Source organism: Roseibium sp. AWQ4_290 (assembly GCF_056160985.1).
Genome location: NZ_JBSWYG010000025.1, coordinates 1 through 82,746 on the forward strand (window position 1 = coordinate 1; position 82,746 = coordinate 82,746).

74 protein-coding genes and 2 pseudogenes are annotated in these 82,746 nt (G+C 59.5%); 48 read left to right on the forward strand and 28 right to left on the reverse strand.

Annotation, left to right across the window (positions count from 1 at the left end):
* Positions 1-113 precede the first annotated feature (113 nt).
* Positions 114-278, forward strand: a pseudogene (locus tag ACXAH0_RS21475) (IS630 family transposase); the annotation flags it as partial.
* A 148-nt stretch (positions 279-426) separates the two neighbouring features.
* Here the strand turns inward: ACXAH0_RS21475 and ACXAH0_RS21480 are convergent.
* Positions 427-1,383, reverse strand: a complete 957-nt coding sequence (locus tag ACXAH0_RS21480; protein ID WP_475194963.1) for an alpha/beta fold hydrolase — start codon at positions 1,381-1,383, stop codon at positions 427-429.
* Between the two features lie 104 nt (positions 1,384-1,487).
* Between ACXAH0_RS21480 and ACXAH0_RS21485 the strand changes: the two genes are divergently transcribed.
* Entirely contained in the window at positions 1,488-2,045 is a 558-nt protein-coding gene (locus tag ACXAH0_RS21485) for a TetR/AcrR family transcriptional regulator (RefSeq protein ID WP_475179952.1), read from the forward strand.
* A gap of 110 nt (positions 2,046-2,155) precedes the next feature.
* Here the strand turns inward: ACXAH0_RS21485 and ACXAH0_RS21490 are convergent, their stop codons facing one another.
* The 6 genes and pseudogenes from ACXAH0_RS21490 to ACXAH0_RS21515 form a co-directional block, all read right to left on the reverse strand.
* Positions 2,156-2,623, reverse strand: a complete 468-nt coding sequence (locus tag ACXAH0_RS21490) for an alpha/beta fold hydrolase (RefSeq protein WP_475194966.1) — start codon at positions 2,621-2,623, stop codon at positions 2,156-2,158.
* A 29-nt stretch (positions 2,624-2,652) separates the two neighbouring features.
* A pseudogene (locus ACXAH0_RS21495) lies at positions 2,653-3,183 on the reverse strand (alpha/beta fold hydrolase); the annotation flags it as partial.
* Entirely contained in the window at positions 3,065-3,433 is a 369-nt protein-coding gene (locus tag ACXAH0_RS21500) for a hypothetical protein (RefSeq protein WP_475194969.1), read from the reverse strand. The pseudogene ACXAH0_RS21495 and the gene ACXAH0_RS21500, both read right to left, overlap by 119 nt.
* Entirely contained in the window at positions 3,430-3,801 is a 372-nt protein-coding gene (locus tag ACXAH0_RS21505) for a hypothetical protein (protein ID WP_475194974.1), read from the reverse strand. The genes ACXAH0_RS21500 and ACXAH0_RS21505 overlap by 4 nt, the downstream gene beginning before the upstream one ends.
* A gap of 7 nt (positions 3,802-3,808) precedes the next feature.
* Positions 3,809-4,354: a carbonic anhydrase gene (locus ACXAH0_RS21510; protein WP_475194977.1), complete on the reverse strand. Its 546-nt coding sequence runs from the start codon at positions 4,352-4,354 to the stop codon at positions 3,809-3,811.
* 28 nt (positions 4,355-4,382) lie between these two features.
* Complete coding sequence (locus ACXAH0_RS21515; RefSeq protein WP_475179966.1) at positions 4,383-5,507, reverse strand: NmrA family NAD(P)-binding protein; 1,125 nt, start codon at positions 5,505-5,507, stop codon at positions 4,383-4,385.
* 60 nt (positions 5,508-5,567) lie between these two features.
* Here ACXAH0_RS21515 and ACXAH0_RS21520 point away from each other — a divergent pair, with 60 nt between their 5' ends.
* Positions 5,568-6,137 (forward strand): TetR/AcrR family transcriptional regulator, encoded by a 570-nt coding sequence (locus ACXAH0_RS21520; RefSeq protein ID WP_475179971.1) that lies wholly within the window; start codon positions 5,568-5,570, stop codon positions 6,135-6,137.
* Between the two features lie 572 nt (positions 6,138-6,709).
* Here ACXAH0_RS21520 and ACXAH0_RS21525 read toward each other — a convergent pair.
* Positions 6,710-7,453 (reverse strand): SDR family oxidoreductase, encoded by a 744-nt coding sequence (locus ACXAH0_RS21525; RefSeq protein ID WP_475179974.1) that lies wholly within the window; start codon positions 7,451-7,453, stop codon positions 6,710-6,712.
* Between the two features lie 76 nt (positions 7,454-7,529).
* Between ACXAH0_RS21525 and ACXAH0_RS21530 the strand changes: the two genes are divergently transcribed.
* Positions 7,530-8,147, forward strand: a complete 618-nt coding sequence (locus tag ACXAH0_RS21530) for a TetR/AcrR family transcriptional regulator (protein WP_475194982.1) — start codon at positions 7,530-7,532, stop codon at positions 8,145-8,147.
* A gap of 197 nt (positions 8,148-8,344) precedes the next feature.
* Here ACXAH0_RS21530 and ACXAH0_RS21535 read toward each other — a convergent pair whose 3' ends face one another.
* Together ACXAH0_RS21535 and ACXAH0_RS21540 are read right to left on the reverse strand one after the other, a co-directional pair.
* Entirely contained in the window at positions 8,345-9,883 is a 1,539-nt protein-coding gene (locus ACXAH0_RS21535) for an alanine/glycine:cation symporter family protein (protein ID WP_475195034.1), read from the reverse strand.
* Positions 9,884-9,902: 19 nt separating this feature from the next.
* Complete coding sequence (locus ACXAH0_RS21540; protein WP_475179981.1) at positions 9,903-10,340, reverse strand: universal stress protein; 438 nt, start codon at positions 10,338-10,340, stop codon at positions 9,903-9,905.
* Positions 10,341-10,524: 184 nt separating this feature from the next.
* Between ACXAH0_RS21540 and ACXAH0_RS21545 the strand changes: the two genes are divergently transcribed.
* Positions 10,525-10,989, forward strand: coding sequence for an Lrp/AsnC ligand binding domain-containing protein (locus ACXAH0_RS21545; protein ID WP_475194985.1), 465 nt, complete (start codon positions 10,525-10,527; stop codon positions 10,987-10,989).
* 745 nt (positions 10,990-11,734) lie between these two features.
* On the opposite strand, the gene gyrB is transcribed toward ACXAH0_RS21545, so the two are convergent.
* The 8 genes from gyrB to mutM form a co-directional block, all read right to left on the reverse strand.
* Positions 11,735-14,188, reverse strand: coding sequence for a DNA topoisomerase (ATP-hydrolyzing) subunit B (gene gyrB, locus ACXAH0_RS21550; RefSeq protein WP_475179987.1), 2,454 nt, complete (start codon positions 14,186-14,188; stop codon positions 11,735-11,737).
* A gap of 132 nt (positions 14,189-14,320) precedes the next feature.
* Positions 14,321-15,469 (reverse strand): DNA replication/repair protein RecF, encoded by a 1,149-nt coding sequence (gene recF / locus ACXAH0_RS21555; protein ID WP_475194987.1) that lies wholly within the window; start codon positions 15,467-15,469, stop codon positions 14,321-14,323.
* A 37-nt stretch (positions 15,470-15,506) separates the two neighbouring features.
* A complete protein-coding gene (gene dnaN / locus ACXAH0_RS21560; protein WP_475194989.1) occupies positions 15,507-16,625 on the reverse strand; it encodes a DNA polymerase III subunit beta in 1,119 nt (372 codons plus the stop codon).
* 170 nt (positions 16,626-16,795) lie between these two features.
* Positions 16,796-18,271 carry a chromosomal replication initiator protein DnaA gene (dnaA, locus tag ACXAH0_RS21565; RefSeq protein ID WP_475179999.1) on the reverse strand — a complete coding sequence of 492 codons (1,476 nt, stop codon included), beginning with the start codon at positions 18,269-18,271 and terminating at the stop codon, positions 16,796-16,798.
* A 156-nt stretch (positions 18,272-18,427) separates the two neighbouring features.
* Entirely contained in the window at positions 18,428-18,868 is a 441-nt protein-coding gene (locus ACXAH0_RS21570) for a rhodanese-like domain-containing protein (protein ID WP_475180002.1), read from the reverse strand.
* 647 nt (positions 18,869-19,515) lie between these two features.
* On the reverse strand, positions 19,516-19,782 hold the full coding sequence (gene rpsT / locus ACXAH0_RS21575; RefSeq protein WP_475180005.1) for a 30S ribosomal protein S20: 267 nt from the start codon (positions 19,780-19,782) through the stop codon (positions 19,516-19,518).
* A 175-nt stretch (positions 19,783-19,957) separates the two neighbouring features.
* Positions 19,958-20,731: an enoyl-CoA hydratase gene (locus tag ACXAH0_RS21580; protein ID WP_475194992.1), complete on the reverse strand. Its 774-nt coding sequence runs from the start codon at positions 20,729-20,731 to the stop codon at positions 19,958-19,960.
* A 140-nt stretch (positions 20,732-20,871) separates the two neighbouring features.
* The gene (gene mutM, locus ACXAH0_RS21585; RefSeq protein ID WP_475194994.1) at positions 20,872-21,765 is read right to left on the reverse strand and encodes a bifunctional DNA-formamidopyrimidine glycosylase/DNA-(apurinic or apyrimidinic site) lyase; all 894 of its coding nucleotides are present in this window, start codon (positions 21,763-21,765) and stop codon (positions 20,872-20,874) included.
* Between the two features lie 215 nt (positions 21,766-21,980).
* Between mutM and ubiE the strand changes: the two genes are divergently transcribed.
* Both ubiE and ubiB read left to right on the forward strand, forming a co-directional pair.
* Entirely contained in the window at positions 21,981-22,730 is a 750-nt protein-coding gene (gene ubiE, locus ACXAH0_RS21590; protein ID WP_475195038.1) for a bifunctional demethylmenaquinone methyltransferase/2-methoxy-6-polyprenyl-1,4-benzoquinol methylase UbiE, read from the forward strand.
* A gap of 3 nt (positions 22,731-22,733) precedes the next feature.
* Positions 22,734-24,314 carry a 2-polyprenylphenol 6-hydroxylase gene (ubiB, locus tag ACXAH0_RS21595; protein WP_475194997.1) on the forward strand — a complete coding sequence of 527 codons (1,581 nt, stop codon included), beginning with the start codon at positions 22,734-22,736 and terminating at the stop codon, positions 24,312-24,314.
* 195 nt (positions 24,315-24,509) lie between these two features.
* Here ubiB and ACXAH0_RS21600 read toward each other — a convergent pair whose 3' ends face one another.
* The 3 genes from ACXAH0_RS21600 to ACXAH0_RS21610 all read right to left on the reverse strand — a co-directional run bounded on the left by ACXAH0_RS21600 (position 24,510) and on the right by ACXAH0_RS21610 (position 27,163).
* Positions 24,510-25,685 (reverse strand): pyridoxal phosphate-dependent aminotransferase, encoded by a 1,176-nt coding sequence (locus ACXAH0_RS21600; protein WP_475195000.1) that lies wholly within the window; start codon positions 25,683-25,685, stop codon positions 24,510-24,512.
* Positions 25,685-26,140 (reverse strand): hypothetical protein, encoded by a 456-nt coding sequence (locus ACXAH0_RS21605; RefSeq protein ID WP_475195001.1) that lies wholly within the window; start codon positions 26,138-26,140, stop codon positions 25,685-25,687. The genes ACXAH0_RS21600 and ACXAH0_RS21605 overlap by 1 nt, the downstream gene beginning before the upstream one ends.
* A 66-nt stretch (positions 26,141-26,206) precedes the next feature.
* Complete coding sequence (locus tag ACXAH0_RS21610; protein ID WP_475195002.1) at positions 26,207-27,163, reverse strand: NAD(P)-dependent oxidoreductase; 957 nt, start codon at positions 27,161-27,163, stop codon at positions 26,207-26,209.
* A 792-nt stretch (positions 27,164-27,955) separates the two neighbouring features.
* Between ACXAH0_RS21610 and ACXAH0_RS21615 the strand changes: the two genes are divergently transcribed.
* From ACXAH0_RS21615 to ACXAH0_RS21630, 4 genes are all read left to right on the forward strand, one after another.
* The gene (locus ACXAH0_RS21615; protein WP_475180031.1) at positions 27,956-28,156 is read left to right on the forward strand and encodes a hypothetical protein; all 201 of its coding nucleotides are present in this window, start codon (positions 27,956-27,958) and stop codon (positions 28,154-28,156) included.
* Between the two features lie 143 nt (positions 28,157-28,299).
* Complete coding sequence (locus ACXAH0_RS21620) at positions 28,300-29,220, forward strand: hypothetical protein (protein WP_475180033.1); 921 nt, start codon at positions 28,300-28,302, stop codon at positions 29,218-29,220.
* Between the two features lie 461 nt (positions 29,221-29,681).
* Positions 29,682-29,981 (forward strand): hypothetical protein, encoded by a 300-nt coding sequence (locus ACXAH0_RS21625; RefSeq protein WP_475180038.1) that lies wholly within the window; start codon positions 29,682-29,684, stop codon positions 29,979-29,981.
* Positions 29,982-30,032: 51 nt separating this feature from the next.
* A complete protein-coding gene (locus ACXAH0_RS21630; RefSeq protein ID WP_475180041.1) occupies positions 30,033-30,215 on the forward strand; it encodes a hypothetical protein in 183 nt (60 codons plus the stop codon).
* A gap of 90 nt (positions 30,216-30,305) precedes the next feature.
* Here ACXAH0_RS21630 and ACXAH0_RS21635 read toward each other — a convergent pair whose 3' ends face one another.
* Both ACXAH0_RS21635 and ACXAH0_RS21640 read right to left on the reverse strand, forming a co-directional pair.
* Positions 30,306-30,929: an alpha-ketoglutarate-dependent dioxygenase AlkB family protein gene (locus ACXAH0_RS21635; protein WP_475180047.1), complete on the reverse strand. Its 624-nt coding sequence runs from the start codon at positions 30,927-30,929 to the stop codon at positions 30,306-30,308.
* Positions 30,930-31,053: 124 nt separating this feature from the next.
* A complete protein-coding gene (locus ACXAH0_RS21640; protein WP_475195003.1) occupies positions 31,054-31,881 on the reverse strand; it encodes a glycine-rich domain-containing protein in 828 nt (275 codons plus the stop codon).
* Between the two features lie 360 nt (positions 31,882-32,241).
* Between ACXAH0_RS21640 and dnaK the strand changes: the two genes are divergently transcribed.
* The 27 genes from dnaK (at position 32,242) to truB (ending at position 61,585) form a co-directional block, all read left to right on the forward strand.
* A complete protein-coding gene (gene dnaK, locus ACXAH0_RS21645) occupies positions 32,242-34,158 on the forward strand; it encodes a molecular chaperone DnaK (protein ID WP_475195004.1) in 1,917 nt (638 codons plus the stop codon).
* Positions 34,159-34,320: 162 nt separating this feature from the next.
* Positions 34,321-35,457: a molecular chaperone DnaJ gene (gene dnaJ / locus ACXAH0_RS21650; protein ID WP_475180060.1), complete on the forward strand. Its 1,137-nt coding sequence runs from the start codon at positions 34,321-34,323 to the stop codon at positions 35,455-35,457.
* Positions 35,458-35,536: 79 nt separating this feature from the next.
* Positions 35,537-36,211, forward strand: coding sequence for a class I SAM-dependent methyltransferase (locus tag ACXAH0_RS21655; protein WP_475195005.1), 675 nt, complete (start codon positions 35,537-35,539; stop codon positions 36,209-36,211).
* A gap of 189 nt (positions 36,212-36,400) precedes the next feature.
* Positions 36,401-37,537, forward strand: coding sequence for a peptidoglycan-binding domain-containing protein (locus tag ACXAH0_RS21660; RefSeq protein WP_475180067.1), 1,137 nt, complete (start codon positions 36,401-36,403; stop codon positions 37,535-37,537).
* Positions 37,538-37,650: 113 nt separating this feature from the next.
* Positions 37,651-38,226: an NADPH-dependent FMN reductase gene (locus ACXAH0_RS21665; protein ID WP_475180070.1), complete on the forward strand. Its 576-nt coding sequence runs from the start codon at positions 37,651-37,653 to the stop codon at positions 38,224-38,226.
* Between the two features lie 112 nt (positions 38,227-38,338).
* Complete coding sequence (gene hslV / locus ACXAH0_RS21670) at positions 38,339-38,899, forward strand: ATP-dependent protease subunit HslV (RefSeq protein WP_475180075.1); 561 nt, start codon at positions 38,339-38,341, stop codon at positions 38,897-38,899.
* A gap of 114 nt (positions 38,900-39,013) precedes the next feature.
* A complete protein-coding gene (hslU, locus tag ACXAH0_RS21675; RefSeq protein WP_475180079.1) occupies positions 39,014-40,318 on the forward strand; it encodes an ATP-dependent protease ATPase subunit HslU in 1,305 nt (434 codons plus the stop codon).
* 69 nt (positions 40,319-40,387) lie between these two features.
* Positions 40,388-40,882 (forward strand): universal stress protein, encoded by a 495-nt coding sequence (locus ACXAH0_RS21680; protein ID WP_475180081.1) that lies wholly within the window; start codon positions 40,388-40,390, stop codon positions 40,880-40,882.
* Between the two features lie 287 nt (positions 40,883-41,169).
* Positions 41,170-41,727 carry a NifU family protein gene (locus ACXAH0_RS21685; protein WP_475195006.1) on the forward strand — a complete coding sequence of 186 codons (558 nt, stop codon included), beginning with the start codon at positions 41,170-41,172 and terminating at the stop codon, positions 41,725-41,727.
* A 173-nt stretch (positions 41,728-41,900) separates the two neighbouring features.
* Positions 41,901-42,578, forward strand: a complete 678-nt coding sequence (tsaB, locus tag ACXAH0_RS21690; RefSeq protein ID WP_475180087.1) for a tRNA (adenosine(37)-N6)-threonylcarbamoyltransferase complex dimerization subunit type 1 TsaB — start codon at positions 41,901-41,903, stop codon at positions 42,576-42,578.
* The gene (locus tag ACXAH0_RS21695) at positions 42,575-43,063 is read left to right on the forward strand and encodes a GNAT family N-acetyltransferase (RefSeq protein ID WP_475180092.1); all 489 of its coding nucleotides are present in this window, start codon (positions 42,575-42,577) and stop codon (positions 43,061-43,063) included. The genes tsaB and ACXAH0_RS21695 overlap by 4 nt, the downstream gene beginning before the upstream one ends.
* Positions 43,064-43,108: 45 nt before the next feature.
* On the forward strand, positions 43,109-43,558 hold the full coding sequence (locus ACXAH0_RS21700) for a Fur family transcriptional regulator (RefSeq protein WP_475180095.1): 450 nt from the start codon (positions 43,109-43,111) through the stop codon (positions 43,556-43,558).
* Positions 43,548-44,417: a lyso-ornithine lipid O-acyltransferase gene (gene olsA / locus ACXAH0_RS21705; RefSeq protein ID WP_475195008.1), complete on the forward strand. Its 870-nt coding sequence runs from the start codon at positions 43,548-43,550 to the stop codon at positions 44,415-44,417. The genes ACXAH0_RS21700 and olsA overlap by 11 nt, the downstream gene beginning before the upstream one ends.
* Positions 44,418-44,566: 149 nt before the next feature.
* Positions 44,567-46,036: a tRNA (N6-isopentenyl adenosine(37)-C2)-methylthiotransferase MiaB gene (miaB, locus tag ACXAH0_RS21710; protein WP_475180101.1), complete on the forward strand. Its 1,470-nt coding sequence runs from the start codon at positions 44,567-44,569 to the stop codon at positions 46,034-46,036.
* An 84-nt stretch (positions 46,037-46,120) separates the two neighbouring features.
* Positions 46,121-47,155, forward strand: coding sequence for a PhoH family protein (locus ACXAH0_RS21715; protein WP_475180157.1), 1,035 nt, complete (start codon positions 46,121-46,123; stop codon positions 47,153-47,155).
* A gap of 18 nt (positions 47,156-47,173) precedes the next feature.
* A complete protein-coding gene (gene ybeY / locus ACXAH0_RS21720; protein WP_475180104.1) occupies positions 47,174-47,707 on the forward strand; it encodes an rRNA maturation RNase YbeY in 534 nt (177 codons plus the stop codon).
* Between the two features lie 36 nt (positions 47,708-47,743).
* On the forward strand, positions 47,744-48,997 hold the full coding sequence (locus ACXAH0_RS21725) for a transporter associated domain-containing protein (protein WP_475180105.1): 1,254 nt from the start codon (positions 47,744-47,746) through the stop codon (positions 48,995-48,997).
* A gap of 240 nt (positions 48,998-49,237) precedes the next feature.
* On the forward strand, positions 49,238-50,854 hold the full coding sequence (lnt, locus tag ACXAH0_RS21730; protein ID WP_475180108.1) for an apolipoprotein N-acyltransferase: 1,617 nt from the start codon (positions 49,238-49,240) through the stop codon (positions 50,852-50,854).
* A 189-nt stretch (positions 50,855-51,043) separates the two neighbouring features.
* Positions 51,044-51,448, forward strand: a complete 405-nt coding sequence (locus ACXAH0_RS21735) for a helix-turn-helix transcriptional regulator (protein ID WP_319387580.1) — start codon at positions 51,044-51,046, stop codon at positions 51,446-51,448.
* Positions 51,449-51,561: 113 nt separating this feature from the next.
* A complete protein-coding gene (metK, locus tag ACXAH0_RS21740) occupies positions 51,562-52,734 on the forward strand; it encodes a methionine adenosyltransferase (protein WP_475180112.1) in 1,173 nt (390 codons plus the stop codon).
* Between the two features lie 140 nt (positions 52,735-52,874).
* Positions 52,875-53,570: a tRNA (guanine(46)-N(7))-methyltransferase TrmB gene (trmB, locus tag ACXAH0_RS21745; RefSeq protein ID WP_475180117.1), complete on the forward strand. Its 696-nt coding sequence runs from the start codon at positions 52,875-52,877 to the stop codon at positions 53,568-53,570.
* A gap of 311 nt (positions 53,571-53,881) precedes the next feature.
* Positions 53,882-54,475, forward strand: coding sequence for a ribosome maturation factor RimP (gene rimP, locus ACXAH0_RS21750; RefSeq protein WP_475195009.1), 594 nt, complete (start codon positions 53,882-53,884; stop codon positions 54,473-54,475).
* Between the two features lie 74 nt (positions 54,476-54,549).
* Positions 54,550-56,208: a transcription termination factor NusA gene (gene nusA, locus ACXAH0_RS21755; RefSeq protein ID WP_475180123.1), complete on the forward strand. Its 1,659-nt coding sequence runs from the start codon at positions 54,550-54,552 to the stop codon at positions 56,206-56,208.
* A 189-nt stretch (positions 56,209-56,397) separates the two neighbouring features.
* On the forward strand, positions 56,398-57,033 hold the full coding sequence (locus ACXAH0_RS21760; RefSeq protein WP_475195011.1) for an RNA-binding protein: 636 nt from the start codon (positions 56,398-56,400) through the stop codon (positions 57,031-57,033).
* 29 nt (positions 57,034-57,062) lie between these two features.
* Positions 57,063-59,801: a translation initiation factor IF-2 gene (gene infB, locus ACXAH0_RS21765; protein ID WP_475180128.1), complete on the forward strand. Its 2,739-nt coding sequence runs from the start codon at positions 57,063-57,065 to the stop codon at positions 59,799-59,801.
* A gap of 227 nt (positions 59,802-60,028) precedes the next feature.
* Positions 60,029-60,442, forward strand: a complete 414-nt coding sequence (gene rbfA, locus ACXAH0_RS21770; RefSeq protein WP_475195014.1) for a 30S ribosome-binding factor RbfA — start codon at positions 60,029-60,031, stop codon at positions 60,440-60,442.
* A 198-nt stretch (positions 60,443-60,640) separates the two neighbouring features.
* Positions 60,641-61,585: a tRNA pseudouridine(55) synthase TruB gene (gene truB, locus ACXAH0_RS21775; protein WP_475195015.1), complete on the forward strand. Its 945-nt coding sequence runs from the start codon at positions 60,641-60,643 to the stop codon at positions 61,583-61,585.
* Between the two features lie 31 nt (positions 61,586-61,616).
* Here truB and ACXAH0_RS21780 read toward each other — a convergent pair whose 3' ends face one another.
* Positions 61,617-62,597 (reverse strand): TAXI family TRAP transporter solute-binding subunit, encoded by a 981-nt coding sequence (locus tag ACXAH0_RS21780; protein ID WP_475180137.1) that lies wholly within the window; start codon positions 62,595-62,597, stop codon positions 61,617-61,619.
* A 74-nt stretch (positions 62,598-62,671) separates the two neighbouring features.
* On the opposite strand from ACXAH0_RS21780, the gene ACXAH0_RS21785 reads away from it, so the two are divergent.
* Positions 62,672-63,433, forward strand: a complete 762-nt coding sequence (locus ACXAH0_RS21785) for a substrate-binding periplasmic protein (protein ID WP_475195016.1) — start codon at positions 62,672-62,674, stop codon at positions 63,431-63,433.
* 227 nt (positions 63,434-63,660) lie between these two features.
* Here the strand turns inward: ACXAH0_RS21785 and ACXAH0_RS21790 are convergent, their stop codons facing one another.
* Positions 63,661-64,149 (reverse strand): MCP four helix bundle domain-containing protein, encoded by a 489-nt coding sequence (locus ACXAH0_RS21790; RefSeq protein ID WP_475195019.1) that lies wholly within the window; start codon positions 64,147-64,149, stop codon positions 63,661-63,663.
* Positions 64,150-64,536: 387 nt separating this feature from the next.
* Here ACXAH0_RS21790 and rpsO point away from each other — a divergent pair, with 387 nt between their 5' ends.
* Together rpsO and pnp are read left to right on the forward strand one after the other, a co-directional pair.
* Complete coding sequence (rpsO, locus tag ACXAH0_RS21795; protein ID WP_475180144.1) at positions 64,537-64,806, forward strand: 30S ribosomal protein S15; 270 nt, start codon at positions 64,537-64,539, stop codon at positions 64,804-64,806.
* A gap of 462 nt (positions 64,807-65,268) precedes the next feature.
* The gene (gene pnp / locus ACXAH0_RS21800; RefSeq protein ID WP_475186716.1) at positions 65,269-67,395 is read left to right on the forward strand and encodes a polyribonucleotide nucleotidyltransferase; all 2,127 of its coding nucleotides are present in this window, start codon (positions 65,269-65,271) and stop codon (positions 67,393-67,395) included.
* 192 nt (positions 67,396-67,587) lie between these two features.
* Here pnp and ACXAH0_RS21805 read toward each other — a convergent pair whose 3' ends face one another.
* Both ACXAH0_RS21805 and ACXAH0_RS21810 read right to left on the reverse strand, forming a co-directional pair.
* Positions 67,588-70,344: an EAL domain-containing protein gene (locus tag ACXAH0_RS21805; protein WP_475195021.1), complete on the reverse strand. Its 2,757-nt coding sequence runs from the start codon at positions 70,342-70,344 to the stop codon at positions 67,588-67,590.
* Positions 70,341-71,537, reverse strand: coding sequence for a substrate-binding domain-containing protein (locus ACXAH0_RS21810; RefSeq protein WP_475195022.1), 1,197 nt, complete (start codon positions 71,535-71,537; stop codon positions 70,341-70,343). Before ACXAH0_RS21810 ends, ACXAH0_RS21805 begins: the two co-directional genes overlap by 4 nt.
* A gap of 360 nt (positions 71,538-71,897) precedes the next feature.
* On the opposite strand from ACXAH0_RS21810, the gene dapB reads away from it, so the two are divergent.
* The 3 genes from dapB to ACXAH0_RS21825 all read left to right on the forward strand — a co-directional run bounded on the left by dapB (position 71,898) and on the right by ACXAH0_RS21825 (position 76,109).
* Complete coding sequence (dapB, locus tag ACXAH0_RS21815; protein ID WP_475186723.1) at positions 71,898-72,710, forward strand: 4-hydroxy-tetrahydrodipicolinate reductase; 813 nt, start codon at positions 71,898-71,900, stop codon at positions 72,708-72,710.
* 27 nt (positions 72,711-72,737) lie between these two features.
* Positions 72,738-73,358 (forward strand): 2,3-bisphosphoglycerate-dependent phosphoglycerate mutase, encoded by a 621-nt coding sequence (locus ACXAH0_RS21820; RefSeq protein WP_475186726.1) that lies wholly within the window; start codon positions 72,738-72,740, stop codon positions 73,356-73,358.
* Between the two features lie 315 nt (positions 73,359-73,673).
* Entirely contained in the window at positions 73,674-76,109 is a 2,436-nt protein-coding gene (locus ACXAH0_RS21825) for a methyl-accepting chemotaxis protein (protein WP_475195024.1), read from the forward strand.
* A gap of 62 nt (positions 76,110-76,171) precedes the next feature.
* Here ACXAH0_RS21825 and ACXAH0_RS21830 read toward each other — a convergent pair whose 3' ends face one another.
* Positions 76,172-76,792 (reverse strand): TetR/AcrR family transcriptional regulator, encoded by a 621-nt coding sequence (locus ACXAH0_RS21830; protein WP_475186729.1) that lies wholly within the window; start codon positions 76,790-76,792, stop codon positions 76,172-76,174.
* Between the two features lie 199 nt (positions 76,793-76,991).
* Here ACXAH0_RS21830 and ACXAH0_RS21835 point away from each other — a divergent pair, with 199 nt between their 5' ends.
* The 4 genes from ACXAH0_RS21835 to ACXAH0_RS21850 form a co-directional block, all read left to right on the forward strand.
* Positions 76,992-78,068, forward strand: coding sequence for an efflux RND transporter periplasmic adaptor subunit (locus ACXAH0_RS21835; protein WP_475195027.1), 1,077 nt, complete (start codon positions 76,992-76,994; stop codon positions 78,066-78,068).
* A complete protein-coding gene (locus ACXAH0_RS21840; RefSeq protein ID WP_475195029.1) occupies positions 78,068-79,138 on the forward strand; it encodes an efflux RND transporter periplasmic adaptor subunit in 1,071 nt (356 codons plus the stop codon). Before ACXAH0_RS21835 ends, ACXAH0_RS21840 begins: the two co-directional genes overlap by 1 nt.
* Positions 79,139-79,140: 2 nt before the next feature.
* Positions 79,141-82,284: an efflux RND transporter permease subunit gene (locus ACXAH0_RS21845; protein ID WP_475186737.1), complete on the forward strand. Its 3,144-nt coding sequence runs from the start codon at positions 79,141-79,143 to the stop codon at positions 82,282-82,284.
* A gap of 249 nt (positions 82,285-82,533) precedes the next feature.
* The coding region (locus ACXAH0_RS21850) for a transposase (protein WP_475195031.1) at positions 82,534-82,746 on the forward strand (213 nt) is incomplete at its 3' end.

The following is an 82,746-nucleotide window of genomic DNA, read 5'->3' on the forward strand; positions in this document are numbered from 1 at the left end:
AATCCAACATACTCCGACACGGTCACTCTCCTTTTATGCCTCTTGGGGCGTGTGCTACGACCCCGCATCATAGGCTCAGGAGAGTGGCCGCCGGAATGACGCTATGTATAATCCCCATGGGAAACGTCTGGCAATTCCTGCGCGACACCTGGTCGTCCAACCGCATCTTCAAATCCTATGATGAGATCCTCGCGCTCTGCTGCCAAGCCTGGAACCGGCTCATAGTCCAGAGGTGGACCATCATGTCCATCCACTTGCAAAAATGGGCGCATCGGTTCTGTTCAATGCTCGCTGGTAGAAGCGCCTCGTGGCACCTTTCCAGGGATGACGCCGGTATCCGGATGAACGATTGGAGGATTGGCTAGACCGAAAGCTGACCACACAGATCGCTGGTAGACTTGAGGCCGAGCGGCTTTGCAGGGTCCGTTATTGGCTCTTTCTTAGGCGGCTCAGAAACTCCCGCAACAGTCGTCCAGTGTCCTCCGGGCGATCCAACATAGGCAGGTGGCCACATTCGCTCATCCTGTGCAGCGTTGCATAGTTCAGGGCTTTGGCAAGCACAGACGCGCCCGAGACGTGAAAAATCCGGTCCTCCTCGCACCAAATGATCAAAGAGGGCTGCTCGATACGATGTGCCAATTCCTCCAATCCAGGTCCGGCAAAAGCGGCCACGACATCCCAGATTTTCCGGTTGGTTCGGGCGAGTGCAACTTCGTTTTCAGTCCAGTAATGTGCGACCGGGCGCGGAATGAAGGGCTCTTTGGGAAAGAGCCATGCCATTCGTGCGTCGTAGTCTGATCGGGTTGCAACCACCAAAGGCAGCCGACCCGCCGCAATCGCGGTTTCCATATCGCTGGGCACTGGAGACGAGACGCCGGCCGGCCCCCCGACAAACGAAAGCGATTGGACGCGGTAGGGAATTGCGATCGCGAGTTGCGCTGCGATTTGCGCGCCCATGGAGTTTGCAGCGATGTGGAAGTCAGTCACACCAATCCTGTCCAGCGTTTCGAGGACGTTTTCGGTTTGGCGGCCATAGTCGTATTCACTTATGGGCAGACGCTGGTTTTCTCCAAAACCAGGCAGGTCGAGCAGTATGACACGGTAGTCTCCGGAGACCTGGCGCGACATTTCGATCCAATGCTCTTTCAGAGCGAAAATTCCATGGAGAAAAACGATTGTCTGCCCCTCTCCCCCCTCCAGATAGGCGACATCGCCAAATGATGTGGTTACCGATTTGCTTTCCAGCCCAGCGGACCAGCTTAACCCGGCAAGTATCAGTTTTGCCGCGCGTTCGGTCCAGATCTCCGATGCGGCGAAGGCGCCGATTGCAAATGCCAATCCCAACGCCAATCCCAGCGCCAATCCTCGTTTCCAGCGGCGCATCTCAGGTCCCTTTCCGCCTCTAAGATAGACCAATTCGTCTACCATATTGCCACAGGTAGACAGATCAGTATACTTTAAGCAAGCGCCTAAGTTCAGGAATCGGTATGATGCGGGCCCCAAAACGCGAGAAATTGCTGGAAACAGCGGAGGCCATCTTTTCGATGGAAGGATTCAAGGGGGTTTCGATCGATCGCCTGCTTCAGGAAGCGGGCGTCGCAAAAATGACCTTGTATAAAGGGTTTGACAGCAAGAACGCCCTGATCGAGGAAACGCTTCGAAGGCGCGGCGACCGGCTCGCTGTGTATCTGGAACGATACATTGAAAGCGCTGGCAGCGATCCTGAACAGCAGGTTCTCAGCATATTCGACGCGATGCAGGACTGGTCGAAAAGGCCGGACTTCAACGGCTGTTATTTCGTGAACGCACTCACGGAATATGGGAATTCTGACGAAGGTATCGGTGAACTCGCGCGCGCCTATAAGGCCCGATTTCTGGAACGCTTGCGAACTGCATGCACGCGATTGAGCAAGGCGAACCCGGACGAAACAGCGCGCGTGTTGTTTTTGCTGATCGAAGGCGCCACGTTCTCTCATATGTCGCTTAACGATCATGAGAGTTATTCCCGTGCAAAGGCCATTGCCGCTAATTTTTTGCGGTCTTGAGGCTTAAATCACCGAGAACACAGAGAAAGTGGCGTGTGTGCACGGTTAAACTCCTGTTTCACACGACATGGACCCACCTCAAGTGTGTTTGAGTGCCAGTTCGTCCGTTTTCAAACCAAACTTACTGGATCATGCGGTACTGTCGGCTGCTCAAATCGGTGTTCTTGCTGACCCTTGCCATACCACTCCACAATGGCCCTACAGATCTCGTCCGGTGCGTCCTCTTGGATGAAATGGCCCGCCGCCGAAAGCGTAATGTCCCGGTGGTCAGAGAATGCCGCCTGAAACCGTCCGCGCTCATAGTCTTTGAAGGCGAAATCGCTGTCCCCCCATAAGATCAGTGTTGGCGTCTTGGCAATGGCTGGAAGCCGCTCCTCCACCCGGCGCAAGAAAGTACTGGCGGCAGTGAGCTGTTGCGGAAAGATATACGTGGGCCGCCGGTCTACCCGGCGCTTGAACGGTGCGTCATACATGGCGCGGACCTCGGGTTTGAGTGGTTTGACGACACCGATGGTGAAAAACCAGGATAAAACACCGTTGAACAGAAGTGCGGCAAGACGCCCGGGGATACCGCCCATGATGGCAGAAAACGCCCGCGGCCCGAGGCGGGTAAAGGGCCAGGCGAATGTGTGCCGATGATCAGCCTGTCCACCATCCCGGGCCGGGTTTGCGCCAGGTTCAGCCCGATCGGGCCACCCCAATCCTGCATCATGACGCCGATCCCCCGAAGGGAAAGGTGATCGACGAAATCAACGATGATCGCTGCCTGTTCAGCGGCGGTGAAACCGAAACTGGCACCGGCGTGCGACAACCCGAAACCCGGCAGATCCGGGGCGATACAGCGAAATTGGCCCCGCAGCCCCAGGATGATCCTGCGATAGAGAAACGACCAGGCCGGATTTCCGTGCAACAGAAGCAGGAAAGGCCCGCGCCCCTCGTCGACATAATGTATCCGCGTTCCATCGGCGAGCTCTGCCCAATGTGACTCGAACGGATAGAGTTCCGGGTCTGGTACGAAGTCAGGCATGGGTGGTGGTGTCCCTCCGGTTTTCGGTTCGCATGCGCGCAAGCGCGATGACGTGGAAGCCCAGAAAGATCGGAACGAAATAGGCCGGGAACATTGCCAGCGGGTGATCATTGATGATGTTTGGCGCGTCCTGCGCAAAGAGATGCGCAAAGCCTGTGGAGGTAACGATGCCCAACAGCACCGCCATGGCAAAATCTGCAATTCCGATTACATTGGCCCGCACCAGCAATCGGCGCGCATGGGGCGCCCCACTGGCGAGTGCACGACTGGCTTGCCACCCCGCGATCCCTGCCCAAATGTCACCCAGCCCGGCCGGAATAGCAAAGAGCGCCGGGATATCGCCCGCCAGCCAGCCGATCAAAACCCCCCCCCCATCAGCCGGGGGATCTGGAACGCAGCGATGGCGCTGAGTGGGGTGGCGTCGGTCAAACGCCGGCCCAAAGGCGTGAGCCAGGCAAGCGCCCAGATCGCAAACGCCCCGGCAAATAGAAACACCAGGACCACGGGCGGCTCTCCCATATTCGCGGGGACATTGAAAGCCCCCATTCGTGAAAGAGGCATGGCGGCGGCATACCAAAGACCAAACAGCGCCGCGGATACCACGGCGAAGGCCGCGAACTGTGTTGGCCGCAGACCGGCGCGAATGGCCCCGAGACTGCCGGTTGCAACCGCCAGAACCGGCAGTGCCAGTGCAAAGATCTGCACATAAACTTCGTAGAAATCGGTCATTTCTGCCTCAGAGCCGGCCGCGCAGCTCTGCGAGGCTTCGTTCAGGCGCAATCTGCCGGACCGCGCCGCTTTCGACGTCATAAAGCATCGCCGTCACGCGTAACCCACCCGGCAAATTCGGCGCATCGCGCAGCCTTTCCATGTCCGTGCGAAGATCGTTTTCGTGATTGGTGATTGCACTGCCGGACACATCGACATTCGCCCGATCCTGGATCAAAGCGCGAAGCTCCGGGTCGGCAAAGCTCTGCGCACCGCATTTGGTATGCTGCATCAGAACGATCGCAAAGCTGGCCTCGTGTGCACCTGTCATTCTGGCGACCATGAGCGACAGCACTGACAGCTCTTCGAGAAAACCAGGTGTCACACGTCCTCCATTGTTGCGGAACACCACTGCCTCGCCCAGCTCCAGCCCCAAGACATGGGCGGGATCTACACGGGCGTCGATACAGGTCAGGAACAGCGTTCCCAGTTTGGGCAGGGCTGGCATCTCACCTTGTTCGAACTGCGCCGCGAAGGCGCGGTTACGGTCGAGGAAAAGTGAGGTGGTGGTCATGTCGGTCTCCCGGCCGGTTACTTATGGGTCAGGCGGTTTTGGAGGGGCGAGTGGCGCGGATCCGGCCCGGTGCATCCATCAGCATCAACCGCCCGTCGAGCGCGGCCTCTTGCCAGTCAGGATTTTGATGTCCGGCCATTGGATGGGCCAAACGGGCCCTGCCTTCGAATTCTGCGAGGGCCTTGAAGCTTGGAGCTGGTGTCAGAAGCATCCGGACCATGAACCCCATTGCCCCGAACAGGGAGGTATCTGCTACATTCGGCGCCAGTCGGCTGACATTTTCGGCATATCGCTCTGCGGTGCTTTGGAAACTCTCCGCCGGGCTGCCGGTAAGCCGCTCGACATCGTCGGTTGGTGAGCCAATAGCGAACGCGCCTTCGGCGATTTCCTCGGCATAGTGGCGCAGGTTGTAGGTGTCGAAATCAGGGAACCCCATGGCGCGTGCCGCCTTGGAGAACATCCGAAACGAGATCGGCTGATAACGCACCTGACGGTCGAACACCCTTGTCAGTATTTGGGCTACATCGCCCCCGGTCAGCAGCGCCGGGCCGGTGGGCCGCCAGGAGGTGCCGATATGGGGCGCGGGGTTCGCCAGAAGCGCGGCCGCACAGCGGGCAATATCACGTTCGGATACCGGCGCATTCGCGCCATCGCCAAAGGGCAGCGGCAGAACCCCCAGCTTGCGGGTGACGGGCGTGGTCAGCAGATAGGTAAAGGCGAAGATGCCGGGATTGAGGTGGATCACCCCCACATCAGGCATCCATCGGGCGATATTGTTGGCGATCCAGTGTTCGCGCGTCAGCATCGAGGGGTGCGCGGGGCTGGGGTTCCAGCCCGATAATAGCACCAAAGTCTCCAGTTGCGCGTCCTGGGCCGCGAGGCAAACCAACATGGTGTTGTGCAGCAGATGCGGAGCAAAGGGCGGAATGTGAAACGCTCGGCTGACGCCGGTCATTGCCCGGCTCAAGTCGTCGAAATCCAGAAGATTGCCAACAAAGATCTCTGCACCCATCCGTTCCAGAGCTTCGGCACGTGCATCTCGGCGGTGAACCATCGCCCGGACCTCAAACCCGGCGTCGAGAATGAGGCGGACCGCGTCCCGGCCCACTCGTCCCGCAGCGGAAGTGACAAGAATTTTTAAGGTGTCGGTCATGCTACGTCCATTTAGATGATGCTTGTAATCTTATTTTTTAGATGATAGATAAAATCTATTATGTCAACCCCGAAAGCTGAAGCTGCCATGCCCCGTGTCTCCAACATCGAAAAACAGAGGTCTCACCAACGCATTCTGGAGGCCGCAGCCGGGCTGATCCGGGACAAGGGGGTGGAGACCACAAGCGTCGCTGAGGTGATGAAGGCGGCCGGGCTGACCCATGGCGGCTTTTACCGTCACTTTTCCGGCAAGGACGATCTGGTTGCCGATGCCTTCGAGAACGCGGTGAACGTGTCGCTTGCAGAGATGGAGCGTTGCCCCGGCGACGCCGCCCGCACGGCATATATCGACATGTATCTGTCCGGCGAACACGTCGAAAACCGGACTATCGGGTGTCCGATTGCCGCGCTTGGGTCAGAACTCGCGCGCATGGATGGAGCTGTGCGAGAGAACAGCTCAAAAGCGGTCGACCGGGTGGCCGCACTTTTGCAGGAGGATGGCACAGAGCTCTCGGGATATATGCGTTTCTCTCTCCTTCTTGGGGCGGTGACGCTGGCAAGGCTGGCAGACGAGCCGGACCGGTCGCAGTCCATTCTCAGCGCGGCGAAGCAGGCGATTACCAGGCTGTGATCGCGACCGGCGGCGCGTAATCACATTTGATTTGCCCAAGGTCGGCAGAAGACCCGTTTATAGGTTCGGGGCTTGAACGGCTTCGTCATATACACAAAACCGCGCCAGCACCCCGTCCAGCCTGGAATCGGCAAAATTTTGAGCCCGCTAAGGAAGCGCCACTTGATGCGGTGATTGAGATTGCAAGCGGCAATGTGACATTGCAGCATACCCAGTTTGGCGACCTCACCTTGGGCATGATCAGCTGAGTAGGACAGGCTGAGTCGAGAGCCTTCGGAGTTGCAACCCGCTTCGCTCACCAACATGACGCGTTGCCTGTACTGCATGCAAATTCCAGCGGGCCAAAGAGCCGGCGCAACGCAGTCCGGCGGACCGGAGCAGGCCACCGAGGCCGTGTTTGGGGACTGTTCAGCTGCGTCCCAGGTTTTGAACGATAAACCATATCGCCCTGCAACCTGCTCCTTGCCGAACAGTCCCAAAACACGGTCAGATCGGTTCCTATCTAGTGAGGTTGGTATAAGCCGTGATGCAGTCTGGCCGCCGGGGATCAACCGGCGGCCGTTGTCTATCGCTCAGATCTCGGTCCAGCCGCCGTCAACGACCAATTCATGACCTAGAATAAAGGACGCATCACTGGACGCCAGGAAGAGAACAGCCGCAGCGATTTCCTCAGGTTTGCCAAAGCGCTTCATCGGTATCTTGCCCCCGATATCTTTCGCGAACCCCTCGACCGTTTCCTGAGATAAGCCGAGCTTGCCGTAAATAGGAGTTTCAACCGGTCCAGGGCTGACAGCGTTTACTCGAATACCCCGTTCAATCCATTCTCCGGCCAGCACACGCGCAAAGGATCGTACGGCTGCTTTCGAGGCAGCGTAGGCTGACGACCACGCCATGCCCATCTGGTTGTTGACTGAAGTGTTCATAACGACCGACCCACCCTTATTTATCAGAGACAGGAGGTTCTGCGCTGTGAAAAACAGGCCCTTCGCATTGGTATCCATCATCAAGTCATAAAGTTTTTCGTCCGTCTGGTCGGCCGGGGCGAGAAGCGTTGTCCCCGCGTTCAGGAACAGCACATCGATCCGGCCGAGTTCCGCCTCCACCAGTGCAGACAGCGCTTCGACACTCGCCATGTCTGCCGCATCAAGCCTTGCTGTCGCGACTTTAAGGTCCAGTCCGGCTTCCGCAAGACGCCCCGGATCCTGCCCAGTGATCATCACCTCAGCACCGGCCGCCTTGAAAGCGGCAGCTGCGGCCTTACCGATCCCGCTCGTACCGCCGGTTACAAGTACTTTCTTTCCTGTAAAATCGTGCATATTTTGACTCCACTTGATTTAACTACCAATCGGTAGATATATGTGCCAAGCATCGGATTCAAGAGTTTTATACTGAATGGTAGATAATAAATCAGAGGGCAGGAAACGGGGCCGCCCACGAACCTTCGACCCGGATCAAGCGCTTGATGCAGCGGTCGGCATCTTCTGGCGAGCCGGATATGATGGTGCGGATACGGCATCCCTCGCCAATGCCATGGGCCTGACCAAGCCAAGTGTCTATGGTGCATTCGGAGACAAGAGATCTCTTTTTCTGAAGGTCCTCCAACGGTACAGCTCCACGATAGGATCAGAGGCGTTAACAGCGTTCGATGCTGCTTGTGGTATCGAAGATGCTGTAACAGCGTTCTTCTCTACGGTTGCCCAAACCCAGTCCGGACAGAAAGGCGCGCGAGGATGCCTGATCGCCTGCGTCGCGGTGCAATGCGCTGAGACAATGCCCGATGTCCATGCGTTTCTCGCAAATAATCTGCAAGTTGGCGAAGAGCAGATCGCCCGGCGACTTAAGCAAAGCGTCGAAGCGGGTGAGCTGCCGAAGGAATATCCTTTTCAAACCCGGGCACGGTTGACGATTGACCTCATGTTTGCCTCTGCAATCCGTGCGCGAGCTGGCGCTTCGAGGGAGGAAATTGAACGGTTGGCCAAAGAAAACATCAAGCTTGTGCTTGCCAGATAATCTCGTTTCGATTTTGCCGGTAACGGCGATTTGGGTTTAATGCCAAGCTCACCAAATGAAACAACCGAGCATAGATCCGAACCGATGCGCCCGTTTGCTCATGTGGCAAGCGAAGAATTGTGAACACACGCGAACTGAATGCAAGCCGGCGTGCGGATCCAATACGGCTCCGGGGCATAACTGCCCCGGAGACTTGGTTAATGCGCAAACTTCTTGATTGTTCCTGCATTCAGGCGTTCGCTGTACGAATTCAGTTCGTTACGAACAATCTTCATCAGGAAATAGAGTGCGAAGATATTGACTACGGCCATTGCAAAGATAGCGGCATCTGAAAAGTCAATGACCGGACCGAGGTTGGCCGACGCACCTATGACAACAAACACGCAGAACATGACCTTGAAGATCAGTTCCTTCGTCTTGCCCTCGCCAAAAAGATAGGTCCAGCTTTTCAGCCCATAATACGACCAGGAAATCATGGTCGAAAAGGCAAACAGCACCACGGCGACCGCTAGTATGTACGGGAACCAGCTGATCGTTGATCCGAAGGCAGCAGAAGTCAATGCAACGCCGGTGTTGCCGTCAATCGTTGCAATGGTTGATCCGTCCAGAACGAATAAACCGGTCTCCGGGTCCATGATGAGCTGGCCGGAAATCGTGATCACCAACGCAGTCATCGTACAAATGACCACAGTATCGATGAAGGGTTCCAGCAACGACACGAAGCCCTCGGTGATCGGTTCTTTCGTTCGCACGGCCGAGTGGGCAATCGCCGCAGATCCGACACCAGCTTCATTTGAAAAGGCGGCCCGTTTGAAACCTTGGATCAACGCGCCAACCATGCCACCTGCGACACCGAGGCCTGTGAATGCGCCGGCAAAGATCTGGCCAAAAGCCCAGCCGATCTTGTCGTAATGCGTCAGTAGGATGACTACGGCAGCGGCGACATAAAGAACCCCCATGAATGGTACAACTTTTTCCGTGACACGGGCGATTGATTTGATGCCTCCGACAATGACCGCAAAAACGATTGCCGCGAACACAAGCCCGGTGATCCATCCTGGATAGTCACCGAAGATCCCTGCAATCTGTGCATGGGCCTGGTTTGCCTGGAACATGTTGCCGCCGCCAAGCGCGCCCAGAATGCAGAAGACGGAAAACAAGACTGCAAGGACCTTGCCGCCCGGCAGTCCCAGCTCCTTGAACCCCTTGGAAATGTAATACATCGGGCCGCCGGAGACGCTGCCGTCTTCATACTCGTTGCGGTATTTTACACCGAGCGTGCATTCCGTAAATTTGGAGGCCATCCCCAGAAGGCCCGCCAGGATCATCCAAAAGGTTGCGCCCGGGCCACCAATACCAACGGCGACTGCAACGCCCGCGATGTTCCCAAGTCCTACTGTGCCAGAAAGCGCGGTCGCAAGCGCCTGAAAGTGGCTCACTTCGCCCGCGTCCCTAGGATCGGAATAATCTCCCTTCACCAGCTGAATGGCATGCTTGAAGAAGCGGGCCTGTACGAAGCCAAAGTAGAGGGTAAAGACGGTCGCGGCGATTACCAGCCACATGACGATCCAAGGAAAGCTTGTTCCCGGTATCGGTGCAAAAATTGCCGCTACGAACGGCCCTGTCACCGCCGCAAAAACCTGATTGATCTTCTCGTCTATACCAACGGTGCCCTGCGCCAAAGCCGGTTGGGCAAGCGCGGTCATCGCCAGGCCAGTGGCCCAGACCTTAAACATGGTTTTCATGATTTCCCCCTTAGGCCACGACTGTAACCGGCACGTCCGCGTGCATAACTAAGTTCTGTGTTGAACTGCCGAAAATGCGCTTGGCAAAACCGCTTTCCGAGCTGCGAGCAACGATGAGCTGTGACGCGCCCTCTTCAACACTGATCGCATTAAGAGTTTCAGCTACGTCACCATGACGAACGATGCCTTTGGTCTTGAATCCCGCATCCTGCAACTGTGACAGAGCGGGATCGACAATCCGCGAATGCGCGGTTTCCAGTTCTTCTTCGCGCCGTTTATGGCGCAATTCGTTCTCTTCAGCCGTGTGGAAGCTGAAAGGGGACCATTCGATAACGTAAGCCACGATCAATTCGCAACTTTCCGTTCGCCCTGCCAGATCCTTGGCAAATGCGAGCGCTCTGTCTCCGGAACTAGCCCCGTCGACGCCAACAACGATTTTTGTACTCATTCTTTGTTACCCCTAGTCGGTTTGCTTTTTTTGGCAGCAGAGATGTTTTCAGCACTCCCAAGAGCGCATGTACTCCTTCTGCCAGCTCTTAGTATTAGGTAAAATCACTAGTAAGTGGCGCTTTTTTCAGCTACGTTAGCGAGTATTTTCCTTCAAATTAGACAATCTTTAGGAGCTTTCACTAATGGGCAGGAATCTTGATCGCATCGATTTGCGCATTTTGGAGGAGCTTGCATCCAATGGACGTCTACCGATCGTTGAGCTCGCAGCGCGTGTAAATCTTACAAACACACCATGCACGGAACGCGTAAAACGCCTGGAGCGAGAAGGCTTCATTTCCGGCTACAAGGCCAAGTTAGACATGGAGCGTTTGGGCATGGGACATTTGACCCTGGTCCAGGTTGCTCTGTCAGCGACCGGCGACAACAATCTGGATGCCTTCAACCGCTCCGTCCGGGAAATTGCAGAGATCGATTCCTGCATGATGATCGCAGGGTCATTCGACTACCTGCTCATTGTCCGGACCCGTGACATGCGTCACTTCCGCGATGTTCTGGGTGAAAAGATCAATCGTTTGCCAGGTATCCACCAGACAAACTCGTTTTCAGTTATGGAAGTTGTGAAGGAGGAGCATATGTTCAACGCCTAAAACCAAGCGCAGTTGATCATGCCCCCATTTGACCGCATTCAGAGGGACTCCGGACGTTGTCGCACGTCTGGTCCGCGCGCCACACCACAAGTGCGATCCAACGATGTCAGCAGACAAAGAAGATCCGGTCAAATCGTGCAGACTTTTCGCCCGATGCTCTAATATCAACCTCAATAGATAGGAACCGATCTGACCGTGTTTGGGGGCTGTTCGGCAAGGAGCAGGTTGCAGGGCGATATGGTTTATCGTTCAAAACCTGGGACGCAGCTGAACAGTCCTCAAACACGGCCTCGGTGGCCTGCTCCGGCCCGCCGGACTGCGTTGCGCCGCTTGAACGGCCAACCAGGCCGTCCTGCGCAACGCGCCTTGCCGGCCAATCCGCACCAGCGCCATCAGGTGGGTTTCTATCTATTCAGGTTGGTATAACTCCGTGCGACTTCAATAGAGCAAGTTTGACAGACACTAAACGGCCGACTCGAGGACCTGATACGGACATTCGTTGACGAGTATGGCGACGTCCGCAATGGGCCGAAAATGGACCATGCTCAGCGAGAGACGGGCAATGGCAGCAGCCTGATTTTGCGGATCGATTCGAAATCCGACACCCCATATCAGGACAAGGGGCGCGCATGTCCCAACAACTCAGACAGAATGTTGGCTTCCGTCTAAGTTGTTGTCATTTTTGAAGATAGATTGATGCTATCTCGCCGCCTCGCGAAACTTAATGCGCTTCCCTGTAACCGGATCAAATGTCCAGATTGGCCACCGTCAGAGCGTTGTCCTGGATGAATTCCCGGCGCGGGTCGACTTCGTCGCCCATCAGTTTGGTGAAGATGTCGTCGGCATCGTCGGCCTCCTTCACCTTGACCTGCAGCAGGGAGCGGACATTGGGGTCGAGGGTGGTTTCCCACAGCTGTTCCGGGTTCATCTCGCCAAGACCCTTATAGCGCTGCAGGGAAATGCCCTTCTGGCCAAAGGCATAGACCTGTTCCAGCAGGGCGCGGGGGCCGCGGATTTCGCTTGGCACATCCTTGCGCCGCAGGACCGCAGCCTTGCCGTAAATGTCATTCAGGTGGTCCGCATAGGCGGCCAGACGCCGGGCGTCGGCGCTGGCAAGCAGGGCCGGATCAATGGTGGCGGCTTCCTCGACACCGCGGACGGTGCGCCGGAACACCAGGCTGCCATCGTCCCGGGCTTCGCCGGTCCAGCCGCGCTCAAATTCATCGGCCAGAATGTCCATGCGCCGGGCGATATAGGCAGCGGCCTCTTCCGCCTTGGCCGGATCTTCCAGGATCTCCGGTGTCAAGGCTCCCGCAATGGCGGCCTGTTCCACCACATCTCGGTTGTAGCGGGTGTGCAGGCCGTCAAAGATTTCGGAGATCTTGCGGGCAGTTTCCACCACGCCCAGCAGATCCTGGCCCATGCGGACCTCGCCACCGGCCAGTGTCATGGAGGTCTCGTCCAGGCCCTGGGCGATCAGATAGTTCTCAAGCGCCAGCTGGTCTTTGAGATATTGCTCCGACTGGCCCCGCTTCACCTTGTAGAGCGGCGGCTGGGCAATATAGACATAGCCGTTTTCGATCAGCTCCGGCATCTGGCGGAAGAAGAAGGTCAGAAGCAGGGTCCGGATATGGGCGCCGTCCACATCCGCATCGGTCATGATGATGATCTTGTGGTAGCGCAGCTTTTCCAGATTGAACTCTTCCTTGCCGATCCCGGTGCCGAGCGCAGTGATTAGGGTGCCGATCTCGTTGGAGGACAGCATCTTGTCAAACCGGGCGCGTTCCACATTGAGGATCTTGCCGCGCAGGGGCAAAACGGCCTGGTTTTCGCGGTGGCGGCCCTGTTTGGCCGAGCCGCCTGCAGAATCGCCCTCCACCAGGAAGAGTTCGGCCTTGGAAGCGTCCCGCTCCTGGCAGTCGGCGAGTTTGCCAGGCAGGGAGGCCACATCCAGCGCGCCCTTGCGCCGGGTCAGCTCGCGCGCCTTGCGCGCCGCTTCGCGGGCCGAGGCCGCCTCGACCACCTTGGACACAATGGATTTTGCCGGGGCCGGATTTTCCTCCAGCCACTCGCTCAGAATCTGGGAAATGAGGTTCTCCACCACCGGCCGCACTTCGGAGGAGACGAGCTTGTCCTTGGTCTGGGAGGAGAATTTCGGGTCCGGCACCTTGACCGACAGCACGCAGGTCAGACCTTCCCGGCAATCATCGCCGGACAGGGACACCTTTTCCTTTTTCATCAGGCCAGTGGCTTCCGCATAGCCGGTCACCTGACGGGTGAGGGCTGCCCGGAAACCGGCCAGATGGGTGCCGCCATCGCGCTGGGGAATGTTGTTGGTGAAGCACAGCACATGCTCGTGATAGCTGTCATTCCACCACATCGCCGCTTCCACGGTGATGCCGTCCTTTTCCGCCTTCATGTTGATCGGGTCTTCGATCAGTGGATGTTTGGCCCGGTCGAGATACCGCACAAAGGCTTCCAGACCACCTTCATAAAAGAGCTCCTCCACCACCTCTTCCACGCCGCGCTTGTCGGTCAGGATGATGCGGACGCCGGAATTCAGGAAGGCAAGTTCGCGCAGCCTGTGTTCCAGCGTGTTGAAGACAAACTCGGTCTTGCTGAAGGTTTCCGGCGAGGGCTGGAAGGTGACTTCCGTGCCCTTCTTGCCATCGGCCGGGCCGACCACTTCCAGCGCCCCCTGGGCTTCGCCATGGGCAAAGCGCATGAAATGTTCCTGGTCATTGCGCCAGATGCGCAGGTCCAGCCGAGTGGACAGGGCATTCACCACGGAGACGCCCACGCCGTGAAGGCCGCCGGACACCTTGTAGGAATTCTGGTCGAATTTCCCGCCCGCATGGAGCTGGGTCATGATGACCTCAGCCGCAGAAACCCCTTCTTCCGGGTGCAGGTCGGTCGGGATGCCGCGGCCATTGTCGGACACGGTCACCGAGCCGTCGGGATTGAGGGTAACCGTCACATGGTCGGCATGGCCGGCCAGCGCCTCGTCAATGGCGTTGTCGACCACTTCATAGACCATGTGATGCAGGCCGGATCCGTCATCGGTATCCCCGATATACATGCCGGGCCGTTTGCGCACCGCATCGAGCCCCTTGAGCACCTTGATGGAGTCTGCGCCATATTCGGCGCCGGTGTCGGTTTCAGGGGTTTGTGCAGGCTCTGACGAGGACGTGTCGCTCATGCGAATCAATTACCAATCGGTTTGTCTTTTCTCCCCCCGTTATACGGGGTTCCCCGGGGCGTTCAACCGCGCCGGGCGTGTAGCGAAGCCAGCGAAGCGATAATCGTGGAAAACCAACAGATTTCGGCGCATTTATGGGGCTGGACGCGGGGCGGTCAAGCGGCCCTGCTGTCCGTCAATCTCAAAGACTTCGGCTGTTGGCGGAAGCGCTTCGAACAGGGCCTCGTCCGTGCCGGTCATGAACACCTGTCCGCCAAGGGTGTCGAGCTTGGAAAACAGGGCGGCCCGGCGGGCCGGGTCCAGATGGGCGGCGACCTCGTCCAGCAGCAGAACCGGTGCCATGCCGCTCACCTTGGCCGTCAGATCCGCATGGGCCAGGATGAGCCCGATCAGAAGCGCTTTCTGCTCCCCGGTGGAGGAGCGGGCGGCAGGCATCTGCTTGGCGGCATGAAGCACTTTCAGGTCGCTCAGATGCGGGCCGGTCAAGGTGCGCCCGGCCGCCCGGTCGCGGCCGCGCCCGTCTGCCAGCAGGCGCCGGTAATGCTCTTCCCGGTCTGTCGCGCTGAGGCCATGCGTCTCGCCTTCAAAGGCGCCTTCCAGCGTGAGCAGGGCATGGGGGAAGGGAAGGTCCTCGCTGACCTGCTCTTCAAGGGTCTGGGCCAGCAGCAGCACGGTCTCCTGACGGGCAATGGAGACGGCGGTGCCAAGCTCGGCCACCTGCTGCTCCAAAGCGCTTAGAAAGGCGTCGCTGCCGCCCTGATCCAGCAATTTGTTGCGTTGCCTGAGCGCGGTTTCAAAGCCGCTGACCCTTCGGCCATGGGCCGGGTCGAGGGCCAGGGTCAGCCGGTCCAGAAACCGGCGCCGGTCGGAGCCGGGCCCGGTAAAGAGCCCATCCATGGCCGGGACCAGCCAGAGCACCCGGACATAGTCCAGCAGGCTGTCCGATCCCTTGACGTCTTCGCCATCGATCCGCACCTTGCGGCCCTGGCCTCCGGCGGCAAGGCCGGTGCCTATTCTGGTTTCCAGTCCGTCCAGCTGAACCGTCGCCGCCACACTCCAGCCGCCGCTGCCTGTGGTGCGGGCAATATCGGCCATCGGCGCCCGGCGCAGGCCGCGCCCGGCGGTCAGAAAGGAGACAGCTTCCAGAATGTTGGTCTTGCCAGCGCCATTGGCCCCAACAAAGGCAATCATCTTGGCCGACAGATCCAGGGAAAGAGCCGGATAGTTGCGGAAATCGGTCAGGGACAGGCGGGTCAGTTGCGCTGTCCGGAACGTGCTCATGAACCGCTTTCCGCCTCAGGGTCTGCCCGGAATCCGGTCAGACGCGCATCGGCATGAGGACAAACAGGCAGTCATCGACCGTGTTGTCCTGAATGAGGGTGGGGGAGCCGGAATCTGCCAGACGGAACAGAGCTGTATCGCTGCCAAGCTGGTTGGCGATGTCGAGCAGATAGCGGGAGTTGAAGCCGATTTCGAGCGGTTCGGCATCATATTCGACGGCCAGCTCCTCGGTCGCGCTGCCCGAATCTGGATTGTTCACGGTCAGCACCATGCGCCCATCGGTCAGGGACAGTTTGACGGCGCGGCCGCGTTCCGAGGAGATGGTGGACACACGGTCTACCGCGTCCTTGAATTCGTCCCGGTCGACACGCATCTCCTTGTCATTGCCCTGGGGGATGACGCGGCCATAGTCGGGGAAGGTTCCATCGATGAGCTTGGACGTGAGGACCACAGAGGCCGTGGTGATGCGGATCTTGGTGTCGGACAGCTCGATCTGGACATTGGCCTCCGGGTCTTCCAGAAGCTTTTGCATCTCGCCGACCGTCTTGCGCGGCACGATGATGCCGGGCATGCCCGAGGCGCCCTGGGGGGCAGGCACTTCAGCCTGGGCCAGCCGGTGGCCGTCAGTGGCAACAGCGCGGAATTGCTGGCCATTGGCCGAATCCACAGTGTGCAGATAGATGCCGTTCAGATAGTAGCGGGTTTCTTCGGTCGAAATCGCAAACTGGGTGGTATCGATCAGTTTGCGGATGTCATTCGCGCTCAAGGCAAAGCCATGGCTGAAGTCACCGGCGGTCAGATCCGGGAAGTCGGTTTCCGGCAGCATCTGAAGGGTGAATTTCGAGCGCCCGGCGCGGATTTCCAGAGTTGCATTGTCACTGGTGGTTTCCAGAACCACCTGGGAGCCGTCCGGCAGCTTGCGTACGATGTCGTAGAACATGTGGGCCGGCACCGTGGTGGCGCCCGGCATCTCGATAATGGCCGGAACCGTCTCCACGACTTCCAGATCCAGGTCGGTGGCCTTCAGCTTGATGGCGCCGCCATCGGCGCGCAGAAGCACGTTCGACAGGATGGGAATGGTATTCCGGCGCTCGACCACCCGGTGCACATGGGTCAAGGACTTGAGGAGGTCGGTCCGCTCGAGGGTCGCTTTCATACGCTTCTTCCGTACTCGTGAATGATCAGGTTTTAAGGGCCTGACCTAACTGGACAATTGGGCTCCCAATGGGGGCGGGGGAAAGACACTGCCCTTATCGGGCGCCAAAAGCAAGGGGGCGTTCCACCGGAACGCCCCCAAAATGCAGTGAAAATCGCGTATTTAGCGGGTCACGCGTCAAGCATGCGCTTGAGCAGTTCCAGCTCCTGGGCAAGGCCGTAATCCGCCCGGGCCATTTCCTCGATCTTGCGCACCGCATGCAGCACGGTTGTGTGGTCCCGGTTGCCAAAGCGGCGGCCGATTTCCGGCAGCGAGCGCGGGGTCATAACCTTGGCCAGATACATGGCAATCTGTCGCGGGCGCACGATTGTGCGGGTCCGGCGGGCGGACAGAAGATCCGCCTTGGTGACATTGTAGTGTTTGGACACCACGCGCTGGATGTCTTCGATCTTGACCCGGCGCGGCTCGGTGGAGCGCACCAGATCACGCAAGGTCATTTCCGCCATGTCCTGCGTAATCGGCTGATTTGTCAGCTGATTATGGGCAATCAGGCGGTTCAGCGCCCCTTCCAGATCCCGTCCGGAAGAAGCCACATGCCGCGCAACATAGTCCAGAACGCTGTCCGGCACGTCGAATTGCGGGTAGGTCTTCTGGGCGGCTTCCACCCGGGAGACCAGAATGTTCCGGCGCAAGGTGAAGTCCGGCTCCTGAATGCCCACGACAAGGCCACCGGACAGGCGGGAGCGGACACGGTCGTCCAAAGTATCGAGCTCGGAAGGGGCCCGGTCGGCTGCCACGATCACCTGACGGGCACCGTCAATCAGCGCATTCAGGGTGTGGCAGAATTCTTGCTGCACCTGTTTGCCATGAAGGAACTGCATGTCGTCGATCAAGAGGAGATCGATCGTGCGCAGGGTGTCCTTAAAGGCCAGCGCGGACTGGGATTTAAGGGCCGCGACGAACTTGTACATGAAGTGCTCGGCTGTCAGGTAGAGCACCTTGTGACCATTGGCCCGCGCCTTTGCGGCGACAGCCTGCATCAGGTGGGTTTTTCCGAGGCCCACGGACGCATGCAGGTAGAGCGGGTTGAACGTGACCGTTCCGCCTGCGGCCACCTGGCGCGCTGCGGCCAGGGCCAGGTTGTTGGATTCCCCTTCCACGAAGGATTCAAATGTATATTTCGGGTCCAGCGCTGCGCCCTGCAGCACATCCCGGGCACTGTCATTGCCGGTGTCGCCCCGGCCAAGAGCTGCCGTGGCCGCCTGGGCCCGGGTCACCTGTGCCGCATCGCCGAGGGTCTCGGTTCTGGCATCGGCTGCCACCGGCTTCACACCGACAGGCGCTGCCAGGCTGGGCTGGACCGTCTGGGGCTGCCGCGGCCGGATGGCGCCACGCACAGTCAGCTCAATGCGGTGCACATTGTCGCATTCTCGCTGCCAAAGACCCATGAGCTGGTCGTTGTAATTGTTCTGGATCCACTGTTTGAGAAAACGCGTGGGAACAGACAGTCTCACTGTTCCGTCCTGGTGTTCCTCCAGATCAACCCGCGCAAACCAGCTGGTAAAGACATCATCGCCCAACTCGGCGCGAAGCTGTTTCTTCACTCGCTTCCAATGTTCGGAGCCGCCTGCCTCCTGAACCTGCATGTCAATTGCCTCCTGTACTAGGTGGAGAACGATCCGCCACAGCCGTTCCCCAACGCCTTGCTGCTTTTGCAGCTATATTTTGTCCCTTTTGGGACGGTTCTGGTATTGGCGGCCGGACGGGTCCTGCCACCTTGCCCCTGTCTGCGTGCAGGGTTGCTAACTTTGGATCCAGGGCAGCCCCGCCGATTTCCAGCCGGACCGGGCTCCGCGATGGCCGTCCGTGTCGAGCGGCCCTTCGAACCCATCTGAAATGTTGAAGCAGTGTGTGTAGCCGGCCTGGGTCAGGGCCATGGCAGCTGCCTGGCTCCGTGCGCCGGAGCGGCACAAGAAATATATCGGAGCGGTTTGGTCAAGCCCTTTTTTGACCAGAAGGTCAGAAAGCGTGTTCGCAAAGTCCGGATTGGGTCCTGAGGGGGGGAAGCTCTGCCATTCGATCAGAACCGCTTCCTTGCCCACGGGCCGCAGATCCGGCACACCGACAAACGTCCATTCGGCCTGGGTGCGCACGTCCACCAGCACTGCATTTTCCTGTCCGGACAGACTGTCAAACGCCTGTTGTGCTGTAACGTCCCCAGCGTATTCACCCTCACTATGCAAAACAACCCCCTGTCAATAGCTGAGTGCTATTGATTTAAAGTTCTAACTTGATTTTATAGATATTGTTTTAGTTCAAACGAGAACTAGAAGACCAGGGTGTCGAATACACTAATGTATTCATTCCGAAGTCTTAACGCCACGTGCTCAGCTATACATCGATTTAACTTATTCATTGTTCGTCCAAGCACCGTTTTTAGATTGTCTGCTGGTCTTTGCCGCCAGTCGCAGTGTTAATATACAGAGGACGAAGGCCGGGGCAACAGCCACTTTTAACGATTTTGAAGGCTGCCCTATTTTTGCCCCATCGTCAGTCTTTTTTTGCCTGTTGGCACGAGGGCAGCAAATGCTTTTTGCAGCAATGACTTTTTGCAATTCGGTGCACTGTCACAATTCAAAAACAACAATTCCAAAAAAAAAAATAAGCAGGTGTCTCTTGACTCGTATCGAATCCGGTTCGATCCCGATTGCCGACTCTTACATGTCTATAAGATATTGTTTTTATTGGCCTTTCTATGACATAGCCACAAGTGTCAAAACTACGTATATTACGCGCTCTGGTTGCCGGAAAAACTCATCCACAAAATTACGCGGCTAAAAAAAACCCGGCATTTCTGCCGGGCCTCTTTAACGGTCTTGTGACGGTGCGTTTAGGCACCTAGAGCCTTGATGCGAGCATTTAGGCGGGAAACCTTTCGCGACGCCGTATTGGCGTGCATAACGCCTTTGGACGCGGCGCGCATGATTTCCGGCTGCGCTGCCTTGAAGGCTTCGTTTGCCGCGCTCTGATCGCCAGAAGCGATTGCCTCTTCAACCTGGCGCAGGAAGGTGCGCACGCGGCTCCGGCGGGCTTTGTTGGTGGCCGTCCGGCGGGCAATCTTGCGGGCCGCCTTCTTGGCCGATGGTGTGTTGGCCATGGGCTCAATCCTGATCGGTAAGTGGGACTAGTGTCCGGTGGCAATCGGGACCAAGGCGCGAAAAGCGGTAAGACCCGATCAAAAAACAACGGCGGCGGAAATCCGCCACCGATTGGGCGCTGCTTATAATCGCGCTTGGCGCGTGCGTCAACGGCTTTATCCGCCAACCCGCTGTTTATTTGTTGCGAAATTGCGGTGCGCGCTTTTCGGCAAAGGCGGTCATGCCCTCTTTCTGATCGTCCAGCGCGAACAGGGCCTGGAAGACGCGCCGTTCGAAGCGCACCCCTTCAGACAGGGTGGTTTCATATGACCGGTCAACACTTTCCTTGGCCATCATCACCACGGGCAAGGAGAAGTCGGCGATTTTCTCGGCCGCCTTCAGGGCCTCCTCCAGAAGGTCATCAGCGGGCACGACACGGCTGACCAGACCGCTGCGTTCGGCTTCTTCAGCATGCATCATGCGGCCCGTCAGTACCATTTCCATGGCCTTGGACTTGCCGACAAAGCGCGTGAGGCGCTGGGTGCCACCCGCGCCCGGAATAACCCCAAGAGTGATTTCCGGCTGACCGAACTTGGCTGTATCGGCGGCCAGAATGAAATCGCACAGCATGGCCAGCTCGCAGCCGCCGCCCAGCGCATAGCCGGCAACAGCGGCAATGATCGGTTTGCGGTTGCGCGACACCCGGTCAAACGGGGTGATCAGATCCGTCTGATAGGCGGAGGAAAAGTCATGCGGCTGCATTTCCTTGATATCCGCCCCGGCTGCAAAGGCCTTTTCGGAGCCGGTCAGAACGACGCAGCCGATTTTCTCATCCGCATCAAATCCGTCCAGAGCCGTGCCCAGTTCGGCAATCAGCTCCCCGTTCAGTGCATTCAGCGCCTTGGGCCGGTCGAGGGTGATCAGGCCGACCTTGCCTCGTTTTTCCACGCGGATGTTCTTGTATCCCATATCCCCTGCTCCCAGTGCCAGGACCTGTTAATCGTAACAGCCTCCTGCCTACCTGACCCGCACGGCGTCTGGCAAGCGTGTCAAAAGCGGCTATGGCGTGTCTTTGTTCTGCTGCCGCTCCTCTGGAGGAAAAACCACACCTAGGTCTGGCAGGACGGGCAATGGAAGGTGGAGCGGTTGGACTGGACAATGCGGGTCACCGTGCCCGGGCAGCCCTCCTTCCGGCACGGCTGCCCTTCCCGGTCATAAACGGCGAAGGAATGCTGGAAATAGCCGAGGGTACCGTCGGCCTTGGTATGGTCGCGCAAGGTGGAGCCGCCGGCGGCAATGGCTTCGTTGAGCGTGTCCCTGATATGACCCGCTAAGGCTTCGGCCTTTTGGGTCGGCCGGCCTGTGTCTGTCGCCAGGCTTCCTGCGGATCGTTTCGGGCTCAGGCCACTGCGCCACAAAGCTTCGCACACATAGATATTGCCGAGCCCGGCAATAAGCTTCTGATTGAGCAAGGCCGCCTTGAGTGGCGTTTTGCGGCCTTTGAAGAGGCGGGCAAGGGTCGCTCCGCTCAGGGCATTGCCGAGCGGCTCCAGCCCAAGCTCGCGGAAATAGGGGTGGGTCCGAAGGTCCGGACGCGGGACCAGATCCATGAACCCGAACCGGCGCGGGTCATTGTAGATGATGCGCGCCGGGCCCCTGTCACGGGTTGAAAGATGAAACACCACATGATCGTGTTTCGCATCCTTGTTCCTGTCATGGGCAAAGGCGCCGGGCAAGGTGGCATCCGTGTCGTTTTCGACCCGGAACGAGCCGGACATGCCCAGATGCATGATCAGGACATCCCCGCTGTCCAGGTCGGCCAGCAGATATTTGGAGCGCCTGGTCAGGGCGGTCACGGTCCGGCCCGACAGCCGTGGGACGAACCCGTCGGGGAAGGGAAATCTGAGATCCGGCCGGTTCTGGTCCACGGTGGTGATCCGGGCCCCTTCGAAGGTGGGGGCAAGGCCCCGTTTGACCGTTTCGACTTCCGGCAATTCTGGCATTGAAGCCTTCTCCACACTGGTGTCTGCTGGGGTTGCACGATATAGGCCTGCGGCATATGGCTTTTCGTGGCCGTGAACGATAGCGCTTCCCAAAGGCTTGTACTATTGTCCGGCCCGATTTGACGAGACTTATCAGACGGCAGCCGCCAGGAGGCGCGATCATGACACAAGAGACCGAGGGATACCGGACCGCTTCCGGCCGCGCTCCCGAAGACATGCCCACCAGCTTCGGGTTCACCAAAGTGGCCGAAGGGCACAAGCAGACCCTTGTGGACGATGTCTTCCACAAGGTTGCCGAGCGCTATGATCTGATGAACGACTTAATGTCCGGCGGTTTCCACAGGGTGTGGAAAGACGCCATGGTCTCGTTCCTGGCACCGCCGCGCGCCGCAGCGTCCGGATGGAGCTTGCTGGATGTGGCCGGGGGCACCGGTGACATTGCGACCCGGGTCGTGAACAAGTCCGGTGGCACGGCCAAGGCCATTGTCTGCGACATCAATACGTCCATGCTGACGGTCGGCCGGGATCGGGCCGAGAAGGCCGGCCTTTCGGACCAGATCACCTTTTCCCAGGGCAATGCGGAAGATCTGCCGTTTTCCGACAAGAGCTTCGATGCCTATACGATTGCCTTCGGGATCCGCAACGTGCCCGATATTCCCAAGGCGCTGCGCGAAGCACGGAGGGTTCTGAAGCGCGGCGGCCGGTTCGTGTGCCTGGAATTTTCCGAAGTGGATGTGCCCGGTCTGGACAAGGTTTATGACACGTTCTCCTTTCAGGCGATCCCGCCCATTGGCAAATGGGTGACCGGCGACGGTGAGCCCTATCAGTATCTGGTGGAATCGATTCGCAAGTTCCCGAGCCAGGAGCGCTTTGCGGAAATGATCCGCGAGGCCGGGTTTGAACGGGTCGGCTACCGAAATTATTCCTGCGGCATTGCTGCCCTGCACTTTGGCTGGAAATTCTGATTGATGGCGATCGCAGTCATGCCTTTCTTCCGCCTTGTAAGGGCGGGATTTGTATTGGCGCGCGAAGGCGTGTTCGGACTTGTGCATTTGCCGGACCTGCCGGCGGGCCCCCGTTTTGCCATCGCCGTGGCGCGGCTCCTGGAGCGGCGCGCGGTCAAGGGCAAGAGCGCGGATCTGCGCCTGTCGGATGCGCTCAACCGCCTGGGGCCGTCTTATGTGAAGCTGGGTCAGTTTCTGGCCACCCGCGCCGATGTGGTCGGCAAGGATGCGGCCCGCGAATTGTCGGCGCTTCAGGATCAGCTTCCCCCGTTTGAACACGAAGCTGCCCGCGCGGCTGTGGCCGAACAGCTCGGCCGTCCCGTGGATGAGGTGTTTTCAGAGTTCGGCCCGGCCGTGGCCGCCGCCTCTATTGCCCAGGTGCATCAGGCGCTGATCCGCTTGCGCGATGGCAGCGAGAAGAAAGTCGCGGTCAAGGTGCTGCGGCCCGGTGTCGCCCGCCGGTTCCAGCGCGATCTTGAGAGCTATTATCTGGTGGCCCGTCTGGCCGAACGCTTCCATGCCCCGTCCCGGCGCCTGCGCCCCGTCGCCGTTGTCGACACGCTGGCCCAGTCCGTCGCCATGGAAATGGACTTCCGGCTTGAGGCCGCTGCCCTTTCGGAAATGGCGGAGAACACGGCCGAAGATCCCGGCTTCCGAGTGCCGGCGGTCGAGTGGCTGCACACGGCCAAGGGCGTCTTGACCATGGAATGGATCGACGGCCGCAAGATGTCGGATGTCGAGGGGCTGATTGCGGACGGGCTGGATCTGGAAGCGCTTGGGGCTGCGGTCATTCAAAGTTTCCTGCGCCACACTTTGCGGGACGGTTTCTTCCACGCGGACATGCACCAGGGCAATCTGTTCGTGGAAGCGGATGGCACGCTGGTGGCAGTTGATTTCGGCATTACCGGACGGCTGAACAAGCGCGAGCGGCGGTTTCTGGCCGAAATCCTGTTCGGTTTCATTACCCGTGACTACCGCCGGGTGGCGGAGGTGCATTTCGAGGCGGGCTATGTGCCGGCCAATCAGGATGTGGACATGTTTGCCCAGGCCATTCGGGCCATTGGCGAGCCGATCCACGGCCATGATGCCAGCGAGATTTCCATGGCTCGGCTCTTGACCCAGCTGTTCGAGGTCACCGAGCTTTTCGAAATGCGCACCCAGACCCAGCTGATCATGCTGCAAAAGACCATGGTGGTCGTGGAAGGCGTGGCCCGATCGCTCAATCCTAATCTGGACATGTGGCGCACGGCTGAACCGGTGGTGGGCAGCTGGATCAAAGAGCATCTCGGCCCGGTGGGCAAGCTGCGCGATGCGGGCGATCTGATTTCAGCCCTGACCCGGGTCGCCAACGACCTGCCGCTCTTTGCCGACCGGATCGGCCATATGTCGGAAGAGCTGGAGCGCATGACGCGGCAGGGCCTGCGGTTTGACGATCACACGGCCGAAGCCATCGGCAAGGCAGAAGCCCGCCACACCCGCTCCGGGCGGGCCGCCCTCTGGGTGATTGCGGCTTGCGCCGTGGTTGCTACGGCGCTGCTGCTCTGAGGGATTTTGCGCCATGCTTGAGAGCAAGTCGCGTTGGACTGGATGCGTCTTTCGCTGCCTTTGATACCAAGCGCGGTCAAATAGGTCATCCTCAATCGCGCTTGAAATTACTCAGAGAGTTCAGCTCAAAAGACAAACTGGTCTGAAGCCATATGAGCGCGGCCCGAGCTTATACATAGCGTAATTAGGTTATGTCTAAGCCGCAGCGCGCGCATTTGCGAAACGGCGCAGGCGTGAGACGGCCTCTTTCAGCTCGTCATCCGGCACGGTCAGTGCCATGCGGATCAGCGATTTGGCGTTGTTGCCAAAGGACGCGCCGGGCATGATCGAGATCGTCTGCTCGTCCAGCAAGCGCCAGGCGAATTCTTCTCCGTCAAGGCCAGTGCCCGCGACATCAATCATGATGAACATGCCGCCGGAGACCTTGCCCACCTTCAGCGCCGGGCAGGAGGCCAGCTCCGCCGTGATCATGGCAACCCGCTCAGCATAGCTCTTGCGCATGCGCGTGGCGGTGTCGAACTGGCCGCGCAGCGCGGCCTCCGTCATGTCGGCAATAAAGGGCTGGTTGCCGAACAGGATCGTCTCGGACACCGGCAGCAGCCTGGTGCAGAACTCCTCCGGGCCGACGGCCCAGCCGCTGCGGAAGCCCGTTGCGGCGAAGGATTTTGAGATCGATGACGTAACGACCGTCCGGTCTCTGAGGCTGTCAATTTCCAGCGGAGAGGCGAAGGTGCCTTCAAAGATCAGGTCTTCATAAACCTCGTCGCAGACAATCCAAAGATCATGGGCCCGGGCGATGGCGCCGAGTTCTTCCAGGGTGGCGCGGTCCAGGATCGAGCCGGTCGGATTGTGGGGGGTGTTGAGCAGAAGCACCCTGCTTTGCGGGGTGATGGCCGCGCGCAAGGCCTCCGGCTCCATGACAAAGCCGGCCTCAAAGCGCAGCGGAACCGGCTGGAGAACCGCACCGGGCGCCCGCACAACACCTTCATAGGTGGCGTAGTAAGGATCGCCCACAAGAACACCTTCGCCAGCATCCACCAGGGCCGTGATCACCGCATAAAGCGCCGTCTGGGTGCCGGGAAAGCACAGGATGTTGCCGGGGCCGATCCCTGGAAAGCGCGGCGCGTATTTTTCAGCCAAAGCCTCCAGAAGACCGTCTTCGCCGCGTCCGTTGGAATATTTGGTGCGCCCGCGTTTCATGGCTTCGGTGCAAACATCAATCAGGGCCGGGTCAACCGGAATGTCAGGTTCGCCAATTGTCAGTTCGATGAGGGGGGCTCCGGCGGCGGCCTTGGCGCGGCCTGCAAAGTGAACCGCCCATTTTTCACCGCCAAGATCGGCAAGGCGGTCGGTGATACCGGCATAGCGCATCAATGTGTCCTTTCGGGTGGGGCTGGGGCCGTCCTGGGGGCGGCGGAGAGCGTGTCTTGATACTGGCCGGTTCCGGCCTGCACCGGTGCAATCAGGCTTTCCAGAAGGGCAAGATCATCGCGGAGGCCTTTCCGGTGATTGTCTGCGAAGACGGTCCCGGAGCAGACCCGGCCGATAAATCTGGCCCAAAGCGAGACAGTGTCTTCGGCCATATTGGGCGCGTTGATTTTGGCAAGCGGGAACTGGCCCAGCTGGGTCCTGGCGGGACCGTCAGCCTCCTGGGCCCAGCAGGTGGTGTCGGCGGTCAGCGCTCCGGTCAGATAGGCACATGCCGTGGTGATCAGGCCGTCCTTCGTGCCGAAATGTTGGCGCACGAGACCGGCTGCAAGGGGCACTTCCATCAGGGCGCGTTTGCGCTCGTCCTGTTTCGGCCGCTGGAAGGCTTTCCGACTCATGAGCCAGAGTCTTCGGCGGGGCGCGGCGCAAGATGAAAATCGGGCAAACACATTCAGCCGTCCCCGCTAGTAGCCACGGGCCCGGTCGATGGCAAGGGCGGGGCGTTGTCCGGCACGCAATTGCTGCGCAGAGTGCAGCACCTGTTCCACAACAATATCCGGGGTGGAATCGCTGGCAATATGGGGCGTGATCCGGATGCGCGCATCGCCCCAGAACGGGTGGGTGTCTGGCAGGGGTTCGGTGCGGAACACATCCAGGCTGGCCCCGGCCAGCTGGCCGCTGTCAATGGCTCTGGCGAAGTCCGAGTCGTGCAAATGCTCCCCCCGGCCGATCTGGATCAGCCAGGCACCGGGGGCAAGCCGGTCGAAGAGGTCCGCATTCAGCACATTTTCGGTTTCAGCTGTCAGCGGCAGCACGTTGATGAGCACGGCACTGCCGTCTGCGGCCTGGTGAAGAGCTTCCGCTCCGGTAAAATAAGCCACACCGTCAAGCGGGGTCTGCGGTGGGCGCCTGCAGGCGACAGCGACGGAAAATCCGAGGGCCGTCAGGCCGCGTGTAACGGCCTGCCCCATGGTGCCGTTTCCCAGAACGGCAATTTTCGTGTTGGTTGGCGGCTGCATCGGCAGGGGCGCCCATTTGCGCTCCGCCTGTGCGGCCTGCATCCGGTCAAATCCACGCAGCGCATGGAGGGTCTCATGCGCCGCATAACCGGCCATCAGATCCGCCTGATGGGGATCCCGGATCCGGCAGATCAGGACGGTCTGGCCGAGGCCCGGATGGGCCACAAGAGCATCCACGCCTGCGCCGATCGACATGGCCATTTCCAGATTTGGATAGGGATCAAAGGCATCAGCGGCCGGGAGCCAGCAGACTGCGAAGCGGATCTCTTCCGGCCTGGTCACCTCGTCCGGCGTGAGCAGGCGGATGCCGCTTTCCGTTTCCTGTGCACCAAGCCCGTAATAGGCCCTGAGATCCAAGGTGCTGCTCAGCAGGACACCGCTGATCGTTTCGCTTTGTCCCATAGTGTGCAGTCCTTCAGCTCTGGTGGGGGGAGCCCAGGAGGGGCCTTCAGGAAGTCAGGCACATAGTTATACAAATGAATAGCAAGCCGTAAAGGGGGGGGGGGGGCTGTCGCTTGGCTGATACCTATGCAGGGCGACAGGGGCGCGCTCTGCCTGAAAGAGAGGCAGCCGTCGGTTTCTGAGGCGGATCGGGATTTCAAGGTAAATTGCCTTGAAACTTTAAGCTTTTGTAATTTTTGTTCGGGCATGCGGTGAATTCGCGAGATGCCGCCAAATATGCTGGCTAATTAAAATTCGTGCACACAAAATAATCAAGACTCTCCTTGACTTGCCACAATCCGCTGCTTAGCCTTTGCATATCTTGAAGTGCTGTTTACCCGGCACAGGCAGGTGTTTGATCTTCTTTGCGATGGCGCGGCTTTGCTTGCGCCGCCGGAGAGAATAGATGCGGAGCACACCTGCGAACAGGCAAAGGTTTGAAATGCCGCCGTCCATGGTGGCATGGGGCCAACACGAAAGTCAGGTGCCCAAACCTTCCGGTTGCCGCGTCATTGGCTGGCCGGTCTGCCAAACAAACACACTCTTTCCGGTGGGCGGCCAGGGATCTGGTGTCTGTTTCACCGGGCAACATGGAAGCTGGCGTGCAAGGCTTGGCTGTTCGGCTGTGCGGTCTTGGATGTTTTGCGTGCATTCGATGAAGCAGCGCCTTGTGGCTGGCCGTTTCTGCTGCGCGCGCAAGTCGCAGGCTTCCGGCAGCCGGTCAGGCTGTTCACCTGAAAAGGAGAAGATCAGATGGACGTTTCCAACGCAGTTGATTGCAACGGATTGTCAGTGGCACCAACGGTTTTGCGAATTAAGCAGGCGCTTGTGGGGTGCGCGGAAAAAGCGCTGCCTCTCGATATTCTTGTCGACGCGGAATGCAACCATGACCGCCTGCGCCGCTCCCTCGGAGAAGAAGTGGCGTCCGTGCGCCTGCTTACCTGCCCCCAATAGCAGGCAAAGGGCGCGGATTGGACAGGAGAAGCAGGCGCTCCCCCGGGAGGGCTGGCGCTAGAGTGCGAACAGGTCAACGGATGATCTGAAAGCTGTGTCTTCCGGGCGGCAAGACGGTCCGGAATCATAGGGAAAGAGTTGTTGTGATTGCCGACGTAAAAGAAAGACCCGCACCTGCGGCCGCTGAAGGGCCGACACCGGAAGTCCCGAATTTTGCATTCGATCCGCAGGACCCCTGGACAGAGACCTTTCAAAAAGGCTTGGAGCGGGCCGGTCTTGAAGGCAAGCGCATTTACGAAGTCGGCATTGGCACCGGGACCAATGTCGCCTTTTTGCTGCGCCTGTGCGGCGCGGCCAGCGTGTCGGGCAGCGACCTGGATCCCAGGCTGGTGGAATTGGCCGAGCGCAATGTGCACAGCCTGGCACCGGACGAGGCAAGCCAGTTTTTTCCGGTCAAGGGTGCGGTCAGCCTGATCGACACGGACGAAGCCCGGGCCAGGATTGCTGAAACGGATGTGGTGATTGGATGCCTTCCCCAGGTGGGCGATCCGGGGGACCGGCGCCTGGCCGCGTTCCGTGATGCCCAGTCGGTGGAACTGCCCGACGGGGCGGGTGAACGGGCGGCGGACCACATTGCCCACTATTATCCCTGGGCCGCGTTTGACGACTATCCTTTCAATTCGGTCGGCCTTGGCTTGAACGAGGCGTTGTTGCACCGCATCCGTGAGCATGCGCCCCAGGCCGAGGTCATCATGAATTTCGGCTGCCGGATCGGCACCGGCCTTATTTTCGAGCTGTTCGAGGCCAATGGATTTGCGCCTGAAAAGCTCCATTCCCAGATCGTGCTGCAGGATGCGGGCACCGACATTTCCTTTTTCGTGATGCTTGAAAAGGCCCTGCAGGGCACCGGGCTGGAAAAGGATCTCGTCTGCTCTTTCTTTGCCGACAAGGACGCAAACACGCCTCTTTCCGCCTGCGATGCCCAGGCCCTGCTTGATCAGGACCCGGAAACGCCGGTGTTTCACGAGGTCTGCGCCATCCGGGCCGTGCCCAAGGCAGCGTGACTGAGCCGCCTTCTGCCCATCTTCCTTGGAAGCCTTTCCTTCAAATTCACAGAGACGAACCTTCGCCGCAAACAAGGCGCGTTGAGCGGCACAGAGGGCTGTCGGGGTGGGCTCCGGCACGGCGGGCGCGTCTCTCTCTCTCGTGCGCGCGCGCAAAACTTTCTTTTGCGGCGGGCGATCCTTCTGCGGGCCGGTCCGGACTGGGGGGGGGGCTTCCAAGGCCACCGGGCTGGCAGCGCGCAGTTCACAGGCTCCCACACTGCGCGCATTATTATTTTTTTCTACCAAATTAAATCAAAAGTCCCGCAGGCCGGTTCCTGTTGCAGCCTGTCAGCAGGGACAAAACTAACTCAGGGTTTTCATTGGGTTAGGGCTGGGTGAGCCTAAGAATATGATAAAAAAGGCTTCTTATCCAAAGATGTCGCCATATTGCGGTCAACAATCGACCACAAAACCGACAATTGTTAAAATTACCAATATTTCATAAATTGATTGGCGAAGGATTGTTGGCCTTCACGGAATTGCGCAGCGTATTTCCGCGCAGCTTAGCTATTTTTTATGGCTTTGCATTAGGTTTGTTTCCCCCGGGGCCGGTGCTGGCTGAAGAGCTGAAGGCCGGGCCCGGGGGCAGTTTTCCCGCAGAAGAAAATGGCAGCGGCAGCGCGGGGGGAACCCTGCGCTGCCGAAAAAAGGGGAGCCCCGATCCGTCTGCGAGCTGGCGCAGTCTGTCGATGTGGAAGACGGTGCATACCAAAGACTGATCGAACTGGGGCTGGATCAGGTCAACCGGCTGCGCTCGAAAGTTGCCGGGGTTGAGCTGGCTGCTGGCCGGCCTCATTCTGGAAGACCTGCTGGGGCTGAAGGAACAGCTTGCAGGCGGCTGCCAGCGGTCCATAACCGACAAAATATTTTTACGGCGGCAGTCGCAACATGGCCATCGGTGGTATGGCGCCCGCAATGAAACTGAAAACATCGGCTGGAAGTCCAGTTTGTGACCCGCTGAAAATGGGATGTGTCTCCAACGAGACGGGCTCGGTATCAATGGTGCAAACTTATCGCACGATGCTCTACCAGCCAGATCTTCCTTAAACCGCCGTCACCCGTCTCAGGGTCAGGTTGATCCGCCCGCCGGATTTCAGGAGGGCGGAGGTGCCGCTCAGGACCCGGTCAATGCCGTGATAGGCCAGGCGGGCCGGGCCGCCGAGAAGGACCACGTCACCAGATTGCAGACGCAGGGAGCGGGTCGGGTCCTTGCGCTGGACACCGCCGATCCGAAACGTGGCCGTGTCGCCGAGGGAGACGGAGATGACCGGTGCCTCGAACATCTCTTCATCCTTGTCCTGGTGCAGGCCCATGCGTGCGCCGGAGGCATAATAGTTGATGAGACAGACCTCCGGCGGCGGCGCGTCCGGGGCCAGGTCTTGCCATAGGCCGGACAGGGCGGCCGGCATGTCCGGCCAGGGTGCGCCGGTAGCCGGGTGCACGGGTTGATAGCGGTAGCCGTCCAGATCGGAGACCCAGCCGAGCGGGCCGCAATTGCTCATCTTTACGCTGAAAGGTTTGCCGGTTTTCGGCATGACCGGCTGAAACAGTGGCGCGCGCGCCACAATGTGGCGGATCTCGTCGCGCAAAGCTTCCTGGGCCATGCGGTCGAAATAGCCGGGATGGTAGGTCAGCCCGGAAGGGTCTTGAAGCGTGGGCGCTGGCATGCCCCCTTTTAGCAGATCTTTAGCAAGGTCTGCCAGCAAAGGGGGCAAAGCCTCTTTGAAGGTCCCGCCCTTTGTGAATGGCTGATCCTCTCTGAAGCATCGTGCAGCCTCATTGCCCGTTTCTTTAGTCACCGCAGCCGCCGCATCCGGACCCGCCACTGCCACCACCACCACTGCAGCCGGAGCTGCAGCCAGAACCGCAGCCTGAGGATTTGCCTCCGGACGCTTTGTTCAAAAGCACGGCAAGGGCGGCAACGGTGATCACAACCCCGGCAATGAACCCGAAGGTGTGTTCCAGGGCCCAGTGCCAGACCATGTTGCGCAGTTTCTCCAAAGGCGTGTCCCCGGCCGGCTCGCCATGGGCAAATGCCAGGCTCGTGCCCAGAAAAACCGCGGCGCTTGCGGTCACAAGGCGGGGCGCGCGTTTGGGCAAAGCCGCCAGCTTGCGTGAGAGCTTTGCCAAAAGCACAGCGCAGCGGGGCTTGGGCACCAGCCAGACATCGGCGCCGTTCACCCGCTTGAAATACGGCGCCTTGCCAAATCGGATCTCAGTGGGGGGCCAGATATCCTGCGGCGGCGGGGCGCCGAATTCCCTTTCGTAAAGGAGCAGCGTGTCTTCGTAAGCGGCACGAAAAAGCGCGGCCTGATCCGGCCCGCCCTTTGTCGGCATGTGGTGCAGCGGGGCCCCAAGCGCCTCCCGGAACGGGCCCCAGTAATGCCTGGTATAGGTCAGATGCAAGTGCCAGGCCTGATCCACCTCGTCGCTCGGCGTTTTCATGCCGGTGTTCAGCATGCACAGATAGGCAAAGCGCTGATATTCACCGATCACCCGCAACGCATAGGCGCGGGACCAGCCATTGTCCCGGGCAAGGCGCCCTGAAAACGGGAAATCGGCCTCAACCGCGTCCGGATGGCAGGCTGTCAGGCGGGTCCACAGGTCTGCGTCTTTCATGGGTTGTCTCGTTTGACTTGGGGCGTCTGCTGCGGACAATCCGCCTCATATTCATGCCAACTCTATGGCAAAAGCCTAAAGCAAATGCGAAAGCTGCGGCATTACGGGCAGGCCTGCAGGGCAGGCGGTCTCCGCCAGGGGCCGGTAACCATCAGAATGAAATTATCCCCTATGCTGGACCCTTGAGAGGGCAAAGGTGTCTTGCGGGCAAAGTTTCCTCCACCTATATAGCGTTCAAGCTCGCACCAAATACCGGGTTCCTGCCCTGGTGCGATGTCCGGGATGTCCCGGAACCCAAGTGAAAGGAGCCGGACTGACGCCTTCATGGGTCTATCCGGTTTGCTAGAAAGAGAGGCACATATGGCAAAGGTCATTGGTATCGACCTCGGCACGACCAACTCGTGCGTCGCCGTCATGGACGGCAAGGATTCCAAGGTTATCGAAAACGCGGAAGGCGCCCGCACCACCCCGTCGATGGTGGCGTTTTCCGATGATGGGGAGCGGCTCGTTGGACAGCCGGCAAAACGCCAGGCCGTCACGAACCCGACCAACACGCTGTTTGCGGTCAAGCGCCTGATCGGGCGCCGCTATGACGACCCGACCGTGGCGAAGGACAAGAAGCTTGTCCCGTTTGAAATCGTCAAGGCCGACAATGGCGATGCCTGGGTGCAGGCAAATGACGACAAATATTCCCCGTCCCAGGTCTCCGCGTTCATCCTCCAGAAAATGAAGGAAACCGCCGAGAGCTATCTGGGTGAGAGCGTGACCCAGGCGGTCATCACCGTTCCGGCCTATTTCAACGACGCCCAGCGTCAGGCCACCAAGGATGCGGGCAAGATTGCCGGTCTGGAAGTGCTGCGCATCATCAACGAGCCGACGGCCGCCGCACTGGCCTATGGTCTTGACAAGAATGACGGCAAAACCATCGCGGTCTATGACCTTGGCGGGGGCACATTCGACGTCTCCATCCTGGAGATCGGCGACGGCGTCTTTGAGGTCAAGTCCACCAACGGGGACACGTTCCTGGGCGGTGAAGACTTCGACATGGTTCTGGTCGACTATCTGGCCGCCGAGTTCAAGAAGGATCAGGGCATTGACCTGACCCAGGACAAGCTGGCCTTGCAGCGCCTGAAAGAGGCTGCTGAAAAGGCCAAGATCGAACTGTCCTCCTCGTCGCAGACGGAAATCAACCTGCCCTTCATCACGGCGGATGCCTCGGGTCCGAAGCACCTGACGCTCAAGCTGACCCGGGCGAAGTTCGAGTCGCTGGTCGAAGATCTGGTCAAGCGCACCATTGCGCCGATGAAAGCCGCCTTGAAGGATGCCGGCCTTGCCGCCGGTGAGATCGACGAAGTGGTTCTGGTCGGCGGCATGACGCGCATGCCGAAGATCCAGGAAACCGTCAGCACCTTCTTCGGCAAGGAGCCGCACAAGGGGGTGAACCCGGACGAAGTGGTGGCCATGGGCGCTGCGATCCAGGCCGGCGTTCTGCAGGGTGACGTCAAGGACGTCCTGCTGCTCGACGTGACCCCGCTGTCCCTCGGGATTGAGACCCTGGGCGGTGTCTTCACCCGCCTGATCGACCGCAACACGACCATCCCGACCAAGAAGAGCCAGGTGTTCTCTACCGCTGAAGACAATCAGACAGCAGTGACCATCCGGGTCTTCCAGGGCGAGCGGGAAATGGCGGCGGACAACAAGGTCCTCGGCCAGTTCGACCTTGTCGGACTGCCGCCCGCGCCGCGCGGCGTGCCGCAGATCGAAGTCACCTTCGACATCGATGCCAACGGCATTGTCAACGTGTCTGCCAAGGACAAGGGCACGGGCAAGGAACAGCAGATCCGGATCCAGGCCTCCGGTGGTCTCAGCGACAGCGACATTGATCAGATGATCAAGGACGCTGAATCCCATGCGGATGAGGACAAGCGGCGCAAGGAACTGGTGGAAGCCAAGAACCAGGGCGAATCCCTGGTCCACTCCACCGACAAGTCGCTGAAGGACTATGGCGACAAGGTTTCTGCCGATGACAAGGCCGCGATCGAAAGCGCTCTGGAAGCCTTGAAGACCGCTCTGGAAGGGGACGATCTGGAAGACATCCAGGCCAAGACCCAGGCTCTGGCCGAAGCGTCCATGAAACTCGGCGAAGCCATGTATCAGGCCGCCCAGGCTGACGCTGAAGCCGATGCCGGTGACGAGGCGGGCGCCGCCGCTGAGGACGATGTGGTCGATGCGGACTTTGAGGAAGTCAAGGACGACGACGACAAGAAGTCGGCTTAACCTTTACAGATGACAGCCAGCCGGTTCTCCGGCTGGCTGTTTCAGTCCAGCGCCGGCCGTTTGGTTGCCTGACCTGTCAGGTGCGCGGCGGGCGCTTTCGCCGTTATGGGCGCCGGATCATCCAGGCTGCCCGCGGCGCAACAACAAGACCGAGAGATCTTGATGTCCAAACGTGATTTCTATGAGGTGCTGGGCGTCGCGCGTGAAGCGGACGAAAAGTCTCTGAAAAGTGCCTACCGCAAGATGGCTATGAAATACCATCCTGACCGGAACCCGGGGGATGCAGAGGCCGAAGCCCGGTTCAAGGAAGTCAACGAGGCTTACGACACGTTGAAAGACGGCCAGAAGCGCGCCGCTTATGACCGCTTTGGCCATGCCGCCTTTGAAAATGGCGGGTTTGGCGGCGGCGGAGGGGCCGGAGCCCATGATTTTTCCTCCACCATGTCCGATATTTTCGAAGAGTTTTTCGGCATGGGCGGAGGGGGCGGCGGCCGCCGGTCGGGCGGGCGCGAGCGCGGTGCGGATCTGCGCTACAATCTCGACATTTCCCTGGAAGATGCCTTTGTGGGCAAAACGGTCGAAATCGAGGTGCCGACCAGCATCACCTGTGACACTTGTGCCGGGTCCGGTGCCAAGCCGGGCACCAGCCCGACCACCTGCCGTACCTGTGGCGGTGCGGGCCGGGTGCGCGCTGCCCAGGGCTTCTTCACGCTGGAGCGCACCTGTCCGACCTGTCAGGGCCGGGGGCAGGTGATCTCCGACCCTTGTGAAAGCTGTGGCGGCACCGGCCGCAAGACCCAGGACCGGACCCTTTCGGTGAACATTCCGGCCGGAATTGAGGACGGCACCCGCATCCGTCTGGCCGGAGAAGGCGAAGCGGGCGTGCGCGGAGGCCCGGCGGGCGATCTCTATATCTTCCTGTCCATCAAGCCCCACGACCTGTTCCAGCGGGACGGGGCGGATCTTTACTGCCGCGTGCCGATCTCCATGTCGACGGCGACCCTTGGCGGCCAGTTCGACGTGCCGACCGTCAATGGCAGCACCAGCCGGGTGAAAGTGCCGGAAGGCACCCAGACCGGCAAGCAGTTCCGCCTGCGTGGCAAGGGCATGCCCGTGATGCGCTCCAGCCAGCATGGCGACATGTATATTCAGGTCACCGTGGAAACCCCCACCAACCTGACCCGCCGCCAGCGTGAATTGCTTGCGGAATTCGAGAAGGAATCTTCTGGCGAAAACCATCCAGAATCCGCCGGGTTCTTTTCGAAGGTGAAAGACTTCATCGACAATCTGGGAACCTGATCACGCAATTTGTGCGTCTTTTTATGGCAAAATCTGACGAGCCTCCCTATATTCGTTTCTCGGGAGCGAGTGAGGTAACATGCTGCAGCGCCACAATTTTCGCGTCGACAGGTTCCGGGAAAAGCTGGACAAGGCCGCAGCCGTGCGCAGCCGGGTGCTCGATGAGATGAAATTCATCCGCTCCTGGGCCCAAAACCCGTTGAGAACCGGAGCCGTGGCCCCGTCAGGCCCGGATCTGGCCGCGAAAATGGCCTCCTATATCGTGCCACGCCCCCATTCGCGCATCGTGGAGCTTGGCCCGGGCACCGGTGTTGTGACCAAGGCGCTCATGGACCGGGGCTTTGTCCATCCGCATCTCAATCTCATCGAATACAGCGCCGATTTCTGCGACTTGTTGAGCTTGCGGTATCCGGGCCTCACAGTGCTTCAGGGGGATGCCTATGCGCTTGCCCAAACGCTCGCCCAGGACGGCGGTTTTCTATCGGGAGAGAACCGTACAGCCGATTCCGGCCGGGGGGAGCTGGATGGCATCGTTTCGTCTCTGCCGCTTCTGACCCGTCCGGAGCCCGTGCGCCGCGCGCTTTTGACTGACGCCCTGAGGCTCTTGAAACCCGGCGCCCCCTTTATACAGTTTTCCTATGGGCTTGCTGCGCCGGTGAAACCGAAAACCCGTGGCGTTTCGGTGCACAGTTCCGAATGGGTCTGGAAAAACCTGCCGCCGGCGAGGGTCTGGGTCTACCGTAAGGGCCATTGACGGCACTTGCAGGAGTGCGTGGCACTAAATTTCCTTTACGTAATATTTTTCCGGAGTTTAAAGTCTTCTCCGCAGAGGACACCTTGCGTCTGCCGTTTTCGTGATGCGAATCACACGGATTGGCGGGCTCAGGTCTTTACACTGCAGGAACAGACATTCGTATTTTTTTTAAATCATTGGGCTTTCGACATGATCAACTCAAGCATTGGTATTACCGGCTCTGTGGGCCGGTTCGGGAAAAACGAGCAACTCGATGTTAAAACTGTCCAAACGCGGCTGAATGCCCTCATGGGCGGCTCACGCAAGGCCCTTGTCGTTGATGGCCGTGTGGGATCGAAAACCATTGGCACCATCAAGGATTTTCAGGTCAGTGTGGTCCGGTTGCGCCGCCCGGACGGGCGGGTGGACCCGGCCAAACGCACCATCAGCGCCATGAATGATCCGCAGTCTGCCTCAATCTGGCAGCGCATGTGCATTCCACCGGAGGCGAACCCGTCGACAGTGTCGAATGACACGGTGCGCGATCAGCGTCTCACACCGGCCGAAAAGCTGCTGGCCAAAGAGGCGGCCAATCTGGGCGAGAGCAGTGCGTTTGACGAATTCCGGCGGGAGCTGATCGACAAGAGCTTCCCCAACATGAAGAAGTTTCTCGGCACAATCGGCCGGGCTGAAGATGCCCGCAAGCTGATCGCCGCCTGGGCGCAACTGCGCAAGTGGGGGTTCTCGCCGGCTGAGGCGCGGGAGGTCATGAAGGCGGTCTCCGGCATGCGCGGCCGTCAGATCGGCGCGCTGGACGCAATCTCGGCCCCGGCATCGAAATTCGGCCGGTTCCTGGGCTCCCTTGGCAGCAAGGCCGGAGCGGCAGGCCATGTGATTGTGATGATCGAGGTGGCCGACAAGTTCGAGCAAGGCGACTATCTGTATGGCACGACCGAGCTCTACAAATTTTTCATGGGCAAGGCGATCCCCTGGGCCGGAATGGTTGAGGGGCTGCAGAGCCTTGTTGAGGCAATTGCCCCGGGCGCGGCCAAAAACAGCAAGGTGTTTCAGGTCATCCGGGCCTGTGATCCGATCGGCCTGGGGGCGTCTGGCGTGGACAGCATGACCACCCTGGTGCTGGGCACCATCCACCTGATCCAGACAGGTGAAATCGATACGGTACGGTTGAACCGGCTGGTTGCCCGGATGAAACAGGGGCCGACCCGTCTGTTTGCCGAAATGGGCGAAGAGCTGGGCGACTCTCTCTACGAAATGTCCAGGTGGCGCAAGGACGACTGGACCTATGCGGTCAAATGCGTGCCCGGTTTCATTGCCAGCCTGTTCTGAGCCTGCGCCTCTTCCTTGGACCGCCATTCGGGGGTGGCGAAGCCGCTCCCGCTTGCCATATGCCTTTAGGACCCGTTTGATAGGGAATAGGTTCAGCTGAGAAGAGGTGGTTGATGCGTAATCCGAAAATACTTGTGTGCTCCGGCTCGGTGCGCAGCGGTTCTTTGAATGCTCAGCTGACGGCGCTGGTGGCCAAGCGGCTTACCATTCTGGATGCAGAGGTGACCCGCCTGTCGCTGAAAGACTATCCGCTGCCGGTCTATGACGGCGACCTGGAAGACACGGACGGGGTGCCGGAAACTGCGCGCAAGCTGCACCGCCTGCTGAGCGGGCAGGACGGAGTCTTTCTCGCCTGTCCGGAATATAATGCCGGGATAACACCGCTTTTGAAAAACACGCTCGACTGGGTCAGCCGGGTGCGCGATCCGGGGGAGCCTTACCGGAACAAGGTGTTTGCGCTCGGGGCGGCCTCTCCGGGAGGCTTTGGCGGCATGCGCGGTCTGATCGGCATGCGTACCATCCTGGAAGTGGGCCTGGGCGCGCTGGTTCTGCCGCAAATGGTGTCCGTGCCTAAGGCTTCTTCTGCGTTCGACGAGCGTGGCGATCTGGCGGATGACCGGCTAAGCGGCCAGCTGGACAAGCTGGTTGAGGCGCTGCTCAAGGCGACCCGGATCGAAATGTCCCACTGAAGGCAAGGCCTTGCAAAGGGGCTGGTGGCCTGCCGCAGCTGAAAGAGAGCTTGGAAAAGATGGAAATGCCGCCTACATAGGGCGGCAGCAAGGAAAAACCCAAGAGGACTGAATGAGCGAGACGCGCGAACCGGCCCAGTGGCACGGGACGACGATCATGATGGTGCGCAAGGGCGGCAAGGTGGTGATTGCCGGTGATGGCCAGGTGTCCCTCGGCCAGACCGTGATCAAACATTCCGCCCGCAAGGTCCGGCCTCTGGCCAAGGGCGAGGTGATTGCCGGGTTCGCCGGGGCGACAGCCGATGCCTTCACCCTGTTTGAACGGCTGGAAGCGAAACTGGAACAATATCCGGGCCAGCTGATGCGGGCCTGTGTGGAACTCGCCAAGGACTGGCGCACGGACCGGTATTTGCGCCGCCTGGAAGCGATGATGCTGGTGGCCGACAAGAATGTGTCGCTGGTGCTGACCGGGACAGGCGATGTGCTGGAGCCGGAAGGTGGCGTCATGGGCATCGGCTCGGGCGGCAACTATGCCCTTGCCGCCGGACGGGCTCTGGCGGAGACCGGCTATGATGCGGAAACAATTGCCCGCAAGGCCATGGCTGTGGCCGCTGAAATCTGCGTCTACACCAATTCCAGCGTGACAGTCGAGGTGCTGGATGCTGCTGAATAGGCCGCGCCGGGCCGGGCACAGGGCTTGTCTCTCATGGCCTTGCCCCGGGGCTGTGTCACCGCGTGCAGCTGCCTGCAGATGCAAGATATGAAGACGGAAGGCGTATCTTAAAAAATGACCGATTTTTCTCCGCGGGAGATCGTATCCGAACTCGACCGCTATATCGTTGGCCAGAAAGATGCCAAGCGCGCCGTGGCGATCGCCCTGCGCAACCGGTGGCGGCGTCAGCAGCTTCAAGGTCAAATGCGTGAGGAAGTGCTGCCGAAAAACATCCTGATGATCGGCCCGACCGGGGTCGGCAAGACGGAGATTTCCCGGCGTCTGGCAAAACTGGCCCATGCCCCCTTCACAAAGGTTGAAGCGACCAAGTTTACCGAGGTCGGCTATGTCGGCCGGGATGTGGAACAGATTGTGCGCGATCTGGTGGAAGCCGGTATTACGCTGATCCGGGACAAGAAGCGCGAAGAGGTCAAGGCCAAGGCCCATGTTCTGGCCGAAGAGCGGGTTCTGGACGCGCTTGTGGGCAGCAATGCCAGCCCGGCGACCCGGGACAGTTTCCGCGCCAAACTGCGCGACGGCGAAATGGACGACAAGGAAATCGAGGTGGAGGTGCGCGCCCAGACGCAGATGCCCAGCTTCGATCTTCCCGGCATGCCTGGCGCAAGCGTCGGGGTGATGAATATGTCCGACCTGCTTGGCAAGGCTTTTGGCGGCCAGACCAAGACCAAGCGGACCACAGTGCGCGACAGCTATGCGCTGCTGATAAATGAAGAATCCGACAAGTTGCTGGACGAGGACAAGGTCGTTGAGGAAGCCATCGCCCTTGTGGAGAATTCCGGCATTGTGTTTCTGGATGAGATCGACAAGATCTGCGCCCGGGAAGGCCGGGCCGGGGCGGATGTCTCCCGCGAAGGGGTGCAGCGCGATCTGTTGCCGCTGATCGAGGGTACGGTCGTGTCCACGAAACACGGCCCGGTCAGGACCGACCACATTCTGTTCATCGCCTCCGGCGCGTTCCATGTGGCCAAGCCCTCCGACCTTCTGCCCGAATTGCAGGGCCGTCTGCCGATTCGGGTGGAATTGCGGGCGCTGACCAAGGAGGACTTTCGGGCCATTCTCACTGAACCGGAAGCCAGCCTGATCAAACAATATGTGGCTCTGCTGGACACGGAAAACGTCAGCTTGTCCTTCACCGAAGACGCAATTGAGGAAATCGCGTCTGTGGCCGTGGACCTGAATGCCTCGGTGGAAAATATCGGAGCCCGGCGCCTGCAGACCGTCATGGAGCGCATCCTGGACGAGATCTCCTTCACCGCGCCGGACCGGTCCGGGGAAACCATCGAGATCACGGCGTCATTCGTGAAGGACAATATCGGCGATCTGGCCAAGAATGTCGATCTGTCGAAGTTTATCCTGTAAGGCGCAAGCGCAGCGCGTGCCGGGATTTCCCTGCTTGCGATGCGTGAGCGCCGGTGGCAGCATGCACCCATGGTAGCTATTCGGAAAAGCAACGAAGAGGGCCACCGCCGGAAATTTCTGGTCGTGGTTGATGAAACGCCTGAATGCGACAGGGCAATCGTCTATGCGGCAAAGCGGGCGGCACGGACAAGTGGGGTCGTGACACTCGTCTTCGTGATTGCACCGGGCGATTTCCAGCATTGGCTGGGCGTGGAAGACATCATGCGGGCGGAAGCCCTGGAAAAGGCCGAGGCAACCCTCGCCAAGGCCGCCGAGCGGATCCGCTCCGTCGCCCGCACCGAACCGGAAACGGTTGTGCGGGAAGGCACCCAGTCCGAAGAAATACTGGACCTGATCGAGGCCGATGCGGATATCGCGATCCTGGTTCTGGCCGCCAGCACCGGTTCGGAAGGGCCGGGACCGCTGGTCTCCTCCATTGCCGGAAAATCGGCGGGCACGTTCCCGATACCTGTGACCATCGTGCCGGGCAATCTGGACGATGATTCCATTGCGGCGCTTGCCTGAGACGGCTGCCAGAACCGGGCTGCCTGATCAGTTTTTCTGTGGGATCTTGATCCGGCCAGCCGGACACCTATCTAGTTTTTAACGGTTCCAAACTTCTCCGATTTGCGGTAGAAGAACCCATCGGTGTTTTGCGATGAAGGAGAGGCGCAGGACACCAGCGTTGCCGAGGCGAGAAGAACCGGTGTGTTCCGGCTTGGCGCGCAGTGAACAGGCCGGACAATCTGCCACTTAACGCAGGCTGCCCGTCCGGTGAAGGGACGCGTTGAAAAACGCCAAGGACGACAAAAATGTTTATTCAAACGGAAGCAACTCCCAATCCGGCCACGTTGAAGTTTTTGCCCGGCCGGATTGTTCTGCCCGAAGGCACCTATGATTTCCGCTCGCGGGCCGAGGCGGGGGCGTCCCCCCTGGCCGAGAAACTGTTTGATGTTCCCGGTGTAGTGGCCGTGTTTTTCGGCCATGACTTTGTGACCGTCACCAAGGACGACACGGACTGGCAGCACATGAAACCGGCCATTCTCGGGGTGATCATGGAACAGTTCATGTCCGGGCAGCCAGTCATGGCGGCAGGCCAGTCGGAGGATATCGAAGAAGGTGAATTCTTCGAAGACGGCGACGAGGAGACCGTCAATACCATCAAGGAGCTTCTGGAAACACGGGTCCGCCCGGCCGTGGCCCAGGATGGTGGCGACATCACCTTCAAGGGCTTCAAGGAAGGGATTGTGTATTTGTCGATGCGCGGCGCCTGTGCAGGCTGCCCGTCTTCCACGGCAACCCTCCAGCACGGCATCCAGAACCTTTTGCGCCACTTTGTCCCGGAAGTGGAAGAAGTCCGGCCGATCTGACGAATGTCTGAGACGATCCTCAGGGCCCGGCGGCAGCGCCGGGCCTTTTTCGTTTTGGAAACAAATGCCTGAAAGCAGGGATCGGGCTTTCTTTGTGGAGCGCAAGCCCGCAATTGGGCGTAGGTCCAAAGCGCGGCTCGACTCCGGACCGGCAAGAAGGTAGTGGCATAGGCATGCGACTGCTTGCCATCGATACGTCCCTTGCCAATTGCGCTGCGGCCGTCCTTGACGACGGGGCGGCCTCGGCCTGTTTCCGGGCGCTGGGCGAGGAAATCGGCCGGGGCCATGCCGAACGGCTAATGGATATGATCGGCGAGGTGATGGCCGAGAGCTCCACGGCGTTTTCCGGTCTTGACCGGGTCGCGGTGACCGTCGGGCCGGGCAGTTTCACCGGCCTCCGGGTCGGGCTGGCCGTGGCGCGCGGCTTTGGCCTGGTGCTGGGCACGCCGGTGGTTGGCATCACGACACTGGCGGCCATCGCCCGGGCCTCGGCGCCTGCCGATGGCGGGGCACCGGTGCTGGTGGCGCTCACCGGCAAGGCTGACGAGGTCTATTGCCAGGAATTTGATGCTTCCGGCAGCAGCTTGAGCGCAGCCGGTGTGCGCCGCTTGTCTGATCTTGCGGCCACCCTGCCGAAGGGCATAAGATTGGCCGGATCGGCTGCAGACAGTGTCGCGGCGGCGCTTGAACTTTCCGGAGACAGGATCCTGTCCCGGGCCGGCTTTCCCGAAATCCGGGATGTGGCAGAGCTGGGCGTCCTCGCAGACCCGGCCCTTTCCGCGCCGTCGCCGCTTTATCTGCGGCCTCCTGATGCAACGCCTCAAACCCGGGGGAGGATTGAGCGGCAATGAGTTTCTGGTGGTTCTGGACCCAGCCGCCGGTTGTGGAAGACGCGCTGGACGAGGATCTGCCCAAGCTGGCCGGTATCCATGCGGCCTCCTTTGCGAACAAGTGGACGGCGGAAGACCTGGCCCGCATGAAGGGGCAGAGCGGGACATCCATGCTGGTGGCCCGCCGCGCAAGCCCTTATGGCACACGGGCCCCGCTGGGCTTTCTGATCCTGCGCAGCGCGGCCGATGAGGCCGAGGTCATCACGATTGCGGTCGATCCGCGCCAGCGCGGGCGGGGTATTGGAAAGAAGCTGATGGAAGCCGGCCTGTTCCGGCTCTACAGCGACCGGTGCAGTTCTCTCTTTCTGGAGGTTGATGCGGCCAACGAACCGGCGCTGCTGCTCTACCGCAGCCTCGGCTTCCGCCAAGTGGGCGAGCGCAAGGCCTATTATAGCGAGAGCGGCGGCGACGGCACGGCGCTTGTCATGCGCGTGGATCTTCGTTAAGCCGCACTACGCAAAAGACCAAGTCAACAAGCAGGCAGCAACTTCATGGCGGATGAACGGCACTCCACGCTGGCGGACATGTGCATTGAAAAAGGCATGCGCATGACGGAGCAGCGCCGGGTCATTGCAAGCGTTCTGGAGCAGGCTTCCGAAGAACATCCGGATGTGGAAGAGCTGTACCGCAGGGCGGTGGCGATTGATCCGGGCATTTCCATTTCGACCGTCTACCGGACCGTGAAACTGTTTGAAGATGCCGGCATGATCGAGCGGCACGACTTCCGCGACGGCCGCTCCCGCTATGAAACCGTTCCCGATGAGCATCACGATCATCTGATTGATCTGCGCAGCGGCCGGGTGATTGAATTCCGCAGCGAGGAAATTGAGGCGCTACAGGATTTCATTGCCAAGAAACTCGGCTACAAGCTTGTTGATCATCGGCTGGAGCTTTACGGTGTCCCTCTGGAGGGCTCCAAGAGCGAGCAGAATGATAGCTAACCTGAAAGCCGCGTGGCTTGTGTTTGTCCTGACCCTTGTGTCCCTCGTGCTGATCCCGCTGCAATGGCTGGCGGTCAGGTTTGACCTGGCCCTCAAGACCCGTCTGCCGCAGATCTGGCACCGGATCGCAACCCGCCTTGTGGGTATCAAGATCAGCACGGTGGGCCGCCCGGCTGCGGACCGGCCGCTTCTGATCACCGCCAATCACGCCTCCTGGGTCGACATTACGGTGATTGGCTCCCTGATGCCCCTGTCCTTCATCGCCAAATCGGAAGTGTCCGGCTGGCCCGTTTTCGGGCTTTTTGCAAAATTGCAGCGTACGGTGTTCGTGAACCGCACCCGCCGCTCTGAAACCGGCAAGGTGGCCAGCCAGATCGCAGAGCGCATAAGGCAAGGAGATGCCATGGTGCTCTTTGCCGAAGGCACCTCCAATGACGGCAACAGTGTTCTGCCGTTCCGTTCCGCGCTTCTAGGGGCTGCCACCCGGGCATTGGGCGAAAGCGAAGACGGCAAGGTCTGGGTGCAGCCGCTCTCCATTGCCTATCAGGGCTTTTATGGCCTGCCCATGGGCCGCGCGCACCGGCCCCATGTGGCCTGGTATGGGGATATGGAACTGGCGGGCCATCTTTGGGGGATCTTCTCAAGAGGCGCGCTGGATGTGATCGTGAGCTGGGGCACGCCCGTTGCCATTGACAGAGCAACTGACCGCAAGGCGCTGAGCTTGCGCCTGGAACGGGAAGTGCGGGCGCTGACTTTGGCCTCGTTGCTGCAAAAGCCGGTCGATCAGGCCGATTTCGGCGAGCCGGAGCAGAACGGGTTCTTCTCATTGGATGAAAAAACGGCTAAAGGTGGCGCCTGACGAAAGGGGACTGCCCCAAAGGACCAGCCGCAGCCCGGCGGTCTGCGGGACAAGGCAGCGCTGCTGAAGCGGCATGACGCGGTTTTGGAAGACATCCCCTGCACCGGTTACCGAGACAGGACGGCCACAGACAAGGCCACGAGGAGCGAATGGAAAGCCGCCCGGACAAAGACAGTGAGACGACCGCCAGCGCCGTTTCCCCGGCCGAGACCGGCACAAAAAACGGCAGCAACATGCGTAAGGTGTTCATGCGCACCTATGGCTGCCAGATGAATGTCTATGACAGTGAGCGCATGACCGATGTGCTGGCTCCCGAAGGCTATCAGACCACCGAGGACCTGGAAGACGCGGATCTGGTGATCCTGAACACCTGTCACATCCGGGAAAAGGCGGCGGAAAAGGTTTATTCCGAGCTGGGCCGGATCCGCAAGGTCAAGGAAGAGCGTGCCAAATCCGGCAAGGACATGATGGTCGGCGTGGCCGGCTGTGTCGCCCAGGCGGAAGGAGCTGAGATTTCCCGGCGTGCACCGATTGTCGATCTGGTCGTCGGTCCGCAAAGCTACCACCAGCTGCCAGGGCTTCTGGACAAGGCGCGGGCGGGCAAGCGCATCGTTGAGACCGAATTTGATATTGATGCGAAATTCGACCACCTGTCGGCGCGGGCGCAAAAGCCGGTTCTCAAGCGTCCTCCAGCCGCGTTTCTGACGGTTCAGGAAGGTTGCGACAAGTTCTGCACCTTTTGCGTGGTGCCATATACGCGCGGGGCGGAAGTCTCCAGATCCGTGGCACAGATCGTGGACGAGGCCGAACGCATGGCCGCCTCCGGCGTGCGCGAGGTCACGCTGCTGGGCCAGAATGTGAACGCCTATCACGGCGAGGCACCGGATGGAGGGACCTGGAGCCTTGGGCGTCTGCTGCACCGGCTGGCCGAAATCGATGGGCTCGACCGGCTGCGCTATACCACCAGCCATCCGCGTGACATGGATGATGAATTGATCGAGGCGCACCGGGACCTGAAAAGCCTGATGCCTTATCTGCATCTTCCCGTTCAGTCCGGATCGGACAAGATTCTGAAAGCCATGAACCGCCGTCACACCCGCGAGGACTATTTCCGTCTGATCGACCGGATTCGCGCCGCTGCGCCCGATCTGGCCTTGTCAGGCGATTTCATCGTCGGTTTTCCGGGCGAAACGGATCAGGATTTTGAGGATACGATGGACCTGATCCGCCGGGTGGAATACGGCTCGGCCTTTTCCTTCAAGTATAGCCAGCGTCCCGGCACACCCGGGGCGGCCATGGAGGATCAGCTGCCGGAAGAAGTGAAATCCGCCCGCCTGGCCGAGCTGCAAACGCTGGTCAGCGCGCAGCAAAAGGCCTTCAATGCCTCGCGCAAGGGCATGGTTTGCGACGTGCTTCTGGAAAAAAAGGGCCGTAACGCGGGCCAGCTTGTTGGCAAGTCCCCCTGGCTGCAGCCGGTGCAGATTGATGCAGCGGAGGATCTGATCGGCTCGATACAAGCGGTGGAAATCATCGAGATCGGATCTAATTCTCTGTTCGGGCGGCTGATTGGCAGGCAAGATAATCTTGAGAATCCCCAGCCGGTTCCGGCCGCGCTCTAAAGGAGACGTCATTTGACGCGCGACAGTTCTTCTTCGTCCCGCAAGCAATCGGATCCCTCGACCCCGGCCGGGCTGGCCTCCGACATGACCCATATCGTTCTTGCTTTTGAAGACAACCGGCTGATTGGTGATCTCTTCGGCCAGTTCGACCAGAACCTGGCCCTGATTGAGCAGCGGCTCGGGGTGGATGCGATTGCGCGCGGCAATCAGGTCACCTTGAAGGGCTCCGAAACGGCCTGCACCCAGGCGCGCACGGCGCTTGAGGCGCTTTATCAGCGCCTGCTGCAGGGCCAGGAAATCCATCCGGGCGATGTGGACGGTGCCCTCAGGATGGCAGCGGCGGCCGATGCCCAATTGCCCCTGCCGACGCTGGAGCCCAAATCGCGGCTGGCCTTTGCCCAGATTGCAACCCGGCGCAAGACCATTGTGGCGCGCACCCCGACCCAGGACGCCTATATCCGGTCCATGGACCGGGCCGATCTCATTTTCGGCACGGGTCCGGCGGGCACCGGCAAGACCTTTCTGGCGGTGGCCTATGCCGCAGCCCTTCTTGAGCGGGGCGATGTGGCCCGGCTGATCCTGTCCCGCCCGGCCGTTGAAGCGGGTGAGCGCCTGGGTTTCCTGCCCGGGGAAATGAAGGACAAGGTCGACCCTTATCTGAGGCCGATCTATGATGCGCTTTATGAAATGATGCCGGCGGAGAAAGTCGACCGGGGGCTCCAGTCCGGCATGATTGAGGTGGCGCCGCTCGCCTTCATGCGTGGCCGCACCTTGTCAAATGCGGTTGTGCTGCTGGATGAAGCGCAGAACACCACGTCCATGCAGATGAAAATGTTCCTGACCCGCCTTGGGGAAGGCTCGAAGATGATTGTCACCGGCGATCCCAGCCAGATCGACCTGCCCTCGGGCCAGAAATCCGGTTTGCGCGAAGCGCTGGGCCTTCTGACCGACATTCCGGCCGTTGCCCATATCCGATTCAACGAACAGGACGTGGTGCGTCATGAGCTGGTGGGCCGGATCGTGACTGCCTATGACAATGCGTCGCGCGAAGAATCCGAAGCACGCGAGCGGCGCTATGAGGCGCGGCGGCGCGAGTCGGAGGCGGACGCTGCCCAATAGGCGCCGTCCGGCCTGAAGATGAACGGAGTTGAGACCACCGGAATGGCCCTGCCAGCGGGATTTCAGATCGACCTGTCACGGGAGGCCGGCAACTGGCCTGACGAGACAGAGCTGCTGCGCCTGTCTGAACGCGCTATCGCGGCGGCCTTTGCCGGAGCGGATCTTCAGGCGCTTGCGACTTCGGAAGTCTCGCTGGTGTTTACGGATGATGCGGCGATCCGGAAGCTGAACGGCCAGTGGCGGGACAAGGACAAGCCGACCAATGTTTTGTCCTTTCCCGGCAGCGACCCGCAGGGTGAGGTCTATGGCCCGCTTCTCGGGGACATTGTTTTTGCCTTTGAAACGGTCCAGCGCGAAGCGCAGGAAATGGGAGTTGAATTTTCAGACCATCTTTCCCATCTCACCGTTCATGGTTTGCTTCATCTTTTCGATTATGACCACCAGGACGATGAAGAAGCCGAATTGATGGAACGTCTGGAAAAGATCATTTTGGCATCGATAGGTATAGATGACCCCTATGCGGACAGTCCTCTTGTGGCAGACAGCGGTTAGGTGGCATCATGGGGCATGATACTCTTGTTTTGATAGATGATGAACGCAGTTGAACCGCAAAGTCCGGCAGGCGACGCGAAAGCCGCCGGCACGGGGCACTCTCCGGACGGAGAAGACCCGCAAGAGACCAAGCCGCAGCGGACTGCGGCCTTTCTCGAAAATCTCAAACGCATGCTGCGCTTGGGGCGTCAGTCCTCGAGCCTGCGCGAAAATCTGGAAGACGAGCTGGCGCGCGGCGGCAGTGGCGACACCGCGTTTTCGCCCGAAGAGCGCTTGCTGCTCGGCAATATTCTGCGCCTGCGGGAATTGCGCGTCGATGATGTCATGATCCCGCGGGCCGACATCGATGCGGTCGATGTCGATACCAGCTTGAGCCGCCTGATGGAGCTGTTCCAGAAGAGCGGCCATTCCCGCATGCCCGTCTATGAAGAGACGCTGGATGATCCGCGCGGCATGGTCCACATCAAGGATCTGATGAGTTTCATTGCCGAACAGGGCTGCAGCCGTCTTCCCGAGGGGGCGGAGGACGCCGCCGCTGGCAGCGCGGCCGTGTCTTCGGAAACAGGTTCTTCCGTTCAGGGAACATCCGGGAGTGGCCATGGCGGCAACGGGTCAGGCCGCAAGGGGCACAACAGCCCGGACCTGGACCTGTCCTGTGTGGACTTGTCGGTCTCCCTTAAGGAAACGGACCTTGTGCGCGAGTTGCTCTTCGTCCCGCCTTCCATGCCCGCCCCGGACCTGATGGCCAAAATGCAGGCAGGCCGGATCCAGATGGCGCTGGTGATCGATGAATATGGCGGCACGGACGGTCTGGTGTCGCTGGAGGACCTTGTGGAAGAGGTCGTGGGTGACATTGAAGACGAACATGATGAGGATGAGGAGGCCATGCTGGCCCCGTCCGGGGAAGGGGGCTGGATTGCGGACCCGCGTTTGCCTCTGGAAGATGTCGACAAGGCGCTTGGCACCCGTTTGACCGAGGGCGAGATTTCTGAAGATGTCGATACGCTGGGCGGGCTTCTTTATGTCTCCATTGGCCGGGTTCCGGTGCGCGGCGAATTGCTGTTTGTTCCCGGGGAAATGCCGGGCTTCGAATTTGAGATCATGGATGCGGATCCCCGGCGGATCAAACGGTTGAAGATCCGCCGCAGGCGGGCTGAACCCCGGCCGCAGGAGCTGCGCCGGCGGCCGAAGAAGGCGGAGCCTGCACCGGCGGACGCCGCCGCAGAGCCCCGGACTACGTCTGAAGAGGTGGCGGCGGACAAGACACCGCCTTCCAGCGGCAGCGCCTGATCCCAATCGGGATTGGTGCTGGGCGGTTCCCGGAGCGGGGCTCGGCGCTCCGGGATCAAAGCGTTTTGCCTGTTACGCGGAAATCTCTGGATTTCAGGCTGCGAAAGGCAAATCCAATGAAATGCGGTGTGCGCTAAAAGCGCTTTGGGTGTGCTTTTCAAAGCGTTGCCGGACATTTTGCCTTGACCCCCCTGCGGGGGAGCCGACAAATCTCCAAATCGCATTTGGGGATCGGTTTTGATGAATTGGCTCTCGTACAGGCTGAGTTTTCTGCCAAACACGTTCTTGCTCGCCTGGGGGCTGCAACGGCGCCTCCTATGCATCCTTCTGGGCGCGGCAACAGCCTTTGCGCTGCCACCCTACAACTTGTCTGTGGTCTTGCTGATTGCCTTTCCCTGCCTTGTCTGGCTTCTGGATGGCGCCATCGAGCCGGGGCGCGGACGGGTCTGGGCGCGGGTCCGCACCGGCTTTGCCCTTGGCTGGTTGTTCGGCTTTGGCTATTTCCTCTCCGGACTGTGGTGGATCGGAACCGCCTTTCTGGTGGATGGGGACCGGTTTGCCTGGTTGATGCCCTTTGCCGTTGTGGCCATGCCGGTCGGGCTGGCCCTCTTTACCGGCGCGGGGGTTGCACTGGCGGCCGTGTTCTGGAGCGGCCGGTTTCAGCGGATCTTGCTGCTGGCTGCCTGCCTGACCTTGTCGGACTGGGTCCGTGGCCATGTCCTGACCGGCTTTCCCTGGAACGCGTTCGGATATGGGGTGTCCGGCGTATTGCCGCTGACACAGATTGCCAGCCTGGTGGGGCTTTACGGACTGACTTTTCTTGTGGTTGCCATTGCGGCAACACCGGCCGTGCTTGCGGACACCCGGCCCTTCACCCAGCGGGCCGGAGCGGTGTCCCTGGCCGCTGGCGCCCTTGTCCTTGTGGCCGTCTTTGGCTGCCTCCGCCTCTGGATGCTTGCTCCGGTGGACTCTGATCTCGACATCCGCATCGTGCAGCCGGCAATTGATCAGGCGGACAAGTGGCGGCCGGAACTGAAGGACGGGATCTTCCGCACCTATCTCGACATGACGGAAGCGCCTTTGGGCGGCAACGCACGGGTCGGGCAGCAGAGGCTGGTTGTGTGGCCCGAATCAGCTGTGCCGTTTTTGCTGACCCAGGAGCCCGGTGCGCTGTTCAAAATCGGCAACGCCCTGGGGGAAAACAGTGAACTTGCCACCGGAGCGGTACGTTCTGAGCCGGGAACGCAAAAAAACGAATACTTCAACAGTATTTACCTGATCGCAAATGACGGCACTGTTGAAGGGTTCTACGACAAGATGCGGCTGGTTCCTTTCGGGGAATTCGTACCTTTGAAACCCTTGCTGGAAACGCTCGGGATTTCCAGTCTTGCGGGTCCTCTGGAGGGCTTCGAAGCCGGATATCAGCGCCGGGTGCTGTCAACTTCGGCGGGTACCGGATTTCTGCCACTTATTTGTTATGAAGTGATTTTTCCGGGTCTTGCTGGCGAAGTGACCGGAAATACGGCGTTTTTGTTGAACGTGACAAATGATGCATGGTTCGGGCGCACGCCGGGGCCATACCAGCATTTCGAGCAGGCCCGTATGCGCGCAATCGAGACCGGGTTGCCCGTCGTAAGGGCTGCAAATACCGGTATATCTGCCATTGTTGATGGGGCGGGAAACATTGTAGGACAACTACCTATTTTCGAGCGTGGTGTGCTTGATGTGAAGCTTCCGCAGGGTTTAAGCAGGACTATCTACGTAAAATTTGGCGATCTTCCTGTGCTCTTTATTTCGATAACACTTGTGGGATTTGCGTGTTTTTCACGCTGCAACCAGAACTCGCGTGAAAATTGATGTTTTTTGTTTGAGTTGAGTGATTAAAGTGTGATACAACCGTGAAATAGCCGATTGAAGGTTATTCATGTGCAAGTGAAGGGTTGCGGGCTTTCTTCAATTTTCCGGGTCTGGTGGGAGGATCAGGAAGAGCTTGTACTAACTAAAGCGAGCGGACATTCGCCGCGAGAAAAAGAAAGAGCGACGTACATGCCCAGTAAGAAGTCTCCAAATCCAATTGATATACATGTTGGAAGCCGCGTCCGTCTTCGCCGGATGATGCTTGGTATGAGTCAGGAAAAACTGGGTGAGAGCCTCGGCATCACCTTCCAGCAGATTCAAAAATATGAAAAAGGCACGAACCGCATTGGCGCCAGCCGCCTGCAGCATATTGCCACCATTTTGAAAGTCCCCGTTTCCTTCTTCTTTGAAGATGCTCCGGGCACCCCGGAAGAAGCCGAAGGCTTCGGAGAGACACAGCCGACCTCTTATGTGGTCGATTTCCTGTCATCTTCGGAAGGGTTGTCCCTGAACAAGGCCTTTGTCCGCATCGAGGACCCGAAGGTCCGCCGCCGGATCGTTGACCTGGTCCGTTCCCTGGCCGGCGATGAGTGATAAAAAAACACAACACGCTTGACGCGGCCTGGATCTTCTAAGATTGATGCACATGAAGCGGCGAATGTCATTCGCCGCTTCTGTCATATTCATTCCCAGAAGGACGATCGCCAATGGCACGTCAGAATTACCTGTTCACTTCCGAGTCTGTGTCCGAAGGGCACCCGGACAAAGTCTGCGACCGTATTTCCGATGCGGTTGTTGATGCCTATCTCAAGGAAATGCCCGAAGCACGTGTGGCCTGCGAAACCCTGGCGACCACCAACCGCATCGTGATTGCGGGCGAAACCCGGGGTCCGGCCACCATCACAAATGACTATATTGCCCATCTTGCTCGCATGGCCGTAAAGGATATCGGCTATGAGCAGGACGGCTTCCATTGGGAAACCTGCGACATCGCGGTGCATCTCCATGCTCAGTCTGCCCATATCGCCCAAGGGGTTGATGCTGGCGGCAACAAGGATGAGGGCGCCGGCGACCAGGGCATCATGTTCGGCTATGCGTGCCGCGAGACCGAAGAGCTGATGCCAGCCCCGATCCTTTATTCTCACAAAATTCTGCGTCTTCTGGCGGAGGCTCGCAAGTCCGGCACGGAGCCGGTGCTGGGCCCGGATGCCAAGAGCCAGGTGACCGTGCGCTATGAAAACGGTGTGCCCGTGGCGGCCACCTCCATCGTTTTGTCCACCCAGCATCTCGACCCGGCGCTGACGTCGGAGGACGTGCGCAAGATCGTTGAGCCCTATATCCTGACGGCGCTGCCCGACGGCTGGATCAGCAACGAGACTGAATGGCACGTGAACCCGACCGGCGCCTTCGTGATTGGTGGTCCTGACGGGGACGCTGGCCTGACCGGCCGCAAGATCATTGTCGACACCTATGGCGGGGCCGCGCCCCATGGCGGCGGTGCCTTCTCCGGAAAGGACCCGACCAAGGTGGACCGTTCGGCGGCCTATGCGGCCCGCTATCTTGCAAAGAATGTGGTGGCGGCCGGCCTGTCGGACCGCTGCACCATCCAGCTGTCCTATGCCATCGGCGTCTCCGATCCGTTGTCGGTCTATGTGGACCTGCACGGTACGGGCCGCTGCGATGAAACGCGTCTGGAAAAGACCCTGCGCGAGGTTATGGGCCTGAGCCCGCGGGGTATCCGCGAGCACCTGAAGCTGAACAATCCGATCTATGAGCGCACCGCGGCTTATGGCCATTTCGGCCGTCAGCCGGACGCTGATGGCGGTTTCAGCTGGGAAAAGACCGATCTCGTTGACGCCCTGCGCCCGCTTGCGGGATAAGCTGTCCGAAGCGTCGCGACGACCGAAACACAGGATCGCCGGCCATGTGCTGGCGATCTTCTGATTTTTGGGGCGGATATTCCCGGATTGCTGACAAGGCCGTTGCGGGAGTGGAAGCTGTTTGAAGTGCCTGTTTTGAAATGACTGACCGTTACGAAGGTTCCTTTTTTGGCCGCCGGAAAGGCAAGCCGCTCAGCCCGCGCCGCGAGGCGCTAATGGAAACGGAATTGCCGCGTCTGGCGCTGGATCTGGACGTGCCTGCGCCTGCGGACCTGACGGATCTGTTTGAAGCTGATGTGACCGGGGTCTGTCTTGAGGTCGGCTTTGGTGGCGGGGAGCATCTCCTGCACCGGGCGCGCACCCAGCCGGGTACGGGCTTTATCGGCGTGGAGCCGTTTGTCGGCAGCATGGCCAAGGCGGTCACGGCTGTTGTCGAAGAGGGCTTGAAGAATATCCGCCTCTATGATGATGACGCGGTCAATGTGCTCGACTGGCTGCCGGAAGCCTCGCTGGATCTGGCCTATCAGCTCTATCCGGATCCCTGGCCGAAAAAGCGCCACTGGAAGCGCCGGTTCATCAATGCGGACAATCTGACCCGCTATGCCCGTGCCTTGAAGCCGGGCTGTGAGTTCCGCTTTGCCAGTGACATCGACACCTATATCGACTGGACCTTGCGCCACTGCCGCGACCATGACGCTTTCGACTGGACCGCGCAGACCGCGCGGGACTGGAAGGAGCCCTGGCAGGGCTGGCCGGGGACCCGCTATGAAGCCAAGGCGGTCCGGGAAGGCCGCCGGGGGCGGTATCTGACCTTCCGCAGGCGTGAACAGGCCTGAGCCCGGCTTCCAGGGTTGGGCTCTGAACGGGGCGGGGCGGTCTCACAATTGAGATTGCTGTTAACGGCTGTTGGAAGTTCTTTTTGGGATTTGGCGCGAGGGTCTTGCGTTTTGCCCGGCTTTGGCGTTATACAGCCGGTGTTTCACCTCAAACGGCTTATCTGAGCATTTTGAGAGTGGGCCCGCCGGGGACCCGCTCTTTTTTGCTTAAGCACAGCCGGAAACACGCCGCCCGGCAGGGAGCCTCATTGGAACGGCGGCGGGGCCTTAGCGGAGCTGACGGCCGAAGACGGTTTGAACAGGAGCCAGGTGTGAGCGCACACGAACCAAGACTTGTCACGGAACAGGGCCTCGATGCCCGTGTTGCGGCCATTGTGGAGCCGGTCATCGAAGACCTTGGGTTCCGTCTTGTACGTACCAGGATCAGCGCGGCCAACGGGTGCACGCTGCAGATCATGGCCGAGCGCCCCGATGGCACCATGACAGTTGAAGATTGCGAGGCGGTCAGCCGGGCGGTCTCGCCCGCCCTAGATGTGGAAGATCCGATCAACCGGGCCTATCATCTGGAAGTCTCGTCTCCCGGTATCGACCGCCCTCTGGTGCGGGCCGGTGATTTCGAGCGCTGGGCAGGCCATGAGCTGAAAGTGGAAATGGCCGTGATGCTTGACGGCCGCAAGCGCTTTCGTGGCACGCTGCTCGGCGCCGGGAATGGTGCAGCGCAGGTGCGCCTTCCCGATGTGAAGGACGGCGATCAGGACACGGTGCTGCTGCCGCTGGAAAATATCGGCGAGGCCAAGCTCGTGCTCACCGACGATTTGATTACCGCTGCGCTTCAGGCCGAAAAAGCGGCCCTTGCGGCGCGCGGCCAGGAAGACGAGCTGACACAGGACAATACGCCCAACTAAGCCGTCGAGGCTGACGGGCAGGACAAACGCGCCACCAAGACCAAGGCCCGAACCTGGCGCAAGAGGAGTGGAATATGGCAATCAGCGCGAACCGGCTGGAACTGCTGCAAATTGCGGATGCGGTTGCCCGGGAGAAGTCGATCGACCGGATGATCGTGATCAACGCTATGGAAGATGCGATCCAGAAGGCGGCCCGCTCCCGCTATGGCACGGAAACCGAAGTGCGCGCCGAGATCAATCCGAAGACCGGCGAGATCCGGCTGCAGCGCCTGCTTCAGGTGGTTGAGGCCGTGGAAAACGTGTCGACGGAAATCGCGCTGGAAGACGCACAGTCCCGCAACCCGGAAGCCAGTCTGGGCGATTTCATTGCCGAGCCGCTGCCGCCGCTGGATTTCGGCCGGATCGCCGCGCAGTCCGCAAAGCAGGTGATCGTGCAGAAAGTGCGCGAAGCAGAGCGCGACCGCCAGTATGACGAATTCAAGGACCGGGTCGGCGAAGTCATCAATGGTGTCGTCAAGCGGGCTGAATATGGCAACGTCATCGTGGATCTGGGCCGCGGCGAAGGCATTGTGCGCCGGGACGAGCTGATCCCGCGCGAGATCTTCCGCACCGGCGACCGGATCCGGGCCATCATCTATGATGTCCGCCGCGAGCAGCGCGGCCCGCAGATCTTCCTGTCGCGCACCCATCCGCAATTCATGGCCAAGCTGTTCGCCCAGGAAGTGCCGGAAATCTATGATGGCGTCATCGAAATCAAGTCCGTGGCCCGTGATCCGGGCTCCCGCGCCAAGATCGCGGTGATCTCCAAGGACTCTTCCATCGACCCGGTCGGGGCCTGTGTGGGGATGCGCGGCAGCCGCGTTCAGGCCGTTGTCGGCGAGCTGCAGGGCGAGAAGATCGACATCATTCCGTGGAACGAAGAAGCTGCGACTTTCATCGTCAACGCACTCCAGCCGGCAGAAGTTGCCAAGGTTGTGCTTGACGAGGACGCGGAACGGATCGAAGTTGTGGTGCCCGATGACCAGCTGTCGCTTGCCATCGGCCGGCGCGGTCAGAATGTGCGTCTTGCTTCCCAGCTCACGGGCTGGGCGATTGACATCATGACCGAGCAGGAAGAATCCGACCGCCGTCAGAAGGAATTCCTGGAGCGATCGCAGCTCTTCATGGAAGCCCTTAACGTTGATGAGATGGTTGGCCAGCTTCTGGCAACGGAAGGCTTTACCTCCGTTGAGGAAGTTGCCTATGTGGAGATTGAGGAAATCTCCATGATCGAAGGTTTCGACGACGATACGGCCGTGGAGATCCAGGCCCGTGCCCGGGATTACCTGGGCGAACTGGAAGCCAAGCTTGATGAAGAGCGGATCGCCCTCGGGGTCTCCGACGATCTGCGCTCCGTCGACGGCATCACTACGGCGATGCTGGTGGCACTCGGCAAGGACGACATCAAGTCGATGGAAGATCTGGCCGGTTGTGCCGCCGACGATCTGGTCGGCTGGACCGAACGCAAGGACGGTGAAACCAAACGTTTTGAAGGCGCCCTGTCCGCGTTTGACGTCTCCCGGGCGGATGCCGAAAACATGGTGATGGCAGCCCGTATCGCAGCCGGCTGGGTCACTGAGGAAGAGCTGGCTGCCCAGGCTGCCGCTGAGGTGGAAGAGGCCGAGGAAGAGATTGAAGAGGCCGTTGAAACGGTCGAGGAAGAAGCGCCAGCCGGTGCCATTTTGAACGGCTGAACGGGGCGGCCGCCTCGTGAGTTTCCTGCAGCCCAGTGGGGGCAGGACAGCCCGGCGGCTTTGAAGACGGTCAATGGTGCCAGGCTCAACCGGGCCCGGTTCACCGGATGATCTGAAGGAAAGAAGGACTGACCGGCGGCCTGCGGAGACAACGGGGCAAAGGGTCGGCCGGTCTGAAGGAGTGGCGGCGTGCCAAGGAAGAATGACCCGACCGAGCGGCAGTGTGCCGTTACGCGGGAGGTTCAGCCCGTCAGCTCGCTGATCCGGTTCGTGCTTGATCCTGAGGGTGAGGTGGTTCCGGATCTGAAGCGGGTGCTTCCGGGGCGCGGCGTTTGGGTGACGGCTGTGCGCGAAAGTGTCGCGGCGGCCGAGACCGGCCGGAAAAAGGTGTTTGGACGGGGTTTCAAGTGTGAGGCTCGTGTCACGCCGGGGCTGGCGGACCGTGTGGATGCGCTGATGGAACGGGCCGCGCTGCAGGCGTTGTCCATAACGCGCAAGGCCGGAGAGCTGGTGACCGGCTATGCAAAAGTTGAAGCGGCCTTGCGGCGGGATGCCGTGGCCGGGTTGATCCACGCCTCGGATGCGTCCGGGGACGGGATCCGCAAGCTGGCGGCGGTGGCCGCCGGCAGACAGGAACTGGCAAACGGATTTCAAACCGTCCGTTTGTTCGATTCGACCCAATTGGATTTGGCATTGGGCCGGTCAAATGTGATACATGCTGCACTGCTTGCGGGACAGGCGAGTGAAAACTTTCTTGCACGGGTACGTGACATGGAGCGTTTTCGCGGTTATTCCGCAGCGAGCGACGAAAAGAGCAACGCGTAGCAGGGCGGTTGCGCAGGACTGAAGGCAATATGAGCGATACGAAAAATCCAGGCGACAAGACAATCAGCGTTGAGCGTGGCAAGACGCTTGGGCTCAAGCGGGGTGGTGGCGACCAGGGAACGGTCCGCCAGTCCTTTTCGCATGGCCGGTCAAAAGCAGTCGTCGTGGAAAAGAAAAAGCGCCGTGTTGTGATCCCGGGGCAGGAGCCGAAACCGGAAGCGCCCGCACCGACCACACAGCGCCTTGAAAAGCCGTCCGAAGCGCCGCGCAAACCCCAGCAGCCCGATCCGCAGCAGGCCAAGCAGGCCCGCCGCTCTGCTTCCGGTCAGCGCCAGAAGGGCAATGGCAACGTTCTGCGCACCTTGACCAAGGAAGAAGCGGCCGCTCGCGCTGCCGCGCTCCAGATGGCCAAGGAACGCGAGGTCGTTGAGCGCAAGCAGCGCGAAGAGGATGAGAAGCGCCGGGCAGTGGAAGCTGAACAGCGCAAGGCCGAAGAAGAAGCCCGGGCCAAGGCCGAGGCGGAAGAACAGGCCAGGCAGGCTGCTGAAGACGCCCGTCTGGCCGAAGAGCGCGCCAAGGCAGCTGAAGCGGAAGCCGCTGCGGCTCCCGTACAGGCAGAGGCCAAGGCCGAGGCATCCAAGCCCGCCAGGACGGATAGCACCCGTGCTCCGGCCCGCCGGCCCGCCCATGATGGCGGCCGCCCGCCGAGCCTGGATGACATGGGTAAGCGCAAGCCTGCCGCGACACCGGCCCGGCCGAAACCCGAAGGGCAGCCCGCTGGCGAAAGCGAAGACCGGGGGGCGAAGAGCCTGCGCACGGTCAAACGGCCGAAACAGGCTCCGGCGCCTGCTGCCCGTCCGCGTGGCGGCGAAGACCGCCGCCGCTCAAAACTGACCATTTCGGCTGCAACCGGCGGGGATGACGGTCAGCGGGCCCGTTCGCTCGCCTCCATGCGCCGCCGCCAGGAAAAGGCAAAACGCGGTCAGCAGCAGGTGGTCCGCGAGAAGATTTCCCGCGAAGTGACCTTGCCCGAGGCGATCACGATCCAGGAGCTGGCCAACCGGATGGCCGAGCGCGCTGTTGACGTGATCAAGCTGCTGATGAAGCAGGGCCAGATGCTGAAGATCAACGACGTGATCGACGCCGATACCGCCGAGCTGATCGCAGAAGAAATGGGTCACACGGTCAAGCGCGTGTCCGAAGCGGACGTGGAAGAAGGCCTTTTCACCCAGGAAGACGAAGATGCCGCTCTGGAGGCGCGTCCTCCGGTCGTTACCATCATGGGCCATGTCGACCATGGCAAGACCTCGCTGCTCGACGCGGTTCGCAAGTCCAAGGTGGTCTCCGGTGAAGCCGGTGGCATCACCCAGCATATTGGCGCTTATCAGGTCGATCAGGACGGTCAGAAGATCACCTTCATCGACACGCCGGGCCACGCCGCGTTCTCGCAGATGCGTGCCCGTGGGGCCAAGTCGACCGATATTGTCATTCTTGTTGTGGCCGCCGATGACGGTGTCATGCCGCAGACCAAGGAAGCCATTGCCCACGCCAAGGCCGCCGATGCGCCGATCATTGTTGCCATCAACAAGATCGACAAGCCGGGCGCCGATCCGAACCGGGTCCGCACCGAGCTTCTCAGCGAAGAGCTGGTGACCGAATCCATGGGCGGTGACGTGATTGACGTGGAGGTCTCCGCGCTCAACGGCACCAATCTCGACAAGCTGCTGGAAATGATCCTGCTGCAGGCCGAGGTTCTGGAACTGAAAGCCAACGCAAACCGCACGGCAGAGGGTATCGTCATCGAAGCCCAGCTCGACCGGGGCCGCGGGCCGGTGGCCACCGTTCTGGTCCAGAAAGGGACTCTCAAGCCGGGCGACATCCTCGTGGCGGGCTCCGAATGGGGCCGTGTGCGCGCGATGCTCGATGAAAACGGCAAGCAGGTGAAGGAAGCCGGACCGGCCAAACCGGTCGAGGTGCTGGGCTTCCAGGGAACGCCGGCCGCCGGTGATCTGGTTGCTGTGGTCGAAAACGAGGCCCGTGCCCGCGAGATCACCGATTACCGTCAACGGCAGATCCGCGAAAAAGCCTCCGTGGTGGCCTCCGGCGCCCGTGGCTCGCTGGAGCAGATGATGAACCGTCTGCAGGAAACCGGCCGCAAGGAATTCCCCCTGGTGCTGAAAGCGGACGTGCAAGGCTCGGCAGAAGCAATTGCCCAGGCCTTGAACGAACTCGGCAACGAGGAAGTCGGCGCCCGCATTCTTCTGTCCGGTGTCGGTGGCATCACCGAAAGCGACATCACACTTGCGGCGGCCTCCAACGCACCGATCCTCGGCTTCAACGTGCGTGCCAACAAACAGGCCCGCGAAGCGGCGGCCCGGGACGGCATTGAGGTGCGCTACTACAACGTGATCTACGATCTGGTGGATGACATCAAATCGGCCATGTCCGGCCTGCTGTCGCCGGAGCGGCGCGAAACCTTCCTCGGCAATGCGGAGATCAAGGAGATCTTCCACATTTCCAAAGTGGGCAAGGTCGCCGGCTGCCTGGTTACCGAAGGGATCGTGGAACGCGGTGCCAATGTCCGCCTGATCCGCGACGATGTCGTGATCCACGAAGGCGAGCTGGGCACGCTCAAGCGCTTCAAGGACGAGGTCAAATCGGTCGAATCCGGTCAGGAATGCGGCATGAACTTCGTCAAGTACCAGGATATGCGTGCGGGTGACATCATCGAATGTTTCCGTGTGGAGCAGATCGCAAGAACGCTCTGACCTGCGTCAGACATCAAATTGAAACGGATGTCAGCGGCTTATTGGCTTAAGCCGCTGACAGTGTATCTGGTCACGGGTGTTTCTGCCGTGCCATGGCTGCCACGCTCATGCCCCGGAACGCCTCCAGACGTTTCCGGGCAACGCGATGGCGGCGGCGGCGGAGCCCGCCCGGCAGGCCCATCCCCGGCTCCGGGTCCGCATTGGCCAGCGATGCAAGGACAACAACTATGGCAAGACATCACGGTCAGGACAGCCGTGGACCGTCTCAGCGCCAGCTGAAGGTTGGCGAGACGGTGCGCAAGGAACTGTCCGACATTCTCACACGGGGCGAGTTTTCCGATCCGGATCTGGACGGGGCCATCGTCACCATTCCCGAAGTGCGCATGACCCCGGATCTACGGCTTGCGACCTGCCTTGTCATGCCGCTGGGCGGCAAGAACGCGGACAAGGTGGAAAAGGCCCTCAACCGCAGCGCCAAATATTTACGCGGCCAGGTGTCCCGGCGCCTGACCATGAAATACATGCCGGATCTACGCTTCGTCCTGGATACCCGCTTTGATGATGACGACCGTATCGGCACGCTGCTTCATTCGCCAGGCGTCTCTCGGGATCTCGGCGAGGACGAAACGCACGAGGACTGATTTTGCCCGCTGCGCGACTGAAACTCTCTGCTTGCCGCCCCTGCGCAGGCAGGGAACCAGTCGTCATTGACTTGAAATTTTGACACGCCGTGAAGACCGGGCGTACTGAACTCCGGTCTCTCGCGAGGCTCGGGCCCCGGGGTGACAAGCAGGCGGCTGCAGATCCACCAGCTTGGCTGTTCAACAAACGAATTCAATATGGCACGCCAGAAACAGATCAAACGCAAGAAGAACACCATCAATGGCTGGCTTGTGCTCGACAAGCCCTATGGCCTGACGTCCAACGAGGCGCTTGGCCGGATCAAGCGGATTTTCTCGCCGCAGAAAGTCGGTCATGCGGGGACACTGGACCCAAGGGCCTCCGGTTTGCTGCCGGTCGCCTTTGGCGAGGCCACCAAAACCGTGCCCTTTGTCATGGACGGGCGCAAGGTCTACCGGTTCGAGGTGACCTGGGGGGTTGAGACCAACACGGATGATACGGAGGGCGACGTGGTTGCCACATCCGACATCCGCCCGCAAACTGAGGATATCCTGGCGGTTCTGGGGGAATTTGTCGGCACGATCCTGCAGGTGCCGCCGAAATTCTCCGCCATCAAGGTTGGTGGTGAACGGGCCTATGACCTGGCCCGTGACGGGGAAGAGGTGGAGCTGGAGGCCCGTCCGATCGAGGTGCACCGGCTGGAGCTGGTCGAAAGACCGGACGAGGACCGGGCCGTCTTTGAAGCCGAATGCGGCAAGGGAACCTATGTGCGCGCCCTGGCGCGCGACCTTGGCCGCCGCCTTGGCACCCATGGCCATGTGACGGATCTGCGCCGCCTGCTGGTCGGCCCGTTCGGAGAGGACGATCTGATCGCGTTGGACGAGTTGCTGGAGGCAGCCGAAGAACTTGAAGAAGGCGAGGGCGTCAATGCCCTGGTTGAGGAATTTGTTCTGCCCGTGCGCGAGGCCATGGAAGACCTGGTCGAAGTACCGGTCTCGCTGGATGATGCGGCCAAGATCCGCAAAGGCATGACCGTTCTTCTGCGCGGCCGCGATGCTCCTCTGAACACGGAGGTTGCCTTTGCCAGCCACGCTGAAGTACCGGTTGCCATCGGCTCTATTGACAAGGGCCGTTTCCAGCCAAGCCGGGTTTTCAACCTTTAAGGGACCTTCAGTCCCAAGGTCACAGAAGATGTTATTGATTGTTGGCAACTGACGGGGCCAAAAGCCCCTTGTCGCGGTAGAATTTGATGGCGCCCGGATGCAAGGGCACAGTCAGGTTCCGGCTTAGATCTGTTTCCTTGAGCCGGATCAGACTTGGATGGCTGTCTGTGAGTTCGTCGAAATGCGCGTAGAGGACAGTCAAAAGCTCATAGACCAGGTCATCTGAAACATGGGTGCTGGCCAAAAGCGTGCTGCGAGCACCAAATGTATAAATTACCTCCTCTTGTCCGGCATAGGTATGCGCCGGAATCTCCATCTTTTGATAGGAGGGCTTTTCTTTCATGAAGTCCCAAATCAGATCTCCTTTGATGTCCAGAAAATCCAGGGGGACTGTTTCAGACAATTTGACAATGGAATGTGAAGGAAAGCCGACAGTGTAGAAGAAGGCGTCAAGTTCTCCGCTGGTGAGTTTTTGCAAGGCCTTGCCTTGCAAGAGGCCACTGGCACTCAGGTCGCGTTTCAGGTCCAGATCATAAAGATCCAAAACGGTCAACGCGTTTTTCCGCTGGCCTGAGGCGCGGTTTCCGACGCTGATGTTGTGGCCCTTTAAATCCGCGATGGTCTGTATCCCGGCCGCTTCCCGGGCAATCAGATGGACCGCTTCCTCATGAAGGGACGCCACACTTCGAATGTTCCGGACCGGTCCGTCAGACCACTCCTCAACGCCGTTCCAGGCGTTCCATTGGAGATCGGACTGTGCCAGCCCAAACTCGATGAGCCCGTTTTCAAGAGCGTTTATGTTAAACGCTGAACCGAACCCCGAACGGCTGTGGCATCTTTTACCTTTTTCTGCCTGCTGGTTGACAAATCTGCACAACTCTTCAGCTATGTGAAAGTACACGCCCGCTATCGATCCGCCAGAAATCGAAAATGCACGCGTGCCCTCAGCCGATCCGGATCGCGGAATGGCGCAAATCAGAGCAACGAAGACAGATAGGTATATCCTGTACATATTGTGGCTTACGAAAGTGGAATTTGAACACGATATCGCGAATTGATAATTCTGTAAATGGGAGTGGTTTCGGTGTGAAAACGAAGATGATGTTGATTGTTATTTCTTCGTTGGCTTTGTTTTATCTAGTGCCGATCTCGGTAAATTCAAAGGAATATTTCGACAAGTATTATGTCGTTATCCACGAATCAGCGCCTTTCAACATTGTCGAGCAGTGGAACGGTGTCGAGGGCTATAGTGGTGTTTATGTTGATGCCATCACCGAGGTCAGCAAACGCACCGGCCTTGAGCTAGAATTTGTAAACGTCTCGCATGCCAGGGCTTTGGCAATGATGAAAAGCGGTCAGGCGGATATGATGCTTGGGCCGGTCTGGAATCCGGAAAATGCGGCGAATATGGAGTTCCTGGATGCGCCGCTGCCTTCCGAAGATCTCGTGTTCCTGATGGCAGACACCAGTCTCGACATCTCGTCTTACGAAGATCTTATGGAGCGGCAAATCGGTGTGCTGCGGTCGGCTCGGTATCTTGATTTCTTTGACTATGATGCACGCCTCCGGAAATACGAACTTTCATCCTTTGAAGAAGGCGCGCGAATGCTCGAACTTGGCCGCCTTGATGTAATGATCGTTCCAGAACACCAAGCGAACTACATCATGCAGCAGCCAAACAATAAGTTGAAGAAGGCGGCTTTTTCCGCGCAAGGATCGCCGTCCTACATCACGATCTCTCGGAATTCGAACTTGCTGGACCGTAGAGAGATGATTGAAAACGTCTTCAGGGAGCTCAATTCGGAAGGCTATTTTGAGCGATTGCTGCGAGTGTATTTTTTGCCCTAAGGATTTATCTGTTTGGGGCGTTTCGGTACGAAAAAACCGCCGGACATGGCCGGCGGGTAAAATCGTTTCCAATCTCAACCGGATCAGTTGATGAGGAACTCTCCAAGATTTTCCTGCTTAATGAGTTTGTAGGGCACCCAATCATAAGCAGTGTCCCATTGCGTGGTGTAACTTTTGTGGTTAGCGCGGGCATCGCTTCGCTGCGCGAAGGCTCCGCTCAGCCCGCGCTAACCACAAAAGTTACACCACGCGACGGGACACTGCTGCAGGTCACCCATCATCACCTCGCCGGCAAGTTCGCGCTCCCCGGCATCTTCAAGGATCAGAACCTCTTCTTCAACCGCGAGAAAATGCTGCCAGGCGTTGCGCAGGTCAGCCGCCAGCTTTGCTTCCGGCCCGCTTGTCTCAATCAGTGTGGAATAATTCGACCAGGCCTCAGAAAACGCCTGCTGGGTTTTCTTGGCATCGTTTACGATCGAATTGCGAAGATGGTCAGAGGTCGCATAGTGACGAAGAAGATCATCATTTTGCAGCTTCTGACTCATGCGCGCCATGTCGCCGAGAATGGTGACAGCATCCATTTCAGTGCGCAGGTGAGTTGTCGTGTCGCTCATGAAGCCGATGCGATTGAGCGCAAAGCCTCCCAAAGCAACGGTAAATAACAATAGCAAAGAAAAGCTTAGGATAAGCTTGGATTTAATCGTCAGGTTTCGCATGGTCGTATCCCGTCGGTCGAATTCAGCGAGATATTGAATGCTAAAATTAAAAAAACTGAATTTTTAAATCGATTTAATAAGTAAGAAAATTCAATGTTACTTTTTACAAGGGTGTGAATAAAGTAAGTGATTTTGCGAGTTTAAGCTTTTCAAGTATAGTCCGGATGAGGTGTGGTGATGCCTTTGCCCAAAATTGCATCAAATTTTTCTGGTCAAATCCTTCTTTTTCCGCCATATTCCGCCGCCATTGGGCATTGAGGCTCAATTCGTCCTGCAGAAACCTTTGCTGACCGACATCTCGGCTCTGGCAACTGAAGGATCAGGCCGGTCCTCCGGCAGTTCAATGTGCCTGGTCAACAGGCCACCACTCTTTGAAAGGAAAGAGCGATGTCGATTACTGCAGAGCGTAAAGCTGAACTCATCAAGGAATTTGCGACCAAGGACGGCGACACCGGCTCTCCGGAAGTCCAGGTAGCGATCCTCACCGAGCGCATCAACAATCTGACCGAACACTTCAAGGGTCACGGCAAGGACAACCATTCCCGCCGCGGTCTTCTGAAGATGGTTGCATCGCGCCGGTCCCTTCTGGACTACACGCGTGGCAAAAGCGAAGAGCGCTACAAGTCGCTGATCGAGCGTCTTGGCATTCGCCGCTAAGACAGGCGAGACAGAAGACGCGGTGGGTCTGAACCTGCCGCGTTTTTTTTAGAGCCTTTCCGCCTCTGCAAAGCCGGGCGAACGGCTCTGGAGCACATCGCGATCACCCGGATGCGCCCTGTGTTCTGAAATCAGAGATTTCAGAACACAGGGCGCCCGTCGTGATTTGAAAGAAACGCGATGCGCTCAAACGGGGTGCAACCTGAACCGAAGGCTCGAACCGGGTCTCAAGACCATGTTGCCGTTGAGTGTTTCCTTATAGACCGGAACACTTTATAGACCCCCCGGGACAAGTCATGGGGCAGGATTGCCGGCTTCTTTCGGTTTCGTGAAAGCAGCCCGCCGTCTTGCCCGTGACCTGTCCGCCGGTAACCGGCCCATCCGGGGCCGACCGGGAAAGTGCCTGATGGCTAGCGCCGGACCGAAATCGGCGCATACCAGGCAAATACGTAAGGACAGATGATGTTTGATATTCATCGTGTGGAAGTCGAGTGGGGCGGACGGCCGCTCATTCTCGAAACGGGCAAAGTGGCCCGCCAGGCCGACGGCGCCGTGATGGCGACCTATGGCGAAACCAAGGTTCTGGCCACCGTCGTCTCCGCCAAGGAGCCAAAGCCGGGACAGGATTTCTTCCCGCTGACCGTGAATTACCAGGAAAAGGCCTTTGCCGCCGGGAAGATCCCGGGGGGCTACTTCAAGCGCGAAGGCCGCCCGTCCGAGCACGAAACGCTCACCTCCCGTCTGATTGACCGGCCGATCCGTCCGCTCTTTGCCGACGGCTACAAGAACGACACCCAGGTGGTGATCACCGTTCTGTCCCACGACATGGAAAACGCGCCGGACATTTTGGCCATGGTCGCGGCCTCTGCGGCGCTGACCCTTTCGGGCGTTCCGTTCATGGGCCCGATCGGCGGCGCCCGTGTCGGCTATATCAATGGCGAATATGTTCTGAACCCGGCCGTGGACGACATGCCGGACAGCGCGCTGGATCTGGTGGTTGCCGGAACCGGTGATGCGGTTCTGATGGTGGAATCGGAAGCCAAGGAACTGGACGAAGACGTCATGCTCGGCGCTGTCATGTTCGGCCATGCCGGTTTCCAGACCGTGATTGATGCGATCATCAAGCTGGCCGAAACGGCTGCGAAAGAACCGCGTGAATTGTCGATACCGGACCATTCCGAGCTGTTCGGCAAGGTCAAGACCATGGCGGGCGAAGATCTTAAGGCCGCCTACCAGATCACCTCCAAGACTGACCGCAAGGCGGCAGTTGATGCGGCCAAGGCGAAGGTTGTTGAGGCCCTGATCACCAATGCGGCCGACGGCGAGGCGGTCGAAGGCACCGTGCTCGGCGAGCAGTTCAAGAAGCTGGAGGCCGAAATCGTCCGGGGCGCCATCCTTGAAACCGGCAACCGGATCGACGGCCGCGACCTGTCGACAGTGCGCGCGATTTCGTCTGAAGTCGGCATTCTGTCCCGCGCGCACGGTTCGGCCCTGTTCACCCGTGGTGAAACCCAGGGTCTTGTTGTGGCTACTCTGGGCACGGGGGAAGATGAGCAATTCATCGACCTTCTGGAAGGCACCGTGAAGTCCCACTTCATGCTGCACTACAACTTTCCGCCCTATTCCGTCGGTGAGACGGGCCGCATGGGCTCCCCGGGGCGCCGCGAAATCGGCCACGGCAAACTGGCCTGGCGCGCGATCAACCCGATGCTGCCCCAGCACCATGATTTCCCCTACACGCTTCGGGTTGTCTCCGAAATCACCGAATCCAACGGCTCGTCCTCCATGGCAACGGTCTGCGGCACCTCGCTGGCGCTCATGGATGCCGGCGTGCCGCTGAAGGCACCGGTGGCCGGGATCGCCATGGGCCTCATCAAGGAAGGCGACAAATACGCCGTCCTGTCCGACATTCTCGGCGATGAAGACCATCTTGGCGACATGGATTTCAAGGTGGCCGGTACCGAAAGCGGCATCACCTCGCTGCAGATGGACATCAAGATCGACGGGATCACCGAAGAGATCATGAAAGTGGCTCTTGGGCAGGCCAAAGACGGCCGGATCCACATTCTCGGCGAAATGGCCAAGGCCATTACCGAAGCCCGGTCCGAGCTTGGCGAACATGCGCCGCGCATCGAAATGATGAAGATCCCGGTCGACAAGATCCGTGAAGTCATCGGCTCCGGCGGCAAGGTCATCCGCGAGATCGTGGAAAAGACCGGCGCAAAGGTCAATATTGAGGACGACGGCACCGTCAAGATCGCCTCGTCCGACGGCAAGGCCATCAAGGCGGCGGTCAACTGGATCAACTCCATTGCGGCCGAGCCGGAAGTTGGCGTGATCTACGAAGGCACGGTCGTGAAATGCGTCGATTTCGGTGCATTCGTGAACTTCTTCGGCGCAAAGGACGGCCTGGTTCACATCTCCCAGCTGGCTCCCCAGAAAGTTGCCAAGGTGACCGATGTTATCAAGGAAGGCGACAAGGTCTGGGTCAAGCTCATGGGCTTTGACGAGCGCGGCAAGGTGCGCCTGTCCATGAAGGTTGTCGATCAGGAGACCGGCAAGGAAATCGAGAAGGACACCGCGGAATAAGTCAGACCGGCGGGGGATCTGCCAGCTTGCGCTGGCAGGTTCTCAAAAGCCTCTGATTTGAACGCGCCGGCGCTGTGTTGTCACCGCTCACACCGGCTGTGGTTGTCTGGAACAGGAAAAACGCGCAGGAGCCCGGCTCCTGCGCGTTTTTTGTGCCCTGACGGGATACCAAGCTCGTCAGATCGGCGTCTATCAGCTGGCCTTGCGGGCGAGCTGGTTATCGAAGGGCTTGGACGACACGAAATCGAGAAATTCATGCTCCGGCATGGTCCGGGCCAGATAGTAGCCCTGGATCAGACGGCAGCCGAGGCTGGCCAGAATATCGCATTGCTCCTGGGTCTCCGCGCCTTCGCAGATCACATTGATCCCCAGCTTGCCAGCCATGGAAATGATGGCTTCCACCAGGGCCTGGGCATCGGCATCCTTTTCAAGGTCCATGACAAAGGACCGGTCGATTTTCAGGATATCGATAGGCAGGCGCTTGAGATAGCTGAGCGAGGAATATCCGGTTCCAAAATCATCCAGCGAGATCTTGATGCCGAGACCCTTGAGCGTGGTCAGAAGCTTGATCGGATCAATCTGTTGATCGTCAAACAGAACGCTCTCTGTCATTTCCAGACGCAAATGGCCCGGGTCCATTCCGGTTTCCTCCAGAATGGCCTTGATACAGTCGACAAAGTCCGCCTCGCGGCACTGGCGCGTGGAAATGTTCACGCTGATGCTGGCCACATCCAGGCCCTTTTCCCGGCAGGCAGCATGGAAGGCACAGGCCTTGCGCAGGATGATCAGGCCCAGGGGAATGATCAGGCCGGTTTCTTCCGCCACAGGAATGAACTCGGCCGGAGACACAAAGCCCAGTTGCGGATCATGCCAGCGGGCAAGGGCTTCGCAGCCTACCAGCGTGCCGGACACATAGTCGATAATCGGCTGCACAAAGATCTCCAGATCCTTGTTTTCAATCGCCTTGCGCAGACCCGCTTCCAGCTGCAGCCCCCGCGCGGTGCGTTCATTCATGTGGCGGGAGAAGAAGCGGAACCGGTTGCCGCCCTCCGACTTGGCCTGATACATGGCCGCATCCGCCTGACGCATCAGCGCGTCTTGGTCCTTGCCATCATACGGGTAGACCGTGATACCGATGCTGGCGGTCAGGAACAGGTCGTTTTCGCCCTCCACATCGATCTTGCGGGCGATTTCCTCCAGAATGGTCTGGGCTCGGTGCTCGATCTCCCATTCGTCGTCTGCGGAGGGCATGATGATGGCGAATTCGTCACCGCCGAGCCGGGCAACCGTCTCGGTGCGCTTGACCACTTGCTCGATCCGGCGGCCGATGGTGGTCACGATCCGGTCTCCGAATTCGTGGCCGAACGTGTCGTTGATCACCTTGAACCGTTCCAGGTCCACAATCATGAGCGCGGCCAGCGAGCCGGTTTGTTCACTGTTGGTGATGGCCTGCTGCAGGCGGTCCAACAGCATGTTCCGGTTGGGCAGGCCAGTCAGCAGGTCATAGTTGGACTGATGCTCGATCAGTCTTTCCTGCTCCTTGCGCGCGGTAATGTCCATCACGGTGAGATAGATGGCTTCATGCCCGTCCCAGGTGGTCAAGCGCACGTGCTGTTCCAGCCAGACTTCTGCTCCGGACTTGCTTTGGGCGCGAACCTCATAGACCGGCGGGGCGCTGCCTTCTGAATTGCGCGTCTCGTAATAGTTGCGCAGGCGCTGTTCCTCACACGGGTCGTAGAGGCTCCAGATGGGTTTGCCAACCAGCACATCGGCCCGGTTGCCCGAATAGCCAAGCATGTGCAGCATGGCACGGTTCACATACAGAATTTTCTGATCCGAATGAACGACCACCCCTTGCAGTGATCCCTCGATCAGATCCTTGAAACGGGCATGGATGTTGTGAACGGATTCAAAGGCTTCCTGAAACAGATACCCCAGCTGATTGTATTCGGCGATCCGGCCGGGCTTGTAGGGTTCAAGGTCGCCCTTGTTGCGCCGGTCCCTGGCATAGTCAACCAGGGAGGCCAACGCTGGTTCCATGAATTTGTTGAGCGCCAGAGCCACAAACAGCGCTGTCAGGCCGACAAACAGGACAAAGGGCAGGAACAGATCGAGACAGGTCTGCCGGACTTTCGACAGGATGGTATTGGCCTGATCGGAATAGACGAAGATCGGGTGGCCGTGGTCATCGGAGAAGATCGCCGTTTTCCAATAGAGGCGGCTGTCCTGAACCGTGTGCGCCTGCACGGAGAGGAGCTCCTGGATCCTGTCAAAATGATCCGCAGCGCGAAACGAACCGCTGCTGGCAAGGACTGCGCCTTCATGGACGATTGCCAGATTGTCTCCGTCCAGAAGCCGGGAGAGGGCGCTCAGGACGGCAAAGGAATCATTGAGCAGGCTGCCGCCCACAAGCCGCCCCAGGACGCGTCCGTCTGAAGGATCGATCACGGGCAGGGCGATGACGGCTGCCATTGCGGCTGGACTGGAGTCATGATCGGAAAACACCTGCCAGACATCCGGCGCCATTGTGCGCATGGCGGTCCCGGGCAAAACCCCTCCAATGTCGATCAGAGTCTGGCTCGCATCCAGCCAGCCGAGTTCATCCTGCCGGTTCAGGATGAGAATATCGGCGCGCGGGTCAGAAGCAGCTGCAAGGTGGGTTTGGAGGAGGCGGTCGGCCTCTTGCTGGTCTTTCGCGGTGATGGCCTTGATCAGGGCCTCGTCGGCCGCCAGGGCCCGGAGCCGGGTTCCCAGCTGCCCAAGATAGGAGGTGAAGGCCAGCTGCGCCAGGGCATCTTCCTTCTGCACCTGTCTTTTGATCTCCAGATCCGCAATCGAACGGCTGCCAAGATATGTGACACCGAACAAGGCGACAGCAGTGGTGGCCAGCCCCAGAAAAAATAGAGCCAGAACGATCCTGCTGTATTTGAGACCCGTGATTCTTGTCATTTTGAGTATCGGAAAGCCCTGGCCTTGAGTGTGGACAGACGAACGGAACATTCTGCCGCCGTGAGCAAGACGAATGAACCGGAATAGACGACAGGAACCTCGTTGCCCCGCCCAGCGGTATCAAGGGCGATGGCCTCGGCCATGGCGACCCCGGCATCGTCATTCATGCGCATCACCGTGACCTGCAAGGTGCCTTCGGCAAGGGCATCCAGCTCGGCGCTGCCACCGCCCCAGCCATTCGTGGATACCTTTCCCTCCAGCCCGTGCGCGCGGATGGCATCGGCGGCGCCAAGGGCGATGTCTGTGGCGCTGGTATAAATGAAGGAGAGCGTCGGGTGGTCTTCTAGGATTCTGCTGGCGGCCTGCCGGGAGCGGGCACGGTCATAGCCTGTATAGTAGGAAGCTTTCAGATTTTCGGCCGCTGCGTCATAATAGGCCTGAAGAAACCGGATGCCCCGCCCCTGGCTGACATAGCCTTTCGGGCCAAAGAGGATGGCAAAGTCTTTCTTGCTCCCCAGCGTGTCTTCATAGTGCTCCACAAGCATCTGCGTGCCGGCGGCATCATCAAAGCCGACATACAAAAACGGCTGCCGGCCGCTCCAGGCGCGCACGGGTGTGGTGATATTCTGCAGAATGACCTTTGGCCGCCCGCGGGCAATCAGCCGCTGGGCAATCGCCTTGTCTGGGGCGCTGTCCAGGGTGAAGACAAGATAGTCCGGGTCATCCGTCAGGGCTTTGGCCACCTGCCGGGCCAGGCCGCCGGCGGACATGCCGCCGGGATAGCGGCCGGAGGAGGCGGAAAAGGACCGGATGTCATAAGGCAGCCCGAGTTCCCGCAAGCGGGCCTCCAGGGCCACCTGGCTGCGTTGCCAGTATTCGGAATTGTCGCGGCTGGGATAGACAAGCGCAATTTTCACCGGCCGGTCCGGCGCCCGTTCGAGTGGCGGAACGGGAATGTGGGAAAAAAGGGGATGTGCAGGGGCGGCCACGCGCTTGGCGAAAGGGCCAGAATTGCGCCGTTGAACAGGATCGATTTGCTCAAATTCCGTCAAGGACCAGTATTCAGGCAGCGAATCAGTGTTCAGATCGTCTGCGGCAGCCAGGTTCAGCGGTGTGAGAAGACAAAAGACGCCAAGAAGACCACTGAAAAACAGCCTGACCTTGTCCGCGGACGTATAAAAACCGCAGGCCATCACGACAGTCCTCTGGTATATTTTACCGTCCAGGTTAAAACGAATTGCCCTCTCTCCCTGTCATTTCTCTCACGACTTTATCGGCAAATTCTTTCATTCTGCTGAATCTGCTAGTGAAAAATGACACCTGCTGCGTGTATGGGTGGACTTTCCCGGTCAAAATGTTCCCGCAGCACGGGCACAATCGAATTGTCCGTCGCCCGTGAACCGGCCGGGAGGACTGAGGAACGTGGTTTGCGAGGCGGAAGGGTTTCGGGATCGGGCCCAATGACTGGACACCGGAGGTCTTGCCGGCATGGTCATTTGCCTCTGGCAGGGAAGCTGCTATACCCGCGGCGGCGAATGACAAAGAGGACAGGCATGAGGCAAATGCGCTTGGTGGTGGTTGGGGCCGGTGGCCGGATGGGCAGGGCGCTGACACGGGCAGTCACGGAAGTGGACGGCGCCAGCGTCGTTGCAGCCATTGAGCGCGAAGGTGCCGGTTGTCTGGGCCAGGATGCGGGTGAGCTTGCAGGGGTCGGGCCATTGAATGTGCCGGTGACTGACGACCCGCTAACGGCGTTTGCAGGCGCGGATGGTGTTCTCGATTTTACGGCCCCTGCTGCCAGCCTATGGTTTGCAGAACTTGCGGCACAGGCAAGGATTGTCCATGTGATCGGAACCACCGGCTGGGCCGAGGGCGAGGATGCGCCGCTGAAGGCTGCGGCCCGCCATGCGCGGATCGTCAAATCGGGCAATATGAGCTTGGGGGTGAACCTGCTGGCAAGTCTTGTGCGCAAGGCGGCGGCGGCTCTGGACGCGGATTTTGATATCGAAGTTCTGGAAATGCATCATAAGCACAAGGTTGATGCTCCCTCCGGCACGGCACTTCTTCTCGGGGAGGCGGCAGCCGACGGGCGGGAGCTGGACCTTGCCGCCCACTCGGTCCGGTCCCGGGACGGGATCATGGACCCGAGGCGGGCCGGCGACATCGGCTTTGCCACCTTGCGCGGGGGATCGGTGATCGGAGAACATTCGGTCATCTTCGCCGGGGAAGGGGAGCGCATTGAATTGACCCACCGCGCCGAAGACAGGCAGTTGTTCGCGCGCGGCGCGGTGAAAGCCGCCCTTTGGGGCTTTGATCAAAAGCCCGGATTGTATTCGATGGCCGATGTGCTCGGCCTTGAGTCTTGAATATATTGACACTTTAAGGAGCACGGCATGGATCGCCTTCTAGTGCTTGTCCGCCACGGGCAGAGCGAATGGAATTTGAAAAACCTGTTTACCGGCTGGAAGGACCCGGGCCTGACCGAGCAGGGAGTTGCCGAAGCGCACCGGGCCGGTCAGGAACTCCACGATCTGAAGCTGGCTTTCGACATTGCCTTCACCTCTGATCTGACACGGGCACAGAAAACGCTTGCGATCATGCTGGAAGAACTGGACCAGACCGGGCTGGAGACCATCAAGGACCAGGCGCTGAATGAACGGGACTATGGCGATCTGACCGGCATGAACAAGGACGAGGCCCGCAAGGAATTCGGTGAGGATCAGGTTCATATCTGGCGCCGGTCCTTTGATGTGCCGCCTCCGGGCGGAGAAAGCCTCAAGATGACCGCTGAGCGGGTGCTACCGTACTATCAGGCGGAAATTCTGCCCAAGGTGATCGCGGGAAAGCGGACGATTGTGTCGGCCCATGGCAACTCGCTCAGAGCTCTGATCATGGAATTGGAAAATCTAACGCCGGAAGAAATTCTGAAGCGGGAATTGGGAACCGGAACGCCCATCATTTACCGGTTGGATGAAAACGGCTCTGTATTGAGTGTACAGGACCTTGCAGACTGAGTTGAACCGTCTGAAAATCTGTTGGAAAGCAACCAAAAGAGGGCGCTCAGCGCCCTCTTTTTCGTTGTGAGCAGGCCTTCCCGTTGGGAACATGAAAATAGTTTTGGGAATGTGTTTCTTGAATATTTATTTGACTGTATTTGAACTTTAGAGAAGTCATAAAAAGTTCACATCGAGGATAATAGATATAATTTTGATTAATACAAAAAAATACTATAAAAAGAGAGGTATTTAGCTAAAGTATTTACGTGTCATTCACACTTTCAGGCCAGCTTCCGGGCGTGCGGAATACAACGCTGAACGGGGGGCAATACCGTGATCTTGGAACGGTTCCACAATATCAAATTTGGATACAAGGTGTGGGGTGGCTTTGGAGCTGTTCTGCTCTTGACGGCAGCGGTCGGCCTCGCGGCGACAGTGACGATTTCCGGCCTGTCGGTGCGCTCGCAAGTGTCCGGATCGGCCATTGAGGCTATGGCGGTTCTACAGCGTGTCAGCCTGGCCAAGGAAGGGTATCTTTCGGCGCCGTCCGCGGCGGCGGCCCGCAAGGTGGAGCAAAACACCCGCGAGCTGATCGACCGTCTTGAAACGATGTCTTTTCAAGCCTCTGGCCAAAGCAGGCTTCAGAAGGGCATCGCCGATTCCATCGGTCAGGTCGAGGCGTTTGACACGGCGTTCCAGCGGCTGAAAGCGCGGACGCTGGAGCAGGCCAGCAGCTTGGCGAACCTGAGCGAGATGAGCGGCCGTCTGGCCAAGACAACCACCCGCATCAGCGAGATTGTCGGCAAGGTCCGCAAGACAACAACCACCGCCGTGAAAGCGGCTGAGGTGACGCAAAACGCGGCCCGTGACCTGACCAGCCAGGCGGAAGCGCTGCATCAGGGTGTTGTCACCCTCGTGCCGATGTTCGGGCATGGTGCCAGGTTCAAGCAAAAGGACATTACCGGTGCGATCCGCAAGGAGATCGATGCGACGCTGATGCAGATGGCCTCGGCCGCGCAGGTGATCTCAACCACGTCGGTGGCAGGGCTGGAACGCGAGAAGCTGGAGCTTCTGGTCAAGAATACGAACACGCTGGCAAAGGCTGTGCCGGATCTGCTCGGCGAAACCAATCTCTTCAACCGCATGGGCAAGAAGAAGACCGTGGCCGATCTGGTGCGGGCTGTCGACAACGGGTCTCTGGATCTTCAGTTTGACTCCTACCGGATCCTGGACCGGGAGCTGGCATTGGCGACAGAAGCGCAACGCAACCTCACCAAGCTGGCGTCCTTGGGGGAGCTGGCCATCAGCCTGGCAAATGGTACGTCTGAGGCAAGGTCTGGGACCCTGGAATTTGTCTCCAGAATCGATCAGGACGCCCCTCCTATCAAGGACGAAATCGAGGGCCTGGTCGGTGTCGCGGCAGCGCTGGACAAACGCGACGAGCTCGCGGCCTCGGCCAAGGACCTTGGCAGTGTTGAAAAAACTGTCAGACAATTCTCCGCAGCTTTCTCCGGGATCGTTACGATCCGCAACGAACTGATTTCCCTTGAGCGGCAGCTTGAGCGGGCCGCCGGAAACGCCGGCACGAAGATCAGCGAAGTCTCCGGCCAGCAGAGCCGGGAGATGCAGCAGGCCGGGCGGACCGCCTTTCAGGCCATTTTGCTGGCTGTCGGAATTGCCATTTCTATCGGCGGCGCCTTGGCCTTTGTGCTGAACGCGGCCATCACGCAGCCGATCAAGGGGCTGACGCGGGTGATGGCGCAGCTGGCCGACGGCAATCAGGAAGTGTCCATCCCGGGGCGCGGGCGCGGCGACGAGATCGGCGAGATGTCACGCACGGTTCAGGTCTTCAAGGACAACTCGCTGGAGCGGGCGCGGCTTCGGGCCGAGCGGCGGGCCGAAGAACAAAAACGCCAGGAACGCCAGCAACTGGTTGAGGACCTGATTTTCACCTTCCGTGAGCGGGTTCAGGACCTTCTGGCTTCGGTCGGCCAGACGGCTTCAGGGCTGGATGAAACCGCAAGAACCTTGACGGATACGGCACATCAAAGCTCCCGGAAGGCGGAAGATTCCAAATCTGCATCGGGTGTGGCAAGCCGCAATGTTGGACTTGTGGCAACAGAAACGGCAAACCTGACCGCCTCGATCAACGAAATCAGCGTTCAGGTTTGCCGGACGACGGAGGTGGTCGGCCGGGCGACAGAAGGAACACGGGCCACCAACCAAAAGGTCGCCAGCCTGGCGCAGTCGGCGGCCAAGATCGGCGAGGTTGTCACGCTCATTCAGGCGATTGCCGAACAGACCAACCTACTGGCGCTCAATGCAACCATCGAGGCGGCCAGGGCCGGGGAGGCCGGCAAGGGCTTTGCGGTTGTTGCATCTGAGGTGAAGGAGCTGGCCAATCAGACCTCCAAGGCAACCGAGGAAATCGGCAGCCAGATCACTGCGATTCAGGCGGCGACAAACGACTCGGTTCAGGCGATTGCCGGCATCACCCGGACCATGGATGAGGTCAATTCCTATACCGCTGCGATTTCTGCCGCCGTGACCCAGCAGGGCACCGCCACGAATGAAATCTCCCAGAATGTGCAGCGGGCGGCTGAGGGAACCGAAATCGTTACGACTAACATCACGGACCTTTCGGGAGCTGTCGATCAGACGGCTGCATCGGCAGAACATGTGGTGCAGGCGTCAGGGGAGTTGACGACAAGGACGGAAGAGCTGCGCTCCCAAGTGGACCGCTTCCTCTCCGATGTTGCGGCCGCATAAAACCGCCGAAGGCCCCTTGCGGCCGGACTGCTGCCAGCTCTTGGAAAACGGCCGGCAAGGGGTCAGATCGTTTTCTCAGGTGGGATGAGGCCGCGCAGCAAGACGTCCAGAATAGCGTCCTTGTGTTCGTCCGTGTCGATCTCCGGCGCGTCACTGAACAAGAGCCTCCAGACCGTAAGGGAAATGGCAGGGCCCAGAAAAATCTCCGGAATATCCAGAGCAGCCGCATCGCGGATCTTCTGGTCGTCTCGGAACTGCGTCAGGAGGCTCTTGAGCTTGTTCAGGACAGGGGCGGTGAACGCGGCATAATGGGCGCGGGTCAGTTGGGGGAAGCGCCGGGATTCCAGCACCAGGAGCCGGATCAGCTCCCGTTTCTGACGGTCCCGGGTCACGTTGTCATAGGCAAAGGAGAGGAAGGCGCGCAAGACCTCTTCCGGGCTGTCGGGCTCAAAAGCCAGAAGCTTGTCGATATCCTGAATGACCGGAGTCATCAGGTCCTGGGCCATGGATTCAAACAAGGTTTCCTTGCTGTCGAAATAAACATAGATCGTTCCCTTCGTGACATTTGCGCGGGTCGCGATGTCGTCAAGGCGGGTTCCGGCAAATCCGTGTTGCGAAAATTCTTCGAAGGCGGCCTGGAGAATCTCCCCCGGCCGTTCTGACTTCCGGCGCTGCACAGCCACGTTTTGTCTCCCCAGGCTTTGGTGTGGCCGGTGCTGGGAGGCGCCCGGCCTGCTTATAAATAATTTACCGATGCCTAGGAGATATCCCATGAGGGACTTGTCATCAAGAAAATTATTGACTAACTAGTCAGTCAATAAGAGGCTTCTTCTGTGCGTTTTGCGACGGTGCGGGCTGCCGTGTTTGGAATGGCGAAAGGTCATGATCGTGAAAAATTGGATGGCCGCAGCGGTGTTTGCGGTGTGTGCCCTGGCCGGTGAAACGGCTCAGGTTCAGGCAGAAGGCGCTATTGCAGTTAAAACCGTGACGGCGCATTTCACCGACTATTCCCCCTATCTGGTGATCTCCGGAGAGGTAGAGGCAAGATACCAGAATGATGTTGCCTTCCGAGTGACTGGCAGGGTCAGCGAGCGCTATGTGGATGTGGGAGACCACGTCACCAAAGGAGAAGTGCTGGCCCGTCTTGAGCAGAAGGAAAAAATGGCGGAACTGGAATCGGCCAAGGCCGATGTGGTCTCTACGACAGCTGTTCTGACTCAGGCCAAATTGACTCTCAAAAGGCAGAAGTCACTGCTCGACAAGGGCTTTTCCACCCGCAGCGACTATGACAGCGCACAAGAAGCCTATCGGGTAGCCCAGGGGAATCAGAAAGCGGCCAAGGCGAATTTGTCAGAAGCCGAGCAGACACTGGACGATACAGTGCTTCGCTCCGAAGAGGACGGCGTGATTACGGCCCGCTCAGTTGAAGTTGGGCAGGTGGTGGAGGCTGGCGGCACGATCTTTTCCGTGGCCAGGGACGGAGCCAGGGATGCGGTGTTCAAGGTGCATGAATCGCTCTTTGCCACGCAACCGGCCGCCCCCGATTTCAGCTTGAGTCTGATCTCCAATCCCGAAGTGATTGCACTTGCCCATGTGCGGGAAATTTCACCGACCATCGACAGCACCACTGGCACGGTGCGGGTGAAAGCGGCGATTGACTCGCCGCCGCAGGAAATGACCCTGGGCGCCCCGATTGCCGGGACCGCAAAATTCAAGCCTGTCCATGTGGCGATCCTGCCCTGGAGCGCGCTCATGTCGAAAGACGGAAAACCGGCAGTCTGGGTGGTCGATCCGGCAACGTCAAAGGTGCATTTGCAGGATGTCACCCTCTCCCGGCACGAAACCGAACTGCTGTTTGTGTCTGATGGTTTGAGAGAGGGGGACGAAGTTGTCACGGCCGGGGTGCAGTACCTCTTCCCGGGTGTGCAGGTGATTGCCGAGAACGAAGGAAAAGACTGATGCGCACGTTGCTTGGCCTCTGTGCCGTTTTGGGCCTTGTGCTGGTTGCCGGGTGTCAGGAACATGACACCGAAACACAAGCTGAGGCTCTCCGTCCGGTCCTGTCGACTGTTGCGAAGGCTGAACTTTCGTCCGAAGATGTCTTCACCGGTACGGTAGAGCCCCGCTACAGCACGGATCTTGGCTTTCAGGTTCTCGGCCGTCTGATCCAACGCAATGTCAATGTCGGTGACATCGTCAAGAAAGGCGATGTGATCGGAGAACTTGACCCGGCTATCTATGAGTTTTCCAAGCGGTCGGCCGAAGCCAGCCTGACGGCGGCAGAAGCCCAATTGGACAATGCGCAAGCGTCGGAGAAACGGTCGATCGCTCTGGTCAAAACCGGCGTGACCGCGGAGTCCACACTGGATTCGGCGGTCGAAACACGCAAGAGTGCTGAGGCCAGTGTAAGGAGCGCCAAGGCAGAACTGGAAAAGGCTGAAGAACAGCTCAGCTACACCCGCCTGGTCGCGACCTTTGACGGGGTGGTCACCCATACGGATGTGGATGTGGGCGAGGTTGTCGCCATTGGCGAAACCGTTATCACTCTGGCACGGCTGGACGCCCGGGATGCAGTTGTCGACATTCCCGAAGACCTCGTTTCGAAGCTCCGGAACCGGACATTCGAGGTTTCCTTGCAGGCGTTCAAGACCAAGCCGGTGCTTGCCAAGGTGCGCGAGGTTGCCCCGCGCGCCAACAGCACGACCCGGACCCAGCGGTTCCGCATGACCCTGGACGATCCTTCCGCAAATTACCGTTTCGGCGCCCTGGTCCGCGCCTGGCCCGCCAATGGCGGGAACAAGCAGATCAACTTGCCGCTGACGGCGCTCCTGGAAAAAGACGGCAAGACCTTTGTCTGGGAGGTGGATGAGCAGGCTGCGGCCGTCCGCCAGGTGGAGATCAAGGTCAATAGCCGGACTCAAAAGACGTTTACCGTTGCTGCCGGTGTGGAGCCGGGGGCCCGCATCGTGACTGCAGGCGTTCACAGCCTGACGGATGGACAAAAAATCGCGCAGAGCTCGGAGCACTGAAAATGAAGTCTTTCAACCTCTCCGACTGGGCGCTCCAGCACCGGTCGCTGATCTGGTATTTCATGATTGTCTCGGTCATTGCCGGGGTCTTTTCCTACACCAATCTGGGCCGTCAGGAAGATCCGGATTTCACCATCAAGACGATGCTGATCCAGGCTCAGTGGCCGGGTGCTTCGACCGAAGAAACGATTAATCAGGTTACGGACCGGATCGAGAAGAAGCTCCAGGAACTGGACAATCTGGACTATACGAGGAGCCTGACGACCCCAGGCACGACGATTGTGTACGTGAACCTGAAGGACACGACCAAGGCCAAGGACGTGAAGCCCACCTGGAAACGGGTGCGCAACATGATCGAGGACATCGAGTCAGATTTCCCCGATGGCGTAGTGGGCCCTTTCTTTAATGACGATTTCGGCGATGTGTATGGCAATATTTATGCCTTCACCGCCGATGGGGTCAGCTTCCGCCAGCTGCGCGACTATGCCGAACAGGTGCGCAGCCGGCTTCTGACCGTGCCCAATGCGGGGAAAGTCGATCTGGTCGGAGCCCAGGACGAGGTTATCTACCTGAAATTCTCCACCCGCAAACTGGCGGCCATGGGCATTTCACAGGACAGTGTGGTGTCCACCCTTCAGGCGCAGAATGCGGTGGTGCCGTCGGGCGTGCTGCAGGCAGGGCCTGAACGGGTCAGTCTGCGGGTGGATGGCCAGTTCACCTCGGAAAAGGATCTGGAAAACGTAAACCTGCGGGTCGACGGCCGGTTTTTCCGCCTGAGCGATGTGGCGACCGTGAGCCGGGGCTATGAGGACCCGCCCGAGAACTTGTTCCGCTTTAACGGCCAGCCAGCGATTGGCCTTGCCATTGGCATGCGCCCGGGCGGCAACCTGCTGAAATTTGGCGAAGCGCTGGACGCGGAGATGGAAAAGGCGGTGGCCCAGCTGCCCGTCGGGGTCGGCGTTCATCTTGTCGCCGATCAGCCCCATGTGGTGGAAGAGGCCGTGGGCGGGTTCACCAAAGCCCTTTTCGAGGCGGTTGTGATCGTGCTCGCGATCAGTTTCATCAGCCTGGGCCTCAGGGCCGGGTTCGTGGTGTCCCTGTCGATCCCGCTCGTTCTGGCCATGACCTTCATCTTCATGGAATATCTCGGCATACCGCTGCAGCGGATTTCACTGGGCGCGCTTATCATCGCGCTTGGGCTGCTGGTGGATGATGCCATGATCGCGGTGGAGATGATGGTGGCGCGTCTGGAGCGCGGCGACCCGCTGGAAAAGGCGGCAACCTATGTCTACACCTCCACCGCCTTTCCCATGCTCACCGGAACACTGGTGACTGTGGCCGGGTTCATTCCCGTAGGTCTTAACAACAGCAATGCGGGGGAGTTTACCTTCTCCCTGTTTGAGGTCATCACTATTTCGCTGCTTCTCTCCTGGATCGTGGCGGTTCTGTTCGCCCCGCTTCTGGGCGTCACCTTCCTGCCGAGGAAGCTGAAATCCCATCATGAGAGCAAAGGTGTTTTCGGCCGCACTTTCGAGGCGTTGCTGCGGGTCGCGATGCGCTTCCGCTGGCTCACCATTCTGATCACGGTGGCTGTTTTTGCCACGTCGCTTTATGGCATGGGGTTTGTCCAGCAGCAGTTCTTCCCGTCCTCGGACCGGCCGGAGCTGATCGTTGACTTCAACCTGCCCAGAAACAGCTCCATCACCGAAACGGCCTCCCAGGTCGCGCGGTTCGAAACCTATCTGAAGGACGATCCGGACATTGACCACTGGTCGACCTATGTCGGCCGCAGCGCGGTGCGCTTCCTGTTGTCCTATGATGTGCAGATGCCCCAGCCGAGCTTTGGCCAGCTGGTGATTGTGTCCAAGAGCCTGGAAGCCCGCGACCGGGTGCGGTCCCGTCTTGAAAAGGTGATTGCAAAAGACTTCGTTGGCATTGACGGCTATGTGAAGCTGCTGGAACTCGGGCCGCCGGTTGGCCGTCCGATCCAGTATCGGATCAGCGGGCCGGACATTGCCAAAGTGGTGAAATATTCCCGCGAAGTCGCAGCGGTCATGGGCGCAAACCCGAATACGATGAACGTGGCCTATGACTGGAACGAACCGGGCAGGGTTGTGAAGATTGACCTGTTGCAGGACAAGGCCCGCCAACTCGGCATAACCTCGCAGAGCATTGCCACCTTGCTGAACGGCATTGTGGCCGGGAGCACGGTGACCCAGATCCGCGATCACATCTATCTGATTGATGTGGTCTCGCGGGCCAAGGATGAGGAACGGCATTCGATCGAGACGATCCAGCAGCTCCAGGTCCCGACCTCGGACAATGAATCGATCCCGCTCTCGGCCATTGCCAATATCCGCTACGAGCTTGAACAGCCCGTGATCTGGCGCCGGGACCGGGCCCCGACGGTGACCGTCAAGGCCGCCATCAATGACACCTATCAGCCCGCAACCATTGTGCAGCAGCTGAAGCCTGAGATTGATGCGCTGCAGGCCAAGTTGCCGCCGGACTACAAGATCGTGACCGGTGGTGCGGTGGAAGAAAGCGCGAAGTCGCAAGGCCCGATTGCGGCCGTGGCCCCGCTGATGATCTTCACCATGCTGACAATCTTGATGTTCCAGCTGCAGAGCTTCCAGCGCCTGTTCCTGGTGATCGCGGTGGCGCCGCTCGGGCTGATCGGCGTCGTGGCTGCGCTCCTGCCGAGCGGTGCACCGCTCGGGTTCGTGGCGCTGCTCGGGGTCTTGGCTCTGGTCGGAATCCTGATCCGGAATTCGGTCATTCTGGTGGTCCAGATCGAGGATCTGCGCCGGGATGGCATGGAAGCCTGGGATGCGGTGTTTGAAGCCACCGTCAACCGCATGCGCCCGATCATGCTGACGGCGGCGGCAGCTTCGCTTGCCATGATTCCGATCTCTCGCGAGGTTTTCTGGGGGCCGATGGCCTTCGCCATGATGGGCGGCATCATCGCCGGAACGATGATAACGCTCCTCTTCCTGCCGGCTCTCTATGTGGCCTGGTTCCGCATTCCTCGTCCCACGTCCACCCCCACCGCAACGCCCTCCGGCAGCGGGGCGCAGGACAAAGGGGATACGGCAGACGGGCCCGATAACGAGACTGGAGGGGCCGGCGAAGCCGCTCCTGCATAAGGGGAGAACCGGCGGAGGGATCTTCTCACGATCTCTGAACGCGGCAGATTTCCTAACTTGTCAGGCCGGGACCCAGGTGCCGGCCTGATTTTTTCTGCTCTCCGCACGAAAAAGGCCTCGGGGCGGAGAGTTTCCGAGGCCTTTCGATGTTGCCGGTTAAAAAGTGTGCGTCCGTTGAACCCGACCTAACGTGTTGCCGTTTGCTGCCTTAAGTGTCCACTTATCTAAATGGACACTTAAGGGCCCTTAATGAGTAATCGAAGGAAACGGCGGATTTGGTCTGATGAGGAGAAGCGGGAGATCTGCGCGCAAGCGGTTCTTCCCGGTACATCGGTTGCACAGGTGGCGCGGCGGTATTCTGCGAATGCCAATATGATCCACAATTGGCTGAAGGATCCCCGGTTTGCGCGAATGCCAGTTGATCCGGGCCACGTCGAGGAAGCGTCTTTCGTTGAGTTGGAA

What these genes read in the sequence shown, in the direction of transcription:
- ACXAH0_RS21640 (WP_475195003.1), bottom strand. Translation starts at nt 31,881, where the DNA reads ATGAAAGACGCAGACCTGTGGACCCGCCTGACAGCCTGCCATCCGGAC.
- ACXAH0_RS21700 (WP_475180095.1), top strand. Translation starts at nt 43,109, where the DNA reads ATGGCGGATGAACGGCACTCCACGCTGGCGGACATGTGCATTGAAAAA.
- ACXAH0_RS21665 (WP_475180070.1), top strand. Translation starts at nt 37,651, where the DNA reads ATGCGTAATCCGAAAATACTTGTGTGCTCCGGCTCGGTGCGCAGCGGT.
- ACXAH0_RS21600 (WP_475195000.1), bottom strand. Translation starts at nt 25,685, where the DNA reads ATGCGCTATGCCGGTATCACCGACCGCCTTGCCGATCTTGGCGGTGAA.
- ACXAH0_RS21685 (WP_475195006.1), top strand. Translation starts at nt 41,170, where the DNA reads ATGTTTATTCAAACGGAAGCAACTCCCAATCCGGCCACGTTGAAGTTT.
- ubiB (WP_475194997.1), top strand. Translation starts at nt 22,734, where the DNA reads ATGGCGATCGCAGTCATGCCTTTCTTCCGCCTTGTAAGGGCGGGATTT.
- recF (WP_475194987.1), bottom strand. Translation starts at nt 15,469, where the DNA reads ATGAGCACGTTCCGGACAGCGCAACTGACCCGCCTGTCCCTGACCGAT.
- gyrB (WP_475179987.1), bottom strand. Translation starts at nt 14,188, where the DNA reads ATGAGCGACACGTCCTCGTCAGAGCCTGCACAAACCCCTGAAACCGAC.
- ACXAH0_RS21835 (WP_475195027.1), top strand. Translation starts at nt 76,992, where the DNA reads ATGATCGTGAAAAATTGGATGGCCGCAGCGGTGTTTGCGGTGTGTGCC.
- lnt (WP_475180108.1), top strand. Translation starts at nt 49,238, where the DNA reads ATGAATTGGCTCTCGTACAGGCTGAGTTTTCTGCCAAACACGTTCTTG.
- metK (WP_475180112.1), top strand. Translation starts at nt 51,562, where the DNA reads ATGGCACGTCAGAATTACCTGTTCACTTCCGAGTCTGTGTCCGAAGGG.
- ACXAH0_RS21660 (WP_475180067.1), top strand. Translation starts at nt 36,401, where the DNA reads ATGATCAACTCAAGCATTGGTATTACCGGCTCTGTGGGCCGGTTCGGG.
- infB (WP_475180128.1), top strand. Translation starts at nt 57,063, where the DNA reads ATGAGCGATACGAAAAATCCAGGCGACAAGACAATCAGCGTTGAGCGT.
- dnaN (WP_475194989.1), bottom strand. Translation starts at nt 16,625, where the DNA reads ATGAAAGCGACCCTCGAGCGGACCGACCTCCTCAAGTCCTTGACCCAT.
- hslU (WP_475180079.1), top strand. Translation starts at nt 39,014, where the DNA reads ATGACCGATTTTTCTCCGCGGGAGATCGTATCCGAACTCGACCGCTAT.
- ACXAH0_RS21540 (WP_475179981.1), bottom strand. Translation starts at nt 10,340, where the DNA reads ATGAGTACAAAAATCGTTGTTGGCGTCGACGGGGCTAGTTCCGGAGAC.
- dnaJ (WP_475180060.1), top strand. Translation starts at nt 34,321, where the DNA reads ATGTCCAAACGTGATTTCTATGAGGTGCTGGGCGTCGCGCGTGAAGCG.
- pnp (WP_475186716.1), top strand. Translation starts at nt 65,269, where the DNA reads ATGTTTGATATTCATCGTGTGGAAGTCGAGTGGGGCGGACGGCCGCTC.
- ACXAH0_RS21510 (WP_475194977.1), bottom strand. Translation starts at nt 4,354, where the DNA reads ATGACCACCACCTCACTTTTCCTCGACCGTAACCGCGCCTTCGCGGCG.
- ACXAH0_RS21805 (WP_475195021.1), bottom strand. Translation starts at nt 70,344, where the DNA reads ATGACAAGAATCACGGGTCTCAAATACAGCAGGATCGTTCTGGCTCTA.
- nusA (WP_475180123.1), top strand. Translation starts at nt 54,550, where the DNA reads ATGGCAATCAGCGCGAACCGGCTGGAACTGCTGCAAATTGCGGATGCG.
- ACXAH0_RS21520 (WP_475179971.1), top strand. Translation starts at nt 5,568, where the DNA reads ATGTCAACCCCGAAAGCTGAAGCTGCCATGCCCCGTGTCTCCAACATC.
- ACXAH0_RS21615 (WP_475180031.1), top strand. Translation starts at nt 27,956, where the DNA reads ATGGACGTTTCCAACGCAGTTGATTGCAACGGATTGTCAGTGGCACCA.
- ACXAH0_RS21680 (WP_475180081.1), top strand. Translation starts at nt 40,388, where the DNA reads ATGGTAGCTATTCGGAAAAGCAACGAAGAGGGCCACCGCCGGAAATTT.
- trmB (WP_475180117.1), top strand. Translation starts at nt 52,875, where the DNA reads ATGACTGACCGTTACGAAGGTTCCTTTTTTGGCCGCCGGAAAGGCAAG.
- ACXAH0_RS21610 (WP_475195002.1), bottom strand. Translation starts at nt 27,163, where the DNA reads ATGGGACAAAGCGAAACGATCAGCGGTGTCCTGCTGAGCAGCACCTTG.
- miaB (WP_475180101.1), top strand. Translation starts at nt 44,567, where the DNA reads ATGGAAAGCCGCCCGGACAAAGACAGTGAGACGACCGCCAGCGCCGTT.
- rbfA (WP_475195014.1), top strand. Translation starts at nt 60,029, where the DNA reads ATGGCAAGACATCACGGTCAGGACAGCCGTGGACCGTCTCAGCGCCAG.
- ACXAH0_RS21725 (WP_475180105.1), top strand. Translation starts at nt 47,744, where the DNA reads ATGATGAACGCAGTTGAACCGCAAAGTCCGGCAGGCGACGCGAAAGCC.
- ACXAH0_RS21840 (WP_475195029.1), top strand. Translation starts at nt 78,068, where the DNA reads ATGCGCACGTTGCTTGGCCTCTGTGCCGTTTTGGGCCTTGTGCTGGTT.
- ACXAH0_RS21655 (WP_475195005.1), top strand. Translation starts at nt 35,537, where the DNA reads ATGCTGCAGCGCCACAATTTTCGCGTCGACAGGTTCCGGGAAAAGCTG.
- ACXAH0_RS21535 (WP_475195034.1), bottom strand. Translation starts at nt 9,883, where the DNA reads ATGTTTAAGGTCTGGGCCACTGGCCTGGCGATGACCGCGCTTGCCCAA.
- ACXAH0_RS21485 (WP_475179952.1), top strand. Translation starts at nt 1,488, where the DNA reads ATGATGCGGGCCCCAAAACGCGAGAAATTGCTGGAAACAGCGGAGGCC.
- mutM (WP_475194994.1), bottom strand. Translation starts at nt 21,765, where the DNA reads ATGCCAGAATTGCCGGAAGTCGAAACGGTCAAACGGGGCCTTGCCCCC.
- ACXAH0_RS21635 (WP_475180047.1), bottom strand. Translation starts at nt 30,929, where the DNA reads ATGCCAGCGCCCACGCTTCAAGACCCTTCCGGGCTGACCTACCATCCC.
- ACXAH0_RS21490 (WP_475194966.1), bottom strand. Translation starts at nt 2,623, where the DNA reads ATGGGCGGTATCCCCGGGCGTCTTGCCGCACTTCTGTTCAACGGTGTT.
- rpsT (WP_475180005.1), bottom strand. Translation starts at nt 19,782, where the DNA reads ATGGCCAACACACCATCGGCCAAGAAGGCGGCCCGCAAGATTGCCCGC.
- dnaA (WP_475179999.1), bottom strand. Translation starts at nt 18,271, where the DNA reads ATGCAGGTTCAGGAGGCAGGCGGCTCCGAACATTGGAAGCGAGTGAAG.
- ACXAH0_RS21525 (WP_475179974.1), bottom strand. Translation starts at nt 7,453, where the DNA reads ATGCACGATTTTACAGGAAAGAAAGTACTTGTAACCGGCGGTACGAGC.
- ACXAH0_RS21605 (WP_475195001.1), bottom strand. Translation starts at nt 26,140, where the DNA reads ATGAGTCGGAAAGCCTTCCAGCGGCCGAAACAGGACGAGCGCAAACGC.
- dapB (WP_475186723.1), top strand. Translation starts at nt 71,898, where the DNA reads ATGAGGCAAATGCGCTTGGTGGTGGTTGGGGCCGGTGGCCGGATGGGC.
- ACXAH0_RS21715 (WP_475180157.1), top strand. Translation starts at nt 46,121, where the DNA reads ATGACCCATATCGTTCTTGCTTTTGAAGACAACCGGCTGATTGGTGAT.
- truB (WP_475195015.1), top strand. Translation starts at nt 60,641, where the DNA reads ATGGCACGCCAGAAACAGATCAAACGCAAGAAGAACACCATCAATGGC.
- rpsO (WP_475180144.1), top strand. Translation starts at nt 64,537, where the DNA reads ATGTCGATTACTGCAGAGCGTAAAGCTGAACTCATCAAGGAATTTGCG.
- ACXAH0_RS21820 (WP_475186726.1), top strand. Translation starts at nt 72,738, where the DNA reads ATGGATCGCCTTCTAGTGCTTGTCCGCCACGGGCAGAGCGAATGGAAT.
- ACXAH0_RS21695 (WP_475180092.1), top strand. Translation starts at nt 42,575, where the DNA reads ATGAGTTTCTGGTGGTTCTGGACCCAGCCGCCGGTTGTGGAAGACGCG.
- ACXAH0_RS21810 (WP_475195022.1), bottom strand. Translation starts at nt 71,537, where the DNA reads ATGGCCTGCGGTTTTTATACGTCCGCGGACAAGGTCAGGCTGTTTTTC.
- ACXAH0_RS21735 (WP_319387580.1), top strand. Translation starts at nt 51,044, where the DNA reads ATGCCCAGTAAGAAGTCTCCAAATCCAATTGATATACATGTTGGAAGC.
- tsaB (WP_475180087.1), top strand. Translation starts at nt 41,901, where the DNA reads ATGCGACTGCTTGCCATCGATACGTCCCTTGCCAATTGCGCTGCGGCC.
- ACXAH0_RS21780 (WP_475180137.1), bottom strand. Translation starts at nt 62,597, where the DNA reads ATGTACAGGATATACCTATCTGTCTTCGTTGCTCTGATTTGCGCCATT.
- ACXAH0_RS21580 (WP_475194992.1), bottom strand. Translation starts at nt 20,731, where the DNA reads ATGGGATACAAGAACATCCGCGTGGAAAAACGAGGCAAGGTCGGCCTG.
- ACXAH0_RS21505 (WP_475194974.1), bottom strand. Translation starts at nt 3,801, where the DNA reads ATGACCGATTTCTACGAAGTTTATGTGCAGATCTTTGCACTGGCACTG.
- ACXAH0_RS21545 (WP_475194985.1), top strand. Translation starts at nt 10,525, where the DNA reads ATGGGCAGGAATCTTGATCGCATCGATTTGCGCATTTTGGAGGAGCTT.
- ACXAH0_RS21530 (WP_475194982.1), top strand. Translation starts at nt 7,530, where the DNA reads ATGGTAGATAATAAATCAGAGGGCAGGAAACGGGGCCGCCCACGAACC.
- dnaK (WP_475195004.1), top strand. Translation starts at nt 32,242, where the DNA reads ATGGCAAAGGTCATTGGTATCGACCTCGGCACGACCAACTCGTGCGTC.
- hslV (WP_475180075.1), top strand. Translation starts at nt 38,339, where the DNA reads ATGAGCGAGACGCGCGAACCGGCCCAGTGGCACGGGACGACGATCATG.
- ybeY (WP_475180104.1), top strand. Translation starts at nt 47,174, where the DNA reads ATGAACGGAGTTGAGACCACCGGAATGGCCCTGCCAGCGGGATTTCAG.
- ACXAH0_RS21845 (WP_475186737.1), top strand. Translation starts at nt 79,141, where the DNA reads ATGAAGTCTTTCAACCTCTCCGACTGGGCGCTCCAGCACCGGTCGCTG.
- ACXAH0_RS21515 (WP_475179966.1), bottom strand. Translation starts at nt 5,507, where the DNA reads ATGACCGACACCTTAAAAATTCTTGTCACTTCCGCTGCGGGACGAGTG.
- ACXAH0_RS21790 (WP_475195019.1), bottom strand. Translation starts at nt 64,149, where the DNA reads ATGCGAAACCTGACGATTAAATCCAAGCTTATCCTAAGCTTTTCTTTG.
- olsA (WP_475195008.1), top strand. Translation starts at nt 43,548, where the DNA reads ATGATAGCTAACCTGAAAGCCGCGTGGCTTGTGTTTGTCCTGACCCTT.
- ACXAH0_RS21480 (WP_475194963.1), bottom strand. Translation starts at nt 1,383, where the DNA reads ATGCGCCGCTGGAAACGAGGATTGGCGCTGGGATTGGCGTTGGGATTG.
- ubiE (WP_475195038.1), top strand. Translation starts at nt 21,981, where the DNA reads ATGCCCACCAGCTTCGGGTTCACCAAAGTGGCCGAAGGGCACAAGCAG.